The 112,943-nt window shown below is 74.5% G+C and carries 112 protein-coding genes, 2 pseudogenes and 2 riboswitches (2 of these 116 running past the window's edge); of the genes and pseudogenes, 30 read left to right on the top strand and 84 right to left on the bottom strand.

Annotated elements, in window-relative coordinates; translation table 11 throughout:
* Both lnt and JN535_RS06765 read left to right on the top strand, forming a co-directional pair.
* Positions 1–512: the 3' portion of an apolipoprotein N-acyltransferase gene (lnt, locus tag JN535_RS06760; RefSeq protein ID WP_307868327.1), read on the top strand. The gene continues 1,225 nt to the left of window position 1, outside the view; only the last 512 of its 1,737 coding nucleotides appear in the window; its start codon lies beyond the left edge, outside the window; it ends in the stop codon at positions 510–512.
* A complete protein-coding gene (locus JN535_RS06765) occupies positions 509–1,321 on the top strand; it encodes a polyprenol monophosphomannose synthase (protein ID WP_307868328.1) in 813 nt (270 codons plus the stop codon). The genes lnt and JN535_RS06765 overlap by 4 nt, the downstream gene beginning before the upstream one ends.
* Positions 1,322–1,434: 113 nt before the next feature.
* Here JN535_RS06765 and JN535_RS06770 read toward each other — a convergent pair whose 3' ends face one another.
* Positions 1,435–1,779, bottom strand: coding sequence for an RNA polymerase-binding protein RbpA (locus tag JN535_RS06770; RefSeq protein ID WP_021483180.1), 345 nt, complete (start codon positions 1,777–1,779; stop codon positions 1,435–1,437).
* A 369-nt stretch (positions 1,780–2,148) separates the two neighbouring features.
* Between JN535_RS06770 and JN535_RS06775 the strand changes: the two genes are divergently transcribed.
* From JN535_RS06775 to JN535_RS06795, 5 genes are all read left to right on the top strand, one after another.
* Entirely contained in the window at positions 2,149–3,336 is a 1,188-nt protein-coding gene (locus JN535_RS06775) for an LLM class flavin-dependent oxidoreductase (protein WP_205204096.1), read from the top strand.
* 170 nt (positions 3,337–3,506) lie between these two features.
* Positions 3,507–4,145, top strand: a complete 639-nt coding sequence (locus tag JN535_RS06780) for a CE1759 family FMN reductase (protein WP_205204105.1) — start codon at positions 3,507–3,509, stop codon at positions 4,143–4,145.
* A gap of 149 nt (positions 4,146–4,294) precedes the next feature.
* Positions 4,295–5,044 (top strand): SHOCT domain-containing protein, encoded by a 750-nt coding sequence (locus tag JN535_RS06785; protein ID WP_205204108.1) that lies wholly within the window; start codon positions 4,295–4,297, stop codon positions 5,042–5,044.
* 149 nt (positions 5,045–5,193) lie between these two features.
* The gene (locus JN535_RS06790) at positions 5,194–5,979 is read left to right on the top strand and encodes a class I SAM-dependent DNA methyltransferase (RefSeq protein ID WP_205204110.1); all 786 of its coding nucleotides are present in this window, start codon (positions 5,194–5,196) and stop codon (positions 5,977–5,979) included.
* 12 nt (positions 5,980–5,991) lie between these two features.
* Positions 5,992–6,468, top strand: a complete 477-nt coding sequence (locus tag JN535_RS06795) for a hypothetical protein (protein ID WP_205204112.1) — start codon at positions 5,992–5,994, stop codon at positions 6,466–6,468.
* A 30-nt stretch (positions 6,469–6,498) separates the two neighbouring features.
* Here the strand turns inward: JN535_RS06795 and JN535_RS06800 are convergent, their stop codons facing one another.
* Positions 6,499–7,257, bottom strand: coding sequence for a DinB family protein (locus JN535_RS06800; RefSeq protein WP_205204121.1), 759 nt, complete (start codon positions 7,255–7,257; stop codon positions 6,499–6,501).
* 217 nt (positions 7,258–7,474) lie between these two features.
* On the opposite strand from JN535_RS06800, the gene JN535_RS06805 reads away from it, so the two are divergent.
* Positions 7,475–7,999 (top strand): putative immunity protein, encoded by a 525-nt coding sequence (locus tag JN535_RS06805; RefSeq protein WP_205204123.1) that lies wholly within the window; start codon positions 7,475–7,477, stop codon positions 7,997–7,999.
* 43 nt (positions 8,000–8,042) lie between these two features.
* Here JN535_RS06805 and JN535_RS06810 read toward each other — a convergent pair whose 3' ends face one another.
* A complete protein-coding gene (locus JN535_RS06810) occupies positions 8,043–8,423 on the bottom strand; it encodes a hypothetical protein (protein ID WP_205204125.1) in 381 nt (126 codons plus the stop codon).
* Positions 8,424–8,589: 166 nt separating this feature from the next.
* Between JN535_RS06810 and JN535_RS06815 the strand changes: the two genes are divergently transcribed.
* The 4 genes from JN535_RS06815 (at position 8,590) to JN535_RS06830 (ending at position 12,574) form a co-directional block, all read left to right on the top strand.
* Complete coding sequence (locus JN535_RS06815) at positions 8,590–9,063, top strand: hypothetical protein (RefSeq protein WP_205204127.1); 474 nt, start codon at positions 8,590–8,592, stop codon at positions 9,061–9,063.
* 554 nt (positions 9,064–9,617) lie between these two features.
* Positions 9,618–10,679 (top strand): tyrosine-type recombinase/integrase, encoded by a 1,062-nt coding sequence (locus JN535_RS06820; protein WP_205204137.1) that lies wholly within the window; start codon positions 9,618–9,620, stop codon positions 10,677–10,679.
* A 270-nt stretch (positions 10,680–10,949) separates the two neighbouring features.
* The gene (locus JN535_RS06825; protein WP_205204144.1) at positions 10,950–11,219 is read left to right on the top strand and encodes a DUF7218 family protein; all 270 of its coding nucleotides are present in this window, start codon (positions 10,950–10,952) and stop codon (positions 11,217–11,219) included.
* A gap of 101 nt (positions 11,220–11,320) precedes the next feature.
* Positions 11,321–12,574: a phospholipase D-like domain-containing protein gene (locus tag JN535_RS06830; protein ID WP_307868332.1), complete on the top strand. Its 1,254-nt coding sequence runs from the start codon at positions 11,321–11,323 to the stop codon at positions 12,572–12,574.
* 45 nt (positions 12,575–12,619) lie between these two features.
* Here the strand turns inward: JN535_RS06830 and JN535_RS06835 are convergent, their stop codons facing one another.
* The 10 genes from JN535_RS06835 to JN535_RS06880 all read right to left on the bottom strand — a co-directional run bounded on the left by JN535_RS06835 (position 12,620) and on the right by JN535_RS06880 (position 23,136).
* Positions 12,620–13,462, bottom strand: coding sequence for an MBL fold metallo-hydrolase (locus tag JN535_RS06835; RefSeq protein ID WP_205204153.1), 843 nt, complete (start codon positions 13,460–13,462; stop codon positions 12,620–12,622).
* Positions 13,463–13,510: 48 nt separating this feature from the next.
* A complete protein-coding gene (locus JN535_RS06840; protein ID WP_205204155.1) occupies positions 13,511–16,909 on the bottom strand; it encodes a pyruvate carboxylase in 3,399 nt (1,132 codons plus the stop codon).
* A 196-nt stretch (positions 16,910–17,105) separates the two neighbouring features.
* On the bottom strand, positions 17,106–17,696 hold the full coding sequence (locus JN535_RS06845) for a MerR family transcriptional regulator (protein WP_205204157.1): 591 nt from the start codon (positions 17,694–17,696) through the stop codon (positions 17,106–17,108).
* Positions 17,697–17,911: 215 nt separating this feature from the next.
* Positions 17,912–18,385 carry a bifunctional nuclease family protein gene (locus tag JN535_RS06850; protein ID WP_024839673.1) on the bottom strand — a complete coding sequence of 158 codons (474 nt, stop codon included), beginning with the start codon at positions 18,383–18,385 and terminating at the stop codon, positions 17,912–17,914.
* A 106-nt stretch (positions 18,386–18,491) separates the two neighbouring features.
* A complete protein-coding gene (gene ftsR, locus JN535_RS06855) occupies positions 18,492–19,253 on the bottom strand; it encodes a transcriptional regulator FtsR (RefSeq protein ID WP_307868335.1) in 762 nt (253 codons plus the stop codon).
* Positions 19,250–19,732 (bottom strand): FHA domain-containing protein, encoded by a 483-nt coding sequence (locus JN535_RS06860; RefSeq protein WP_205204159.1) that lies wholly within the window; start codon positions 19,730–19,732, stop codon positions 19,250–19,252. The genes ftsR and JN535_RS06860 overlap by 4 nt, the downstream gene beginning before the upstream one ends.
* Before the next feature lie 176 nt (positions 19,733–19,908).
* The gene (locus JN535_RS21505) at positions 19,909–21,225 is read right to left on the bottom strand and encodes a DUF881 domain-containing protein (protein ID WP_205204161.1); all 1,317 of its coding nucleotides are present in this window, start codon (positions 21,223–21,225) and stop codon (positions 19,909–19,911) included.
* Positions 21,222–21,554, bottom strand: a complete 333-nt coding sequence (locus JN535_RS06870) for a small basic family protein (protein WP_021483549.1) — start codon at positions 21,552–21,554, stop codon at positions 21,222–21,224. The genes JN535_RS21505 and JN535_RS06870 overlap by 4 nt, the downstream gene beginning before the upstream one ends.
* The gene (locus tag JN535_RS06875) at positions 21,551–22,522 is read right to left on the bottom strand and encodes a DUF881 domain-containing protein (RefSeq protein WP_307868336.1); all 972 of its coding nucleotides are present in this window, start codon (positions 22,520–22,522) and stop codon (positions 21,551–21,553) included. The genes JN535_RS06870 and JN535_RS06875 overlap by 4 nt, the downstream gene beginning before the upstream one ends.
* Positions 22,519–23,136, bottom strand: a complete 618-nt coding sequence (locus tag JN535_RS06880; protein ID WP_307868401.1) for a CDP-alcohol phosphatidyltransferase family protein — start codon at positions 23,134–23,136, stop codon at positions 22,519–22,521. Before JN535_RS06880 ends, JN535_RS06875 begins: the two co-directional genes overlap by 4 nt.
* 399 nt (positions 23,137–23,535) lie before the next feature.
* Here JN535_RS06880 and JN535_RS06885 point away from each other — a divergent pair, with 399 nt between their 5' ends.
* Positions 23,536–25,449 (top strand): DEAD/DEAH box helicase, encoded by a 1,914-nt coding sequence (locus JN535_RS06885; protein WP_205204171.1) that lies wholly within the window; start codon positions 23,536–23,538, stop codon positions 25,447–25,449.
* A 102-nt stretch (positions 25,450–25,551) separates the two neighbouring features.
* Here JN535_RS06885 and JN535_RS06890 read toward each other — a convergent pair whose 3' ends face one another.
* The 8 genes from JN535_RS06890 to rpe form a co-directional block, all read right to left on the bottom strand.
* Positions 25,552–26,046 (bottom strand): PH domain-containing protein, encoded by a 495-nt coding sequence (locus JN535_RS06890; protein ID WP_205204173.1) that lies wholly within the window; start codon positions 26,044–26,046, stop codon positions 25,552–25,554.
* Positions 26,047–26,106: 60 nt separating this feature from the next.
* Positions 26,107–26,961: an ATP phosphoribosyltransferase gene (gene hisG, locus JN535_RS06895; RefSeq protein WP_205204175.1), complete on the bottom strand. Its 855-nt coding sequence runs from the start codon at positions 26,959–26,961 to the stop codon at positions 26,107–26,109.
* 117 nt (positions 26,962–27,078) lie between these two features.
* Positions 27,079–27,342, bottom strand: coding sequence for a phosphoribosyl-ATP diphosphatase (locus tag JN535_RS06900; protein ID WP_024839663.1), 264 nt, complete (start codon positions 27,340–27,342; stop codon positions 27,079–27,081).
* A gap of 70 nt (positions 27,343–27,412) precedes the next feature.
* Positions 27,413–27,880 (bottom strand): 6,7-dimethyl-8-ribityllumazine synthase, encoded by a 468-nt coding sequence (gene ribH / locus JN535_RS06905; protein ID WP_205204177.1) that lies wholly within the window; start codon positions 27,878–27,880, stop codon positions 27,413–27,415.
* On the bottom strand, positions 27,877–29,319 hold the full coding sequence (ribB, locus tag JN535_RS06910; RefSeq protein WP_307868338.1) for a 3,4-dihydroxy-2-butanone-4-phosphate synthase: 1,443 nt from the start codon (positions 29,317–29,319) through the stop codon (positions 27,877–27,879). The genes ribH and ribB overlap by 4 nt, the downstream gene beginning before the upstream one ends.
* Positions 29,316–29,939: a riboflavin synthase gene (locus tag JN535_RS06915; protein WP_205204179.1), complete on the bottom strand. Its 624-nt coding sequence runs from the start codon at positions 29,937–29,939 to the stop codon at positions 29,316–29,318. Before JN535_RS06915 ends, ribB begins: the two co-directional genes overlap by 4 nt.
* The gene (ribD, locus tag JN535_RS06920) at positions 29,939–31,066 is read right to left on the bottom strand and encodes a bifunctional diaminohydroxyphosphoribosylaminopyrimidine deaminase/5-amino-6-(5-phosphoribosylamino)uracil reductase RibD (RefSeq protein ID WP_240200674.1); all 1,128 of its coding nucleotides are present in this window, start codon (positions 31,064–31,066) and stop codon (positions 29,939–29,941) included. Before ribD ends, JN535_RS06915 begins: the two co-directional genes overlap by 1 nt.
* 161 nt (positions 31,067–31,227) lie before the next feature.
* A riboswitch (FMN riboswitch) is annotated at positions 31,228–31,351 on the bottom strand.
* Positions 31,352–31,566: 215 nt separating this feature from the next.
* Positions 31,567–32,235: a ribulose-phosphate 3-epimerase gene (gene rpe, locus JN535_RS06925; RefSeq protein ID WP_205204181.1), complete on the bottom strand. Its 669-nt coding sequence runs from the start codon at positions 32,233–32,235 to the stop codon at positions 31,567–31,569.
* Between the two features lie 52 nt (positions 32,236–32,287).
* Here rpe and JN535_RS06930 point away from each other — a divergent pair, with 52 nt between their 5' ends.
* Positions 32,288–32,854 (top strand): GNAT family N-acetyltransferase, encoded by a 567-nt coding sequence (locus JN535_RS06930; protein WP_307868340.1) that lies wholly within the window; start codon positions 32,288–32,290, stop codon positions 32,852–32,854.
* 82 nt (positions 32,855–32,936) lie between these two features.
* On the opposite strand, the gene JN535_RS06935 is transcribed toward JN535_RS06930, so the two are convergent.
* From JN535_RS06935 to JN535_RS07055, 25 genes are all read right to left on the bottom strand, one after another.
* On the bottom strand, positions 32,937–34,223 hold the full coding sequence (locus tag JN535_RS06935; protein WP_205204189.1) for a HipA domain-containing protein: 1,287 nt from the start codon (positions 34,221–34,223) through the stop codon (positions 32,937–32,939).
* A complete protein-coding gene (locus JN535_RS06940) occupies positions 34,220–34,447 on the bottom strand; it encodes a helix-turn-helix domain-containing protein (protein WP_074806350.1) in 228 nt (75 codons plus the stop codon). Before JN535_RS06940 ends, JN535_RS06935 begins: the two co-directional genes overlap by 4 nt.
* A 131-nt stretch (positions 34,448–34,578) precedes the next feature.
* Positions 34,579–36,177 (bottom strand): RsmB/NOP family class I SAM-dependent RNA methyltransferase, encoded by a 1,599-nt coding sequence (locus JN535_RS06945; protein WP_240200675.1) that lies wholly within the window; start codon positions 36,175–36,177, stop codon positions 34,579–34,581.
* A gap of 134 nt (positions 36,178–36,311) precedes the next feature.
* Positions 36,312–37,265, bottom strand: coding sequence for a methionyl-tRNA formyltransferase (fmt, locus tag JN535_RS06950; protein ID WP_205204193.1), 954 nt, complete (start codon positions 37,263–37,265; stop codon positions 36,312–36,314).
* A 64-nt stretch (positions 37,266–37,329) separates the two neighbouring features.
* Entirely contained in the window at positions 37,330–37,701 is a 372-nt protein-coding gene (locus tag JN535_RS06955; protein WP_205204195.1) for a hypothetical protein, read from the bottom strand.
* Between the two features lie 19 nt (positions 37,702–37,720).
* Complete coding sequence (locus tag JN535_RS06960; RefSeq protein ID WP_205204197.1) at positions 37,721–38,380, bottom strand: HAD family hydrolase; 660 nt, start codon at positions 38,378–38,380, stop codon at positions 37,721–37,723.
* Positions 38,377–40,704 carry a primosomal protein N' gene (locus JN535_RS06965; protein WP_205204199.1) on the bottom strand — a complete coding sequence of 776 codons (2,328 nt, stop codon included), beginning with the start codon at positions 40,702–40,704 and terminating at the stop codon, positions 38,377–38,379. Before JN535_RS06965 ends, JN535_RS06960 begins: the two co-directional genes overlap by 4 nt.
* A gap of 121 nt (positions 40,705–40,825) precedes the next feature.
* Positions 40,826–42,022: a methionine adenosyltransferase gene (gene metK / locus JN535_RS06970; protein WP_205204201.1), complete on the bottom strand. Its 1,197-nt coding sequence runs from the start codon at positions 42,020–42,022 to the stop codon at positions 40,826–40,828.
* Positions 42,023–42,085: 63 nt separating this feature from the next.
* Positions 42,086–43,372, bottom strand: coding sequence for a bifunctional phosphopantothenoylcysteine decarboxylase/phosphopantothenate--cysteine ligase CoaBC (gene coaBC, locus JN535_RS06975; protein WP_205204211.1), 1,287 nt, complete (start codon positions 43,370–43,372; stop codon positions 42,086–42,088).
* A gap of 95 nt (positions 43,373–43,467) precedes the next feature.
* The gene (gene rpoZ, locus JN535_RS06980) at positions 43,468–43,746 is read right to left on the bottom strand and encodes a DNA-directed RNA polymerase subunit omega (RefSeq protein WP_047234226.1); all 279 of its coding nucleotides are present in this window, start codon (positions 43,744–43,746) and stop codon (positions 43,468–43,470) included.
* 177 nt (positions 43,747–43,923) lie between these two features.
* Positions 43,924–44,586, bottom strand: a complete 663-nt coding sequence (gmk, locus tag JN535_RS06985) for a guanylate kinase (RefSeq protein WP_205204680.1) — start codon at positions 44,584–44,586, stop codon at positions 43,924–43,926.
* A gap of 61 nt (positions 44,587–44,647) precedes the next feature.
* Positions 44,648–44,959 carry an integration host factor, actinobacterial type gene (gene mihF, locus JN535_RS06990; RefSeq protein ID WP_205204213.1) on the bottom strand — a complete coding sequence of 104 codons (312 nt, stop codon included), beginning with the start codon at positions 44,957–44,959 and terminating at the stop codon, positions 44,648–44,650.
* 281 nt (positions 44,960–45,240) lie between these two features.
* Positions 45,241–46,134 (bottom strand): tyrosine-protein phosphatase, encoded by an 894-nt coding sequence (locus JN535_RS06995; protein WP_205204214.1) that lies wholly within the window; start codon positions 46,132–46,134, stop codon positions 45,241–45,243.
* A gap of 115 nt (positions 46,135–46,249) precedes the next feature.
* Positions 46,250–47,119: an orotidine-5'-phosphate decarboxylase gene (pyrF, locus tag JN535_RS07000; RefSeq protein ID WP_205204216.1), complete on the bottom strand. Its 870-nt coding sequence runs from the start codon at positions 47,117–47,119 to the stop codon at positions 46,250–46,252.
* Positions 47,116–50,487, bottom strand: coding sequence for a carbamoyl-phosphate synthase large subunit (gene carB / locus JN535_RS07005; RefSeq protein ID WP_307868344.1), 3,372 nt, complete (start codon positions 50,485–50,487; stop codon positions 47,116–47,118). The genes pyrF and carB overlap by 4 nt, the downstream gene beginning before the upstream one ends.
* Positions 50,488–50,489: 2 nt before the next feature.
* Positions 50,490–51,734: a glutamine-hydrolyzing carbamoyl-phosphate synthase small subunit gene (gene carA / locus JN535_RS07010; RefSeq protein WP_205204687.1), complete on the bottom strand. Its 1,245-nt coding sequence runs from the start codon at positions 51,732–51,734 to the stop codon at positions 50,490–50,492.
* 26 nt (positions 51,735–51,760) lie between these two features.
* A complete protein-coding gene (locus JN535_RS07015; RefSeq protein WP_205204218.1) occupies positions 51,761–52,453 on the bottom strand; it encodes a PH-like domain-containing protein in 693 nt (230 codons plus the stop codon).
* Entirely contained in the window at positions 52,450–53,814 is a 1,365-nt protein-coding gene (locus JN535_RS07020) for a dihydroorotase (protein ID WP_205204219.1), read from the bottom strand. Before JN535_RS07020 ends, JN535_RS07015 begins: the two co-directional genes overlap by 4 nt.
* Entirely contained in the window at positions 53,811–54,902 is a 1,092-nt protein-coding gene (locus JN535_RS07025; RefSeq protein ID WP_205204221.1) for an aspartate carbamoyltransferase catalytic subunit, read from the bottom strand. Before JN535_RS07025 ends, JN535_RS07020 begins: the two co-directional genes overlap by 4 nt.
* Positions 54,899–55,543: a bifunctional pyr operon transcriptional regulator/uracil phosphoribosyltransferase PyrR gene (gene pyrR, locus JN535_RS07030; protein WP_205204223.1), complete on the bottom strand. Its 645-nt coding sequence runs from the start codon at positions 55,541–55,543 to the stop codon at positions 54,899–54,901. The genes JN535_RS07025 and pyrR overlap by 4 nt, the downstream gene beginning before the upstream one ends.
* 184 nt (positions 55,544–55,727) lie before the next feature.
* The gene (gene nusB, locus JN535_RS07035; protein WP_205204225.1) at positions 55,728–56,147 is read right to left on the bottom strand and encodes a transcription antitermination factor NusB; all 420 of its coding nucleotides are present in this window, start codon (positions 56,145–56,147) and stop codon (positions 55,728–55,730) included.
* A gap of 33 nt (positions 56,148–56,180) precedes the next feature.
* Positions 56,181–56,744: an elongation factor P gene (gene efp / locus JN535_RS07040; protein WP_205204232.1), complete on the bottom strand. Its 564-nt coding sequence runs from the start codon at positions 56,742–56,744 to the stop codon at positions 56,181–56,183.
* Between the two features lie 112 nt (positions 56,745–56,856).
* Positions 56,857–57,348, bottom strand: coding sequence for a hypothetical protein (locus JN535_RS07045; protein WP_240200676.1), 492 nt, complete (start codon positions 57,346–57,348; stop codon positions 56,857–56,859).
* Positions 57,345–57,995 (bottom strand): hypothetical protein, encoded by a 651-nt coding sequence (locus JN535_RS07050; protein WP_205204234.1) that lies wholly within the window; start codon positions 57,993–57,995, stop codon positions 57,345–57,347. The genes JN535_RS07045 and JN535_RS07050 overlap by 4 nt, the downstream gene beginning before the upstream one ends.
* A gap of 93 nt (positions 57,996–58,088) precedes the next feature.
* A complete protein-coding gene (locus JN535_RS07055; protein WP_141388149.1) occupies positions 58,089–58,535 on the bottom strand; it encodes a type II 3-dehydroquinate dehydratase in 447 nt (148 codons plus the stop codon).
* A gap of 188 nt (positions 58,536–58,723) precedes the next feature.
* Here JN535_RS07055 and JN535_RS07060 point away from each other — a divergent pair, with 188 nt between their 5' ends.
* A complete protein-coding gene (locus tag JN535_RS07060) occupies positions 58,724–59,509 on the top strand; it encodes a glycerophosphodiester phosphodiesterase family protein (RefSeq protein WP_307868347.1) in 786 nt (261 codons plus the stop codon).
* Positions 59,510–59,540: 31 nt separating this feature from the next.
* On the opposite strand, the gene aroB is transcribed toward JN535_RS07060, so the two are convergent.
* From aroB to aroC, 3 genes are read right to left on the bottom strand one after another with little or no spacing between them, the layout of a single operon-like run.
* Complete coding sequence (gene aroB, locus JN535_RS07065; protein WP_374100481.1) at positions 59,541–60,728, bottom strand: 3-dehydroquinate synthase; 1,188 nt, start codon at positions 60,726–60,728, stop codon at positions 59,541–59,543.
* Positions 60,725–61,318, bottom strand: coding sequence for a shikimate kinase (locus JN535_RS07070; protein WP_205204236.1), 594 nt, complete (start codon positions 61,316–61,318; stop codon positions 60,725–60,727). Before JN535_RS07070 ends, aroB begins: the two co-directional genes overlap by 4 nt.
* Positions 61,318–62,535: a chorismate synthase gene (gene aroC / locus JN535_RS07075; protein ID WP_205204708.1), complete on the bottom strand. Its 1,218-nt coding sequence runs from the start codon at positions 62,533–62,535 to the stop codon at positions 61,318–61,320. Before aroC ends, JN535_RS07070 begins: the two co-directional genes overlap by 1 nt.
* 224 nt (positions 62,536–62,759) lie before the next feature.
* On the opposite strand from aroC, the gene JN535_RS07080 reads away from it, so the two are divergent.
* On the top strand, positions 62,760–63,308 hold the full coding sequence (locus JN535_RS07080; RefSeq protein ID WP_205204238.1) for a prepilin peptidase: 549 nt from the start codon (positions 62,760–62,762) through the stop codon (positions 63,306–63,308).
* 367 nt (positions 63,309–63,675) lie between these two features.
* Here JN535_RS07080 and JN535_RS21700 read toward each other — a convergent pair whose 3' ends face one another.
* The 8 genes from JN535_RS21700 to rpsD all read right to left on the bottom strand — a co-directional run bounded on the left by JN535_RS21700 (position 63,676) and on the right by rpsD (position 71,126).
* Complete coding sequence (locus tag JN535_RS21700; RefSeq protein WP_374100482.1) at positions 63,676–64,128, bottom strand: peptidoglycan-binding domain-containing protein; 453 nt, start codon at positions 64,126–64,128, stop codon at positions 63,676–63,678.
* Positions 64,129–64,173: 45 nt separating this feature from the next.
* A complete protein-coding gene (locus JN535_RS07090) occupies positions 64,174–65,052 on the bottom strand; it encodes a shikimate dehydrogenase (RefSeq protein ID WP_205204242.1) in 879 nt (292 codons plus the stop codon).
* A complete protein-coding gene (gene mltG / locus JN535_RS07095) occupies positions 65,049–66,203 on the bottom strand; it encodes an endolytic transglycosylase MltG (protein ID WP_205204249.1) in 1,155 nt (384 codons plus the stop codon). The genes JN535_RS07090 and mltG overlap by 4 nt, the downstream gene beginning before the upstream one ends.
* A complete protein-coding gene (ruvX, locus tag JN535_RS07100; RefSeq protein WP_307868348.1) occupies positions 66,200–66,736 on the bottom strand; it encodes a Holliday junction resolvase RuvX in 537 nt (178 codons plus the stop codon). The genes mltG and ruvX overlap by 4 nt, the downstream gene beginning before the upstream one ends.
* Positions 66,733–69,420 (bottom strand): alanine--tRNA ligase, encoded by a 2,688-nt coding sequence (gene alaS, locus JN535_RS07105; RefSeq protein WP_205204251.1) that lies wholly within the window; start codon positions 69,418–69,420, stop codon positions 66,733–66,735. The genes ruvX and alaS overlap by 4 nt, the downstream gene beginning before the upstream one ends.
* 73 nt (positions 69,421–69,493) lie before the next feature.
* On the bottom strand, positions 69,494–69,853 hold the full coding sequence (locus tag JN535_RS07110; protein WP_141388133.1) for a hypothetical protein: 360 nt from the start codon (positions 69,851–69,853) through the stop codon (positions 69,494–69,496).
* Positions 69,853–70,248, bottom strand: a complete 396-nt coding sequence (locus JN535_RS07115; protein WP_205204253.1) for a DUF948 domain-containing protein — start codon at positions 70,246–70,248, stop codon at positions 69,853–69,855. Before JN535_RS07115 ends, JN535_RS07110 begins: the two co-directional genes overlap by 1 nt.
* Before the next feature lie 251 nt (positions 70,249–70,499).
* Complete coding sequence (rpsD, locus tag JN535_RS07120; RefSeq protein WP_047234514.1) at positions 70,500–71,126, bottom strand: 30S ribosomal protein S4; 627 nt, start codon at positions 71,124–71,126, stop codon at positions 70,500–70,502.
* Positions 71,127–71,599: 473 nt separating this feature from the next.
* Between rpsD and JN535_RS07125 the strand changes: the two are divergent.
* The 3 genes and pseudogenes from JN535_RS07125 to JN535_RS21515 all read left to right on the top strand — a co-directional run.
* Positions 71,600–72,288, top strand: a pseudogene (locus tag JN535_RS07125) (IS256 family transposase); the annotation flags it as partial.
* Between the two features lie 131 nt (positions 72,289–72,419).
* Positions 72,420–72,491, top strand: a pseudogene (locus tag JN535_RS21510) (hypothetical protein); the annotation flags it as partial.
* 2 nt (positions 72,492–72,493) lie between these two features.
* Complete coding sequence (locus tag JN535_RS21515; RefSeq protein ID WP_240200845.1) at positions 72,494–72,718, top strand: hypothetical protein; 225 nt, start codon at positions 72,494–72,496, stop codon at positions 72,716–72,718.
* Between the two features lie 134 nt (positions 72,719–72,852).
* Here the strand turns inward: JN535_RS21515 and JN535_RS07130 are convergent, their stop codons facing one another.
* Both JN535_RS07130 and JN535_RS07135 read right to left on the bottom strand, forming a co-directional pair.
* Positions 72,853–73,287 carry a peptidoglycan-binding domain-containing protein gene (locus JN535_RS07130; RefSeq protein ID WP_205204254.1) on the bottom strand — a complete coding sequence of 145 codons (435 nt, stop codon included), beginning with the start codon at positions 73,285–73,287 and terminating at the stop codon, positions 72,853–72,855.
* A gap of 60 nt (positions 73,288–73,347) precedes the next feature.
* Positions 73,348–74,820: a replication-associated recombination protein A gene (locus JN535_RS07135; protein WP_205204256.1), complete on the bottom strand. Its 1,473-nt coding sequence runs from the start codon at positions 74,818–74,820 to the stop codon at positions 73,348–73,350.
* Positions 74,821–74,946: 126 nt separating this feature from the next.
* On the opposite strand from JN535_RS07135, the gene JN535_RS07140 reads away from it, so the two are divergent.
* Complete coding sequence (locus tag JN535_RS07140; RefSeq protein ID WP_307868349.1) at positions 74,947–77,193, top strand: MMPL family transporter; 2,247 nt, start codon at positions 74,947–74,949, stop codon at positions 77,191–77,193.
* Positions 77,194–77,388: 195 nt separating this feature from the next.
* On the opposite strand, the gene aspS is transcribed toward JN535_RS07140, so the two are convergent.
* The gene (gene aspS / locus JN535_RS07145) at positions 77,389–79,188 is read right to left on the bottom strand and encodes an aspartate--tRNA ligase (protein ID WP_205204260.1); all 1,800 of its coding nucleotides are present in this window, start codon (positions 79,186–79,188) and stop codon (positions 77,389–77,391) included.
* A gap of 233 nt (positions 79,189–79,421) precedes the next feature.
* On the opposite strand from aspS, the gene JN535_RS07150 reads away from it, so the two are divergent.
* Complete coding sequence (locus tag JN535_RS07150; protein WP_205204262.1) at positions 79,422–79,889, top strand: PPOX class F420-dependent oxidoreductase; 468 nt, start codon at positions 79,422–79,424, stop codon at positions 79,887–79,889.
* Between the two features lie 32 nt (positions 79,890–79,921).
* Positions 79,922–80,236, top strand: a complete 315-nt coding sequence (locus tag JN535_RS07155) for a hypothetical protein (RefSeq protein WP_205204264.1) — start codon at positions 79,922–79,924, stop codon at positions 80,234–80,236.
* A gap of 58 nt (positions 80,237–80,294) precedes the next feature.
* On the opposite strand, the gene JN535_RS07160 is transcribed toward JN535_RS07155, so the two are convergent.
* Together JN535_RS07160 and JN535_RS07165 are read right to left on the bottom strand one after the other, a co-directional pair.
* The gene (locus tag JN535_RS07160) at positions 80,295–81,956 is read right to left on the bottom strand and encodes an Rv2578c family radical SAM protein (protein WP_205204266.1); all 1,662 of its coding nucleotides are present in this window, start codon (positions 81,954–81,956) and stop codon (positions 80,295–80,297) included.
* A 131-nt stretch (positions 81,957–82,087) separates the two neighbouring features.
* Positions 82,088–82,528 carry a hypothetical protein gene (locus JN535_RS07165; RefSeq protein ID WP_205204268.1) on the bottom strand — a complete coding sequence of 147 codons (441 nt, stop codon included), beginning with the start codon at positions 82,526–82,528 and terminating at the stop codon, positions 82,088–82,090.
* A gap of 88 nt (positions 82,529–82,616) precedes the next feature.
* Positions 82,617–82,736: riboswitch (TPP riboswitch) on the top strand.
* A 109-nt stretch (positions 82,737–82,845) separates the two neighbouring features.
* On the opposite strand from JN535_RS07165, the gene JN535_RS07170 reads away from it, so the two are divergent.
* The 3 genes from JN535_RS07170 to JN535_RS07180 are packed head-to-tail and all read left to right on the top strand — an operon-like array spanning position 82,846 to position 86,172.
* Positions 82,846–83,553, top strand: coding sequence for an ECF transporter S component (locus tag JN535_RS07170; protein ID WP_205204270.1), 708 nt, complete (start codon positions 82,846–82,848; stop codon positions 83,551–83,553).
* Positions 83,546–85,387, top strand: coding sequence for an ABC transporter ATP-binding protein (locus JN535_RS21205; RefSeq protein ID WP_205204279.1), 1,842 nt, complete (start codon positions 83,546–83,548; stop codon positions 85,385–85,387). Before JN535_RS07170 ends, JN535_RS21205 begins: the two co-directional genes overlap by 8 nt.
* The gene (locus JN535_RS07180; RefSeq protein WP_205204281.1) at positions 85,384–86,172 is read left to right on the top strand and encodes an energy-coupling factor transporter transmembrane component T family protein; all 789 of its coding nucleotides are present in this window, start codon (positions 85,384–85,386) and stop codon (positions 86,170–86,172) included. The genes JN535_RS21205 and JN535_RS07180 overlap by 4 nt, the downstream gene beginning before the upstream one ends.
* Positions 86,173–86,231: 59 nt before the next feature.
* Here the strand turns inward: JN535_RS07180 and JN535_RS07185 are convergent, their stop codons facing one another.
* The 3 genes from JN535_RS07185 to JN535_RS07195 form a co-directional block, all read right to left on the bottom strand.
* Positions 86,232–86,900: a M23 family metallopeptidase gene (locus JN535_RS07185; RefSeq protein ID WP_205204283.1), complete on the bottom strand. Its 669-nt coding sequence runs from the start codon at positions 86,898–86,900 to the stop codon at positions 86,232–86,234.
* A 41-nt stretch (positions 86,901–86,941) separates the two neighbouring features.
* Positions 86,942–88,330 carry a histidine--tRNA ligase gene (gene hisS / locus JN535_RS07190; protein WP_205204285.1) on the bottom strand — a complete coding sequence of 463 codons (1,389 nt, stop codon included), beginning with the start codon at positions 88,328–88,330 and terminating at the stop codon, positions 86,942–86,944.
* Between the two features lie 74 nt (positions 88,331–88,404).
* Positions 88,405–89,190 (bottom strand): MBL fold metallo-hydrolase, encoded by a 786-nt coding sequence (locus tag JN535_RS07195; RefSeq protein WP_307868351.1) that lies wholly within the window; start codon positions 89,188–89,190, stop codon positions 88,405–88,407.
* A gap of 210 nt (positions 89,191–89,400) precedes the next feature.
* Here JN535_RS07195 and JN535_RS07200 point away from each other — a divergent pair, with 210 nt between their 5' ends.
* The 4 genes from JN535_RS07200 (at position 89,401) to ligD (ending at position 93,748) form a co-directional block, all read left to right on the top strand.
* Positions 89,401–90,159, top strand: coding sequence for a peptidylprolyl isomerase (locus JN535_RS07200; protein WP_205204287.1), 759 nt, complete (start codon positions 89,401–89,403; stop codon positions 90,157–90,159).
* Positions 90,156–91,931: a DUF349 domain-containing protein gene (locus tag JN535_RS07205; RefSeq protein WP_307868352.1), complete on the top strand. Its 1,776-nt coding sequence runs from the start codon at positions 90,156–90,158 to the stop codon at positions 91,929–91,931. Before JN535_RS07200 ends, JN535_RS07205 begins: the two co-directional genes overlap by 4 nt.
* A 106-nt stretch (positions 91,932–92,037) precedes the next feature.
* Positions 92,038–92,661 (top strand): hypothetical protein, encoded by a 624-nt coding sequence (locus tag JN535_RS07210; RefSeq protein WP_205204289.1) that lies wholly within the window; start codon positions 92,038–92,040, stop codon positions 92,659–92,661.
* A gap of 10 nt (positions 92,662–92,671) precedes the next feature.
* Positions 92,672–93,748, top strand: a complete 1,077-nt coding sequence (gene ligD, locus JN535_RS07215; RefSeq protein ID WP_205204291.1) for a non-homologous end-joining DNA ligase — start codon at positions 92,672–92,674, stop codon at positions 93,746–93,748.
* 39 nt (positions 93,749–93,787) lie between these two features.
* Here ligD and JN535_RS07220 read toward each other — a convergent pair whose 3' ends face one another.
* The 11 genes from JN535_RS07220 to pdxT form a co-directional block, all read right to left on the bottom strand.
* Entirely contained in the window at positions 93,788–94,894 is a 1,107-nt protein-coding gene (locus JN535_RS07220) for an ATP-dependent DNA ligase (RefSeq protein WP_205204292.1), read from the bottom strand.
* Between the two features lie 91 nt (positions 94,895–94,985).
* The gene (locus tag JN535_RS07225) at positions 94,986–97,331 is read right to left on the bottom strand and encodes a RelA/SpoT family protein (protein WP_205204294.1); all 2,346 of its coding nucleotides are present in this window, start codon (positions 97,329–97,331) and stop codon (positions 94,986–94,988) included.
* A gap of 74 nt (positions 97,332–97,405) precedes the next feature.
* A complete protein-coding gene (locus JN535_RS07230; protein ID WP_205204296.1) occupies positions 97,406–98,011 on the bottom strand; it encodes an adenine phosphoribosyltransferase in 606 nt (201 codons plus the stop codon).
* A complete protein-coding gene (gene secF, locus JN535_RS07235; protein WP_205204298.1) occupies positions 98,008–99,126 on the bottom strand; it encodes a protein translocase subunit SecF in 1,119 nt (372 codons plus the stop codon). Before secF ends, JN535_RS07230 begins: the two co-directional genes overlap by 4 nt.
* Positions 99,126–101,114: a protein translocase subunit SecD gene (secD, locus tag JN535_RS07240; RefSeq protein WP_205204300.1), complete on the bottom strand. Its 1,989-nt coding sequence runs from the start codon at positions 101,112–101,114 to the stop codon at positions 99,126–99,128. The genes secF and secD overlap by 1 nt, the downstream gene beginning before the upstream one ends.
* An 81-nt stretch (positions 101,115–101,195) precedes the next feature.
* Positions 101,196–101,648, bottom strand: a complete 453-nt coding sequence (gene yajC / locus JN535_RS07245; protein WP_205204311.1) for a preprotein translocase subunit YajC — start codon at positions 101,646–101,648, stop codon at positions 101,196–101,198.
* Positions 101,649–101,831: 183 nt separating this feature from the next.
* A complete protein-coding gene (gene ruvB / locus JN535_RS07250) occupies positions 101,832–102,899 on the bottom strand; it encodes a Holliday junction branch migration DNA helicase RuvB (RefSeq protein ID WP_205204321.1) in 1,068 nt (355 codons plus the stop codon).
* Between the two features lie 2 nt (positions 102,900–102,901).
* Positions 102,902–103,543, bottom strand: coding sequence for a Holliday junction branch migration protein RuvA (ruvA, locus tag JN535_RS07255; RefSeq protein WP_205204323.1), 642 nt, complete (start codon positions 103,541–103,543; stop codon positions 102,902–102,904).
* 161 nt (positions 103,544–103,704) lie between these two features.
* Positions 103,705–104,274 (bottom strand): crossover junction endodeoxyribonuclease RuvC, encoded by a 570-nt coding sequence (ruvC, locus tag JN535_RS07260; RefSeq protein ID WP_205204325.1) that lies wholly within the window; start codon positions 104,272–104,274, stop codon positions 103,705–103,707.
* A gap of 95 nt (positions 104,275–104,369) precedes the next feature.
* Positions 104,370–105,131: a YebC/PmpR family DNA-binding transcriptional regulator gene (locus JN535_RS07265; protein ID WP_053370897.1), complete on the bottom strand. Its 762-nt coding sequence runs from the start codon at positions 105,129–105,131 to the stop codon at positions 104,370–104,372.
* Positions 105,132–105,137: 6 nt separating this feature from the next.
* Positions 105,138–105,788 (bottom strand): pyridoxal 5'-phosphate synthase glutaminase subunit PdxT, encoded by a 651-nt coding sequence (pdxT, locus tag JN535_RS07270; protein WP_205204327.1) that lies wholly within the window; start codon positions 105,786–105,788, stop codon positions 105,138–105,140.
* Between the two features lie 66 nt (positions 105,789–105,854).
* Between pdxT and JN535_RS07275 the strand changes: the two genes are divergently transcribed.
* Positions 105,855–106,541 carry a hypothetical protein gene (locus JN535_RS07275; RefSeq protein ID WP_205204329.1) on the top strand — a complete coding sequence of 229 codons (687 nt, stop codon included), beginning with the start codon at positions 105,855–105,857 and terminating at the stop codon, positions 106,539–106,541.
* Positions 106,542–106,579: 38 nt separating this feature from the next.
* Here the strand turns inward: JN535_RS07275 and JN535_RS07280 are convergent, their stop codons facing one another.
* The 8 genes from JN535_RS07280 to thrS all read right to left on the bottom strand — a co-directional run.
* Positions 106,580–107,143, bottom strand: coding sequence for an NUDIX hydrolase (locus JN535_RS07280; RefSeq protein WP_205204331.1), 564 nt, complete (start codon positions 107,141–107,143; stop codon positions 106,580–106,582).
* A gap of 59 nt (positions 107,144–107,202) precedes the next feature.
* Positions 107,203–108,144 (bottom strand): pyridoxal 5'-phosphate synthase lyase subunit PdxS, encoded by a 942-nt coding sequence (pdxS, locus tag JN535_RS07285; RefSeq protein ID WP_205204716.1) that lies wholly within the window; start codon positions 108,142–108,144, stop codon positions 107,203–107,205.
* A gap of 177 nt (positions 108,145–108,321) precedes the next feature.
* Positions 108,322–108,972: a hypothetical protein gene (locus tag JN535_RS07290; protein WP_205204332.1), complete on the bottom strand. Its 651-nt coding sequence runs from the start codon at positions 108,970–108,972 to the stop codon at positions 108,322–108,324.
* A complete protein-coding gene (locus tag JN535_RS07295) occupies positions 108,969–110,174 on the bottom strand; it encodes a glycosyltransferase family 4 protein (RefSeq protein ID WP_205204717.1) in 1,206 nt (401 codons plus the stop codon). Before JN535_RS07295 ends, JN535_RS07290 begins: the two co-directional genes overlap by 4 nt.
* Before the next feature lie 2 nt (positions 110,175–110,176).
* Positions 110,177–111,151 (bottom strand): phosphatidylinositol mannoside acyltransferase, encoded by a 975-nt coding sequence (locus JN535_RS07300; RefSeq protein ID WP_205204334.1) that lies wholly within the window; start codon positions 111,149–111,151, stop codon positions 110,177–110,179.
* Positions 111,151–111,813, bottom strand: coding sequence for a phosphatidylinositol phosphate synthase (pgsA, locus tag JN535_RS07305; RefSeq protein WP_205204336.1), 663 nt, complete (start codon positions 111,811–111,813; stop codon positions 111,151–111,153). The genes JN535_RS07300 and pgsA overlap by 1 nt, the downstream gene beginning before the upstream one ends.
* On the bottom strand, positions 111,813–112,460 hold the full coding sequence (locus tag JN535_RS07310; RefSeq protein ID WP_374100483.1) for an HIT family protein: 648 nt from the start codon (positions 112,458–112,460) through the stop codon (positions 111,813–111,815). Before JN535_RS07310 ends, pgsA begins: the two co-directional genes overlap by 1 nt.
* 6 nt (positions 112,461–112,466) lie before the next feature.
* Positions 112,467–112,943, bottom strand: partial view of a threonine--tRNA ligase gene (thrS, locus tag JN535_RS07315; RefSeq protein ID WP_205204338.1) — the 3' end only. 1,551 nt of this gene lie beyond the right edge of the window; 477 of the gene's 2,028 nt are visible here — the last part of the coding sequence; its start codon lies beyond the right edge, outside the window; the stop codon is at positions 112,467–112,469.

The raw sequence follows: 112,943 nt of genomic DNA on the forward strand, positions 1-112,943 counted from the left end.
TCCCCGGCACCGGGACCGGTGTCGTCGACCTCGCGTCCGAGCGGCTCGGTCGCACCGTGCCGCTCGGTGTCGTCATCTGCTTCGAGGTCGCCTACGACGGGCTGGTGAACGAGGCCGTGGACGCGGGCGCCGAGGTGCTCGTCGTGCAGACCAACAACGCCTCCTTCGGGTACACCGCAGAGTCCACCCAGCAGCTCGCCATGTCGCGCCTGCGCGCCGTGTCCACCGGGCGCGCGACCGTGCAGGTCTCGACCGTCGGCGTGAGCGGCGTCATCGCCCCCGACGGTGAGCTCCTGCAGAGCACCGAGCTGTTCACGGCCGACCAGCTGGTCGCGGACCTGCCGCTGCGCACGAGCCTGACCCCGGCCGTGCGGGCGGGGGACTGGCCCGGGCGCGTGGTCGAGCTCCTCGCCCTCGGCCTTCTCGCGGCGGGCGTCGTGAGCGCCGTCCGCGAGCGCCGCGCGGCCCGGGCGACCGCGACGCCCGTCGCGACCGGGGACGACGCGCGGTGAGCGAGCGCGACGGGGGGTCCGGCGGGCCGGGCCGCGTGCTCGTCGTGGTGCCCACGTACGACGAGGCGCTGACCCTGCCGGGCACGCTCGCGCGCCTGCGCGCCGCGGTTCCCGACGCGGACGTGCTCGTGGTCGACGACGCGAGCCCCGACGGGACGGGCGACCTCGCCGACGCCGCGGCCGCCGCGGACCCGGGCGTGCACGTGCTGCACCGCGCGGGCAAGGAGGGCCTGGGCGCCGCGTACGTCGCGGGGTTCGGCTGGGGCCTGGACGCGGGGTACGACGTCCTGGTCGAGATGGACGCCGACGGGTCGCACCAGCCCGAGCAGCTGCCCTCCCTGCTCGCGGCGCTCGCCTCGGCGGGGAAGTCCGGGGAGGGCGCGGCCGCGGACCTCGTCATCGGGTCGCGCTGGGTGGCGGGCGGACGGGTGGAGAACTGGCCGTGGCACCGCGAGGTGCTCTCCCGGGCCGGCAACGTCTACGTGCGCGTCGCGCTCGGGCTGCGCCTGGGCGACGCGACGGCGGGCTTCCGCGCGTACCGTGCCGACGCGCTGCGCGCGGTCGACCTCGCGAGCGTGGAGTCGCACGGCTACTGCTTCCAGGTGGACATGGCCTGGCGGGTCGTGCGCGCGGGCGGGCGGGTGGTCGAGGTGCCGATCACGTTCGTCGAGCGCACCGCGGGCCGGTCGAAGATGAGCCGCGCGATCGTCACCGAGGCGCTGTGGAAGGTGACGGTGTGGGGCGCGCGCCGCCGCGCCGCCCAGCTCGCCGGGGCGGTCCGGCGGCGGGGGAGCCGGGCCTCGCGCTGACGCGCGCGCAGCGGGGACGCAGCGGTGCGCGGGCGGAGCGGGATCTGCGCCCTGCCCGTGACGCACGAGAGGCCCGGACCCTGCGGGGTCCGGGCCTCTCCGGTCGTCCGGCGTCAGGCGCTGCGGCGCAGCTTGCCGGCGCGCAGCAGGCCGAGGCGCTCGTCGAGCAGCTCCTCGAGCTCGGAGATCGTGCGGCGCTCGAGCAGCATGTCCCAGTGGGTGCGGGCGGGCTTGCCGGCCTTGGGCTCGGGGCGCTCCGCGTCGCGCAGCAGCGCCTCGGCGCCGCAGCGGCACTCCCACACCGGGGGGACCTCGGCGTCGGTCGAGAACGGCAGGATGATGGTGTGCCCGTTGGGGCAGTCGTAGTGCGCCTGGAAGCGGGGGGCGAAGTCGACGCCCTCGTCCGACTCCATGCTCTTCGCACCGATGCTCATCCCGCGCAGCGAACGGTCGGCCATGGTGTCCTCCTGAGGGGTCTTTGGGGGTGGGTGGGCGCGCCCGGTGGGGGGGTGCGGGCAGCGGCCCGGTCTACGGAAGGCAACGCCTCACCGTCGGTCGGTGTTCCGATGCGTCGTGAAGGTCCGGTGAACGTCGCGGAGCGTCCGCGGCCTGGCCGCCCCCGCGGCGTCGAGCCGGTCCGCCTCGGCGCGTCGCGGTCCCAGGCTCCCGGGTTTCGATGCCCGACGCAACTCGTCGCGGCCCTCGCGGGCCGGACGTGTGCACGCTCACACCGGGACCCGGAAGCGCCCGGGAACAAACCCGGCGGGTGCCGGGTTGAGCGCCATGTACATGCAAACGCATCGACCTAGGACTCACGGGAGCACACCATGCAGTTCGGCATCTTCACCGTCGGCGACGTCACGACGGACCCCACGACGGGCCGGACCCCCGACGACACCGAGCGCGTGCGCGCGATGCTGACGATCGCCCGGCACGCGGACGAGGCGGGCCTGGACGTCTTCGCCACGGGCGAGCACCACAACCCGCCGTTCGTCCCGTCCTCGCCGACGACGATGCTCGGGTACCTCACCGGTGTGACGAAGAACATCGTCCTGTCGACGTCGACGACCCTCATCACGACGAACGACCCGGTGCGCCTCGCGGAGGAGTACGCGATGCTCCAGGTCATCTCCGACGGGCGCATGGACCTCATGATGGGCCGCGGCAACACCGGCCCGGTGTACCCGTGGTTCGGGCAGGACATCCGCAACGGCATCCCGCTCGCGATCGAGAACTACGCGCTGCTGCGACGCCTGTGGACCGAGGAGGTCGTGGACTGGGAGGGCAAGTTCCGCACCCCGCTGCAGGGCTTCACCTCCACCCCCCGCCCGCTGGACGGTGTGCCGCCGTTCGTGTGGCACGGGTCCATCCGCAGCCCCGAGATCGCCGAACAGGCCGCCTACTACGGCGACGGGTTCTTCCACAACAACATCTTCTGGCCCATGAGCCACACGAGGCAGATGGTGCAGTTCTACCGCCAGCGCTGGGAGCACCACGGCCACGGCCCCGCGGACACCGCGATCGTCGGCCTCGGCGGCCAGGTGTTCATGCGCAAGGACTCCCAGAAGGCGTGGGACGAGTTCCGCCCCTACTTCGACAACGCGCCCGTGTACGGGCACGGCCCGTCGATGGAGGACTTCACGCGCGAGACGCCGCTCACGGTGGGCTCCCCGCAGCAGGTGATCGACCGGTACGCCGCGATGCGCGAGCACGTCGGGGACTACCAGCGGCAGCTGTTCCTCATGGACCACGCCGGCCTGCCGCTCAAGACGGTGCTCGAGCAGATCGACCTCCTCGCGGGCGAGGTCGTGCCCGTGCTCCGCAAGGAGATGGAGGCCGCCCGGCCCGCGCACGTGCCGGCCAACCCGCCGAGCCACGCCGAGCGCGTCGCCGCGGCCCGTGCCGCCGGGACCGAGGGCGCCGCGCACGTCGGCGGCACCGAGGACCGCTGGACCGGGCGCACCGCCGAGGACGACCAGGAGCCGGCGCAGGCCGGCGCCGCGTTCGGGCTGTGACCCGCGCCGTCCCGCGCCCGACGTGACCGGCCGCGGGACCGGCCGCCCGACGGCGTACGGTCGAGGGGTGCCCCGCGCACCCGCTCGACCGGCCGCCGTCGGGCACCCCGCACCACCGGCCCGGTGACGGGCCGACTCCCGCACGACACGCCACACCCCAGGAGCACCGCATGACCGCCAGCACCCCCGCCCCGGACCGCCGCCTCGTCGTCGTGTCCGCCGGGCTGTCCAAGCCGTCCTCCACGCGCCTGCTCGCCGACCGGCTCGGCGAGGCCACCGTGCGCGAGCTCCAGGGCCTCGGCGTGAGCGCCGAGGTCGAGACCGTCGAGCTGCGCGACCACGCGCACGCCGTCGTCGACGCCATGCTCACCGGGTTCCCCACGGGCGAGCTCGCCGGTGTGCTCGAGCGCCTGGCCGCCGCCGACGGGATCGTCGTGGCCACCCCGCTGTTCACCACCACCTACTCGGGGCTGCTCAAGTCGTTCGTCGACGTCCTCGACAAGGACTCGCTCACCGGCACGCCCGTGCTGCTCGGCGCGACGGGCGGCACCGCGCGCCACTCGCTCGCGCTCGAGTACTCGCTGCGACCGCTGTTCACCTACCTGCGGGCCGACGTCGCCACGACGTCCGTGTTCGCCGCGACGGACGACTGGGCGGCCGCCGAGGCGGACGCCGGCGGCGGGCTGCCCGCCCGGGTCGCGCGCGCGGGCCGCGAGCTCGCGGAGAAGGTGGCCCTGCGCAAGAACGCCGGCCCCGCCGACCCGTTCGCGTCCACGCCCGACTTCACGGCGCTGCTCGGCGGGCTCTGACCCCGCCCCCTGACTGCGCGCCCCCGGCCACCGGTGCTCCCGGCCGGGGGCGCGCCCCGTCGCTGACCTGCGACGACACCGGTCGAGGGGTTGCTCTCCCAGGGCGTCGCGCGGCAGGATCAGGGGATCGACGACGACGGGGGAGCACCATGAGCACCAGCGCGACCGAGGGCCACACCGAGGCGAACCCCGCAGGAACCGCTCCGCGGCCCGGCATCGAGCCCGTCCCACCCGTCACGGTCGCGGTCCCGGTCGTGGACGCGCTCGCCGCCCACGCGGACGGCCCCCGCCCGCAGGCGCCGCCCCGACGGCGGCCCGTGGGGGTGGTCACGATCCCCGGCCGGGTGCCCGACACGTCGCGCTTCGCCGCCGCGCCCCGCTACCCGGCCATGTTCCACGTCGCCGGCGGACGGCTCGTGTGGGACGGCGCACGCCTGCGCCTCGTCCGCGGCGACGACACCGTGGTCGAGCCCGCCGGACGACCCGTGGTCACCGTCACCGGGGACGGGCCGACCGTCGTCGTGACCTGGCGCGCCGAGCACCCCGGCGCCCGCTCCACCCGCGCCGTCCTGCTCGACGGGTCCTCCGCCCGCTTCGTACGCTTCGCGCGCTCGCTCGCGGACACTCGGCCCGGGAGCGTCGTCGTCGACGACCGGACCGTGCCCTCGCCGCGCGTGCCGCGCCTGCACCCCGGCCAGGCCGGCACCGCCCGCCGCCCCGGCGTGTTCGCCCGCGCCCTGTGGCGCGTCGTCGGGTGCGGCGCGCCCGCCGCGAGCGCCCCGGCCGGCGACGGGGGAGCGGCGCTCGTCGCCCGCCTCGAACGCCTCGCCGCCCTGCACCGGGCCGGCGACCTCACCGACACCGAGTTCGCGCGCGCGAAGCAGGCGCTGCTCGGCTGACGCCCACACCTGGACCGGCTCCGATCGATCCCCGATCGCGCCCACCCGGCGACGTCGACCCCCGTCAGGACGGACCGCGCACACACCAGCGACGCCCGACCACACGAAATCCCTGGACCGCCGCGCACGACGCCTGACACCGTCGCACGATGACGGACTCCCGCACCGACCTCGCCGGCACCGACCAGGAACGCCTCTGGGACGCCCACGCCGCCGCCCGCTACGACACCCCCGGCGAGGGCATGTTCGCACCCCACGTCCTCGACCCCGCCGTCGACCGGCTCGCGGCGCTCGCGGGCCGGGGGAGCGCCGTCGAGCTCGCGGTCGGCACCGGGCGCGTCGCGATCCCGCTCGCCGCGCGCGGCGTGCCCGTCACCGGCATCGAGATCTCCCGGCACATGGTCGCCCGGCTGCGCGACAAAGCCGACGAGACGACCCTGCCCGTCGTCGTCGGGGACATGGCCACCGCCCGGGTGCCGGGGGAGCACTCGCTCGTCTACCTCGTGTACAACACGATCTCGAACCTGCTCACCCAGGACGCCCAGGTCGAGTGCTTCCGCAACGCCGCCCGCCACCTCGCCCCCGGGGGCCGGTTCGTCGTCGAGCTCTGGGTCCCCGAGCTGCGCGCCCTGCCGCCCGGCCGCACCGCGACCGTCTGGCACGACGAGCCCGGCTACCTCGGCATCGACACCTACGACGTCCTGCACCAGCACGTCGTGTCCCACCACGTCCGGTTCGACGACGACGGCCGCGCCACCGTACGACGCACACCCCACCGGTACGTCTGGCCCGCCGAGCTCGACCTCATGGCCCGCCTCGCCGGCCTCGAGCTCGAGACCCGCCACGCCGGGTGGGCGGGGGAGCCGTTCACCGCCGAGTCCCGCTCCCAGGTGTCCGTGTACCGGCGCGCGCCGCGACCGCCCTCCGCGTCGTGATATCCAACCCCGATGGAGCAACCCCGTCGCCGCACCAGACCCATCGTCCTCGCCGTCGGCGCCCTCACCGCCCTCACCGCCTGCTCCGGGACCGTGACGGCACAGGACCTCGTGACCCGCCTTGCCGACGAGCCCGTCCCCGACGACGCCCTCCCCGACACGATGACGCCCGACGAGATGGACCCCGCCTCGGCGCGACGCCTGGGCGAGCTCGACGAGGTCACCTTCTACGCCGGCACGGGCGACCGCGACGGGCAGGACGTCATCTGCCTCGTCACGGTCGTGCCGGGAGACACCCCGCACGACGACGCGGGAGCCTCCACGTGCGGCCTCGTCACCGACCTCGACGACTCCGACCTCCCGCTCCGACTCCAGACCCCCGACGGGACGCGGGTCACCGTGGTGCTCGTCCCCGACGGCCTCCCCGCCGACGCCGACCTCACCCGCGTGACACCCAACCTCGCCGCCACGGTCGCACGGACCCCCTGACCACGAGCGCGACACCCGGCCCGCCCTCGCTCACTTGCCCGACGACGCCTCGATCACGCTCAGGTCACGCACCGCGAAGCGGTGGTGCTCCCACTCCTCCTCGAGGATCACGTGCACGCACGACAGCGTCGTCTCCGGGTACTCCGGCGACCACGGGTTGCGCCGCACCATCGCCAGCTCCTCCGGCGTCACGCCCGCCAGGAAGTCCCGCACCATCGCCACCCGGCCCGCGCGCGCCTCCAGCACGTCCGCGTACGACGGCGTCCCCGTCACGAACGACGACACGTCCAGCCCGTCCTCCGCCGCCTGCGGGCCCGCCTGCCCCAGCGGGTGGAACGGCTGCTCCACCTCCAGCACCGCCCGCCCCAGCCACGCGTCCGTCGCCAGCACCAGGTGCCGCAACGTCTGCGCGAACGACCACTCGCCGTCCACCGACACGTCCACGGCGCTCGCGGGCAGCGCCGCCGCCCGGTCGAGCGTCACCGCCCACGTCGACTCCAGCGCCGCCCACGCCGCGCGCAACCCCTCCGGGTCCCCGGCACGACGCAGCTCCCGCCCCGGGAACCGACGGTCCAGCTCCGCCTCCACGAAGCCCGTCACGTCGACCCCGTTGACCCGGAAGGTCGCGCCGCCGTCCGCGAGCCACGGGGCGTCGACGTCCAGCCCCTCCACCTGCACGCCCCGCATCACGACCCCGGACAGGTCGGACTCCACGAACCGCGCACCCCGCAGGTCCGCGCCGTCGAACGTCGCGCCCCGCAGGTCGTCGGAGCGGGTGAACCGGGCCATGAGCGCCTCCTCGGGAGCGGCCCGCCCGAGGGATCGACCAGCCCGGGGGAGAGACCCCGACGCGGCGACGGCGCGGCGTGGGGACCCAGCCGGGGGAGAGGCGGAGACCCCTCGGTGGCGGAACCGACGAACGGGGACGACGACTCGCACGCTACGCCGCCCGACCCGCACCCGACCAGAGGTGTCCGCACGCGCCGACGTGGGGGAGCATCGGACCATGCCGATCCTGCCCACCGAACGCGACCCCCGACTCGTCACCGTCCGCCGCGGCGGCACCCTCACCGACGACCACCACCGCCAGCTCGCCCGATGGGCCGTCGACTGCACCGAGCACGTCCTGCCGATCTTCGAGGTCGCCCGGCCCGACGACACCCGACCCCGGGACGCCCTCGACGTCGCCCGCGCCTGGATCCGCGGAGAGGTCCCCATGAAGACCGCCCACAGCACCGCCTTCGTCGCCAACGCCGCCGGCCGGGACCAGCCCGCACCCGTCAAGTACGTGGCGCTCGCGGCCGGGCAGGCGGTGGCGGTCGCGCACGTCGCGGCGCACGATCTCGGAGCGGCCGCGTACGCGGTCCGGGCGGTGGTCGCCGACGCCGCGGCCCGGGGCGAGGACCCCGAGGCGGCGCGTCTCGCGGAGCGCGACTGGCAGCGCGAGCGCATCCCGGCGGAGCTGCGCGCGCTCGTCCTCGACGACCAGCGGCGGCGCAGCGCGATCTGCTGGGACGTGTTCGACGACTGACGCCGGGCCGGTCCCGTCCGGTGCCGGCTGGGCTGTCGCGGGGTCAGCGCAGGAGGTCGTCGTACGTGGCGAGGGGGATGCGGCCGTCCGCCGCGGCCGCGACGTCTGCGTCGCCCGCCACGAGGACGTCGGCCTGGAGCACGGCCACCGCCACGTACTCGGCGGTCGACGTGTCGTCCGCGTCGAGCTCGCGGGCGATCCGCCACGCGGTGGCCCGGGAGACGCGGTCGCCGAGGAGTCGCATCTTCAGCGTGGCGAGGCCCTCCAGGCGGGCTCGCGCCGCCGTCTCGTCGAGCACGCCGCGGCGCACGTCCCGGTAGAGCATCGAGAGCGCGTGGCTGCGCAGCACCGACGGGCCGACGAGCGGACGACGCGCACCGAGGGCGACGTCGTCCTGCGCGAGGCGCAGCGCGGTGACTCCCATGACCGCCAGTAGACACCCGAGAGCCCACGCACCACCGGTGAAAGAGGCGCCGGTGGCGCTCTCTCGACCCCTTCCGCGCTACGCCGATAATGTGCATTATGTCATTTCGCGTCGAGATGGGCCGGGCAGACGCATCACGGGCGGTCTGCGCGCGCTCCCCTTCGTCATGAGCACGACGACGTACGCACCACGGCTGCACCCGCCCCCTCGCGCTCCCCGCGCCACGGACCGGAGCGGCGGCGGACGGCGACTGGGCGTCCTGGCGGCACCCGTGCCGTCCAGAGCGCCGTCGGCAACCGTCGTCAGGTCCTTCGCCACGACGTCGCCGTTCGCCGAGCTCGGCCCGGACGGACGTCGCCCTCGACGGGTCGTCGCGACGATGCTCGCGACGCTGGCCTGGGTCCCGGTGCTCGCGCTGGCGCTCCTGGCGTTCGCCGTCGTCGGCGCCGGGGCCGGCATGGCGACCGCCGCCGTGTGGTGCTGGCGCTCCGTGTCCCCCGCGCGGGCGTCGCTGGTCGGCCCCCGCGACAGCGGCACCGCTCCGGACGAGCCGGAGCTGCCCGGACTGCCGGCGACGGCCGTCACCCCCGCGCGCGGACGGCGGCTGGTACGCGACCGCACGCTCGGGTACGATCTCTAGAATCGGACATACAGCGCAAACAATTGTGTTTAGGTCAACAGCATGGTGACGTCGATACCCAGGTGGACGCTCCCCGGCCGCTGTGGCCGTGCACCGTGTCGTCGCCGAGGTCCCCGCCCGGCCCGTGCTTCGGCCGCCGACGCGGCTGCCGTCCGAGCTCCTGCACGTCCCCGCGTCCGGCGGCCCCGGCATGCGCCAGCCTGGGCGGCTCCCCCGCTCCGAGTCCCTCCACACCCTGCCCTCTCCCGCACCTGCGCGGCGTCGTCGGCCACACGAGCGCCCCGGCCACGTCGTGGCGCATCCGGCATCACGTCGACGGGCTCCTCGGGAGCGCTCACGACTCGGACCTCACCGCGGCGCGCGTTCGGCACGCGGGCTCGGTGCGGCGCTGCGTGCCCGGGTCCCGCCGACACCGTCGGGCGACCGTCGGCAGCAGCACGACCTGGGCGATCGTCGGCGGGTGTCGGCGCAGGTCAGGACGTCGCACGCCGGCCGGACTGTCGGTGGCGCGACCTAGGCTGAGGCGGACCCTTCCCGGAAGGAGGCCCACCTCCATGGTCGCCCCGCCCCGCCTCGAACGGATCACCGTCGCCGAGGCGGCCGACCGCTACCTGGCGTCCGTCGCGGCCCAGACCCTGCGCGGGATCCTGTCGCCGACGACGCGGCGCAGCTACGAGCGGGACGTGACGGAGTTCGCCCGGCTCGCCGGGGTGGCCCGGGTGCTGGACGACGTCACCGGGGAGGACGTCGACGACGTGCTCCTGCGCTACCAGACCACGCCCGACGGCCGGTACGCGGACGCGTCCCGCAAGCCCGGCAGCCCGGGTCGCTCCGCGGCGACCGTGAACCGGTTCCGCCAGTCCGTCACCCGGTTCTTCTCCCACGCCGCGCGCGAGGGCTGGGTGCAGGCCGACCCGATGCAGTGGGCCGCTCCCCCGGCGCGCCTGCGCGACGGGCTGCGGGTCGCGCGCACCGCGCTGTCCGCGGGCTCCGCGGCGTCGCTGCTCGAGGTCTCCGCGGCACGGACCCCGCCCGACGCGGCGACGTCGCGCCGCGACCAGGACCTCCAGCTCCGCGACCGCCTCGTCGTCGCGCTCCTGCTCGTCCTCGGCCCGCGCGTGTCCGAGCTCGAGCGCGCGAACCTCGACGACTTCGCGCGCGAGCCCGACCAGACGCGGTGGCGCATCCAGGGCAAGGGGGGACACGTCCGCACGGTGACGCTCTCTCCCCCGCTGGCCGCCGCGCTCGAGGAGTACCTGGAGCACCTGCGCCCGACGCTGCTCGCGCGCCGCCCCGAGGACCCCGACGCGCGACGCGCCCTGCTGCTGTCCTGGCGCGGCCGGCGCATCGACGCCCAGGCCGTGCGCGGCCTCCTGCGGCGCTGCGTCGCGCGCATGCCCGCGCAGTTCCGGCGCGAGGCCACGCCGCACGCGCTGCGCCACACCACCGCGACGCTGCTGGCCGCCGAGGGATGGGACGTGAAGGTCGTCGCCGAGCTCCTCGGGCACGCGTCGATCGCGACCACGGGTGTGTACCTCGACCGGATCGAGGGCGAGCTGGCCGCCGCCATCCGAGCCCATCCGCTCTCGGCCGCCCTCGAGCCCGCGGACGCCTGACGCGCGGACCGCGAGGCGCGTAGCGTCACCCGCGCCGGGGGCCCACAGGTCCGCGGCGCCGGCCCGACGACGTTCCCTGCTCCTGCGCGTCGTGACGCCCCCGCGTGGCGCTCGCGGTCGACGCCCGCCCGGCCGGGGTGTGGGCGCACCGCGCGAGCCGTGGCACGTCGGCCTGAGGTCGGCGTGCGAACGCGCGGCGTCGGGGGGAACCTGGCGGCAGACCGGCCCCGCCGTCCGGGCGGCGGTCGGACCGAGGAGAGGGAGGATGCCGTGCCGAAGCGCGACCCGGGCCCCAGCGTGAAGGACCCCGAGCTGTACGAGAAGCTGCGCGACGAGGGCGACTCGAAGGAGAAGGCGGCGCGCATCGCGAACGCCGCGGCAGGGTCGTCCCGCACGAGCGTCGGCCGCAAGGGCGGCAAGGCCGGCGACTACGACGACTGGACGGTCGACAAGCTGCGCAAGCGTGCCGCGGAGATCGGTATCGAGGGCCGGTCCTCGATGCGCAAGTCGGAGCTGATCAAGGCCCTCCGCTCGCACTGATCCATCTGCGGCGTCCCTGACCGGCCCTGCCGTGCGAGATCTCACCCGCTGCGCGCTCGCCCTGCGGTCGCGCTCGGGGGCGTGCCCGCTACGGTGAGTGCGTGCACCTGTCGCCCGACTCCGCCCTGCGCACCGCTCGCCGTCTGATCTCCCGTGCGCTCGTGGTCGCCGTCGCGGCGCCCGTCACGGTCGCGGGTGTGCTCGTCACCGCGGACGCGATCCGCAAGCGCCGCAACACGACCGAGGCGTCGTTCCCCCGGTCCGCCCCCGCCGACGTCGAGGTCGCGGGCACCACGACCACGGTGTTCACGTACGGCGAGGACGTGTACCGGGAGATGCTCGGGGCGATCCGAGGGGCGCAGCGCCGCATCCTGCTGGAGACGTACATCTGGAAGGGCGACGCGCTCGGCGAGGAGTTCAAGCAGGCGCTGATCGAGGCGAGCGAGCGTGGGGTCGAGGTGTTCGTCGTCTACGACGGCTTCGCGAACCTCGTCGTCCCGCAGGCGTTCTTCGACCTGCCGGAGCCGATCCACGTGATCCGCTACCCCGTGTTCCGCCCGGGCGTGCTCCTGCTCAACGTGCGCAAGTCGGGCCGCGACCACCGCAAGATCCTCGTGGTCGACGACGAGATCGCGTTCGTCGGCGGGTACAACATCGGCGCCCTGTACGCGACGCAGTGGCGCGACACGCACGTGCGCCTCGTCGGCCCCAGCGCGTGGGAGCTGCGCAACGCGTTCGTCGACTTCTGGAACGCGAACCGCAAGCCCGGCCAGCCGCTGCTCTCCGACCCGGGGTCGGTCCACTGGGAGCCCCGGCTGCGCGCGGCGCGCAACGCGCCCGCGCACCTCGTGTTCCCGATCCGCGGCATCTACCTCGACGCGATCGACCGCGCGAGCTCGCACGTCTACATCACGCAGGCATACTTCATCCCGGACCGGGAGATCCTCGCCGCGCTCCTCGCGGCCGCGGCGCGTGGGGTCGACGTGCGCGTCCTCGTGCCCGAGCGGTCCAACCACGTGCTGGCGGACTGGCTGTCGCGGGGCCTGTACACGGCGCTGCTCAAGGGCGGGGTGCGCATCCACCTGTACCGGGACGCGATGGTGCACGCGAAGACCGCGACCATCGACGGCGCGTGGACGACGATCGGCACGGCGAACATCGACCGGCTCTCGCTCACGGGCAACTACGAGGTGAACCTCGAGATCACCGACCCCGGGGTGGCCGAGCAGATGGAGAAGGTGTTCGAGATCGACCTGTCGAACTCCCGCGAGCTCACGCTCGCCGAGTGGGACTCCCGGTCGGTGGCGGCCAAGCTCAGCGAGGTCGTCCTCACTCCCCTGCGCCCGCTGCTGTAGCGCCACCCGTCCGCGAGCGGGCGACGGCGCGGGCCGACGACGGTCTCAGCGCGCCGGGTCGGAGCGCAGCGTGTCCGCCGCGTCCTCCTCCGGGCGCGGCGGCACGGTCTCGTCGGCCTCGAGCAGCGTCACCTCGCCGAACTCGGGGTGCTCGTCGCGCAGCGCGCGGGCCGCGGCGTCACCGGCCCCGTCCAGGCTCCCTGCGGCGACGTCGAGCGTCTCACCGGGGGCGAGCGCCCGGTATGCGTACGTCCCGCCGGTGCGCTGCTCGCCCAGGAGCCGGTCGACGAGGGCGTGCCCGACCGTCGACAGCAGCGCGTCGTGGATCGGCACGACGACGCGCGGGTCGAGGTCGCGCACGAAGTCGATGGTCTCGGCGAGCTTGAGCCACGGCGCGGACACCGGTGCGAGGAGCAGGTCGAGCCGGCGCCCGCCGAGGAGGTCCGGGGCGGGAGCGTCGAACGAGTCGCCCGGGTGCAGCAGCGTCGCGCCGTCGCCGCGCACGAGGTAGGTCACGTTCGCGATCCGCGGCACGTCGCGGTGGATCACCGCGTGCTGCCCGCCGCCGACGACGACCTCGAGCCCCCCGAGGTCGAGCCCGTCCCCGGGCGCGACGACGTGCACGCGCGAGGCGGCGCCGTCGGGCAGGGCGGGACGCAGCGCCGCGGCCACCGCGTCGGGCGCCCACACCGTGAACCCTCGACGCGCCGTCAACGCCTCGCCGAGCGCGGCCACGTCGACGTGGTCCGGGTGCTGGTGGGTGACGAGCACCGTGCTCGCGTCGCGCAGCGCTGCCGCCGCGTCGCTGAACGTGCCCGGGTCGATCGCGACGACCTGCCCGCCGTGGCGCACCGTGACGCACGCGTGGCCGTGGAACGTGACTCGCATGAACCCTCCTTCGCTCACCCTGCCCCGCGGCTGACCCCCGCCCTGCGCTCAGACCACGACGAGGACGAGGTCACCGCCCTCGAGCTGCTGGACCGCGCCGATCGCGACGCGCTGGACCGTGCCGGCGACCGGGGTCGTGATCGCGGCCTCCATCTTCATCGCCTCGACCGTGGCGACCGTCTGCCCGGCCTCGACGACGTCCCCGGCGCCGACGACCGGCGTCACCGCCCCGGCGAACGGCGCCGCGACCTGACCCGGCTGCGTCGGGTCGGCCTTCTCCGCCGTGCGCGCGTCCACGTCGACCGCCCGGTCCCGCACCTGGATCGGGCGCAGCTGACCGTTGAGGGTGAACATGACCGTGCGCATGCCGCGCTCGTCGGGAGTGCCGATCGCCTCGAGCCCGACGAGGAGGCGCACGCCCTTGCCGAGCGCGACCGCGACCTCCTGGCCCGGCTCGAGGCCGTACAGGTACGTCGGGGTGTCGAGCACCGACACGTCGCCGAACGCCTGACGCACCTGCTCGAACTCCTTGGTCGGCCCGGCGAAGAGCAGGTGGTTCAGGCGTCGGCGCCGCACCTCCCCCGCCTGCGCGAGCTCGGCCTCGTCCTCCGGCGAGAGCGGGGTCACGCCGCCGCGCGCGGCACGACCGGCGAGCGCGCGCGAGCGGAACGGCTCCGGCCATCCCCCGGGCGGGTCGCCGAGCTCGCCGCCCAGGAACCCGATCACCGAGTCCGGGATGTCGAACGCCTGCGGGTCGGCCGCGAACTGGGCCGGGTCCGCGCCCGCCGCCACGAGGTGCAGCGCGAGGTCGCCCACGACCTTGGACGACGGCGTCACCTTCACCAGGCGCCCCAGGATGCGGTCCGCCGCGGCGTACGTCGCCTCGATCTGCTCGAACTTGTCCCCCAGGCCCAGCGCGATCGCCTGCTGACGCAGGTTGGACAGCTGCCCGCCCGGGATCTCGTGCTCGTACACCCGCCCCGTCGGTCCCGGCAGGCCCGACTCGAACGGCGCGTAGACGCGACGCACCGCCTCCCAGTACGGCTCCAGGTCCGCGACCGCGGCCAGCGACAGACCCGTGTCGCGCTCGGTGTGCTCGAGGCCCGCGACGAGCGCGGACAGCGACGGCTGGCTCGTGGTCCCCGCCATGGCGGCGCTCGCGGCGTCGACCGCGTCCACGCCGGCTGCCGCGGCGGCGAGCAGGGTCGCCGTCTGGCCACCCGAGGTGTCGTGCGTGTGCAGGTGCACGGGCAGGTCGAAGCGCTCGCGCAGCGCCGTCACGAGGCGCGTCGCCGCCGCGGGGCGCAGCAGCCCGGCCATGTCCTTGATCGCGAGCACGTGCGCGCCGGCGTCGACGATGCGGTCCGCGAGGCGCAGGTAGTAGTCGAGCGTGTAGAGGTCCTCGGCCGGGTCCAGCAGGTTGCCGGTGTAGCACAGCGCGACCTCGGCGACGGTCGTCCCGGTGGCGCGTACGGCCTCGATCGCTGGACGCATCTGGTCGACGTCGTTGAGCGCGTCGAAGATCCGGAACACGTCGATGCCCGTCGCGGCGGCCTCCTCGACGAACGCCTCCGTGACGCGCGTCGGGTACGGCGTGTACCCGACCGTGTTGCGCCCGCGCAGGAGCATCTGGATCGCGAGGTTCGGCATCGCCTCGCGCAGCGTCGTGAGCCGCTCCCACGGGTCCTCCCCGAGGAAGCGCAGCGCGACGTCGTACGTCGCCCCGCCCCACGCCTCGACCGACCACAGCTGCGGCGTGGCCCGCGCGACGTACGGCGCCACGGCGGCCAGGTCGTGCGTGCGCACACGGGTCGCGAGCAGCGACTGGTGCGCGTCGCGGAACGTCGTGTCCGTGACGCGCAGCCGCTGCTCGCCCCGCAGCGCCCGCGCGAACCCCTCCGGGCCGAGCTCGAGAAGCTGCTGGCGCGTGCCGGGCGGCGGCGCGACCGACAGGTCGAGCGCGGGCAGCTTCGTCGCGGGGTCCGTGGTGCGCCGCGGCTCGCCGTGCGGGCGGTTGACCGTCGTGTCCCCCACGTACGCGAGCAGGCGCGTGCCCCGGTCGGCGCTCTCGCGCGCCGCGAGCAGCTCGGGCCGCTCGTCGATGAACGACGTCGCCACGTTCCCCGCGACGAACTCCGGGTCCGCGAGCACGGCCTGCAGGAACGGGATGTTGGTCCGGATCCCGCGGATGCGGAACTCGGCGAGCGCGCGCCGGGCGCGGCGCACCGCCGTCGGGAAGTCGCGCCCGCGGCACGTGAGCTTGACGAGCATCGAGTCGAAGTGGCCCGAGACGACGGACCCGGCGGTCGCCGTCGCGCCGTCGAGCCGCACGCCCGCCCCGCCCGGGGAGCGGTACGCGATGATGCGGCCCGTGTCGGGCCGGAACCCGTTCGCCGGGTCCTCGGTCGTGATGCGCGTCTGCAGGGCGGCGCCGTTGACGCGCACGTCCTCCTGCCGGATCCCGAGGTCCTCCAGCGTCTCGCCCGCGGCGATGCGCATCTGCGCGGACACGAGGTCGACGTCGGTGACCTCCTCGGTCACCGTGTGCTCGACCTGGATGCGCGGGTTCATCTCGATGAACACGTGCTGCCCGGCGCGCTCCCCCACGGTGTCGACGAGGAACTCGACCGTGCCGGCGTTCTGGTAGCCGATGTGCCGGGCGAACCTCACCGCGTCCGCGCACAGCGCGTCCCGGACCGCCGGGTCGAGGTTGGGCGCGGGCGCGATCTCGACGACCTTCTGGTGCCGGCGCTGCAGCGAGCAGTCCCGCTCGTACAGGTGCACGACGTTCCCCGCACCGTCGGCGAGGATCTGCACCTCGATGTGCCGCGGGCGCAGCACCGCCTGCTCCAGGAACACGGTCGGGTCACCGAACGCGCCGTCCGCCTCGCGCATCGCCGCAGCGAGCGACTCGGGCAGGTCCTCGCGCGCGTCGACGCGGCGCATGCCGCGCCCGCCGCCCCCGGCCACGGCCTTGACGAACACCGGGAAGCCGATGTCGTCGGCGGCCGCGACGAGCTCGTCGACGTCCGACGACGGCTCGCTCGACGCCAGCACCGGCAGCCCCGCCGCGCGCGCCGCCTTGAGCGCGCGCACCTTGTTGCCCGCGAGCTCGAGCACCTCCGGCGGCGGCCCGACGAACGTCAGCCCGGCGTCCGCGCACGCGCGCGCCAGGTCAGGGTTCTCCGACAGGAACCCGTAACCGGGGTAGACGGCGTCCGCGCCCGCCTCCCGGGCGACGCGCACGATCTCCTCGATGTCCAGGTACGCACGCACCGGGTGCCCGGGCTCCCCGATGAGGTACGCCTCGTCGGCCTTGAGCCGGTGCTCGGAGTTGCGGTCCTCCTGCGGGAACACCGCGACGGTGCGGGCCCCCAGCTCGTAGGCGGCGCGGAACGCCCTGACGGCGATCTCCGCGCGGTTGGCGACCAGGACCTTCGAGAACACCGGCACTCCATCCGTCGACCGTGCGACGCCGCCGGGACGAGACGCGCCGCGTACCGGGCGATCCTCCCACGCCCTCGCCGGGCGGGCCGTCGGGCCGGCTGTGACGTGCTCCACAGGGGCGCACGTGCCGGGGGACGCGCCACCCGCGCGTGTCCGCGGTCCTGCCTGCCTCAGGAGCTGGCGGCGCTCGCGGACGTCAGCCGGCGGAGCGGGCGCGACGACGCTGGGCGAGCTCGTCCTGGGGGCTCACGACCGACCCGTCCTCGTCGTCGAGGGACTCGGTCGGCAGCTCCGCGAGCGTGCCCTCGACCTCGCGCCACACCCGGCCGACCGCGATGCCGAACACGCCCTGGCCGCCCTGGACGAGGTCCACGACCTCGTCGGGCGACGTGCACTCGTACACGCTCGCGCCGTCGCTCATGAGGGTGATCTGCGCGAGGTCCTCGACCCCGCGCTCACGCAGGTGCTCGACGGCCGTCCGGATCTGCTGCAGCGAGACCCCGGTGTCCAGGAGGCGTTTGACGACCTTGAGGACGAGGATGTCCCGGAAGCTGTACAGGCGGTGGGAGCCCGACCCGGAGGCGGGGCGCACGGTCGGCTCGACCAGGCCGGTGCGGGCCCAGTAGTCGAGCTGGCGGTACGTGATGCCCGCGGCACGGCACGCGGTCGGCCCGCGGTAGCCGGTGGTCGTGTCCTGCTCGGTGATGTCCTCCCCGAAGAGGAGGCCCTGCGCACCGTGCGGAACTGCCGCGCCGGCACCGACGCTCGCCTCACCGCTGCTGTTCACTGTCGCCTCCTGGGGTGATGTCACGACCACGCTATGGGTGCGGTCCGGGGCCGTCAACGACCGACGACCCGAGCGCGCGGGCGTGTCGCGCCCGCACGACCGGGGACCCGGCCGGCCAACCCTCGACCTGAGGTCGAACGTCGATCTTGTCCGTTGTGTCCGCAGACCTCGACCGCCGCTCGAGGGTTGTGCCTCGAGCGCGGATCCGGCCCGCGCTACTCGTCCACCGAGAAGTCCTCCGGTTGGACGTGGTCCAGGAAGTCGCGGAACTTCTCGACCTCCTCCTGCTGCGCGACGTCGACCACCTCGACCCCCGCCGTCGCGACGACCTCCGCCGAGCACAGCACCGGGCTGCCCGTGCGCACCGCGACCGCGATCGCGTCCGACGCGCGCGAGTCGAGCCGCACGCCGTTGCTCAGCACCAGCTCGGCGAAGAAGATGCCGCCGTCGAGCGCGACGATCTCCGCCCGCTCCAGCCGCACCCCGACCGCGTCGAGCAGGTCCCGCAGCAGGTCGTGGGTCATGGGCCGCGGCGTCGGCAGTCCGGCCTGGGCCATCGCGATCGCGCTCGCCTCCCGCGGTCCGATGACGATCGGCACGACGAGCTCGGACGCGTCGTCCAGCAGCAGCACCACGATCTCCTGGTCGCGCTGCTGCTGACGGACCCCGAGCACCTCGACCGGGACCATCGGGACGTCGTCGCTCACCCCTCCACGGTACGACTCCGTGCGGCATCCGGCAGAGGGTGGGACGGGTCCTGTCCGGGCTCGTCGCGGCGGAGGCACCGCGCGCGTGTCAGCGCGTGAGGTCGTCGATCCCCTGGCGCACGAACACGGTGTGCAGCTGCGCGCACAGCTCACCGACCTCCGAGGCGACGGTGCCTGCGTGGGCGCGCGCGGACGCGCTCTGCTGCCCGCGCCACGGCGAGACGACCTGGTGCACGAGGCTCACGTGCCGGTCGGCGGCGGTGCGCAGGGAGCGCAGGTGGCGCGGCTCGATGCCGTACTCCGCCAGCCCGGCGGCGAGCACGACCACGTCGAGGGAGCGGGCGTCGAGCTGGCCTCCCGGCGCCTGGCGCAGCACGCCGGCCTCGATGAGGCCCTCGACGAGCTCCCGCTCGACACCCGCCGCGGACACGAGCGCGTCGAGCGTGTAGCGCTGGCGGACGGCCGCCGAGCCGGGCTCGCCGTCGGTCGTCGCCAGGCGCGGGGCGAGGGCCTCGACGTCGGTGCCCGCGTCGAGCGCGGCGAGGCGTTCCTTGATGACCTTGAGCGGCAGGTAGCGGTCGCGCTGCTCGACGAGCACGAACCGCAGCCGCTCGACGTCCGCGGGGCTGTACTGGCGGTAGCCCGACGCCGTGCGCACGGGCTCGATGAGCCCCTGCTCCTCGAGGAAGCGCAGCTTGGAGTGGCTGACGTTCGGGAACTCGGCCCGCAGCGCGCGCAGCACGTCGGAGATGCGCATGGTCGCGCGACGCGAGATGCCCTGCGGCCACGGCTCCGCGCCGTCGGCGGGCTCGGGGGCCGTGGCGTGCGCGGCGCCCGTCGAGGCGTTCACGACCGGGGGGCCGTGCCGCCCGCCGGTGCCCCCGCGTGCGGGCTGGCGTGGAAGGTGAGCCGGTACTTGCCGATCTGCACCTCGTCGCCCGTCGAGAGCGCGACGGCGTCGATCCGGCTGCGGTTCACGTACGTCCCGTTGAGCGACCCGACGTCGCGGACGACGAAGTGCTCGCCCTCGCGCACGAACTCGGCGTGCTTGCGCGAGACGGTGACGTCGTCGAGGAAGATGTCGGCGTGCTCGGAGCGCCCGGCGACGGTGCGCTCGGCGTCGAGGAGGAAGCGCGAGCCCTGGCCGGGACCGCGCTGCATGATGAGCAGCGCGGAGTGGCGCGGCAGCGCCGCGACCGCGGCGTGCTCCTCGGGGCTCAGGCCACCGGGCTGCACGCCCTCCTCGATCGGGGCCTCGATCCGGCCGAAGCTGACCGTCGTGTCGCTACCCGCCCGGTTCGGCACCTCAGGACCGCCTGGGACACTCATCTCGCCTCCTCGGGGCTCACGCACGTCGTGCTCGACCTCGGAACACCGCGCCGCGGGGCCGTAACCCCGCGGTGCGGAACCGTGCTCGAAAACTACTACACCCGCAGGTCACGCGGTGCGCGCGACCCACGGTCGTCCCAACCTACCCCGGCCTGCAGGGATGCGGGAAGCCGCCGTCACTCGTCCGCCGGGACCGGGGTCGCGTACTGCGGCGCCCCGGGCTCGACGGTCGCGGCGACCTCGACCCGGTCCTGCTGGGTGATCGTCGTGCGCGCCCCGTCCGCGCGCAGCGACGCCATCGCGCCGCCGGGGATCTCGAGAGCCGTCTCGAGCGTGGACGGGTCGCCGATCACGTTCCACCGGTAGGGAGAGGTGATCGTCTGCCCGTCGACCACGACGCCCTGGGCGGAGTCCTCGAAGTAGCTGCTCGCCACGAGTCGTACCCCGTTGACCTCCATGGCCTCCGCGCCCGCGTTGCGCAGCTCCTCGAGGACGTTGAAGAGCGCGAACGCGTCGAGCGCCTCCGCGCCCTCGACGACCTCGATCTCGACGCCCGGGCCCTCGGCGGGCAGCCGGCCGGACAGGATGCCGAGCGTCTCCGCCTGCTGCTCGGCGAGCTCGAGGGCGGCCCGCTCGCGCCCGGACCCCGACTGGAGCTCGTCGCGCGTCGACTCGAGCGAGGAGACCTGGTCCTCGAGCTCGCCGGAACGCTGGGTCACGTCGTCGAGGAGGCGCACGAGGTCGCTCTGGCGCAGGGACGAGAGCTGGTCCTCCTGCGTCTGGCTGACCTGGACCACGAGCGCGAAGCCGAGCAGCGCGCACAGGACGCCGACGACGATCTGGGACCGGGACGCGCGGGGGCGCAGCGCGCGGCCGAGCCCGCGCAGACCGCGCGGCTCCGGTCGTGTCGGGGAGCCGTGGCGACCCACGGCGCCGATCGCGCCCGTCGTCGCGGGCGGCTCCGCCGGCGCCGGGGCGTCCGTGCCGGTGGTGTCAGCGGTGGCCGCGCCGCCGTCCGGTGCGGCGGCGTCGTCGCCCGCGGGATCGCCCACGGCGTCGGCGCCCCCCTTGCCGTGGTCGGCGCCGTCGCGCGGACCGGCCCCTGCCGGGTCGTCGCCGGGCTCCTCGCCGACCGGGGTGGGGCCTGCCGCGGGTGGCTCGTCGCCGTCGACCGTGCCGTCCGGTACGTCGGACGCGACGTCGTGCTCGCGTGCCGGCTCGTCCGCGGGCGCGCCGGCGTCGGCACCGGTCTCGTCCGGCGCGTCGTCGGACGCCTCGCCGGTGGTCGCTCGCGGAGCGGGGTTCTGCGCCGGGGTCTCGGGCTCGGCCGCGTCCACGGGGTCCTCGGGGTCCGGCCGGGCGGTCTCGACGTCGTCGGTGGTCTCGGCGGCGACCTCGTCGGTGGTGACGACGTCGTCGTCCGCGGCGGCGTCGGGCGTCACGTCGTCCGCGCCCGGGTCGCGGTGGTCCTGGGGGTCTCGGGTCACGCTCACGCCTTGAAGATGTGGCGCCGGATCGCGGCGGCGTTGGAGAAGATGCGGATGCCGAGCACGACGACGACGGCCGTCGAGAGCTGGCTCCCGACGCCGAGCTGGTCGCCGAGGAAGACGATGAGGGCGGCGACGACGACGTTCGACAGGAACGACACGAGGAAGACCTTGTCGTCGAACAGCCCGTCGAGGCGGGCGCGCAGGCCCCCGAACAGGGCGTCGAGCGCGGCGACGACGGCGATAGGCAGGTAGGGCTGCAGCGACACCGGCACGGTGGGTTGCAGGACGAGGCCCGCGACGATGCCCACGACCAGTCCGACGACTGCGATCATTCGACGATCTCCTGCCCTGTCTCGTGCGGTTCCGAGCCCGTCCCGGCCCCGTCGGTCGTGCCGTCCGTCGTGCTGTCGGTGCTCCCGGCGGGCGTGTCGGAGTCTACGGTCGCCGCCGGGGCCTGCGCGAAGAACAGCGTGGGCGCCGACCGGCCGGGCAGGTCGAGGCCGCTCTGCGTCGTCACGCTCGACCGGATGCCGTACTGGGTGCCCAGGATCTGCAGGTAGTCGGACGTGCCCGAGCGCAGGAGCGAGGTGCGCAGCGCGTCCGGGTCACCGATCGCCTCGACCCGGTAGGGGCCGACGAGCGGCTGCAGGTCGACCAGCACCGCGTCCCCGGCGGAGCGGATGGCCGACAGCCCGGTGAGGCGCTGGTCGTTGATCGCGACGGCCTCCGCGCCGCCGGCCCAGAGCGCGTTGACGACGCGCTGGAGGTCGGAGTCGTGCACCAGCGAGTTCGCGTCCACGGTGTCGGACGACAGCCCCCCGCTGGTGTCGTCGAGCGTGACGACGACGCCCTGGCCCTCGACCGCTTGCATCCCGGTCAGCGCGCCCTCCTCCTGCAGGCCCTGGAGCACGTCCGCGCTCGCGCCGCTGAGCGCCGCGCCCTGCAGCTGCTCGATCTCCGCGGACAGCTCCGCCCCGCGGGCCGTGAGCTCCTCGGCCGTGCCCTGCCGGTCGAGGATCTCCTGCTCCAGCGTCTCGCGCGCCGCGATGACGCCCGGCTGCGGGGCGCGCAGCTCGACCGCGGCCGCCGTGGTGACCACACCCAGGCCGACCGCCAGGGCGACGAGGGCGACCGTGCCCGTGCGGCCTCGGTGCGGTGACTGCCCCGCGGCGCGGCGCGCCGCGGCGTCCGCGTACCCGGGGTCGAGCGGGCGGTGCATGACCTCGTTGAGGAGCGTCATCGACGCGTCGACGGGGGCGCGGCGTGCGGCGCCGCCCGGGTCCGGACGGGTCTCGCTCACGGCGCCTCCTGCGTCGTCGTGCCGGTCTCGTCGGCGGCCGCCCTGTCGCGCACGACGAGCGCACGCGTCTGCAGCACGTACTGGGCGCCGGCGAGCCAGTACAGGCCGACGCCCCACCAGGTGAACGCCCAGCCCGTGACCGCGGCGACGTCGCCCGGCCACCCCGGCATCTCGGCCAGCAGCAGCAGCGGGAACGCGTACAGCAGCGCGAAGGTCCCGGCCTTGCCCGCGAAGCTCACCGGCAGCGGCCCGTACCCGTGGCGCGCCAGCAGGGGCAGCAGCCCGGCGAGGAGCACGTCGCGCCCGACGATGACCACGACGAGCCACAGCGGCACGACGTCGCGCCACGCGAGGCCCAGGAGGGTGACGAGGATGAAGAGCCGGTCCGCGGCCGGGTCGAGCATCTGCCCGAGTCGGCTCACCTGGTCGAGGCGCCTCGCGAGGACGCCGTCGAGCCAGTCCGACGCCCCCGACACGGCGAGCACGACGAGCGCCCACACGTCGTCGCCGCGCACGATGAGGACCGCGAACACGGGGACGAGGAGCAGCCGCAGGAGGCTGATGACGTTCGGGACGGTCAGGACGCGGGAGCTGACCTGCTGCCCTGCTGACACACCCACCGCCCCGTGCTCACGTCGCGCCGCCGCGGCGACCTGCCGCGCGCGGACCATCCTACGTACCGGGCCCGCGAGGCCGGGCCCTCATTTCGCGGCGCGGCGCCCGTCCCGGGCGGAAATCACCCGCTTCGTCCGACCCTGCGCCCGTCGGGCGACGGCCCCGGGTGAGGGACGTCACCGGCCGGGCCACGCGGCCCGGCCGCGCGCTCCGGTACGATGGGTGCACCTTTGGAGTTCGTCGCTCGTCCCGCGTGTGTCCGTGAGAGCGGCCGACCCCCCTGATCTCCCTGATCGTGGCGGTGGCCGGCCTGGTGTGTTCGGGAGTGCGACCTGCGAGAACCGACCCGGTGACCGCACGCCACTCCACACCCCGAAACGAACGGTCCTCACCCTTTCATGACTGCTGACGTCGTCGCGCCCTCGCACGCCCTCGACCCCTCCATCGACACCTCCACCCCGCTCACGGAGCAGACCCGCCCGGAGCCTGCGGCTCCCGCCGGGCCCGTGTTCGCCGACCTCGGCCTGCCCGCTCCCCTCGAGCGCGCCGTCGCCGACCTCGGCTTCGTCACCCCGTCCGCGATCCAGGCCGAGGCCATCCCGGCGCTCCTCGCGGGCCGCGACATCACCGGCGTCGCGCAGACCGGCACCGGCAAGACCGCCGCGTTCGGCCTCCCGCTGCTCGCCGCGATCGACCCGGCCCAGCGGCGCGTGCAGGCCGTCGTCCTCACCCCGACGCGCGAGCTCGCGATGCAGGTCGCCGACGCCGTGGAGTCGTTCGCGACCCACCTGCCCAAGGTCGACGTCGTCGCCGTGTACGGCGGCTCCCCGTACCAGCCCCAGCAGCGGGCGCTCGCGGCCGGCGCGCAGGTCGTCGTCGGCACGCCCGGGCGCGTCATCGACCACATCGAGCGCGGCACCCTCGTGCTCGACGACGTGCGCTTCCTCGTGCTCGACGAGGCCGACGAGATGCTGCGCATGGGCTTCGCGGAGGACGTCGACACGATCTTCTCCCGCGCGCCGCGCGAGCGTCAGGTCGCGCTCTTCTCCGCGACGATGCCCGCCCCGATCCGCCGCGTCGCGAACGAGCACCTCGCCGACCCCGTCGAGATCGCGGTCGCCCGGCAGTCGTCCACGGTGACGAGCGTGCGCCAGACGTACGCCGTCGTGCCGTTCCGGCACAAGACCGGCGCGCTCGTGCGCGTCCTCGCCACGTCCGACGCCGAGGCCGCGATCGTGTTCACCCGCACGCGCGGCGCCGCGGAGGAGGTCGGGTCCGCGCTCGTCGAGCGCGGCATCTCCGCCGCCACCATCTCGGGCGACGTCGCGCAGAAGGAGCGCGAGCGGATCGTGGAGCGTCTGCGCTCGGGCGCGCTCGACGTCCTCGTCGCGACCGACGTCGCCGCGCGCGGCCTCGACGTCGACCGCATCGGCCTCGTCGTGAACTTCGACCTGCCGGGCGAGCCCGAGGCGTACGTGCACCGCATCGGCCGCACCGGCCGCGCCGGCCGCACCGGCGAGGCCCTCAGCTTCGTCACGCCGCACGAGCGCGGCCGTCTGCGCGCCATCGAGCGCACCACCCGCACGCCGCTGCAGGAGGTGGAGATCCCCTCCCCCGCCGACGTGTCCGCGCACAAGGTCCGCGCCCTCCTCGGCCAGGTACCCGCACGCCGCGAGGCCGGCCGCCTGTCCATGTACGCCGACATGGTGCGCACCTTCCTCGCCGAGCACGACGTCGACCCCGTCGACCTCGCGGCGGCCATGGCGGCGCTCGCGGTGGGTGACGACGGCCCGCGGGCCCGTGAGGAGCAGGAGCGGTTCGAGGCGGAGCGTGCCGCGGCGCGCGAGCAGGCGAAGGCGCGTCGCACGGAGCGCACGGGCGACCGCCCGCGCGGCGAGCGCGCGTCGGGCCGTCGCGAGGGCGACGGGACGCGCGGCATCCGCCGGGACGCCGTCGGCACCCGTTACCGCCTGTCCGTCGGGCACAAGGACGGCGTGCTGCCCGGCGGGATCGTCGGCGCCCTGACGAACGAGGCCGGCCTGGCCGGATCGGACGTCGGCAAGATCGACATCTTCCCGTCGTTCTCGCTGGTCGACATCACCGCCCCGCTCGACGCGGACACCATGGACCGCATCTCCCGCGCCCGCGTGGCGGGCAAGGCGCTGCGCATCCGCGTGGACGAGGGCGCGCCCGCCTCGCGCGGGCCGCGCGGCGGGCACGGCCCGTCCGGCCGTCGTGACGAGCGTCGTGACCGGTTCGACCGCGCCGACGACCGGGGCGAGCGCAAGCCGCGCCACCGCGCCGCCTCCTGACGCGCGGTCGCCACGCGGCGACGTCCGCACGACGACGGCCCCCGGATCCACGAGATCCGGGGGCCGTCCGCGTCCGTGGGGTGCGCGCCGTGCGCCCACGGTTCAGGGCCGCGGCTCCTCGCGCGCCTCGCCGTGCGCCTGGACGAGCGCGGCGAGGCGCCGCGCGTCCGCATCGCCGCGGGCGCCGTCGGCCCGCTGGATCCCCATGACGGCGAGCGTCGACCCGTCCGCGAGGTCGAGCCGCACCCACGCGTCGCCGGAGCCGAACCGGACCGACACGACCTGCGCCCACGCGAGCTCGCGCGTGTAGATGACGTTGCGCACCCGCAGGCCGTCGCGCGACGGCACCGCGTGCACCCCCCCGAGGCGCCACAGCAGCCACGTCGCGAACAGCGCGAACGCCGCCAGGGACAGTCGGTTCACCCACGACGTGCCGAGCGGGCCCGTCGCGAAGAGCCCGACGACGACGCACCCGCCGACCACCACCACGCCGGTCGCCCACGCCGACACCAGCCCGAACCGGGGCCGGAACGGCCGGTACGGGTCGTCGTGGCGCTCCCCGGGCAGGCCAGGATCAGGGAACGGTTCGGTGCTCATGCCGCCACCGTCTCACACCCGCTCGACGCACACCGGCGTCGGCGCCGGGGTCGAGCAAGGTCAGAGGCGGGACGCGTGGATCCGTGTCACGAGGATCGCGCGCGCCCCCACGTCGTACAGGGCGTCCATGACCTGGTTCGTCCGGTCGCGGCGCACCATCGCCCGCACCGCCGCCCAGTCCCGGTCGTGCAGCGGGGACACCGTCGGCGACTCCAGGCCGGGCGTGATCGCGACCGCTCGCTCCACGAGCGACACCGGCACGTCGTAGTCCATGAGGACGTACTGGCGGGCCGTGAGCACGCCCTGCAGGCGCCGGCTCAGCACCTCCACGCCCGCCGGCACGTCCGCCTCCGCCACCGCGCGCGGACGGATCAGGACCGCCTCCGACACGAGGATCGGGTCACCGAAAACCTCCAGGCCCGCGCCCCGCAGCGTCGTGCCCGTCGAGACCACGTCCGCGACGACGTCCGCCACCCCGAGCTGCACCGCCGACTCCACCGCGCCGTCCAGGTGCACGACCGTGGCCTCCACGCCGTTCGAGCGCAGGTGCCCCTCGACGAGCACCTCGTACGACGTCGCGACCCGCAGCCCCTGCACCTGCTCCAGCGACGTCACCGCGCCCGCCGGGGCCGCGTACCGGAACGTCGACCCCCCGAAGCCGAGCTGCATGTGCTCCACCGCGTCCGCACCCGAGTCCAGCAGCAGGTCCCGGCCCGTGATCCCCACGTCCACCGTGCCCGACCCCACGTACACCGCGATGTCGCGGGGACGCAGGAAGAAGAACTCGACGTCGTTGTCCGGGTCCGCCAGCACCAGCTCGCGCGAGTCACGACGCTGGCGGTACCCCGCCTCGCGCAGCATCTCGACGGCGGGCTCGGACAGGGACCCCTTGTTGGGGACGGCGATACGCAGCATGACAGGACCTTCGTTCAGGGGATCAGGCAGATCAGGCAGGACGGGTGCACGGTCGGGACGAGACGGAGGGGCGAGCGGCGCTCGCGGCCGGGAGCGGTCGCTCACCGGGGCGGCCGCTCACAGATGCTCGTACACGTCCTGCAGGCTCAGGCCCTTCGCCAGCATCAGCACCTGCAGGTGGTAGAGCAGCTGGGAGATCTCCTCCGCCGTCTTCACGTCGCCCTCGTACTCGGCGGCCATCCACACCTCGGCGGCCTCCTCGACCACCTTCTTCCCGATCGCGTGCACGCCGGCGTCCAGCTCCGCGACCGTGCCGGAACCGGCAGGTCGCGTCGTGGCCTTCTCGGACAGCTCCGCGAACAGGGACTCGAACGTCTTCACGCGCTCCAGGGTATCCGCCACCCGGTCAGGGCCGGGGCGTGTCCGCCCAGCGGGCACGCCCCGGCCCCCGTCACAGGTCGCGCAGCGCCACCACCGTGGCGACCGCCGCCTCCGCCGCCTCCGCGCCCTTGTCCTCGCGCGACCCCTCCAGACCCGCCCGGTCCAGGGCCTGCTGCTCGTCGTCGCACGTCAGCACACCGAACCCCACCGGCACACCCGTGCGCACGCTCACGTCCGTCAGGCCCGACGTCGCCGCCTGGCACACGTACTCGAAGTGCGGCGTCCCCCCACGGATCACCACCCCCAGCGCCACCACCGCGTCCGCACCGTGCTCCACCGCCCGCGCCGCCGCCACCGGCAGCTCGAACGACCCCGGCACCCGCACCACGCTCACGTGCGACACGTTCGCCGCCGCCAACGCCCGGCGCGCCCCCGCCAGCAGGCCGTCCATCACCTCCGTGTGCCAGCTCGCCGCGACCACCGTCACCCGCAGCCCCGACCCGTCCACGCTCAACGTCGGCGCACCTGCCCCGCTCATCCCTCGTCCTCCTTCGTCTCCACGACCGACTCGTCGTCCGACTCCGCCACGACCGTCCCGTCCGGGACCGCCACCGTGTCCAGCAGATGACCCATCGCCACCTTCTTCGTCACCAGGTACGCCCGGTTGTGCTCCCCGTGACCCACCTCGATCCGCTCCGTACCCACCACGTCGATGCCCGAGGCCACCAGGCCCGTCACCTTCGCCGGGTTGTTCGTCAGCAACCGCACCCGCGACAGCCCCAGGTCCGCCAGGATCGCCGCCGCCGCCCCGTACTCACGACGATCCACCGGCCACCCCAGCTCCAGGTTCGCCTGCACCGTGTCCAGACCCGCGTCCTGCAGCTCGTACGCCCCGATCTTCGCCAGCAACCCGATGCCACGGCCCTCGTGCCCCCGCAGGTACACCACCGCACCACCCTCCGCCGCGACCCGCTCCATCGCCGCCTGCAGCTGCGGACCGCAGTCGCAGCGCAACGACCCGAACGCGTCCCCCGTCAGGCACTCCGAGTGCACCCGCACCACCGGCACCCCGTCCCGCCCGACGGCGCTCGCGGCCTCCGCGGCCGCCTCACCGCGGTCCGTCTCACCGCGGTCTGCCGCGCCAGCCGGGGCCGCCGCAGGAACGAGCGCGACGTGCTCCGCCCCCGTCCGCAGGTCCCTGTACCCGACCACCCGGAACCGGCCGCGCGCCGTCGGGAGGTCCGCCTCGGCCGTCCGGTGCACCCGACGCGCCAACGCCTCCCGGTCCGGCACCTCCACGGCCGCCGCCGGCGCCGGGTCGTGCACCCGCCGCCACGCCACCAGGTCCGCGATCGTGATGAGCACCAGCCCGTCCCGCTCCGCCAGCGCCGCCGCGTCCCCCAGCCGCATCATCGTCCCGTCGTCGTGCACGAGCTCCGCGATCCCGCCGACCTCGCCCACGCCCGCCAGACGCACCAGGTCCACCGCCGCCTCCGTGTGCCCTGCGCGATGCAGCACCCCGCCCGGGACCGCCCGCAACGGCAGCACGTGCCCCGGCCGGATCAGGTCCACCGGACCCGAGGCCGGGTCCGCCAGCACCCGCAACGTCCGGGCCCGGTCATCCGCCGAGATGCCCGTCGTCACCCCCGTCGCCGCGTCCACCGTCACCGTGTACGCCGTGCGCCGCGGGTCCTGGCTGTGCGGCACCATCAACGGCAGCTCCAGCGCGTCCGCCCGCGCCGCCGGCATCGGCGCGCACAGGTACCCCGACGAGTGCCGGATCGTCCACGCCACCCACTCCGCCGACACCCCCTGCGCCGCGAACACGACGTCCGCCTCGTTCTCCCGGTCCGGGGAGTCCGCCACCAGCACCGGTCGCCCCGCCCGGATCTCCGCCAGCGCCTCCTCGACCGACCCCAGGCGCACGCCCGCCGTCCCCTCCGGCACCGCGGCGCTCGCGGACCCCGCGCCCGTCACGACGCGCTCCCGGGGACCACACCTGACCGGAGCAGGCGCTCGACGTACTTCGCGAGCACGTCCACCTCGAGGTTCACCCGGTCGCCGGGCACCAGGCCACCGAGGATCGTCGCCTCGAGCGTCGTCGGGATGAGCGAGACGCCGAACGTCCCCTCGTCCACGTGCGTCACCGTCAACGACACCCCGCTCACCGCGATCGAGCCCTTCTCGGCGACGTAGCGTGTCAGCCCGGTCGGGGCGGAGAACACCAGGTCGTCCCAGCGCTCGCCCGGCGCGCGGCTCACGAGCGTCCCGACGCCGTCCACGTGGCCCTGCACCACGTGACCTCCCAGGCGCGCGTCCGCCCGGACGGCCCGCTCGAGGTTCACCGGCGAACCCGCGACCAGATCGCCCAGCGCCGTCCGGCGCAGCGACTCCGGCATGACGTCCGCCGTGAACGACCCGTCGCCCCCCAGGCTCGTCACCGTGAGGCACACCCCGTTGACGGCGATCGAGTCGCCGAGCCCCGCGTCCGACGTCGCGAGCGGCCCCTCGACCGTGAGCACCGCGTCCGCCCCCGCGCCGCCCGGGAGCTCGACCCCCCGGACCCTCCCGATCTCCTCCACGATCCCCGTGAACATCAGCCGTCCCGTCCTTCCGTGCGCTTCCTGGACACCACGAGCGCGTCGTCCCCGACGCGCCTGACCTCGACCGTGCGGAACCGGTGCGCGTCGGCGATCGTCGCCACCCCCAGACCGTCCACGGCCCGCCGACCGCTCCCCAGCAGCACCGGGGCGACGTACGCGTGCAGCTCGTCCACCGCGCCTGCCGCGAGGAACGCCGTCGCCAACGTCGGACCGCCCTCCACGAGCACGTGCCGCACCTCCCGCTCCGCGAGCCTCCCCAGCACCTCACCGACGTCGCGCGTCAGCAGGTGCACCAGCTCGCCGCCCTCCCCGCGCACCCGCGCGGACGGCGGGATCCCCCGCAGTCCCACGACGACCCGCAGCGGCTGGTGCTCCAGGAGCCGACCGTCGCCCGCGGCGTCGTGGTGGGCCAGGACCCGCGCCGTGAGCGCCGGGTCGTCCGTGAGGAGCGTGCCGGTGCCGACGAGGATCGCGTCGACCTCGGCGCGCACGCGGTGCGCGTGCTCGCGCGCCGCAGGCCCGGTGATCCAGCGGCTCGTGCCGTCCTCGGCAGCGACGTAGCCGTCGAGCGTCGTCGCGGTCTTGAGCGTCACGTACGGCGTGCCACGGTGCACGGAGGTGAGCCACACGCGCAGAAGCTCCTCGCCCTCGGCCGCGCGCAGGCCGCGCACGACGCGGACCCCCGCGGCACGCAGGCGGTGTGCGCCGCCCGAGGCGACGGGGTTCGGGTCGTCGACGGCGAGCACGACCTCCGCCACGCCCGCGGCGACGAGCGCGTCGGCGCACGGGCCGGTGCGACCCGTGTGGGCGCACGGCTCGAGCGTGACGACGGCGGTCGCGCCGGCGACGTCCACCCCGCGCTCCCGCGCGTCCGCGAGAGCCGCGGCCTCGGCATGCGGCGTGCCCGCACCCCGGTGGTACCCCTCGGCGAGGACACGCCGCGGGTGCGGGTCCAGCGATTCCGGCGAGGCGCCGTCGGGCGCGGCTCGACCGTCCGGGGCGGGCCCCAGGAGCACGCAGCCGACGCGGGGATTGGGGCCGTGCGCCGGCCCGCGAGCCGCCAGCTCGAGCGCGCGCGCCATCGCGGCGTCGATCGTCAGGGTGCGGGGATGCTCGCCCATCCGTCCTCCTCCCGGGCACGAGCGCTCCGGGGTGAGGGCGGGCGGCGGGGTCAGGCCTGGACCGGCCCGACGGCGTCGCTCACCACGGCGAGGCCACCGCCGTCGCGAACCGGTGCGCCGACGGGTCGTCGGAGCACCACGCTCTGGGCGTGGCCGCGCCGCACGTGCTTCCTCCCATCCGGACTGTCACCGTCGGTCCTGGAGTTCCACCAGGTCAACCGCGCGTGGGCGCGGGTCGCGGACTGTCACCGCCGGCTCGGAATTGCACCGACCCCGGAGCACGTTCGTGCGTACTGCTGCTTCCAACCGAGCATGCTACTCGCGCATTCCCCCGGGTGGCCCCGTCCGCCTGTCGAACGGACGTGAACCGGACGTGCCCTTCTCCGTGCTTTTTGGTGAGGTGTGTGGCTCACTCGGGGTGTGTGTATGGCCGCTTGGCACACTATTTTTATCGGGACGAGAGAAGGAGCCCTCTGCTCGGGCTCCTTCTCGGCCGGCCGTCAGTGGGCGTGCGCCGACGCCTCCGCCAGCTCCCGCAGCGCCTGGATCTCGTCCGGCACGCTCTCCGCCCCGTACACCGCCGACCCGGCGACGAAGACGTTGGCCCCCGCCTCCGCGGCTCGCTCGATCGTCGAGCGCGACACTCCCCCGTCGACCTGGATCCACACGTCGAGGCCGGACCCGCTCACGGCCTCGCGGGCCCGCCGGATCTTCGGGAGCGTCCCCTCGATGAACGACTGGCCGCCGAATCCCGGCTCGACCGTCATGACGAGGATCATGTCGACCTCCGCGAGGAGGTCCAGGAAGGGCTCCACAGGCGTCGCAGGGCGCAGCGCGAGGCCCGCGCGGGCCCCCAGGCGCCGGAGCTCGCGCGCGAGCCGCACAGGGGCAGCAGCGGCCTCGGCGTGGAACGTCACGGACGCCGCGCCGGCCTCCGCGTACGCCGGCGCCCAGCGGTCGGGGTCCTCGATCATGAGGTGCGCGTCGATCGGGACCGGCGACACCTGGGCGAGTCGCTCGAACACGGGCAGCCCGAGCGTGAGATTCGGCACGAAGTGGTTGTCCATGACGTCGACGTGCGCGTAGTCCGCCGTCTCGATCGCGTTCAGGTCGCGCTCGAGGTTCGCGAAGTCGGCGGACAGGATGCTCGGTGCGATGAGGGCTGCCATGCGCCCAGCCTAGGGTGCCTACCACCTCCGGCGACGCTCGTAGGCTCCTGACGTGAGCACCCTCCCCTCCCCCGGAGCGACGACCCCGCCGATCGTGACGGTGCGTCCCGCCACCTCGGACGACCTCGCGCGCGTCGCCGAGATCGCCGCCCCGTTCGTCCTCGACACGTGCGTGACGTTCGAGGAGGACGTCTGGGACGTCCCGGCGTGGCAGCACAAGCTCGACGACCTCACCGCGCGCGGACTGCCGTTCCTCGTCGCGGAGGTCGACGGCCCGGCCCGGACGGACCGCACGAGCGGCCCGGTGGTCGCGGGCTACGCCTACGCGTCCGCCTGGCGCCCGAAGCCCGCGTACCGGCACACCGCCGAGGACACGATCTACCTCGACCCGGCCCACGCCGGGCGCGGCGTCGGCACCGCCCTGCTCGGCGCGCTCCTGGACGCGAGCGCGGCCGCAGGAGTCCGCCAGGTCGTCTCCGTCGTCGCCGACGTCCCCGAGGCGGCAGGATCGATCCCGCTGCACCGCCGCTTCGGCTTCGTCGAGGCCGGCCGCCTCACGGCCGTCGGCTACAAGCACGGCCGCTGGGTCGACACGATCCTCCTCCAGCGCTCCCTCTGAGCGCCCGCCGAGCATGCGGCTACCGCCCGTCAGGTACCGGGGGCGGGCCGCAACCGCATGCTCGGCCCAGACGGGGCGACGCTCATGCCACGAGGCCTCGGCGGAGGGCGGTCGTGCGCTGCTCGACCGTGTGCCAGGCGTGGCGGCTGACGCCGGGGTGGGCGTCGCGGTCGACGTCCGCGAGCGCCGCGAGGAGTCCGTCGAGGGTCTCGGCGACGGCGCGCTGGGCGCGGCGGCGAGGCAGTCCCCAGGTGGTGCCCTCGGTGACGAGGTGGTCGGCGGTGAGGCGGTCCATGTCGCGCTCGCCGGCGACGTCCATGGCGAAGACGCGGGAGGCGTGGTCGTGGTGGAGGTGCATGGAGACGTCGTAGGCGGGGGCGAGGCGGACGGTGCCGTCGGCGTGGCGGAGGACGGAGATGTTCTTGGCGTGGGCGTCGGTGTTGCCGATGGCGAGGTTGAAGGTGGTGAGGGCGAGGAGGGGGTCGGGGCGGGTGCCGTCGTCGCGGAGGGTGCGGGCGATGGCGGCGAGGGAGGGGAAGCGGCGTCCGTGCTGGAACTTGCGCTCGGGGTCGCGGGTGTTGATGCCGAGGGCCTGCGCGGTGTCCTCCTGGTGGAGGCGTGCGGTGCCGCCGGGTTCGGTGGGGTCGGGGACGCGGTCGTAGCGGGTGACGACGATGGCGCGCTCGCCGTCGAGCTCGGTGACGTGGGCGTCGACGGTGGTGAGGCCGATGCGGCGGGCGAGGTCGAGGGCGGCGGCCTCGGTGTTGACGAGGTCGGCGGTGGGTGAGTCGGAGGGGCGGGCGACCTTGAGGATGTGGGTGGTGGGTGCGGTGCCGCGGGGGCGGGCCCAGCCGTGCTGGTCGTGGAGGAGGGTGATCTTGGGTTCCATGCCGGGCAGGGAGCTGGTGAGGTGGTCGGTGCGTCCTTCTCCCCCGCTGCGGGCGACGGCGGCGCGCAGGAGTCGTGCGACGGCGGCGTCGTCGAGGCGTTCGGGGGTGCCGGGGGTGGGGAGGGGCTGTGCTTCGGGTGCGAGGAGGACGGCGCCGGCGGTGTCGTGGCCGTAGTGGACGAGGAAGGCGAGGGCGTCGTCGGGGTCGATGCCGGCGTCGATGGCCATGGCGTCGCGGGTGCGGCCCTCGGGGAGGAGTCCGTCGAGCCAGGCGGCGACGCGCGCGGGGTGGGGCGGGGGCTCGTCGGGTGGGGTGATGGGGAGCAGGTGGGAGAGGACTCGGGCGTCGTGTCCCCAGCGGTCGAGGGCGTCGGCGGTCCAGGTGAGGGTGACGCGGGGCGTGCCGTCGGTGGTGCGCAGGCCGGCGGGTGCGAGGGTCGCGACGGGGGTGCCGTAGAGCCAGGCGGTGACGGTGGTCATCGGCGTTCCTGGAGTCGCAGGTCGACGTCGAGGGTGTCGAGGAGCTCGAAGAGTCGTTGGACCCAGAGGTTCTCGACGCCGTTCTCGAGCTCGGAGAGGTACTGGCGGGTGATGCCGAGCTCGTCGGCGACCTGGGCCTGCGTGAGCCCTCGGGCTCGGCGGACGCGGCTGAGGTAGGCGCCGAGGTCGCGGGGGCTGCGGGGGGTGGTCCAGGTGTCGGCCATGCTCGTTCTCCTGCCGTCGGTGCGCGGGGCGTGTGCTGCGGCGTCAGAATTACCTGACACACCTCGACGTCAGGTTACTCCGACACGCCTGTGATGTCGAAATATACTGACATCCCTCGAGGGCGCCGCCGTCATACCGTCCGGCGCAAGAGCGTCAGGTGCATCGCGTCGGTGCCGTGGACGTGCGGCCAGAGCTGGACGTCCTGGCGGTCGCCGAGCTCGATGGTGTCCCGCGCCTCGGGACGCACGACGTCGCGCACGACGGCGGGGGCGTCCAGGACCTCGACGTCGTCGCGGCGGCGCAGCACGTCGGCGACGACGACCTGGGTCTCGGCGAGGTGGGGCGAGCACGTGACATAGCCGACCACTCCCCCGGGCCGGACGGCGTCGAGAGCGGAGTCGAGGAGCTCGCGCTGGAGCCCGGTGAGGGTCGCGAGGTCCGCGGGCGTGCGGCGCCACCGGGACTCGGGGCGGCGGCGCAGCGCACCCAGGCCCGTGCAGGGGGCGTCGAGGAGCACGCGGTCGTACGCGCCCGGCTCGTCCTGCCCGACGGCGCGGCCGTCGCCCGTGCGGACGGCCTCCACGGCGTCGGCCGGGACGGCGGCGAGCGCCTTCTCCACGAGGCGCGCACGGTGGGGCTGGACCTCGTTGGCAACGAGGCGGGCGCCGCGCTCGGCCGCGAGCGCCGCGAGGAGCGCGGCCTTGCCGCCGGGCCCGGCGCACAGGTCGAGCCAACGCGCGTCCGTCGGAGGCGCGACGCCGTCGGACGCATCGGCGAGGGGTGCCGCGGCGAGGGCGAGGGCGACGAGCTGGCTGCCCTCGTCCTGGACGCCGGCACGACCGTCGCGGACGGCGGAGTACGCGGCAGGGTCGCCCCCTTCGAGGCGCAGCGCGGTGGGGGCCCACCGGGCGGTCGTCACGCGGTCGTCGCCGTCGGAGAGCTCGTCGGGGTCGGCGAGGCCGGGGCGGGCGACGAGCGTGACGCGCGGGGCGTCGTTGTCGGCGGCGAGGAGCGCGTCGAGCTCGGTGACGGGGCGGCCGTTGCCGGCGAGGGCGTCGCGCAGGGCGCGGGCGATCCACACGGGGTGGCTCTGGGTGGCCGCGAGCGCCGCGAGGTCGTCGGGTGCGTCGTCGGCGAGGGTGGTGAGCCAGTCGTCGAGGGGGGTGCGGGCGACGCGGCGCAGGACGGCGTTGACGAGCTGGGCGCTGCCGGCGCCGATGCGCTCGCGCGCGAGCCCGACCGTCTCGGACACGGCGGCGTGCTGGGGCACGCGCATGCCGAGGATCTGGTGGGCGCCGAGGCGCAGGACGTCGAGCACGGGAGCGTCGAGGCGGTCGAGGGGGCGGTCGAGGCACAGCGCGAGGATGGCGTCGTAGCGGCCCCGCAGGCGCAGGGTGCCGTAGGCGAGCTCGGTGGCGAACCCGGCGTCGCGGCCGCGGATGCCGCGCTCGCGCAGGAGGGGCGGCAGGACGAGGTTGGCGTAGGCGTCGGAGCCGTCGACCTGGCGCAGGACGTCGAACGCGACCGCGCGGGCGGGGTCGGTGCCCTTGCGCCGCTGGGAGGGAGCGTTCGCGCTGCGGTGGGTCTCGCCCCGCGACCGGGCGGCACCGCGCTGGCGGCCGCGGGCGTCGCGGCGCTCCCCCGCGGGCCCGGCGTCCGGTCGGGGACCCGCGCTCGAACGGGTGTTCGATGCGGCGCCCGGAGCAGCCCCTCCGGCGTTCGAACGCATGTTCGACCGAGCGCGGTCGCCGCCGTCGCCGGACCCGCGGTCGGTCGAACGTGCGTTCGAAGAGGCGCCCGGGCGCCCGCCCGTCGGACGCCCGTCGCGCCGTTCAGGCCGGTCGCCGCCGCGGCGCTCGGCGTTCATCGGGCGGCCTCCGCCCCGAGCACGGTGCCCTCGGCGAGGCGTGCGCCCCGCGCCCAGTCCGCCGCAGCCATGTGCTTCTTGCCCACGGGCGCGACGTCCCCGAGCTGGACGGCGTGGGTCGCGGTCCCGACGAGCACCTCCTTCTTGCCGGCACGCACCTGTCCCGGCGCGAGGTCGACGACGTCGGGACGCGGGGTGACCGGGCCGAGCCCCAGGCGGGCGGGGGCGCCGTCGGCGCCGGGAAGGGTCGTCCACGCCCCGGGGGCCGGCGTGCAGCCGCGCACGAGGCGGTCGACCGCGAGCGCCGGGTGGTCCCAGCGGACCTCCGCGTCGGCGGGCGTGAGCTTCGCGGCGTGCGAGACGCCGTCGGCGGGCTGGGGCTGCGGGCGCAGCGTGCCGTCCTCGAGCGCGTCGAGCGTCGCGACGAGCAGGCCCGCGCCGGACACGGCGAGGCGGCCCAGGAGGTCCCCTGCGGTGTCCCGCGGACGGATGGTCTCGGTCGTCGTGCCGAGCGTGGGGCCGGAGTCCAGGCCCTCCTCGATGAGGAACGTCGTCGCCCCGGTCACCTCGTCGCCGGCGATGATCGCGCGCTGCACGGGTGCGGCGCCGCGCCAGGCCGGCAGGACGGAGAAGTGCAGGTTCACCCACCCGTGGCGCGGGACGGCGAGCACGTCTGGCCGCAGGATCTCCCCGTACGCGACGACGGGCGCCGCGTCGACGTCGAGCTCGGTCAGGCGCGCGAGGAAGTCCTCGCCGCGGGGGCGGTCGGTGATCACGGGGACCCCGGCCTCCTCGGCGCGCACGCGCACGGGGCTGGGGGTCAGGCGCCGTCCCCGGCCGGACGGGGCGTCGGCGCGCGTGAGAACGGCGACGACGTCGTGGCGGGAGTCGAGGAGGGCGTCGAGGGACGGGACCGCGGTATCCGGGGTCCCGGCGAACAGCAGGCGCATGGGCCCGAGTCTAGGTGCCGCCCCGCTCCCGCCCCGCGGACCGTCGCGGGAGGTCGTGGTCGTGCTACCCGAGGTCGGGGGTCTCCTCGAGCCCCGGCCCGCCCAGCGTCCGGGTGCCGAGCGGCGCGCCCAGGGGGACGTCGACGTGGCGTGCGGTCGCCGACTCGGGGCACGCAGACCCCTCCTCCGGCCGGTGCACGACCACCCGTACCGTGATGTCGACCGTGTCGTCGCTCTCCACGACGTCGACGCCCGCGTACTCCTCGCAGGCGGCGCCGTGCTCGATCACGATCGGCAGCACGTTCCCCGCGAGGTCCGCGTCCGGAGCGACGTACCACCGGGCGGTCGCGGTCGACACGCCGTCGGAGCAGGCCGCGAGCGCCGCGACCAGGAGCAGGGCCGTCGTCGTGAGGGTCGGGCGTCGACCGGGGAGCATGGCGCCCATCCTGGCACCGTCACCGTGCGACGGGCACGCCCAGGGCGCGCAGGGCGGTCCGCAGGCCGGGCGTGCCCTCGAAGAGGTGCGTGCGCAGGCCGAGGCGGGCGGCGGCGTCGACGTTCGCGGCGCTGTCGTCCGTGAAGAGCGTGCGCGCCGGGTCGAGGCCGAACCGCGCGACCGCGAGCGCGAAGATCGCGGGATCCGGCTTGGCCAGGCCCTCACGGCCCGAGACGAGCACGTCGTCCATGAGCGTCGTCGCGGGAGCGGCGGGCGCGGCGTGCGGGTAGAGCTCGGCGGACCAGTTGGTCAGCCCGTACAGGCGCAGCCCGAGGTCTCGCAGCTCGCGCACGAGCTCCTCCGATCCCTCGACCGGACCGGTGAGGGTCGCGGGGAACTGCTCCAGGTAGCGGTCCAGGAGCGCCACGTGGTGCGGGTGGGTGGCCTCGACCGCGGCGCGCGCGTCCGCCCACGTGGCCCCGGCGTCGCGCTCGTGGTTGAGGACCCGGAAGTCGACGTCGGCGAAGAACGCGTCGACGACCTCCCGGTCCAGCCCGGCATAGGCGCCGTACGGGTCCCAGCCCACCAGGACGTTGCCGAAGTCGTACAGCACGGCGTCGATCGCGCGCGCCGAGGCGTCCGGGAAGGTGGCGTCGGGCGTCGCGGGGTGGTGCGTCACAGGATCTCCTTCGGGTCGAGCTCCACCCGCACGCTACCCGGCTCGCGCCGCGCCGAGCGCACCGCCAGGGACGCAGCGAGCTCGCGCGCGAGGCGGCGTCCGTCGCCCACCGGCACGCGCACGACCGCGCGCACGGGCGGGGCATCGACCATGACGGGCGCCGGAGCGCCGCCCGGCTCGACCGCTCCGCGCCCGCGCGGGGCCGCGGGCACCTCCACGGGTCCCAGCACGGCGTCCGGTCGCGCGAGCTCGACACGGCCCAGGACCGCCGCGACCGCAGGACGGTCGCCCGTGACCGCGGCAACGCGCACGGCCGGCGGCAGGGCGAGCTCGGCGCGCTCGTCGAGCTCGCGGTCCGCGAGGAGCGCCGGGTCCCAGCGCACGAGCGCGTTCGTCGGTGCCGGCGCCGCGTCGCCGACGAGCAGCACCTGCCCGCCCGCCGTCGCCGGACGCACGAGCGCCGCGGCGGCGAGCCAGCGCGCGAGCGCGTCCTGCGCGACGTCGAGCCCGACGTGCGCGGTGCTCACCGCGGCGTCGAGCAGCAGCGCGGCCGCGTACCCGCCCTCGGCGACCGGCTCCGCACCCGGCGTCGCGACGACCAGCGCGGGACGCGCGGACACCGCGCCCAGCACCCCGCCCGCCGCCGCGGCACCCGACACCTGCACCGGGACCCCCGCGAACGCGCGCCCCAGCTCCTCCGCCGTGCGCTGCGACCCGACCCGCACCGACCGCAGCCCCGTCCAGTGGCACTCCGCGCACGACCAGCCGCCCGCGAGCGCCCCGCACCACGCGCACTGCGGCGTCGCGCCCGCACCCGACAGCGCGAGCGGTCCGTGGCACACCGTGCAGCGCGCGGGCGTGCGGCACCGGGCGCACGCGACGACGGGCACGTACCCCGAGCGAGGCACCTGCACCAGCACCGGCCCGTGCTCGAGCGCGGAGCGTGCCGCGCGCCACGCCGCGGTCGGGATGCGCGCCGCGGCGCCCGGCCCCTCGGCGGCCAGCTCCACCGACGTCAGCGCCCGCACGCGCGGCGCCCGGGCCCGCACGACGTCGCGCGGCGCCGCGAGCTCGTGCGCCCAGCCGCGCACGACGAGCGCGTGCGCCGCGACCGTGCGCCCATGGGAGCCCAGCAGGAACGCCGCGCCCTCCTGGTCGCTGCGCAGGCCGAGTACCTCGCGCGCGTGCGGGTAGGGGGCGCGCGGCTCGGCGAGCGTGTCCTCGCCGTCGTTCCAGCACACCACGAGCCCGAGGTCGACCACGGGCGCGAACGCCGCCGCACGCGTCCCGACGACGACGCGCGCGTCGCCGTGCAGGACGGCGAGGAACGCGCGGTAGCGCGGCGCCGGGCCTTCGTCCGCCGTGAGCCGCACGACCTCGCCCCCGGACGCCGTGTCCCACGCCGGCAGGCCCGCGGCGTCGAGCGCGGCGCACACCTGGTCGACGTCGCGCGCGTCCGGGACGACGACGAGCGCGCCGCGCCCGCCCGACCGGGCCGCGCGCACCGCCTCGGCGACCGCGGCCGCCCAGTGCGTCACGGGCGGGGCGTCGGGCTCCTCGCGCGACCGGCCCAGGCGGCGCCGGCCCTCGGGCGTCGACTCCGGTGCGGGAGCGGGGGGCGCGAGTCCGGGCAGCGCCGTCCACACGGCGCGCGGCGCCCCGCCGCCCGCGACGTGCGCGAGGAACGCGGCACCCGCCCGGTACGGGGCCCACACGGACCCCTCGTGCGCCGTACGCGCCGGGCCGACGGCCGGAGGGGACTCGTGCGCGAGAGAGGCCGCAGGAGCCGGCTCGGCCGCGACGGCGACGCCGCGCTCACTCGGGGCCGGCACCGGCGCGGGGACCGCGTCGGGGGCGGTCCGCGCCGCGAAGGACTGCTCGGCGCGCGCGTGCCGCGGCGGGACGGCGAGGCGCAGCACGTCCGACAGCGTCCCCGCGTAGTGGTCCGCGACGGTGCGCGCGAGCCGGGCCACCGCGGGCGCGAGCACGGGCTCGGGCGACACGACGCGCCGCAGCGGCAGGAGGCGACCGTCGTGGTCGGACCGCTCGACCCGCTCCAGGACGTACCCGTCGACGTCACGACCCGCGAACCGCACCTTGACCCGCACGCCCGGCTGCGCGTCGTCGGACATCGCGGCGGGCACGAGGTAGTCGAACGCCCGGTCCAGGTGCGCGGGCGCAAGATCGAGCGCGAGCCGCGCGACGGGCAGGTGCGCGGCGATCTCGTGGGACGCCGGCGGGGCGGGGCCCCGCCTTGGCGCCGCGGGCGCGACGCCGAGCAGCGTGTCCTGCACCGCGCGCGACGTGTCCTCCGGCTCGCTCACGACGCCATCGAACCACGCGCCGCCGTCACGACCGGCGCGCTCACCGCCCCACGCTCGGCACCCGCGACTCCGCGGCGACCGGCTCCGGCACCGACGCCCCGGCGGTGCGCGACGACGCTCCTCACACCTGGGACTGCAGGTCCGCGACGCGGTCCGTGCGCTCCCACGTGAACTGCTCGAGCTCGCGCCCGAAGTGCCCGTACGCGGCCGTCGCGGCGTAGACGGGGCGCAGCAGGTCGAGGTCGCGGATGATCGCCGCGGGGCGCAGGTCGAACACCTCGCGGATCGCGGCCGTGATGCGCCCGACCGGCACCTTCTCCGTGCCGAACGTCTCGACGTACAGGCCCACGGGGTGCGCCTTGCCGATCGCGTACGCGACCTGCACCTCGCAGCGGCGCGCGAGGCCGGCCGCGACGACGTTCTTCGCGACCCAGCGCGTCGCGTACGCCGCGGAGCGGTCCACCTTCGACGGGTCCTTGCCGGAGAACGCCCCGCCGCCGTGCCGCGCCATGCCGCCGTACGTGTCGACGATGATCTTGCGGCCCGTCAGGCCCGCGTCGCCCTGCGGCCCGCCCACGACGAACGTGCCCGTGGGGTTGACGAACAGGCGCGTCGCCCGCACGTCGAGGTCGAGACCCGCGGCGTCCAGGACCGGCGTCACGACCTGCGCCGCGACCTGCCGGTGCAGCTCGTCCTGGCGCACGTCCGGGTCGTGCTGCGTCGACAGGACCACGGTGTCGAGCGTGACCGCACGGTCGCCGTCGTACCCGATGGTGACCTGCGTCTTGCCGTCCGGGCGCAGCCCCGGCACCGTCCCGTCGCGGCGCACGAGCGCGAGGCGCTCCGCGAGCCGGTGCGCGAGCCAGACGGGCAGCGGCATGAGGCTCGGGGTGTCGTCGCTCGCGTACCCGAACATGAGGCCCTGGTCGCCCGCGCCCTGCGCGTCGAGCGGGTCGTGGTCGCCCTGGTCGTCGCGCTCCTCGAGGCTCTTGTCGACGCCCTGCGCGATGTCGGGCGACTGCTGCCCGATCGACACCGAGATGCCGCACGAGTCCGCGTCGAAGCCGATCGCGGACGACGTGTAGCCGATGCGGCGCACGACGTCGCGCACGATCTGCGGGATCTCGACGTACGCGTCCGTGGTCACCTCGCCCGCGACGTGCACGAGGCCCGTGGTGACCATCGTCTCGACGGCGACGCGCGACGTCGGGTCCTGGGCCAGGAGCGCGTCGAGGATGGCGTCGGAGATCTGGTCGCAGACCTTGTCCGGGTGTCCCTCGGTCACGGACTCGGACGTGAACAGACGCAGATCAGCCATGCCGCACAGCCTACTGTCCCGAGGCGTGGGCGCGGGCATCCGGCAGGCGAGACGAGACGCGGGTCACTCGGCCGGTACGGCTCCTGCGTCCGCACGGTCCGCCGCGACGCGCGCGACGACGTCCCACACCGCGTCCGCGACCTCGCGCTTGGTGCCGCCCGCCGTCGCGACCAGCTCGCCGGACCCGTCGACGACGGTCACGTCGTTCGCGTCGACGCCGAACCCGCGCCCCTCGCCCACCGCGTTCACGACGAGCAGGTCCGCGCCCTTGCGGCGCGCCTTCGCCCGACCGTGGTCGAGCACCGAGCCGTCCGCGTCCCCCGTCTCGGCCGCGAAGCCCACCACGACCTGGTCGGCGCGCAGCCGGTCGTGCGCGAGCTCGGCGAGCACGTCCGGGTTCTCCACCAGCGTGATCGGCTCGGGCCCGCGGCCCGGCACCTTCTTGATCTTCGCGCCGGGCGCGTGCGCCGGTCGGAAGTCCGCGACCGCCGCGGCCATCACGACGACGTCCGCCGACGTCGCCGCGGCGCGCACGGCCTCCCGCAGCTGCGCCGTCGTCTCGACCGCGACCACGTCCTCCAGGCCGGCGTCCCGCACGAGCGCGGCGACGTCCGGAGCGAGGTTCGCCGCGACGAGCGTCACGTGGGCGCCCCGCGCCCGAGCCGATCGGGCGAGCTCGACCCCCTGACGCCCGCTGGACCGGTTGCCGATGAAGCGGACCGGGTCGATCGGCTCGCGCGTGCCGCCCGCGGACACCACGACGCGCCGTCCCGCGAGGTCGCGCCGCGGCGCCGCGACGCCGGGCACCCCGCCGGCGTCTCCCGAATCCTGCGCCACCGCCAGCGCGACGCGGGCTATCTCCTCGGGCTCCGGCAGCCGGCCCGGGCCCGTGTCGGCGCCCGTGAGGCGGCCCGACGCCGGCTCGATCACGTGCACGCCGCGCGCGCGCAGCGTCGCCACGTTCGCCTGCGTGGCCGCGTGCTCCCACATCTCGGTGTGCATGGCGGGCGCCATGACGACCGGGCAGCGTGCGGTCAGCAGCGTCGAGGTGAGCAGGTCGTCCGCCCGGCCCGACGCCGCCCGCGCGAGGAGGTCCGCGGTGGCGGGCGCCACGACGACGAGGTCCGCGCCCTGGCCCAGCGCGACGTGCGGCACGTGCTCGACGTCCTCGAACACCTGGTCCGTCGCTGGCTCGCCCGACAGCGCCTCCCACGTGGGTGCGCCCACGAACCGCAGCGCCGACGCCGTGGGGACCACGCGCACCCGATGACCCTGCTCGCGCAGCAGCCGCAGCAGCAGCACGGCCTTGTACGCCGCGACCCCGCCGCTCACCCCGAGCACGATCCGCATGTCGCTCCTCCCGCCGCTCCCGCTCGACACCGCGCCCACCCGGCCGCGGACGCACGAACGCCGCGCCCTCCTCGTGAGGGGCGCGGCGTACGGGCTCAGGCCTCGTCGGCCTCGTCGGGCTCGGCCTCGATCGTCAGCAGGCCCGCGTTGATCTCCCGCATCGCGATCGAGAGCGGCTTCTCCTGGTTGCGCGTCTCGAGCAGCGGCCCGACGTTCTCCAGCAGGCCCTCGCTGAGCTGCGAGTAGTACGCGTTGATCTGGCGCGCACGCTTGGCCGAGTAGATGACGAGCGCGTACTTCGAGTCGACGTGCTCCAGCAGGTCGTCGATCGGCGGGTCGGTGATGCCCTCGGGGGCGGCGACGGTTCCGGACACAGTTCGCTCCGTGGGTTCAAGGGTCTGCAGCCGACGGCTGCAGCTGGTCGATGGCGGCGGCGCGCCGTCCGCTCCGTCCGGGGCCGGGCGGGCGCGGCCCCGGGCATGTGCCGGGTCCGCGGTCCGGGCCTGCGGCCCACCGGGGAGCGGGCCCGCGCGCGAGCACCGCAGCACAGTCTACTCGCTGTGCTGCTCGGTGCGCTGCTCGGTGCGCCCGGACGGCGCGCGATCCGCGGCTCGCGCGGGGTCACCGGTCCCGACCCCGACGGGCCGGGGCTCGAGCCCCATGACGCGCACGAGCTCGTCCGTCGCGCGATGCACCTCGTCGTTGACGATGACGTGGTCGAACTCCGACTCCGCCGCGAGCTCGACCTGCGCCGTCGTGAGCCGACGCTCGCGCTCCTCCGCGTCCTCGGTGCCGCGGCCCACGAGCCGGCGCACCAGCTCGTCCCAGCTGGGTGGGGCGAGGAACACGAACCGCGCCTCGGGCATCGAGGCCCGGACCTGGCGCGCGCCCTGGAGGTCGATCTCCAGGAGTGCCGGCACGCCCGCGGCGAGCTTCTCCTCGACCGCGTGCCGGGGCGTGCCGTAGCTGTTGCGGCCGTGCACGACCGCCCACTCGAGCAGCTCGCGCTCCGCGACCATGCGGGCGAACTCGTCCCGGCCGACGAACAGGTAGTGGACCCCGTCCACCTCGCCCGGCCGCGGGTCGCGCGTCGTCGCCGACACGGACAGCCAGACCTCCGGGTACCGGGCGCGGATGTCGGCCGACACGGTCCCCTTCCCGACGGCGGTCGGTCCGGCCAGGACGGTCAGACGGGCAGGGCTGGGAGAGACCACCGGCGCCGTCGCCCCCTCGGCGGGGACGGACGGCGTCGGCTCGGACGGGTGCGCGGAAATGTCAGCCAAACCTCTCGATGAGGGCCGCGGACTGGTGGGGGCCGAGGCCGCGGACACGACGTGTCTCGGCGATCCCGATCTCCTCCATGATCGCCCGAGCCTTCACCTTACCCACGCCGGGCAGGGACTCCAGCAACGAGACGACCTTGAGCTTGCCGATCATGTCGTCCGTCCGCCCGCGCTCGATGACCTCCTTCAGGGAGCCCTGGGAGTACTTGAGCCTGTTCTTCACCTCGGCGCGCACGCGTCGGGCCTCGGCGGCCTTCTCGAGCGCCGCCGCGCGCTGTTCTGGGGTCAGGGGTGGAAGTGCCACGCAAGTCACCTACTCGTCGTCAGGCGGATGGGCCCACTCAGTCGTCCCGACGCGCCCCGACGAGGAGCCCTAATCGGGTGAATCACCCGGGCGACCTGCGCCGACGCACGGAGCCGACCCCTCGAACGTAGCGAGCCTCGACCGATCGGGCAACGACTGGGCATGGCGCGTCGCGTGCCGTCGTCGCGGCGAGGGGCACTGCGAGGGGCACTGCGAGGGGCGCCGCGAGGAGCGACGCGAGGGGCAAGGTGAGGGGCGACGTGAGGGGCACCGGGTGACGCTCAGGACGCCACGAGACGTGCGACGAGCGCGTCGCGCACGGCGGTCGTCACCCCGCACGCGACGAGGTAGCCGTCCACGCTCCCGTGCTCCCGGGCGGCGAGGTCCCACGCGGCCTCGAGGTACTCCGGTTCCACCGTGAGGACCGGCGCCAGGGCGTCCGGCGACAGGCCGGGGACGGGAGGCACGAGCGCGGCGAGCCCGTCCACCGCCGCGCGGCTCGCGAGGTACTCCGCCATCCGGTCCTCGTCGCCCACGCCCGCGACGTACTGCGCGAGGGCGACCACCCACCCCGTGCGGTCCTTCCCGGCCGAGCAGTGCACGACCGTCGCCCCCTCCGCGTTCGCGACCTCGCCGAGCACCCGCCCGACCGTCGCGCGGATGCCCGGGTCCTGGACGAACGTCGCGTACACGCCGTGCATCATGCGACGCGCGACCACCGTGGGGTCGTCCGCCGCCAGCAGGCCCGCGATCAGCGCGGCGGGGTCGGCCGACGCTCCCCCGCCGTCCCCGCTCCCCGCCTGCAGGCCCCGCGCGGGGTCCATGCCGCGGCGCAGCACCCGGACGCCGCCCGGTACCGCGTCCGCGCCGTCACGCGCGAGCTCGTCGTCCCCCCGCAGGTCGAGCACCGTCGTCACCCCGAGGTCGGAGAGCGCCGCCTGGCCCGCCGGGGCCAGGCGCGACAGGCTCGCCGTCCGCAGCAGCACGCCGGTGCGCAAGGGCTCGTCGTGCCCGACCGGGGCGGCCCGGCCCCCGACGTCGCGCGCGTTCCACGTGCCCGGCACGTCGAGCGCCCCCGGCACCGCTGCGGCCTCGGGTGCGGGGACGGCAGCCGCCTCCGTGGGCGCGCCGGAGGTGCTCGGGCCCGCGGCGCGGGCGGTGTCGTGGGACGTCATGGGCGCAGTCTCGCACGGCACGACGACGAGGCCACCCGGACGCGGGACCCCGGCGTCCTCGGCACGACGACGGGGCCGGCGCCCGCAGGCGCCGGCCCCGTCGACCGGGTCGGGCTCAGCCCCGCAGCGCCTGCGTCGCCTCGTCCGTGGCCGCGCGCGCCGCGGCGCGCAGGGCGCCCACGTCCGGCCCGGCGCGCAGGACGCCGCGCGAGGAGGACGCGAGCACCTGGCGGCGCGCGTCGCCGAAAACGGCCGCGAGCTCGGCCGCGCCCGCGCCCTGCGCGCCCACGCCGGGCGCCAGGAGCGGGCCGCGCACCGCCGCGAGGTCCGTGCCGGTGCGGGCCGCGGCGTCGGCCACGGTCGCGCCGACGACGAGACCGACCGGGCCCAGCGCGTCGCCCGACGCCACGACGGGCGCGTTGACGCGCGCGGCCTCGCGCGCCACGTGCGCCGCGACCGACTCCACGCCCGCGCCCGCGCCGCGGCGCGCGTGCTGCACCTCGGCCCCCTCGGGGTTCGAGGTGAGGCACAGCACGAACAGCCCGCGCCCGGTCTCCAGCGCGGCGTCCACCGCGGGCCGGAGCGAGCCGAAACCGAGGTACGGGGAGACCGTCAGGGCGTCGGCGGCGAGCGGGGAGCCGTCGCGCAGGTACGCGTCGGCGTACGCCGCCATGGTCGAGCCGATGTCGCCGCGCTTGGCGTCGACGATCGTGAGCGTGCCCGCCGCACGGGCCGCCGCGAGGACGTCCTCGAGCGCCGCGACGCCCCGCGACCCGTGCCGCTCGAAGAACGCCGACTGCGGCTTCACCGCGGCCACGCGGCCCCCGACCGCCTCGACGACCCGCAGGCCGAGCTCCCGGACGCCCGCGGCGTCGTCGGGCAGGCCCCAGTCCGCGAGCAGCCCCGGGTGCGGGTCGATGCCCACGCACAGCGGCCCGTGGTCGTCCGTCGCCCCTGCGAGGCGCGCGCCGAAGCCGGCGCTCACGCGCCCACCCGCTCCGCGGCCGGAGCGGGCAGCGTGACGCCCTCGGTCAGGTCCTCGCCCGCCATGTGCTCCTGGAGGCTCGCGACCGCGAACGGCCCCGCGAGGACCGCCTCGATGCCCTGGACCGCGGCGGCGAGCTGGTCGACCGTGGTCGCGATCGGCTTGTCCGCCGCCGTCGTGGCGGCACGGATCTCGTAGCCGTCGGCCCGCGCGCCCTGACCGGACGGCGTGTTGATGACCATGTCCACCTCGCCGGCCGTGATGAGGTCCACGATCGTCGGCTCGCCGTCCGCGCCGCGGCCCGCGGAGAACTTGCGCACCACGCGCGACGCGATGCCGTTGCGGCGCAGCACGCTCGACGTGCCGTCCGTCGCGAGGATCTCGAACCCGAGCTCCGCGAGCCGCTTCACCGGGAAGACGATCGAGCGCTTGTCGCGGTCGGCGACCGAGACGAACACGCGGCCCGACGTCGGCAGCCCGCCGAACGCTGCCGCCTGCGACTTGGCGAACGCGTGCGGGAAGTCGCGGTCGAAGCCCATGACCTCGCCCGTCGAGCGCATCTCCGGGCCGAGCACCGTGTCCACGACGACGCCGTCCGCCGTGCGGAAGCGCTTGAACGGCAGGACCGCCTCCTTGACCGCGATCGGCGCGTCGAGCGGCAGCGTGCCGCCGTCTCCGTCGGCGGGCAGCACGCCCGCGGCGCGCAGGTCCGCGATCGAGTCGCCGGCCATGACGCGCGCCGCGGCCTTCGCGAGCGAGGTGCCCGTCGCCTTCGAGACGAACGGCACCGTGCGCGACGCGCGCGGGTTGGCCTCCAGGACGTAGAGCACGTCGGAGACGAGCGCGTACTGCACGTTGAGCAGGCCGCGCACGCCGACGCCCTTCGCGATGGCCTCGGTCGAGCGGCGGATGCGCTCGATCTCCTGCTCCGAGAGCGACACGGGCGGCAGGACGCACGCCGAGTCGCCCGAGTGGATGCCGGCCTCCTCGATGTGCTCCATCACGCCGCCGAGGAAGAGCTCGGTGCCGTCGTAGAGCGCGTCGACGTCGATCTCCATGGCGTCGTCGAGGAACCGGTCGATGAGCAGCGGCGCGGGCAGCGTCCCCGCCGTGCGGTCCTCCGCCGCGGCCGCCGCGAGCGCGCGCTCGACGTAGCCCGTGAGCTGCTCGGCCGAGTACACGATCTCCATCCCCCGGCCGCCGAGCACGTAGGACGGGCGCACGAGCACCGGGTACCCGATGCCGGCCGCGACGTCCTTCGCCTCGTCGAGCGAGCGCGCGGTGCCGAACGCCGGGGCGGGCAGGCCCGCCTCGACGAGCACGCGGCCGAACTCGCCGCGGTCCTCCGCGGCGTCGATCGCCTCGGGGCTCGTGCCGAGGATGGGCAGGCCCGCGTCCGCGAGGCGCTGCGCGAGCGCCAGCGGCGTCTGGCCGCCGAGCTGGACGATGATGCCCTTGACCGGCCCGGCCGCGAGCTCGGCCCGGTAGACCTCCAGCACGTCCTCGAACGTGAGCGGCTCGAAGTACAGGCGGTCGGACGTGTCGTAGTCGGTCGAGACGGTCTCCGGGTTGCAGTTGACCATGACCGTCTCGTAGCGCTCGCGCAGCGTGAGCGCCGCGTGCACGCACGAGTAGTCGAACTCGATGCCCTGGCCGATGCGGTTCGGGCCCGAGCCGAGGATGATCACGGCCTCGCGCTCACGCGGGGCCACCTCGGTCTCGAGGTCGTACGACGAGTAGTGGTACGGCGTGCGGGCCGCGAACTCGGCCGCGCACGTGTCGACCGTCTTGTAGACGGGGCGCACGCCGAGCGCGTAGCGCACCTCGCGCACCGTCGCCTCGCCGGCCGGACCCATGCCGCGCAGGCGCGCGACCTGGGCGTCCGACAGCCCGTGCTTCTTCGCCTCGCGCAGCACGTCCTCCGTGAGCGCGGGCGCGTCCGCGACGGCCGCCGCGACCTCGTTGACCAGCTGGATCTGGTCGAGGTACCACGGGTCGATCTTCGTGGCCTCGAACACCTGCTCGACGCTCGCCCCGGCGCGCAGCGCCTGCTGGACGCCGATGATCCGGTTCTCCGTGGGGCGCGCGATGCGCACGAGCAGCTCGTCGAGCTCCGCGCCGGAGACGGGCTCGCCGTCCCAGTGGAAGACCGAGCCGCCCTTGTCGATCGAGCGCAGCGCCTTGCCGAGCGCCTCGGTGAAGTTGCGCCCGAGCGCCATCGCCTCGCCGACCGACTTCATGGTCGTCGTGAGCGTCGGGTCGGCGGCTGGGAACTTCTCGAACGCGAAGCGCGGCACCTTGACCACGACGTAGTCGAGCGTGGGCTCGAACGAGGCCGGCGTGACCTGCGTGATGTCGTTGGGGATCTCGTCGAGCGTGTAGCCGACCGCGAGCTTCGCGGCGATCTTCGCGATCGGGAACCCGGTCGCCTTGGACGCGAGCGCGGAGGAGCGCGAGACGCGCGGGTTCATCTCGATGACGATGACGCGGCCCGTGTCGGGGTCGACGGCGAACTGGATGTTGCAGCCGCCCGTGTCGACGCCGACCTCGCGGATGACGGCGATGCCGATGTCGCGCAGCTTCTGGTACTCGCGGTCGGTGAGCGTCAGCGCGGGAGCGACCGTGATCGAGTCGCCCGTGTGCACGCCAACCGGGTCGACGTTCTCGATGGAGCACACGACCACGACGTTGTCGTTCTTGTCGCGCATGAGCTCGAGCTCGTACTCCTTCCAGCCGAGGATCGACTCCTCGAGGAGCACCTCCGTCACCGGGGAGTAGTGCAGGCCCTGCCCGACGATGCGGCGCAGCTCCTCCTCGTCGTACGCGAAGCCCGAGCCGAGGCCGCCCATCGTGAAGGAGGGGCGCACGACCATCGGGTAGCCGAGGTCGCCCGCGGCCGCGACCGCCTCCTCGACCGTGTGCACGATCAGCGAACGAGCGGACTCGCCGCCGCACTTGTCGACCACGTCCTTGAACTGCTGGCGGTCCTCGCCCTTCTGGATCGCCGCGATGTTCGCGCCGATGAGCTCGACGCCGTACTCCTCGAGGACGCCCGCCTCGTCGAGCGCGATCGCCGCGTTGAGCGCGGTCTGCCCGCCGAGCGTGGGCAGGAGCGCGTCGGGGCGCTCCTTGGCGATGATCGAGGTGAGCACCTCGGTCGTGATGGGCTCGACGTACGTCGCGTCGGCGAACTCCGGGTCGGTCATGATCGTGGCCGGGTTCGAGTTCACGAGGACGACCCGCAGGCCCTCCTCCTTGAGCACGCGGCACGCCTGGGTGCCGGAGTAGTCGAACTCGCACGCCTGGCCGATGACGATCGGGCCGGACCCGATGACCAGGACGCTGGAGATGTCGGTTCTGCGAGGCACGGTCAGCTCTCCTTGGTGGTCTGCTCGACGGCGTCGGAGCCCGAGCCCGCCGCGCCGGCGGCGCGGCGCGACGTCATGAGCTCGACGAAGCGGTCGAAGAGGTACGCGGCGTCGTGGGGTCCGGCCGCGGCCTCGGGGTGGTACTGGACGGAGAAGGCGGGCAGGTCGAGGCACTCGAGCCCCTCGACGACCTGGTCGTTGAGCCCGACGTGGGACACGACGACACGCCCGTAGCGGCCGCCGTCGTGCGGGGCGACGGACTCGCCGTCGAGCGGCGCGTCCACGGCGAAGCCGTGGTTGTGCGCGGTGACCTCGACCTTCCCGGTGCGGCGGTCCATGACGGGCTGGTTGATGCCGCGGTGGCCGTACGCGAGCTTGTACGTGCCGTAGCCGAGCGCGCGCCCGAGGATCTGGTTGCCGAAGCAGATGCCGAAGAACGGGGTGCCGCGGTCCAGGACGCCGCGCAGCAGCTCGACCTCGTGGGTCGCCGCCCCCGGGTCGCCCGGGCCGTTGGAGAAGAACACGCCGTCGGGCGCGTACGCCTCGACGTCCTCGATCGTCGAGGTTGCGGGGACCACGTGCACGCGCACGCCGCGCTGGGCGAGGCGCTGGGGCGTCATGGACTTGATGCCGAGGTCGACGGCGACGACCGTCGCGACGGGCTCGCCGTCCGGCGTCGTGCCCTCGAAGGGCTCGACCACGTACGCCTCGTCGGTGCTCACCTCGCGCGCGAGGTCGGCGCCGGCCATCGCGGGCGCACCCTGCACCTCGGCGACGAGGTCCTCGACCGTGCGGGGGTACCCGTCGCGCACCAGCGCGTCGCCGGAGAAGATGCCGGCACGCATGACGCCGAGCTCGCGCAGGTGGCGCGTGAGGGCGCGCGTGTCGACGTCGCTGATGCCGACGACGCCCTGCGCGTCGAGCTCCTCGTGCAGGGTGCGCTGCGCGCGCCAGCTCGACGCGCGGCGGGCGGCGTCGCGCACGACGTACCCGGCCACCCAGATCTTGCCCGACTCGGGGTCCTCGTCGTTGACGCCCGTGTTCCCGATGTGGGGGGCCGTCATGACGACGATCTGGCGGTGGTAGGACGGGTCGGTGAGCGTCTCCTGGTAACCGGTCATGCCGGTGTTGAAGACGATCTCGCCGACCGTGGTGCCGCGCGCGCCGTAGGCGCGACCGGCCTGCACCGTGCCGTCCTCGAGGACGATCAGGGCCCGGTCGGCGGGCGGTGCGGTCGCTGAGGTCAGGGAGTTCACTGCGTTCACTGGGGCGGTCACGGTGCTTCCTCGTCGTTCTGGTCGGCGCCGGGGGCCGCGCTCTCGCGCGTCGGCGCCGGGTCTGCGGGGTCTGCGGGGGTGGCGCCGCTCGGCGCCCCGGGTCGTCGCTCGTGCGCGGGGCCGCCGGTCGGGTCCTCGGCGCGGTCGGCGAGGGCGCGCACGGCGTCCAGGAGGCGTGCGACGTCGTGGTCGTGGCGCGGCATGAGGCCGGTGTCGAGGCGGACCTCGGGGTCCGCCGGGGCCTCGGGGGCGTCGGCGGGGACGGGCTCGGCCGGCACGGTCCACGTCACGACGACGATGGCCTCCTTGCCGACGAACTTGCCGGCCATGCCGGGCGTGAGCGCCACGCCCCCGACCGCCTCGGCGGGCACCCAGACGTCCGGGGCGCCGCCGCGCGCGACGTGCAGGCCGCCGTCGTGCACGGTGACCTGCGCCTGCGCCCGGTCGCCGAGACCGTGGGCGCCGACGCGCGCGAGCCAGTCGCCGGCGAGCGTGCTGGACACGTACAGCGCGTCGAGCGGCCCGAGCACGACGCCGCCACGCGCGGCCTCGACGGGTACGGCCGGCGGGGTCGGGACGACGCCCGCCGACCGCCGCGCGAGCCGGCGTCGGCCGACGAGGACGAGCGTGAGGAGGACGACGCCGAGGACGACCCAGATGCCGACCGCGACGGGCTGGGGCAGGTTCACGCCCGCACCCCCTGCGCGCTCGCGACCGCCGGGATGGGCGTGCCGTCGAGCACCGTGGGGCGCCCGCGCAGGAACGTCGCGACGACGGCGCCGGGCAGCTCGCGTCCCTGGAACGGCGTGTTGGTGCTCGCGGTGACCTGGCCCGCGCCGTCGACGACGCGACGCGCCGCCGGGTCGACGAGGGTGACGTTCGCGGGCTCTCCGACCTCGAGCGGACGCCCCTGGGCGCGCTCGCCGGTGTCGATGCGGCCGATGCGGGCCGGCGCGCTCGACAGCACGCGCGCGACGTCGGCCCACGACATGCGGCCGGTGTCGACCATGGTCTGCTGCACGACGCTCAGCGCCGTCTCCAGACCGGTCATGCCGAACGCGGCAGCGGCCCACTCGCAGTCCTTGTCCTCGCGCGCGTGCGGCGCGTGGTCGGTCGCGACGATGTCGATCGTCCCGTCCGCGAGGCCTTCGCGCACCGCCTCGACGTCCGCGGCGGTGCGCAGCGGCGGGTTGACCTTGAACGTCGGGTCGTACCCGCGCGCCAGGTCGTCGGTGAGGACGAGGTGGTGCGGCGTGACCTCGGCCGTCACGTCGATGCCACGGCCCTTGGCCCAGCGCACGATCTCGACCGAGCCGGCGGTCGACAGGTGGCACACGTGCAGGCGCGACCCGACGTGCTCCGCGAGGAGGACGTCGCGCGCGATGATCGCCTCCTCGGCGACGGCGGGCCAGCCCGCGAGGCCTAGCTCGGCCGAGACGACGCCCTCGTTCATCTGGGCGCCCTCGGTGAGGCGGGGCTCCTGCGCGTGCTGGGCGACGACCCCGTCGAACGCCTTGACGTACTCGAGCGCGCGGCGCATGAGGATCGGGTCGTCGACGCACTTGCCGTCGTCGGAGAACACGCGCACGCGCGCCGCCGAGTCGGCCATGGCACCGAGCTCGGCGAGCTGGCGGCCCGCGAGGCCGACGGAGACCGCCCCGACCGGGTGCACGTCGACCCAGCCCGCGTCGCGACCCAGGCGCCACACCTGCTCGACGACGCCGGCCGTGTCCGCGACGGGCGTCGTGTTGGCCATGGCGTGCACGGCCGTGAACCCGCCCGCGGCGGCGGCGCGCGTGCCGGACTCGATCGTCTCGGCGTCCTCGCGGCCCGGCTCGCGCAGGTGCGTGTGCAGGTCGACGAGGCCGGGCAGCGCCACGAGTCCGGTCGCGTCGACGACGACGGCCTCGCCGCCGTCGGACCCGGCGCGCGCGGCGCCGGCCGGCGCGATCTCGGCGATCACGCCGCCGGAGAGCACGAGGTCGACGGGGTCGCCGCCCAGCGGGCGCGCGCCGCGCAGGACGTACGTGGTGGTTGCGGCGCTGCTCACGAGGCGGGGACCCTTTCGACGGCGGGGACGGGCTGGGCGGGCGACAGCGGCGCGGCCGCCGGGGCGGCGTCGGCCTCGTCGCTGCCCGCGAGGAGGAGGTAGAGCACGGCCATGCGCACGGCGACGCCGTTCGCGACCTGCTCGACGATGACGGCGCGCGGCGAGTCCGCCGCCTGCGCGGAGATCTCGAGACCGCGGTTCATCGGACCGGGGTGCATGACGATCGCGTGCTCGGCGAGGAGACCGAGCCGCCGCGCGTCGAGCCCGTACTTGCGGCTGTACTCGAGCGGGTTGGGGAAGAACGCGCCCCCACCGGCGCCCGAGCCGCTCATGCGCTCGCGCTGGACGCGCAGCATCATCACCGCGTCCGGGCCACCGTGCGCGGTGTCGCCCGCGAGGGCGGCGTCGAGGTCGTAGGAGACCTCGCACGGCCACGTCTGGACGCCGACCGGCAGGAGCGTGGGCGGAGCCACGAGCGTCACGTGCGCGCCGAGCGTGTGCAGCAGGTGCACGTTGGAGCGCGCGACGCGCGAGTGCAGCACGTCGCCGACGATCGCCACGTGCCGCCCGTCGAGGCCGGCGCCGCGTGCGGCCGCGTCGTCGGGCCCGCTCGCGCCGGGAGCGGCGAGGGCTGCCCCCGACAGATGACGGCGCAGCGTGTACGCGTCGAGCAGCGCCTGCGTGGGGTGCTGGTGCGTGCCGTCCCCCGCGTTGAGGACCGCGGCGTCGAGCCAGCCCGCGTGCGCGAGCAGGTGCGGGGCGCCGGAGGCCTGGTGGCGGACGACGACCGCGTCCGCGCCCATCGCCTGCAGGGTCAGCGCCGTGTCCTTGAGCGACTCGCCCTTGGACACGCTCGAGCCCTTGGCCGAGAAGTTGATGACGTCCGCCGACAGGCGCTTGGCCGCCGTCTCGAACGAGATGCGCGTGCGCGTCGAGTCCTCGTAGAAGAGGTTGACGACGGTGCGGCCGCGCAGCGTCGGGAGCTTCTTGATCTCGCGCGCCTGCGTCGCGGCCATCTGCGCGGCCGTGTCGAGGATGCGCACCGCGTCGGCGCGCGCGAGGTCCTGGGTGGAGAGCAGGTGCCTCATGCGCGGGCCCCCGTCCCGGGGACGGCGGACCGGATGACGACGGCGTCCGCTGGGGCGTCCCCGTCCGCGCCGTCGACCTCGGCGAGGCGCACGCTGACGCGCTCGGACGTCGAGGTCGGCAGGTTCTTGCCGACGAAGTCCGGGCGGATCGGCAGCTCGCGGTGGCCGCGGTCGACGAGCGCGGCGAGCTGCACGGCGCGCGGGCGGCCGAGGTCGCTGATCGCGTCGAGCGCGGCGCGGATCGTGCGCCCGGAGTACAGGACGTCGTCGACGAGGACCACGACCTTGCCGTCGATGCCCGACGCCGGCAGGCGGGTCGCGCCGATCGTGCGCGTCGGGTGCCGGTGGAGGTCGTCGCGGTACATCGTCACGTCGAGCTCGCCGACGATGGCGTGCGGGTCGGGCGCGCCGTCGGCGGGCGTCCCCTCGATCGCGGCGAGGCGCTCGGCGAGCCGCGTCGCGAGCGGGACGCCGCGCGTCGGGATCCCGAGGAGGACGAGGTCGTGGGCCCCCTTGTTGCGCTCCACGATCTCGTGGGCGATGCGCGTCAGCGCGCGGGAGATGTCGGCGGCCGTCAGGACGACGGTCCCGCCCTCGGGGGTCGATGCGGGTGGTGTGGGCACAGCAGCGCCAGAGCTCATGTCCGGCGACCTCCTTCCCCGCCTCACGGGACGGGCCTTAAAGGATGTCTGACGGTCACCCACCCTACCGCCGCGCGCCGCGGCGGCGGGCGCGCGTCCCGCCGGATGGGACGCGGCGTCGGTCACACCCGGTGACCGACGCCGCGTCGAGGGGTCGTGCCGGCCCGTCAGGGCCGTGGAGCGCTCAGGCCGTGATCGTCGGCTTCATCTCGACGATGCGCGCGAGCAGCCCGTTGACGAACGACGGCGAGTCGTCGGTCGACAGGGAGCGCGCGAGGTCCACGGCCTCGTCGATCGCGACGACGTCCGGGACGTCGTCGTTGAAGAGGATCTCCCACCCGCCGATGCGCAGCAGGGCCCGGTCGACGGCCGGCATCCGCTCGAGTGTCCACCCGTGGGAGTACGTCTCGATCAGCTCGTCGATGCGCTCGCGGTGCGCGAGGACGCCCTCGACGATGTCGACCGCGTACTGCGGCAGCGCCGTCTGCGCCGTCCCGGGGTCGGCGACGCGCTCCGCGAGGAGGGTCGTCGGGTCCACGTGACGCTGCTCCGCCTCGAAGAGGACGTCGAGCGCGCGCTTGCGCGCCTTGGTGCGTGCGGCCATGTCAGTCCGTCGTCTGTCCGTCGGTGCCGGCGATCAGTCGTTCACGCGGCCGAGGTACGACCCGTCGCGCGTGTCGACCTTGACCTTGGTGCCCTGCTCGAGGAAGAGCGGGACCTGGATCTGCGCGCCCGTCTCGAGCGTCGCCGGCTTGGTGCCACCCGTCGAGCGGTCGCCCTGCAGGCCCGGCTCGGTGTACGTGATCTCGAGGACGACCGAGGCCGGGAGCTCGATGTAGAGCGGCTGGCCGTCGTTCGACGCCACGAGCACGTTCTGGTTCTCGAGCATGTAGTCCTTGGCGTCGCCCACGATCTCGGCCGAGATCGTGATCTGGTCGTACGTCGAGGTGTCCATGAACACGTAGTCCGCGCCGTCCTGGTACAGGTACTGGAAGTCGCGACGGTCGACGTTGGCGGTCTCGATCTTCAGGCCGGCGTTGAACGTCTTGTCGATCGTCTTGCCCGTCATGACGTTCTTGATCTTGGTGCGGACGAACGCGCCACCCTTACCGGGCTTGACGTGCTGGAACTCGATCACGGTCCACAGCTGGCCGTCGAGTCGCAGCACGGTGCCGTTCTTGATGTCGTTGGTGGTCGCCACGTTCGTCTTCCTGTCGGAGGGTCTACGGGCTCCGCGGCACCGGACGACGCGGGTCGACCGGGCGCACGAGGGCGGAGCGGGAAATGGGCCTTGACGATCTTACCGGAGCGTCCTACCCCAGCGCGACGAGGACCGCGTTCGCCGCGACACCCACCGTCGCCGCCCAGCACATCGAGGCGAGCGTCCCGATGACGAAGCGCTCGGACGCGACGGGGTGCTCGCGCAGCTCGGGGTAGCGCCCCAGGCCCTTGATCGCGACGACGAAGGCGATCCCGCCCGGCTCACCGGCGAGCAGGCAGCCCGTGATCGCGAACCGCTCGAGGATCCCGATCCACGTACCGCCCCGCAGCGCCTTGACGGCCTCCGTGCCGATGGGCCCGGTCGCCGGCGGCGGGGGCGGGGGCACCGGGACGGCCGCCGGGTCCGCGGCGCCCGTCGTGGTCCGCGGTCGCACGGCGCGGCCGGGAGGCCGACGGGCCGGGTCGCCCGCACGCGCCGCGGCGCGCAGCACCCACTGCGTCACCGGCCCTCCCCCGAGCACGCTCGCGGCGAGCGCGACGACCCACACCACGACCATCAGCACGACCGACACCGGGTCCGTCATTCCCTGCCCTCCCGCCGTTCCTCCGGTGACCCGCCCCCACGACTCGCGCAGAGCTCGCCGAGCAGTCTGGCGACCACGGGCCGCACCGCCGACTCCTCCGGCCACAGCGCCGCACGCAGCCGCTGGCTGACCGCCTGCTCGGACACCCCGAGCGCACGGGCCACATCCTTCTGGGTGCCGCCCACACGCGCGAGCGTGTCGACCGCCTCCCACCCCGGCGCGGTCCGCCGGTCCACGACCGCCGCGAGGAGGCGCAGGAGCGCCTCGACCTCGGCGGCACGGCCCCGTGGCTCGCCGCGGACGGCGACGGGCGCCGTCGCCGCGCGCGACTTGGCCTGCTCGACCGCCTCGCGCGCGCGCACGAACGCCTCCCCCGACGCCTCGCGGGAGACCGCGGGCAGAGGCTCGTCGACGGCTCCCACGCCGACGCCGACGCTCCAGCCGCCGTCGCGCAGCAGGTCGAGCACCGCGTCGACCACGGTGGCCGGGTCGTCGAGCACGCCCTGCACCTCATCGCCCACCGTCCGGTCGAACGGGACCACGAGCCCGGGCCGGTCAGCCAGCAGCGCCTCGAGGCGCGCGAGCACCTCGGGCACGCGGTCGGGCCGACCGGTGCTCCCCCGCTGGTCGACGGTCAGGACGAACATGACATCCAGGCTATTCCCTTGAGCCGACCGAATCAAGCACCCAGACTTGATAGTGCACGATCAAGGATACGGTGAGCGCGACCGGGCCGCCGGTCAGCCGCGCAGGCGAGCCGCGAGCGCCTCGAGCGCGAGCCGGTACGAGTCGAACCCGAAACCCGCGATCGTGCCGGTCGCGACCGCGCCGACGACGGAGTGGCTCCGGAACGCCTCGCGCGCCGCGGGGTTGCTCAGGTGGACCTCGACGAGCAGGAGGCCGGAGGTCGTGACCTGCGCCGCGGCGTCGCGCACGGCGTAGGAGTAGTGCGTGAACGCGGCCGGGTTGAGCACGACGTGGGCGCGCGCGTCGACGGCTTCGTGGAGCCAGCCCACGAGCTCGGACTCGTCGTCGGTCTGGCGCACGTCGACGGTGAGGTCGAGCGCGCTCCCCCACGCGAGGGCGGACTCCTGGAGGTCGGCCATCGAGGCGGATCCGTAGATCTCCGGCTCGCGCACACCGAGCCGGCCGAGGTTGGGTCCGTTGAGGACCAGCACGCGTTCCATGGCGCCCGAGCCTAGCGGCGCCGCCTGCGCGCGTGCCGCGCGGGCTCGCCCCGTGACCGGACCCCGAGGAGGGGGACGGCTCGACGAGCGTCGTACGGCGCCGTCGTGCACGCTGGCTGGGTGATCCTCGCGACCTGCGTGCCGGCCCGCGCCGACGGGATCGACGGCTGCACCGCCCGGGGGCCGGCGTGACGGCCACGACGGGCCGTGCGGGCAGCGGCTACCTGGAGGCGCCGTTCGTCGCGCTCGCGCACCGCGGCTTCTCGCGCGAGGGCCTGGAGAACTCGATGGCGGCGTTCGCGGCCGCTCGCGACCTCGGGCTGCGGTACGTCGAGACGGACGCCCACGCGACGGCGGACGGCGTGGCCGTCGCGCTCCACGACGCGTCGCTGGACCGCACGACGGACGCGCACGGTCTCGTCGCCGACCTCCCGTGGCGCACCGTACGCGCGGCGCGGATCGGCGGGACGGAGCCGGTGCCGGCGCTGGAGGACGTGCTCGGCACCTGGCCGGACCTGCGGGTGAACGTCGACGTGAAGTCGGCGGCGGCGGCGGAGCCGGTCGCCCGGGCGATCGAGCGCACGCGCGCGCACGACCGCGTGTGCGTCGCGTCGTTCGCGGCGTCGCGTCGGGAGGCGACCGTGGCGCGGCTGTCGCGTCCCGTGACGGTCTCCGGCGCGCGCGGCGCGGTGGTCGGCATGCTCCTCGCCGGCCGCGCGCGGGTCGACACGCTGGCCCGCCGCGCGGCGCGGTCGGTCGACTGCCTGCAGGTTCCCGTGCGAGGCGGCTGGGTGCGCGTCGTCGACTCGGGGTTCGTCCGGGCCGCCCACCGGGCGGGTGTCGCCGTGCACGCGTGGACGGTGAACGACCGCGCGACGATGCACCGGCTGCTCGACCTCGGGGTCGACGGGATCGTGACCGACCGCGCCGACCTGCTGCGCGACGTGCTCCGTGCGCGCGGGCTCTGGGCCTGAGCGGACCCGGCCGGGGCGCGGACGCCGCGCGTCAGAGCGCGACGGGGCCGCGTCCCGCCGGAGCGTCGGCCGCGATCTCGGCGTAGGCCGCCGCCAGGAGCGTCGGGTCCGGGCCCTCGAGCCGCGTGGGCCGCGCGACGTCGTCGAGCACGACGAACCGCAGGAGGTCGCCCCGCGACTTCTTGTCGCGCCGCATGGCGGACACGAGCTGCTCCCAGCGGTCCCCGCGGTACGTGAGCGGCAGGCCGAGCGAGCCGAGGATCGCGCGGTGCCGCTCGACGACGGCGTCGTCGAGCTTCCCGGCGAGGCGCGAGAGCTCGGCCGCGAACACCATGCCGACGGAGACGGCGGCGCCGTGGCGCCACTGGTAGCGCTCCGTGAGCTCGACCGCGTGGCCCAGCGTGTGCCCGTAGTTGAGGATCTCGCGCAGGCCCGCCTCCTTGAGGTCCTCCCCCACGACGCGCGCCTTGACCGCGATCGACCGCTCGACGAGCTCGGCGACGACGGCCCACGTCTCGTCGGTGGTCGGGCGCGTGCCCCACGCGCGCAGCGCGTCGGCGTGCTCCTCGACGAGCTCGAGGATGCGCTCGTCGGCGATGAAACCCGTCTTGACGACCTCCGCCATCCCGGCGACGAAGTCCCACCGGCCGAGGGACTCGAGCGCCGCGAGGTCGCACAGCACGCCAGCGGGCGGGTGGAACGACCCCACGAGGTTCTTGCCCTCGGCGGTGTTGATTCCCGTCTTGCCGCCGACGGCCGCGTCGACCATCGCGAGCAGCGTCGTCGGCACGTGCACCACGCGGATGCCGCGCAGCCAGGTGGCCGCGACGAACCCGCCCAGGTCGGTCGTGGCGCCGCCCCCGACCGTGACGATCGCGTCCGTGCGCGTGAAGTCCAGCTGGCCGAGCACGCCCCACAGGAACGCCGCGACCTGCGCGGTCTTGGCCTCCTCCGCGTCCGGGACCTCGGCGACGTACGCCTCGTAGCCCGACGCCTTGAGGTCCTCGTGGACCACCTCGGCCGTCGCGGCGAGGGCAGCGGGGTGCACGACGAGCACGCGGCGCACCCGGTCGCCGAGCATCGCGGGCAGCTCGCCGAGCAGGTGCCGGCCCACGACGACGTCGTACGACTGGTCGCCGGCGACCCGCACGCGCGTCGGCGCGGGGGTCCCGGGCTCGGAGGTGGCCGGGGTGTCGGGGGCGGGGTTGGTGTCGCTCACGCGTTCTCCTGTCGGGCCGGGGTGTCGGCGGTGTCGGACGGCGCGGTGCCCGCCCGCGCGAGGTGGGCGCGGATCTCCTCGGCCACCTGGGCGGGCGTGCGCGCGTCGGTGACGACGTGCAGCGTGGCGACCCGCTCGTAGACGGGGCGCCGCGCCTCCATGAGCGCGGCCCACCGGGCTCGGGGGTTGCCCAGGAGCAGCGGGCGCGACTGGTTGAACCCGACGCGCGGCGCGGCGTGCGCGAGGCTCACGTCGAGGAACACCACGGCGCCGCCCGCCGCGGCGTAGGCCGCGAGGGCCGCCTGCGTGTGCTCGTCGAGGACGGCCCCGCCGCCCAGGGCGAGCACGCCGTCGTGGGTGGCGAGCGCCGTCGTCACGGCCTCGCGCTCGAGCTCGCGGAAGTGCGGCTCGCCGTGGTCGACGAAGATGTCGGCGACGGGCTTGCCGGCCACCGTCTCGACGTCGGTGTCGGTGTCGCGCTGCGCGAGGCCGAGCAGGTCGGCGAGGTGCCGGGAGACGGTCGACTTGCCGCTGCCGGGCGGGCCGACGAGGACGACGACCGGGCGCGTGCCCGGGGCGACGGGCGTCATCAGCGCTGGAGCTCCGGGATCGCCGCGAGGTAGGCCTCGGCGTTGCGACGGACCTCCGCGACGGAGTCGCCGCCGAACTTCTCGAGCGCCTGCTCCGCCAGGACGAGCGCCACCATCGCCTCGGCCACGACCGCCGCCGGCGGGACGGCGCACACGTCCGAGCGCTGGTGCTGCGCCTTGGCGACCTCGCCCGTGACCACGTCGACCGTCGCGAGCGCGCGCGGCACCGTCGAGATGGGCTTCATCGCGGCGCGCACGCGCACGACCTCGCCGTTCGACATGCCGCCCTCGACGCCGCCGGCCCGGTTGCTCAGGCGGTGGATGCGCCCGTCCGTGCCGCGCTCGATCTCGTCGTGCGCGGCGGACCCGCGGCGGCGCGCGGTGCGGAAGCCGTCGCCGACCTCGACGCCCTTGATCGCCTGGATGCCCATGAGCACCGCGGCGAGGCGGGCGTCCAGGCGCCGGTCGCTCTGCGCATAGGTGCCGAGGCCCGACGGGACGCCGTAGGCCAGGACCTCGACGACGCCGCCGAGCGTGTCGCCCGCCTTCTGGCACTCGTCGATCTCGGCGACCATCGCGGCTGACGTCGCGGCGTCGAAGCAGCGCACCGGGTCGGCGTCGAGCGCGGCGACGTCGTCCGGTCCGGGCACGGCCGCGTCCTCGGGCACCTCGACGGGCCCGATGCCCACGACGTGCGACACGAGCCGGACGCCGAGCGCCTGCTCGAGGAACTTCGCCGCCGCCGTGCCGAGGGCGACGCGCGTCGCCGTCTCGCGCGCCGAGGCGCGCTCGAGCACGGGCCGGGCGTCGTCGAAGCCGTACTTGCGCATGCCCACGAGGTCGGCGTGGCCGGGGCGCGGGCGCGTGAGCGGACGGTTGCGCGCGATCTCGCGCACGTCGCCCGTGCCGGCGTCGACCAACAACGCCTCGGGCGGCACCGGGTCGGCAGACATGACGTCGACCCACTTGGGCCACTCGGAGTTCGCGATCTCGAGCGCGAGCGGGCCGCCCTGGGTCACGCCGTGGCGCAGACCGCCGAGCACCCGGAGCTCGTCCTGCTCGAACTTCTGGCGCGAACCGCGCCCGTACCCGAGGCGACGGCGCGCGAGCGCGGCGCGCACGTCGTCCGTCGTGAGCTCGACGCCCGCGGGCAGCCCGTCGAGGATCCCGACCAGCGCCTCACCGTGCGACTCACCCGAAGTCAACCAACGCAGCATGATCGCCATCCTCCCACGTCGGTGCCCACGTCCCGGCGGGCGCCCGCAGTGCGGACCAGGCACCTACCGGGTCGGGCGCAGAACCTGTGGACGACGGCGGCAGCCAGCACCGTTGGCGCGCTACGGTGCTGCGCGTGATGGAGCAGGGGGACGAGACAGCAGTTCCCGTACGCCCGACGGCCGCCGTTCGGACGCCCCTCCGGTGGCCGGAGCGGGTGCGGGCCGTGCAGGACACCGCCGGCCGGACGGGGTTCATGCTCGCCGCGATCGCCGCAGCGGGTGCCGCCTGGTGGGGCGGGACGTCGTGGGCAACTCCGGCGTTCGTGCTCGTCGCCGCGGCCGGAACGCTGGTCGCAGTGGTCGACGTGCGCACGCACCGTCTCCCCGACGCGGTGGTCCTCCCCACGTGGGCAGTCACGGTCGTTCTGCTCGGGACTGCGGCTCTCGCTACGGGCGACCTGAAGCAACTCGCGCTGACCCTGACCGGCAGCGCCCTCGCGTTCGGCGCCTACGCCGCATTGAGACTCGCCTACCCTCCAGGGCTGGGGTTCGGCGACGTGAAGCTTGCCGGGCTACTCGGAGCACCGCTCGCGTGGCTCGGCTGGGCGGAACTCGGGCTCGGGCTCATGCTGCCGTTCGTCCTCGGGGGTGCGTGGGCGATGGGTCTTGTGCTCCTGGGTCGCGCCCGGCGGGACACCGTCGTGCCCTTCGGGCCGTTCATGGTGCTCGGCGCAGGGCTGGCGTGCACCGATGTGACGCAGATCGCGTGGTAGATGGTCGGGTCGCACGGGACCTGAATGCCGACGCCGTGGCGCTGCTTGCCAGAATGTCTCAGGCTCGGCACCGGTCGGATTGCGCGGTCCATGAAGTGGTGCGATCCGCACGAGCGTGCCGTCCAGGCCGACGAAGGGCCATAGTTCGCCGCGAACGGTAGCCAAGACCGCGATCGCCTCGTGCAGGTGCCGTCGCGATCGAGCACAACGAAGCTTGGTGGAACGATCAGTGCAACGAGCAGCGAGACCTTACCGTCGGCAAGCGGGTCGGCACTGTTGCCGCAAGATCGGCAAATCTCTCTCGACACCACGGATCGACGCGGCGTGACTCGAGTTCACTCGGGCCACGCCGCGTCGGAGTAACTCGTCAGTACGAGTGGCAGGACGGCCGAGGCGTCCCGTTGCTCCAGGACACCCATTTGATCGCGTTGCGCGTCTGAGGACCGTAGACGGCATCGGCGATCAAACCGCGGTCTCGCTGGAACTTCAGGACCGCGGCTCGCGTAGCCGGACCGAACGAGCCGTCGAGGGCAAGATTGAAACCGTGGCACTCGTTGAGCGAGTCCTGAAGCGCACGCACCCCGGCACCCGTGTTTCCATACCGCAGGTTGCACGTATAGGTCCCTGCGGCTGAGGCGTAGGGAGTTGCGATGCCGTTGCGAATGCCGATCGTGTTGCACGTCGGGTAAGCGGCAGAGGCAGACGCGGCGGTGAGGACGCCGCCACTCACGAGCAATCCGGCAGTTATCATCACAGCGAGCAGTCGTCGTACGATTCTCATAAATCCCCCTAAAGAGACAACAGTGTCGCGGGCGAACATAGAGCAGCGCCCATCCCCGCGCAACTATGCGGGCAACGAGGGGCGTCAGGCCGGGACACCGAGCGCGGACGCCAGCGCCCGACCCATCGCGGGGAGCGGGGCTACCCTGCCCGTCATGAGCCGCACCTGCTCGGCCGCCTGATGCAGGAGCATGCGCTCGCCGCCGACGACGGTGCCGCCGCCCGCGGTCCAGGCGACGGACAGCGCGGTGGGCCGGGGGTCGTAGACGACGTCCAGAAGGACCCCGCCGGGCGTCGCCGCGGCCCGGGACAGCGCGTCCGCCACCGGGTCGGCGGCACGCGACGGCAGGGTGGCCACGACGGCGTCCGTATGCGCGAGGCGGTCGACGAGCGCGGGCGACGCCGGGTTCAGCACCTCGAACCGCGGCTCGACGCCCATCCGGTGCGCGGCGCGCTGGAGGCTGCCCGTGCGCCCGAGCGAGCGCACGAGGACGGTCGGTGCCTCGCAGCCCAGCTGCGCGAGCGCGGCGAGCGTCGAGGCAGCGGTCGCCCCGGCGCCCAGCACGACGGCAGAGCGGACCTCCCGCTCCCCCAGCCCCTCGCGCAGCGCCGCGACGAGACCGTGTACGTCGGTGTTCGTCCCGACGAACGTCGGTCGCGTCCCGCCCGTGGGCTGCACCACGAGCGTGTTGACCGCCCCGACGACGTTCGCGAGCGGGTCGACGTGGTCCAGCAGCGGGATCACCGCGTGCTTGAGCGGCATGGTGAGGCTCAGGCCTGCCCACGAGGCGTCGAGGCCGTTGACGAAGGCCGGTAGCTGCTCCTCGGTCGTGTCGATCGCCTCGTACGACCACCCGTCCAGCCCCAGCGCGTCATACGCGGCACGGTGCAGCACCGGGGACAGCGAGTGCGCGACGGGGTGGCCGAGGACGGCCGCACGGCGCGGCGGGCGCTTGGTGCTCACCCGCCGTTCTCCGCCTGCCACCGACGCAGCTCGGCCACGTTCTTTTGGTGCTCGTCCCACGTCACCGCGAACTTGGTCTCACCAGTCTCCAGGTTGACCGCGGTCCAGAAGATCCAGTCGCCTGGTTCCGGACTCACCACGGCCGCCAGCGAGTCGCCGCCTGGGCTCGCGATCGGAGTCGGGGGCAGGCCCTTGTGGGCGTAGGTGTTGAACGGGTTGTCGGGGTTCCGGGTGTCCTCGCGTGTGAGCTCGGTACCCGGCTTGTCGAGGCCGTAGGCGACCGCCGCGTCGATCTCCAGCGCCATGTTGATGGCCAGGCGGTTCTCGATCGCGCGGGCCATCTTTGGCCGGTCGGGTGCGTACTTCGCCTCCCGCTCGATCAGAGAGGCCTTGTTCAGGACGGTCTCCCGATCCTCAGGGGCAACCCCTAGCTCATCGAGCTTCATCACGGTCTGCGAGACCATCTGCTGGATCACTGATTGCGCGCTCACGTCGCCCGGCTCGAGGACGTACGTCGTCGGGTAGAGCCAACCCTCGTAGTTGCCGTTCGCCTCGACGGGCAGCCCCGTGGCGGCGGTGTCGGCCATGGCCGCCTCGAACTCCGCGACGGGGATCCCCGTGACGGAGGACGACCGCTCGAGGATCTGCTTGACCGTGTAGCCCTCGGGGATCGTGATCTTCGTCTCGACGCGCGAGTCGTTCGCCACGAGACGCGCGACGGCGTCCTTCGCAGACATGCCGAGGAGCAGTGTGTGCGTGCCCGGCTGGATCTTGCCGGCGTTCGGGTTCTCCTCGAACGCGTTCGCGAACGCCGCGGAGCTCGCGACGACGCCCGCCTCGGTGAGCACGGCCCCCATGTCGCGGCCCGTCGAACCGGGCTCGATCACGATGTCGACGGGCTCGGTCCCCGGGCCCTCGAAGTCCTTCGCCTCGAGCGGGTTCGCGAACCCGAAGAGATCCGAGGCGTTGTTGAGCAGGATGTAGCCCGCTCCGCCCACCACGAGGAGCGAGACGAGCAGCACCACGAGGGCGCGACGACGCCGGCGCTGGCGTCGCTTCTTCGCGGCCCGGCGCGCGCGCTGCTCGGCGCGCGACGAACGCGCGGGCTGCTGCTCGCCCTGGACTGCGGGCCGTTCGAACAGGTCGGTCACGGTCGGTGGTCTCCTGTCGGGTCTACAGGTTCTCCGGCGCGCGCCCCCGCGCCCCGCTCGGCGTCGAGAGCGGATTGCAGAATGATAACGGCGGCGGCCTGGTCGACGACGCTGCGGTGCTTCTTGCCGGCGCGTCCCGAGGCGTGCAGCGCCTGGTGCGCGCTGACGGTCGACATCCGCTCGTCGACGAGGTGCACCCGCACCGGGGCGACGACGCGTGCCACCAGCCCAGCGTACGCCCGTGCGCCCTGGGCGGCGGCACCCTCGCTCCCGGAGAGGTGACGCGGGAGGCCCACGTAGACGACGCGTGCCGCGCGCTCCTCGACCTCGGCCGCGATCCGTGCGATGTCCGACGGGACCGCGGAGCCGGCGCGCGTGTCGCGCGCGAGCGTCTCGACCGGGGTCGCCACGAGCCCGTCGGGGTCGCTCGCCGCGAGCCCGACGCGCACGCTGCCCACGTCGACGGCGAGGCGCGCCCCCCGCGGGAGGGGGGCGCGCTCGTCGTCACCGGGCACCGGGGGGACGCCCGTCACGCGGCGACCGCGGCGCCGTCACGCACGCCCTGGAGGGCGGCAGGCAGCGCGGACGCGTCCGTGCCGCCGCCCTGGGCCATGTCGTCCTTGCCGCCGCCGCCGCCGCCGAGCGTCTGGGCCGCGGCCTTGGCGAGCACACCGGCACGAAGGCCCGCGGCACGGGCCGACGCGTTGGTCACGACGACGACCTGCGGGCGGTCCTTCGCGACGCCACCGACGGCCACGACGGCCGGCTCGGACTCGCCGAGGCGGCCGCGCACGTCGAGCGCGAGCGCACGGAGGTCGTCGGCGGAGGCGACGTCGCCGGCGTCGTGCACGACGACGCGCGTGCCGCCCGAGAGCTCCGCATCCGCGGCGAGTGTGCCCGCCACCGCGAGGAGCTGGGACTGCCGGAGCTGCGCCAGCTCCTTCTCCGCGTCGCGCAGGCGGGACACGAGCGCGCCCACGCGGTCCGGGAGCTCCTCGGTCCGCACGTTGAGCAGACCGGTGAGCTGGCCGACGAGCGCGTGCTCCTTGGCCTGGAAGCCGTACGCGCCGTCGCCGACGAGCGCGTCGACGCGACGCACGCCCGAGCCGATCGACGACTCGCCGAGCAGCGTGACGAGGCCGAGCTGGCCCGTCTGCTGCACGTGCGTACCGGCGCACAGCTCGCGCGACCAGTCGCCGCCGATCGACACGACGCGCACGACGTCGCCGTACTTCTCGCCGAACAGCGCCATCGCGCCCAGGGCGCGCGCCTCGGTGATCGGCATGAGCTGGTCCGTGACCTCGAGGTTCTCCTGGAGCTGGGTGTTGACCCGCTCCTCGATCTCCGACAGCGCGCCCGCCGGCACGGCGGACGAGCGCCGGAAGTCGAACCGGATGCGGCTCGGCGCGTTCTCCGACCCGGCCTGGGTCGCGTCCTTGCCGAGCGACTCCTGGAGGGCCTTGTGGATCATGTGCGTCGCCGAGTGGGCGCGGCTGATCGCCTTGCGACGGTCACGGTCGATCGTCGCGGTGCCCGGGTCGCCGAGCGCCGCGGTCCCCTCGACGAGGCGGCCACGGTGCACGGACAGGCCCTTGATCGGGCGCTGGACGTCGTCCACCTCGATGGTCGCGCCGCCGTCGAGCACGATCGTGCCGTGGTCGGCGAGCTGGCCGCCGGCCTCCGCGTAGAACGGCGTGCGGTCGAGCACGACCTCGACGTCGGCGGGTGCGGTCGCGGCGGGCGCGGGCACGCCGTCGACGAGTAGACCTGCGACGCGCACGGCGGCGGAGGACTCGGTGTAGCCGAGGAACTCGACCGGGGCGGAGAGCTCGCCGGCGAGCGACTCGTAGGCGGCGGTGTCCACGCCGCCCGAGCGCTTGGCGAGCGCGTCGGCGCGGGCGCGCTGGCGCTGCTCGGTCATGAGCGCGCGGAACGCCTTCTCGTCGACCTGCACGCCCTGCTCGGCGGCCATCTCGAGCGTGAGGTCGATCGGGAAGCCGTACGTGTCGTGCAGGGCGAACGCCTGGTCGCCTCCGAGCACCGGCACACCGCTCGTCCCCGCGGCGGCCTTCGCCTTCGACACGGCCGTGTCGAGGATCGTCGTCCCGGAGGTGAGGGTGCGGCGGAACGCGTCCTCCTCGGTGTAGGCGACGGTCGAGATGCGCTCGAAGTCCGTCGCGACCTCCGGGTACGACGGTGCCATGGCGTCGCGGCTCACGGGGAGCAGCGCTGGCATCGCGCGGTCCTCGACGCCGAGCAGCCGCATGGCGCGCACGGAGCGGCGCAGCAGACGGCGCAGCACATAGCCACGGCCCTCGTTCGAGGGGCGCACGCCGTCGCTCATGATCATGAGCGCGGAGCGCACGTGGTCGGCCACGACGCGCATGCGCACGTCGTCCTCGTGGCTCGCGCCGTAGCGCTTGCCCGAGAGCTCCTCTGCCGCGGCGATGACGGGGAACACCTCGTCGATCTCGTAGAGGTTGTCCTTGCCCTGGAGCAGGTAGGCGACGCGCTCCAGACCCATGCCCGTGTCGATGTTCTTGCGCGCGAGCTCCGAGACGATGCGGAAGTCCTCCTTGGACTTCACGTCGTCGATCGCGTACTGCATGAACACGAGGTTCCAGATCTCGAGGTAGCGGTCCTCGTCGACGACGGGTCCGCCCTCCTGACCGAACTCCGGGCCGCGGTCGATGTAGATCTCCGAGCAGGGTCCGGCGGGGCCGGGCTGGCCCGTGGACCAGTAGTTGTCCTTCTTGCCGCGCGCCTGGATGCGCTCGTCCGGCAGGCCGGCGATGCGCTTCCAGAGCTGCCGCGCCTCGTCGTCGTCGTGGTAGACGGTGACCCACACGCTCTCGGGGTCGAACCCGTACTTCCCCTCCTCGCGCGCGCCCGTGACCAGGTCCCAGGCGTAGGTGATCGCGCCTTCCTTGAAGTAGTCCCCGAACGAGAAGTTGCCGTTCATCTGGAAGAACGTGCCGTGGCGGGTCGTCTTGCCGACCTCGTCGATGTCGAGCGTGCGCACGCACTTCTGGACGCTCGTCGCGCGGTCCCACGGCGGCGTCTGCTCACCCGTCATGTACGGGATGAACGGGACCATGCCCGCGATGGTGAACAGCGTGGACGGGTCCGGGGAGACGAGCGACGCCGAGGGCACGACGGTGTGGTCGCGGTCGGCGAAGTAGTCGAGCCAGCGCTTGCGGATCTCGGCGGTGCGCATGATGTCCTTCGGGTGAAGTCGGTGGGTCGTACGTGGCGGGTGTGCTGTGGAGGCCGCGGCCGGGCCGCGCGTCCTAGAAGGAGTAACCGAGGAGGTCCTCGACGTCGTCCGTGTCGTCGAAGGGGCTGGGGTCTCCCGCGGCCGGGCGCGCGTGGCGGCCGGCCGCGCGGCGCGCTCGCACGACGTCCGGGTCCTCCTGACCCTCCGCGAGGAGCGCCGCCATGAGCTCCTGCTCGCGCGCGTCGCGCGCGAGCGTGAACTCGGTGCGGAAGTCGCGGGCGATCTCCACGACCTTCTCGCCCAGACCGTTGACCTGCTCGGTCGCCTGGTCCACGAGCGACGCGGGCGCGTACCGCGCGAGGATCTTCTTGCCGCGGACGACGACCACGACCGTGATCGCCACCCCGACGCCGATCCAGAAGACGCGGCGCATCAGCGCGACCCCTCGGCGCGGCCGGAGCGGCCCGTCGACCGACGACCGCCGAACGAGCGGGCCGCGGCCTGGCGCACGCCGTAGGTGAACGCGGCGACCTTGACCAGCGGGGCACCGAACGTCGCGGCGTACAGGCCGGTCAGCGCGGAGACGTTCTCGCTCACCTGGGCGGCCGACGTCGTGATCGTGTCGACCTTGACGAGCTGGCTGTTGGTCGTCGCGACCGTGGTCGCGGCCTCGTCGAGGATCGGGACCGAGTGGTCCGTGACCTCCTTGATGCTCGCGCGCGCCTCGTCGAGCACGCGGCCGAGCTTGAGGAGCGGCACCGCGAGCAGGCCGACGAGCAGCACGAACGCGATGGCTGCGATGAGGCCGGCCACGTCTCCCAGGGACATTCTTCCTCCAGTGCCAGTCACGGTGCCTTGTGCGCGGACGCCGCGCGGCGTGCGCGCGGGACGGTCCACGTCGCCGCGGGGTCCTCACGGACATGCCCACGACTCCGCGAAACACTACCCGCACCAGGGCGGGGACCGCCGTCGGGCACGACACGACGACGGCGTCGCTGCGGTGCGGCGTGCGCACCGGTCCGGACGCACGAACGCCTCGCTCGCCGACGAAGCGGTGAGCGAGGCGTCCGGAGCGAGGGTCAGCGAGCGTAGTACTCGACGACGAGCTGGACCTCGCACTGCACGGGGACCTCGGCGCGCTTCGGGCGACGCGTGAGGATCGCGCTCAGCTTTTCGAGCTGGACGTCCAGGTAGCCCGGGACGGCCGGGAGGACGTCGCGGTGCGCGCCCGCGGCGGCGACCTGGAACGGCGTCGTCGCCTGGCTCTTCGGCTTGACCTGGAGGGTCTGGCCGGGCTTCACGCGGAACGACGGGCGGTCCACGATCTTGCCGTCGACGAGGATGTGGCGGTGCGTGACCGCCTGGCGCGCCTGCAGGATCGTGCGGGCGAAGCCGGCGCGCAGCACGAGCGCGTCGAGGCGGGTCTCGAGGTTCTCGACGAGCGCCTCACCGGTCAGACCCTTGTCCTTGCGGGCCTCCTCGTACGCACGCGCGAGCTGCTTCTCGCGGAGCATGTACTGGGCGCGCAGACGCTGCTTCTCGCGCAGACGGACCGCGTAGTCCGACTCGGTGCGGCGGCGGGCGCGGCCGTGCTCACCCGGGGGGTACGGGCGCTTCTCAAAGTGCTTGACGGCCTTCGGGGTGAGGGCGATGCCCAGGGCGCGGCTCAGGCGGACCTGGCGGCGCGAACGCTTGACAGACGTCACAGCGGTATCTCATTCCTGTCGTGTGTGTACTGACGTCACACCTGGTCCCGAGAGGTCGGGTCCGGGTGCGGGACCAGCCGATGGACCACGTGCCTCTCCGGAGGAGAGACGGCGGGTCGGGGCCGAGGTCCCAGGTGGTCGCCGTGAAGGCAACCTGGGCAGTCTACCGCACCCGTGGACCACGGTATCGATGCGCGAAGAACATGCCCGTGCACCACAGCGCCACCCCGACCACCTGGTAATCCCCTATTTGGGACTGTACGGCCGTCGGTGCAACTTCTGATCAGGGAGGTATGCCCGATGAGTGAAGTACAGATCTGTGACGTGGGGTCGGGGAACCGGTGACGGCGACGGTCGAGGAGCAGGGTGCGGTGGCGGATCGGGGGCTGGTCGCCGCGCTGGTCGGTGGCGCCCGCGAGCAGGGGCTCGTGCTGAACGGCGAGGCCGGATTGCTGGGCCGGCTGACGAAGCTGGTGCTGAAGTGCGCGCTGGAGGGCGAGCTCAGCGGCCACCCGGGCTACGAGCCGCACGAGCGCGGCGGCTCGGTGGACGGCAACGCCCGTAACGGCACCCGCACGAAGACGGTATTCACCCAGGCAGGGCCGGTCGAGATCACCGTGCTCCGGAACCGGGCCGAACGTTCGAGCCCGCGATCGTGCGCAAGCGGCAGAGTCGCCTGGGCGACGTGGAGGACATGATCCTGTCGCCGTCCGCGCGTGGGATGACCCGCGGGGACATCTCGGCGCACCTGGTCGAGGTCGACGGCGCGCAGTTGTCCAAGACAAGCATCTCGACGATCACCGACTAGGTGCTCGCGGGCATGACGGAATGGCAGAACCGTCCGCTGGACCCGGTCGACCCCGTGGTGTTCATCGACGCGATGCACGTCAAGGTATGTGACGGGCAAGTCGCGAACCGGCCGATCTACATCGCGATGGCCGTGACGGTCGAGGGCAACCGGGACATCCTCGGGCCGTGGGCCGGCGACCGCGGCGAGGGCGCGAAGTACTGGCAGCAGGCGTTGACCGAGATCAAGAACCGCGCGTGGCGGACGTGCTCATGCTGGTGTGCGACGGGCTCAAGGGCCAAGTCCGTGTCCAACGTCTGGCCCCAGACCGTGGTGCAGACCTACGTGGTGCACCTGAGACGCGCGTCGTTCCGGTACGCCGCCCGGCAGGCCTGGGACAGGCTCGCCCGCGCCCTGAACCCGATCTGCACCGCTCCACGGCCGCGGCCGCGGAGGAACGCTTCTAGGAGTTCACCGAGGCGTGGGGGGCCAAGTACCCCGCGATCATCAAGCTCTGGTCCGACGCGTGGGCCGAGTTCGTCCCGTTCTTGCAGTTCGACGCCGAGATCCGCCAGATCGCGTGCACCACGAGCGCCACCGAGTCCGTGAACACCCGGGCCCGCAAGGCCGTCCGCGCCGGGGCCATTTCCCGAACGAGCAGGCCGCCCTCAAGCGCGCCTACCTCGCGGTGATGGCCCTGGACCGGACCGGCACAGGCAGCGCCCGCTGGACCCAACGCTGGAAGGCGGCACTCAACGCCTTCGAGGTCACCTTCGACGGTCGGCTGTCCGCCGGCCGACGCTGAACATCAACAACTTGAGCTACACCGAAAACTGGACAGAGCCGATCACCTGGCTGCACGGCGAAGTGGGGTGACCTTGCCTGCGAGATGTCCGGTCGGTGGAGCACCAGCAGTTGTGCCCCACCGACCAGGGTTGATCAGAACTTCCCGCAGAACTGCCTGCCGCTGCCGTTCGCGTAGCCCGAGTGGTAGATGGCCTTGGCGGTCACGGGGCCGTAGAGGCCGTCAGCCGCAACCCCAGCCGTCCTCTGCGCCGCGATGAGCGCCGACCGGGTTGCGGGACCGAAGCTGCCGTCGACCGCGATGTTCTGGCCATAGCAGTCCTTCAGGCTCCGCTGCAGCAACGTGACGGGGTACCCGGTGCGGCCCTGGGAGAGGGTGCACTTGTAGGTCGTCGTGCCACCGCTGACGAAGCCGGGCACGCCGAGGTTGCCGGCGGGCAGGTAGTGATCGTTGCAGAACGGGGTGGCTGCCGAGGCGGGAGCTGCGAGTGCCGTCCCAACGGCCATCCCGCCGAGGGTGAGGGCGAGAGTCACAAGAGCGCCCAGGGTGCGACGCTGGACCTGACGCATGTGATGTACCTCCGGAGTGTCCGTTTAGCACCGATTTGGCGCTGCGGCCACGATAACAGGTCACCCGGCTTCGCGTCCGAGAATGTCCCGGACGCGGCCCAGCCTTTCGCCGACCTGGCGCTCGTAGCCGCGGTCCGTCGGCGTGTAGTACCGGGAGCCGACCAGCGTGTCGGGCAGGTACTGCTGCGCCGCGACGCCGTGGGGCGCGTCGTGCGCGTACCGGTACCCGGTGCCGTGCCCGAGCTGCTTCGCGCCCGGGTAGTGCGCGTCGCGCAGGTGCGTCGGGACGGACCCGGCCTTCCCGGCGCGCACGTCCGCGAGCGCCGCGTCGATCCCGAGGTAGGCGGCGTTGGACTTGGGCGCGGTCGCGAGGTGCACGACGGCCTCCGCGAGGACGATCCGCCCCTCGGGCATGCCGATGAGCTGGACGGCCTGGGCGGCGGCGACGGCGGTCTGGAGCGCGGACGGGTCGGCCATGCCGACGTCCTCCGCCGCGGCGATGACGATGCGCCGGGCGATGAAGCGCGGGTCCTCGCCCGCCGCGATCATGCGCGCGAGGTAGTGCAGAGAGGCGTCGACGTCGGAGCCGCGCATGGACTTGATGAACGCGGACACGACGTCGTAGTGCTGGTCGCCGTCGCGGTCGTAGCGCACGGCGGCCACGTCGACGGCGCGCTCGACGGTGTCGAGGTCGACGGGTACGGGCTCCGCGGCGTCGGCGGTCGCGTCCTGCGCACCGTCGCCCGACCGGTCCGCGTCGGCGTCCTCGGAGGCCGCCACCGCGATGGGGACCGGGGCGTCGGAGAGGGCGGCACCGGCGGCGGCCTCGAGGACGGTCAGGGCCTTGCGGGCGTCGCCCCCGGCGAGGCGCACGAGGTGGTCCTCCGCCTCGTCGGTGAGCGCGACGAGGCCGCCGAGCCCCCGGTCGTCGGCGACGGCGCGGCGCACGAGGGCGCGGACGTCGTCGTCCCCCAGCGGCTGGAGCGTGAGCAGGAGCGAACGCGACAGCAGGGGCGAGTTCACGGAGAAGCTCGGGTTCTCGGTGGTCGCCGCGACGAGCGTGACCCAGCGGTTCTCGACGCTCGGCAGGAGCGCGTCCTGCTGGGACTTGGAGAAGCGGTGCACCTCGTCGATGAACAGGACGGTCTCCTCGCCGCCGGTCGCGAGGCGGCGGCGGGCGTCCTCGACGACGGTGCGCACGTCCTTCACGCCCGCGGTGACGGCGGAGAGCTCGACGAAGCGGCGCCCGGACGCGGTCGCGATGAGGTAGGCGAGCGTCGTCTTGCCGGTGCCGGGCGGGCCCCAGAGGATGACGGAGCCGGGCGCGGCACGGCCGCCGGACGCGTCCGCCTCGATGAGCCGCCGCAGGGGCGAGCCGGGGACGAGCAGGTGCCCCTGGCCCGCGACCTCGTCGAGGGCGGCGGGTCGCATGCGCACGGCGAGCGGGGCCCCCGGTCCCGGTCGCGGCGTGCCCTGCGCGCCGGAGGTGGCGGCGCCGAAGAGGTCGCCGCCGAACAGATCACCGGTGGACATGCCCCGAGCCTACGCACCGCCGCCCACGCAGCCCGACGCCGCCGGTGTGGGGAGGTCGGGTGAACGTCGTCCACAGCGTCGCGAGGGATCTGACACGCGGCGCGGGCTGATGCGATGCTGGCGCTCGTGTTCTCGAGCCTCGGTCGTCGTGTCGCCCGTCATCCCCGCCTCACCGTCGTCGTGTGGGTCGCCCTCACCGCGCTCGGGTTCGCGCTCGCGTTGGTCGGCGTGCACGGCGAGAGCGTGTTCGACCGGGTCACCACGGGGGCCCCGACCATCCCCGGGTCCGACAGCGAGCGCGCGACGCAGATCCTCGCCGAGAACGAGGAGGGCGGCCCGGAGATCACGCTCCTGGTGAGCGAGGTCGACCCCGCGGACGCGCAGGTCGTGGAGGCCATGACCGAGGTGAACGCGGACCTCGTGGCGATCGAGGGCGTGGACACGGTCATCAACCCGTACGTGATCCCCGGCGGGGTGGAGGACCCGGCCGCGCAGTCGCTCGTCGCGAGCGGCGGGGACGGGTTCCTCACCGTGGTGACGCTGCGCACCGACCTCGACGCCGAGCGCACGGACGCCGTGGCCGAGCGGGTCGTCGAGCAGCTCGAGGCGACGCCCGGCGTCCTCGCCGAGGCCGCACCGGACGCGGCCGGGGACGCGACGGGCCTCGTGGGCTCGAACGCGCTCATCGTCGACGCCATCACGGGGCAGGTCGAGGAGGACCTGACGACGGGCGAGAAGGTCGCCCTGCCGGTCGCCCTGCTCATCATGGTGCTCGTCTTCGGCGGCTTCCTCGCCGCCGCGATGCCGATGGCCGGGGCCGTCGCGTCCATCGGGACGGGGCTCGGCGTCCTGCTGGGTCTGACGTACGTGCTCGACGTCGACGCGTCCGTGGTCAACGTCGTCACCCTGCTGGGGCTCGGGCTCTCGATCGACTACGGGCTGCTCGTCGTGTCGCGGTTCCGCGAGGAGCTCCACCGGTTCCTCGAGGCCGGCGACGACCCGGCGCTGCGGCGACGGCGCGGGGACGGCGTCGTGCACGCGGCGCTCGTGCGCACGATGGAGACGGCGGGCCGCACCGTCGCGTTCTCCGCGCTCACGGTCGCGATCTCGATCGCCGGGCTCATGGTGTTCCGCCCGGACATCCTGCGGTCCGTCGGGGCCGGCGGCCTCGGCGTCGTCCTCGTCGCCGTCGCGACGGCGCTCACGCTCGTCCCGGCGCTGCTCGCGTTCTCGGGCCGCCGCCTCGCGCGGCCCGGCATCCTCGGTCGGGTCCCCGGCCTGCGCCGCGTGCTCGCCCGGACGGCGGACGTCCAGTCCGACGAGGGCGCCTTCTCCCGGCTCGCGGCGCGCGTGCAGCGTCACCCCGTGTGGGTGCTGCTGACGACGGTCGTCGTGCTCGTCGTGCTCGCGCTGCCCGTCCTCGGCCTGCACATGCGCAACTCCGGCATCGAGCTGCTCCCCCAGGGCTCCCCGCAGCGCGAGTTCGTCGACGAGCTCGCCGCGCAGTACCCGTCGAGCGAGAGCGCCCAGGTGGTGGCCGTGGTCGACGCGAGCGTCGAGGAGGCGCAGGCGTGGGCCGACGACGTCGCGGGGCTGGACGGGGTCGCGAGCGTCGACCCCGCGGCACCGCTCGGCGACTACGCCGTCGTGGGCGTGCACGTCGACGCGGACGACGCCGGTGGCCCGGAGGCGGTGTCGGTCGTGCGCGAGGTGCGGGCGTCCGACAGCAGCTTCGACGTGTGGGTCACCGGGCAGGCGGCCGGGCAGGTCGACTTCCTCGACGCGCTCGGCGAACGCGTGTGGTGGGCCGTCGGGATCGTCGTCGGCGCGACGCTCGTCCTGCTGTTCCTCATGACGGGGTCCGTCGTGGTGCCGGTCAAGGCGCTCCTCACGAACGCGCTGTCGCTCGCGGCCTCGCTCGGCGTGCTCGTCTGGGTCTTCCAGGACGGGCACCTGGAGGGCCTGCTCGACTTCTCCTCGGTCGGGGGGATCGAGACGTACGTGGTGGCGCTCGTCGTCGCCTTCGCGTTCGGCCTCGCCATGGACTACGAGGTGTTCCTGCTCGCGCGCGTCAAGGAGCTCTACGACGCCGGCCACCCCAACGACGAGGCGGTGCGCCTGGGGCTCCAGCGCTCCGGCCGGATCATCACGTCCGCGGCGGCGATCATCATCGTCGTCTTCGCGGGCTTCGTCTTCGGCGACCTCCTCGTCATCAAGGAGGTCGGGTTCGCGCTCGCCGTCGCGGTGCTCATCGACGCCACGATCGTCCGCCTGCTCCTGGTGCCCGCGACGATGACCCTGCTCGGCCGCTTCAACTGGTGGGCGCCACGCCCGCTGCGGCGGGTGCACCGCAAGCTGGCGGTCGCGCACTGACCCCGGGCGGGCGGGTCCGCGGCGCGACGCCGCCGAGCCGGCACGGGACGCTCGCGTCGCCGTGCCGGGGCCCCTCGGAGCGACGCCCGGACGACCGGGGCGGCCCGGCCCACCGGTCGAGGCGCTGGCGGGCGCGCGAGGGCGCGCCGACCCGCCGTCGGGGGGTCGGCGCGCCCTCGCGCGTGGTTCCGGCGGTCACGCCTCCGGCGTGGGCTCGGCCGCGTCGTCCTTCGGCGCGGCCGGCTTCGCGTCGACGCCGGCCTCCTTGCGCTGCTCGGGCGTGATCGGCGCCGGGGCCTGCGTGAGCGGGTCGAACCCGCCGCCCGACTTCGGGAAGGCGATGACGTCGCGGATCGAGTCCGACTTCGTCAGCAGCGCGACGATGCGGTCCCAGCCGAACGCGATCCCGCCGTGCGGGGGCGCACCGAACTTGAACGCGTCGAGGAGGAAGCCGAACTTCTCCTGCGCCTCCTCGGGCCCGATGCCCATGACGTCGAACACGCGCTCCTGGACGTCGCGGCGGTGGATACGGATCGAGCCGCCGCCGATCTCGTTGCCGTTGCACACGATGTCGTACGCGTACGCGAGCGCCTCGCCCGGGCTCTGCTCGAACGTGTCGATCCAGTCGGGCGTGGGAGAGGTGAACGCGTGGTGCACCGCGGTCCAGGCGGAGTGGCCCAGGTCGACGTCGTCGTCCTCGCCCGTGGGCTTGAACAGCGGCGCGTCGACGATCCAGACGAACGCCCACGCGTCCTCGTCGATGGCGCCCGTGCGCTTCGCGATCTCCTGGCGCGCGGCACCGAGCAGCGCGCGCGAGTCCGACGTCTTGCCCGCGGCGAAGAACACGGCGTCGCCCGGCTGCGCGCCGGTCGCGTCGCGCAGGCCCTCGCGCTCGGCGTCGGACAGGTTCTTCGCGACCGGGCCGCCGAGCGTGCCGTCCTCGCCGAACGTCACGTACGCGAGCCCGCGGGCGCCGCGCTGCTTGGCCCACTCCTGCCACGCGTCGAACTGGCGGCGCGGCTGCGACGCCCCGCCCGCCATGACGACGGCGCCCACGTACTCCGCCTGGAACACGCGGAACGGGGTGTCCTTGAAGTAGTCGGTGAGCTCGACGAGCGGGTTGCCGAAGCGCAGGTCGGGCTTGTCCGACCCGTAGAGACGCATGGCGTCGTGGAACGTCATGCGCGGGATCGGGGTCGGGATCGTGTAGCCGATCAGCTCCCACAGCGCGACGAGGATCTTCTCCGCGAGCGCGATCACGTCGTCCTGCTCGACGAAGCTCATCTCGACGTCGAGCTGCGTGAACTCGGGCTGGCGGTCGGCGCGGAAGTCCTCGTCGCGGTAGCAGCGCGCGATCTGGTAGTAGCGCTCCATGCCCGCGACCATGAGCAGCTGCTTGAAGAGCTGCGGCGACTGCGGCAGCGCGTACCAGGAGCCGGGCGCGAGGCGCGCGGGCACGAGGAAGTCCCGCGCGCCCTCGGGCGTCGAGCGCGTGAGGGTCGGCGTCTCGATCTCGACGAACTCCTCGGCGTCGAGCACGCGGCGCGCGGCCTGGTTGACCTTGGCCCGCAGGCGCAGCGCGTGCGCGGGCGCGGGCCGGCGCAGGTCGAGGTAGCGGTGCTTGAGGCGCGCCTCCTCGCCGATCGTCTCGGTGTCCGCGAGCGCCGTGGAGACCTGGAACGGCAGCGCCTCGGACGTGTTGAGCACGACGACGTCGCTCGCCACGACCTCGATCTCGCCCGTCGGGAGCGACGGGTTCTCGTTGCCGTCGGGGCGGCGCGAGACCTCGCCGGTCACCTGGAGGACGAACTCGTTGCGCAGCGGGTGCGCGACGGCCTCGTCGCGGATGACGACCTGGGCGATGCCGGAGGCGTCGCGCAGGTCGATGAAGGCGACGCCGCCGTGATCGCGCCGACGGTCGACCCAGCCCGTGAGGGTGACGGTCTGACCGGTGTGCTCGGCCCGTAGTGAGCCGGCCGTTCGGGTGCGCAGCACGGAGGGTTCCTTCCAGGTGGGCGGTGGGGGTCGCGCTCCCGGGGGCGGGCGCGCGTCCGGACGATTCTAGTGCGGGCGGGCGGGCGGCTCGACCGGATACCGTGGCGGTGCCGCCGCGCCACCAGGGCGCCGACCACGTCGCGCGTCCGGAACCTGGGTCCGGAGCTCGGGTCCGGGCCGGCGGCACCGGCGTGCGCCGATCGGCCCGCCGTCCGCACGAGGAGGGGTGACCCGTGGCACGCACCATCGCGACGAACCGGCGCGTCGAGCGCGACGAGCTCGAGCAGTTCCTGCGCTCCCGCCACGACGGCGTGCTCGTCACGACCCGGGCCGACGGCCGGCCCCAACTCAGCCCCGTGACGTACGGGGTCGACGACGCGGGGCGGGTCGTCGTGTCGACGTACCCGGAGCGCGCGAAGGCCGTCAACGTGCGCCGGGACCCGCGCGCGTCGCTGCTCTCGCTCGGCGAGCGTTTCTCCGACCCGTGGGTGCAGGTCGACGGCGAGGCCGAGGTGATCGACCTGCCGGACTCGGTCGAGCCGCTCGTCGACTACTACCGCTCGATCAGCGGTGAGCACCCGGACTGGGACGAGTACCGCGCCGCCATGGTCGCGCAGGGGAAGTCGCTCGTGCGCCTGACGATCACGCGCTGGGGCCCGGTCGCGACGGGGGGCTTCCCGGCGCGCCTCGCGGACGGCTGACGGCCCCGGCGGTACGGCGTAGCGTGCCCACCATGCCGATCACGCTCTGCGTCCTGCTGTGGCCCACCGAGGGCAGCGCCGACCTGCTGAGCCGGTACGAGGACGACGTCCTCGCGCTCGTACCCGTGCACGGCGGCCGCGTGCTGTCGCGCGTGCGCGCGCTGCCCGGTCAGGACGCGTCGCTGCCGACCGAGGTCCAGGTCATCGAGATGCCCGACGACGACGCGCTCGCCGCGTACCTAGCGGACCCCGCGCGCGTGGCGCTGGCCGACGTCCGCGACCGGGCCGTGGCGCGGACGGACATCGTCCGGGTCGGTGCCGTGCCGGATCGCGACGCGTCCTCCTGACTCGCCCGCCGGACGCGCCGGCGCCGTGCCGCGGCGTCGCCCGCCCGTCGGCACCTGGTCAGAACAGGACCTGCTCCACTCCCCCGCCGACGACATCGAGGCCCCCGCCGTCGACCGGCATGCCCGCGAGGGCACCGTCGTGGCCGTGCCGGCGAGGCTCCGACGACGGCCCGGCGAGGCTCCCGGCCGGGTAGACGCCGTCCGTCGGCGGCCCTGCGTCCCCGTGCCGGTCGCCGAGACCGCCGAGCTCGCCCCGGCGGTAGCGGCCCTCGACGCCCGCGGGCCCGCGGTGCCCGGAGACCGCGAAGCCGCGCGCCTGGAGCATCGGGCGCACGCGGTCCCACAGCCACGACCGGTAGGCCTTCGAGGCATACGTGCCGCGCGCGTAGACGCGCTCGTACCCGGGCACGAGCTGCGGGTGCTCGCGGGCGAGCCAGCCCATGTACCACTCGCGCGTGCCGGGCTTGAGGTGCAGGGGCAGGACGGTGACGCCTGTCGCACCGGCGTCCTTCACCGCGTCGAGGAGGTCGGTGAGCGCTCGGGTCGAGTCGGTCAGCCAGGGCAGCACGGGAGCGACCATGACGCCGCACGGCAGTCCGGCCTCGCGGACGGCCCGGACGAGGTCGAGCCGTGCACGGGGCGACGGGGTGCCGGGCTCGACGCTCGCCTGGAGCGCCGGGTCCAGCAGCGCGAGCGAGACACCGATCCCGACCTCGACGCGCGATGCGGCGTCGGCGAGCAGCGGCAGGTCGCGGCGCAGGAGGGTCCCCTTGGTGAGAACGGACAGCGGTGTGCCGGACCCGGCGAGCGCGTCGATGATGCCGGGCATGAGCCGGTAGCGGCCCTCGGCCCGCTGGTAGGGGTCGGTGTTGGTCCCGAGCGCGACCGCCTCGCGGCCCCATGTCCGCCGGCCGACCTCGGCGCGCAGCACCTCGTCGACGTTGACCTTGACCACGACCTCGCGGTCGAAGTCGTCGCCCGCGTCCAGGTCGAGGTACTCGTGCGTGGGCCGCGCGAAGCAGTTGTGGCTCACCACCCCCGCCGCCACGAAGTCGCGCGTGCCGGTCGTGATGTCGACGAGCTCGGTCACCTCCCCCGGCCCGTCGAGGGCCTCGAGCGAGTCGACGCGCAGCGCGTCGCCGCCGGTGACGTCGCGACCCTCGAGCGCGAGCCCCTCGTCCGCGAGCGCCGCGGCCCCCGGGCCGACGAGCACGTCGCCGAGCGCGAGGTGGGCGCGGTGCCCGGCGCCGCCGACGACGTGGCGCCAGCCGCGCTCCGTGAGGAACCGGTGGTCGCCGCTCGCGACGAGGCGCGTGCCGTCGGCGAGGGTCACGCGGTAGGCGCGCTTGCGCGTCGTCCACCGGTCGAGGACGCGCGTGCGCACGTACCGCCGGTACGCGCCGTGCGGCGCGGTCCCCACGATCTCGTCGCCGACGCGCAGCTCGCCGATCGGGCGCTGGCTGCCGTCGGCCAGGAGCACGGGGGTCGACGGGGCGAGGCAGTAGGAGCACGCGTGGCTGCACCCCCGGTACGGGTTGACCGTCCAGCGGAACGGCATGCGCGACATCGCCGGCACCTTGGACAGCGCGCTCTTGGCGGTCACCTCGTGGAAGGTGATCCCGGCGAACTCGGGCGTGCGCACGCTGCGCACCAGGCCGACGCGCTCCAGCCCGGGGAGCGCTCCGTCGTCCGCGCCGATCGCCTGTCCGTCCCACCGCACGAGAGCATTCGAACAGGTGTTCGAATGCGTGTCAAGGCCGCTCGGACGTGTGCGCTCCCTCGCGAGGTCGACCGCCCCTCGCAGGGGCCCACCGACCGGCCCGCTACCCGCGTCATGCCGTCACAGCGTCGTCACGGCGCGTCCTCCTCAGCCCACGCCCTGAGCAGGCCCAGGTTCGCGAGCGGGACGTGGTGACCGATCCGCGGGTGGTCGAGCGTCACGCCCACGACGCCGGCCGCGCCGAACGAGGCGACGTAGTCGATCGCGTCCGGTAGCGGCACCCCGAGCAGCGGGACCGCGACGCCGTCGGCGGCGACGCCCAGCGCGACCGCGGCCTCCCGTGCCCGGTCGGCGCTGCTGTAGAGGCAGACCATCGGCCCCTGCGTCGCGCCCACGGCGTAGGGACGGGGCCGGTCCTCGGGTCCCCGCGCGATGAAGAACCAGGTCTTGAGCCGCGTCGTCTGCCGCCACAGCGCGATCTGCGCCGTCGTGTCTCCGGCGGGCGCGGCCCGGACCGCCTCGTCGAGACGGTCCAGCTCCGCGACCGCGGCCGGGTCGTTGCCCCTCGTCATGCCGCCACGTTCTCACGCCACGCCACACCGTCCCGCGGGCTGAGACACCAGGATTGTCGAGAGCGCACCGAGGCCCTAGGGTCGGGGGCGAACGCCCCCGGGGAGCGCACGAGCGCTGAGAGTGCAGGCCGGACACCCGTCCCTCCTGCAGACCCGTGGAACCTGATCTGGTTCGTACCAGCGAAGGGAGCAGGGCCGACGTCACCGTCCCCTGCGCGCTCGTGCCCGCGCGCCCCGCGCCCGGCCGTGCGTGCGGGCCGAGGCGGTGGCGCGCCGTCGTGCACCCCTCGCCCCGGGGGCCTGACGGAGGGAACCGCATGGCCGAGCCCCGCACCACCCCGCAGCACACGACCCCGGGCACCGCCCCCGGGGCGGCCGTCGGGACGACCGACGACCCGGTCGCCGAGACCGCCGGCCACGCGCTCCCGGCGAAACCCGCGCGCGCCGCGCGCCGCCGGGGCCCGACCCTGCACGAGACGGTGCTGATCGCCGTGCTCGGTGTCGTCTTCGGGTTCGTGTACTGGGCGTTCGTGCAGCTCTGGGCGCCCTTGCAGCTCGCGATGGGCCCGCTCGCGGACCTCGCCGCGAACGTCCTCGCGGGAGCGTGGATCGTCGTCGGACCGCTGGCCACGTACATCGTGCGCAAGCCGGGTGTCGGCATCCTGGCCGAGACGCTCGCCGCGCTCGTCGAGGTCGTCTTCCTCGCCTCCCCCGCCGGGCCGCTCCTGCTCGTCGTGGGCCTGGTCCAGGGCCTCGGCGCCGAGCTGCCGTTCGCGCTCACGCGCTACCGCCGGTTCGGCTGGTGGGTGTTCGTCGCGTCGGGAGCGAGCGCCGCGCTCGTCACGTACGCCTTCAACGCCGTGCGCTTCGGCTGGCTCGGCCAGGACTACGCGATGCTCCGGCTCGGGATCCAGGTCGTGTCGTGCGTCGTGCTGTGCGGCCTCGCGGCCCGCCTCCTCGGCGACGCGCTCGCCCGCACGGGCGCCCTCGACGCCTTCGCGATCGGCACGGCCCGCCGTGGCTGAGGAAACCGCGCACGTGCCCGATGCGCTCGCTCTCGACGCCGTCACGGTCGCCGGCGTGACCGTGCACCTCGGGCACCGCGGCACCCGGGTGCTCGACGACGTCGACGTCACCGTCCCGGCCGGGGCCAGCCTCCTCGTCCTCGGCCCGTCCGGCTGCGGGAAGTCGACCCTCCTGCGCGCGCTCGGTGGCGTCGTCCCGCACACGCTCCCGGGCACCGTCGCGGGTGGGCTGCGCGTGGCGGGGCTCGACCCGCGCGACGTGCCGCCGCCCGTGCTCGCCGCCCGCGTGGGCCTGGTCCAGCAGCGGCCCGGCGACCAGCTGTGCCTGGCGCGCGTGGACGAGGAGCTGCGGTTCGCGCTCGAGAACCGCGGTGCCGACCCGCGCACCATGGACGACCGCGCGACCGCCGCGCTCGCCGCCGTCGGCGCCGCGCACCTGCACGACCGTGCGACCCATGCGCTCTCCGGCGGCGAGGCACAGCGCGTCGCGGTCGCCGCCGTGCTCGTCGCCGACCCCGAGCTCGTCGTCCTCGACGAGCCCACCGCGCTCCTGGACCCCGCCGCCGCCCACGAGGTCGGGACGCTCGTCGCCGGCCTCGCCCGGACACCCGGGTCCGACGGCGAGGAGTTGCCCGCCAGGCCCCCCCACCGCTCCGTCGTGCTCGTCGAGCACCGCCTGGACGACCTGGGGGCGCTGCCCGGCGCCACCCTGGTGCTCGGCCGCGAGGGCCGGGTCGTCGCGCACGGCCCCACCCACCGCGTCCTGCGCGAGCACGCGCGCGAGCTCGCCGACCTGGGGTGCTGGCTGCCGCTCGCTGTCCGCCTGGAGCAGGCGGGCGCCCCGGGGCCGCTCGGCTCCTCGGCGACCGACGAGTGGCTGATCGATCTCGCGCGGACGTCGCCCGCACCCTCGAAGACCTCGGACCGGCGCTCGACCGCGTCCCCGACGGGCTCGGAGCGCCCGGCAGCGCTCCAGGCGCGCGGGCTGGCCGTCCACCGGGGCGGCCCTGGCGCGGGACGCGCCCGCCGGGACGAGCACCCCGTCGTGCGCGACGTCGACCTCGACGTCCACGCGGGCGAGGTGCTCGCCGTCGTCGGGCCCAACGGGGGCGGCAAGTCGACGCTCCTGCGCGGCCTGGCCGGGCTCGAACGCACCACGGGGGACCTCACGACCTCGACCCGTGAACCGGTCGCGATGGTGTTCCAGGACCCCGAGCACCAGCTCGTCGCGCGCACCGTGCGCGAGGAGGTCGCGTGGTCGGCGCGACGGGCCCGCGTCGCGGACCTGGAGGCACGCGTCGAGCGGACGCTCGACATGTTCGGGCTCGTGCACCTCGCCGACGCGAACCCGTACCGGCTCTCGGGCGGCGAGCAGCGGCGCCTGTCCCTCGCGACGGCGACCGTGCTCGACCCGCCCGTCCTCCTCGCCGACGAACCGACGTCCGGCCTGGACCGTGCCCAGGCCCACGCAGCCGCCCGTGTGCTGCGGGGCCGCGCCGACGCGGGCGGTGCCGTGGTCGTCGTCTCGCACGACCTCTCGCTCGTCGCGGCGATCGCCGACCGCGTCGCCGTGGTCGTCGACGGCGCGCTCACCACGGTCGCCGAGCCGTCCACGGTGCTCGCCGACGACGCGCTGTGCGCGCTCGCGGGCCTACGCCGCCCCCCGCTGCTCTCCTGGTGGGCGCGGACCGGCCGCGCGCGCGGCGTCGACCCGGGCGCGCTCGTGCGCGCGCTCGACACCGCGTGCGACGCAGCGCGCGACGCCGTCGCGAACCCCGGAGGGGCCGACGTCCCGGAGGCCAGGACTCTCACCCCCGCGGAGGTGGCCCCGTGACCGCACGCTCCCCGTCCGTCCTCGAGCGCTGGAACCCGACGGTGAAGCTCGCCACCGTGCTCCTCCTGTCCACGGGCGCGCTGCTCGTCACCGACCCGGTCACCCCCGCGACGGCCTGGATGCTGACGGTCGTGGCCCTGCTCGCGCTCGGCCGTGTGCCGGTCCGCGCGCTCGCGCTGGCCCACGTCCCGTTCGTGGTCTTCGCGTCGAGCCTCCTCGTCGTCAACGTCGCCACCCGGCCGGGCGGCGACGCCGTCGTGCTGGGGCCGCTCACCGTCGGCGCGGACGGGCTGACGATCGGCGCCGCGCTCGCGCTGCGCACCCTGTTCGTCGGGGCGCTGTCGCTCGTGCTCGTCCTCACGACCGACCCCGTGCGCCTCATGACGAGCCTGCACCAGCACGCGCACCTGCCCGCGACCTGGACGTTCGCGGTGCTCGCCGCGCACCGGCTGCTCGTCGAGCTTCCCGACGCGTGGCACACGATCCGCTGCGCGCAGGCGGTCCGCGATCCCCGGCGTCGCCCCGGCCGGCTCCCCCGGTCGCCCAGGTCGCTCGGCGCGGCTGCCTTCGCGCTCCTCGTCGGGGCGGTGCGCCGGTCCGAGCGACTGACGGTCGCGCTCGAGTCGCGCGGCCTGGGCTCCGGCCCCCGGACGTGCTCGCGGCCCGTCCCGCTCGGCGTGCCCGACGTCGTCGCGGCGGGTGCCGTCCTGGCGGTCGCCGGCGCCGTGGTCACGGCGGGCGTCCTCGGGGGGTGGGTGACCGGGATCGGCGCGCTCACCGCCTGACACGACACCGCCGTCGGCGCTCTCGGGCGGACCCGACCGACAGACCGGGCGGGGCGGCCTCACGCGGGCTCGACGACCGTCCCCTCGCCCGGGATCCCGAGCGCGACCGCACGGACGCCGCCGTCGCGCCCGTGCTCGCGGTAGGCGCGGAACGTCAGCGGCACGCCGCGGGCGACGGACGCGTCGGGGCCGTCCATGACCTGGACGTGCACGTGCGGCTGCGTCGAGTTGCCCGAGTTCCCGCACCGGCCCACCACGTCGCCGGGTGTCACCCGCTCGCCGGCACGCACCGCGACCGACCCCCGCCGCAGGTGGGCGAGCACCACGAAGACGCCCGGCGCGTCGAGCGCGATCACCGCGTGGTTGCCCGCGAGCGCCGCGCCGCCGGCACGAGCCCGGGACGCCTGCGTCAGCGCGTACCCGAGCAGCGCGGACGGCGAGCGCCGCGCCTCGTGGTCGGGCTCGCCGTCGTGCACCGCGACGACGCTGCCTGCGGCGGGGGCGAGGACGGGCAGGCCGAACGCGAGGAACCGCTCCGGCGGTTCCGTACCGAGCGCGGTGCGCCAGTCGCGCACGTCCGCGGTGCGGCGGCCGCGGACCGCGACGAAGTCGATCGCGTACGTCGTGGCGAACAGGTGCGTGCCGTGGCTCGGCACGCGGCGTGCGGGGCTGTTCTGCACCAGCCAGGTGCCGGTGAACGGCAGGGCGAGCTCGACCGGTCGGGCCACGTCGCCTCCCCTCGCGTCCGGCGGGCGCGGTTGCGGTTCGGTCAGCCGGCCGCCGGCACCACGCGCGGGTAGCGGTCCTCGGCGGGCGGCTCCCACGTCGCGGGGTCGGCGTCCACCTGCTCGCCCGAGCGGATGTCCTTGACCTGGTCGGGCCCGCGCGTCCCGTCCTCCTCCACGCGTCCGGGGAACCAGACGAAGGGGATACCGCGCCGGTCGGCGTAGCGGATCTGCTTGCCGAACTTGGCGGCCGCCGGCGCGACCTCGACCGGGACGCCTCGTGCCCGCAGGGCGGTCGCGACCGCGTCGGACGCGCCGCGCGTCTCCTCGCTCGTGACCGCGACGACGACGGCGCTCGGCACCGAGCGCGTCGCCCGGACCAGACCCGCGGAGAGCAGTCGCGAGACCAGGCGGGACACGCCGATCGACAGGCCGACGCCCGGGTACGTGTTCGCGCCGTCGGACGCGAGCGTGTCGTAGCGGCCACCCGAGCAGATCGACCCGAGCTGCTCGTGGCCCACGAGCACCGTCTCGTAGACGGAGCCCGTGTAGTAGTCGAGGCCGCGCGCGATCTTGAGGTCGGCGACGACGACGCCCGGGGCGCGCGCGCTCGCGGCCTCGATCAGTGCGCCGAGCTCGCCGAGCCCGGTCTCGAGCAGGTCGCTCTCGACACCGTGCCGGGCTGCGAGCGCCCGCACGCGGTCGACGACGCCTGTGTCGCTCCCGCTGATCGCGGCGAGAGCCAGGCAGGCCTCGGCCTGCTCCGTCGTGGTGCCCGCCTCCGCGACGAGGAGTGCCGCCACCTTCTCGGGGCCGACCTTGTCGAGCTTGTCGATCTGGCGCAGGACCTCGTCCACGGCGTCGATCCCGAGGCCGCGGTAGAAGCCCTCGGCGACGCGGCGGTTGTTGACCAGGACGCGGACCTCGGGCACGCCGATGTCGCGCAGCGCGCCGAGCGCCTCCGCCATGACGAGCGGCAGCTCGACCTCGTAGTGGTAGGGCAGCTCGCCCGCGCCCACGACGTCGATGTCCGCCTGGGTGAACTCCCGGAACCGGCCGTCCTGGGGGCGCTCGCCGCGCCAGACCTTCTGGATCTGGTAGCGCTTGAACGGGAAGGCGAGGTGCCCGGCGTTCTCGAGCACGTAGCGCGCGAAGGGGACCGTGAGGTCGAAGTGCAGGCCGAGCTGCTTGTCACCCGTGCTCGCGCCCTCCGCCTCGCCGGCCTGCTCCTGGAGACGGCGCAGGACGTACACCTCCTTGGAGGTCTCGCCCTTGCGCAGGAGCTGGTCCAGAGGCTCGACGGCGCGCGTCTCGATCCCGCCGAACCCGTGGAGCTCGAACACCCGGCGCAGGGTGTCGAGGACGTGCTGCTCGACGATCCGACCGTCGGGGAGCCATTCGGGGAAACCGGAGAGGGGTGTGGGCCTGGCCATGGAGGAGATCTTCCCAGACCGCGGCACGCAGGTCCGCATCGTCCCGCCGGACGGACGCGGGCGACGGAAGCGTGTCAGGCCGCGAGGAACGGGTTGGTCGTGAGCTCGCGCGCGACCGTCGTCGCCGGGCCGTGGCCGGGCAGCACGTCCCAGGCGGGGTCGAGACGCGCGACGACGCCGCGCAGCGTGCGGGCCATCGTCGCGCCGTCCCCGCCCGGCAGGTCCGTGCGGCCGACCGACCCGGCGAAGAGCACGTCGCCGCTCAGCACGACCCCTGCCCCGGGCTCTCCCACGAGGTAGAGGGTCGAGCCCTCGGTGTGCCCCGGGGCCCCGACCGCACGCAGCACGAGGTCGCCCCAGCGCAACGTCCGCTCCTCGCCCGCGGCGAGGTCGAACGTCTCCACGCGCGTCGGCTCGCGGTAGTCCTCCGGCCGCGCCCCCGCCGTGGCGAGGGCCGCGCCGAGCGGACCGGAGACGAGCGGGCGCTCGCCCCGGTCGCCGGCGGGCGAGGCGTGCTCGAGACTGCCGAACGGGTCGACGAGCCGGTACGCGTCGGCGGCGTGCAGGACCACGGGGACGTCGAACCGGTCTGCGAGCGCCGCCGCGTCCCAGGTGTGGTCCACGTGCCCGTGGGTCGCGAGCACGGCCCGCGGCACGAGGCCGGCCGACGCGACGTGCGCGACCACGGCATCGGCCACGCCCGCGCCCGCGTCGACCACGACGCACTCCCCGTTCGCGGCGCTCACGACGCTGCAGTTGGTCCCGAAGACGGGCGCGACGACGACGCGGAGCGTCGCGGCGGGCACGCTCGGCGCGTCGTCGTGCAGGGGCGGCGGCGTCGTGCCGGAAGGTCGGACCACGCACAGGAGGGTAGTCCGCGGGGCCCGGCCAGGTCGTGGTACCGCGGCACCGATCGGGGACGCGGCCCGCCGGTCGATACCGGACCGTGACCTGCGGGCGCCAAATCCACCCTCCACCAGGGCGCTCGGTGCCTAGACTGTCCCGTACCGACCGCGGCCGCACCGGGGTCGACCGTGCGCGCCACGACGGCGCCGGACGAAGGAGCTGGGGTGTCGACGAAGAGTCGCGAGCGCGAGCAGGCGCGCCGTCGTGAGGAGAAGTGGGAACGTCACGTCGCCCAGCTCCGCGCGAAGCGTCAGCGGACCTGGTCGATCGTCGGCGTCGTCGCGGCGCTCGTGGTGATCGGCGTCGCCGTGTGGTGGGCGCTGTCCGCCGCCCAGACGCCGGGGACCGACGCGGGCGGGGACGGCCAGGCGACGACGCCGTCGGCCTCCGGCGAGCACACGCTGCCTCCGGCGTCCGCGGCCGAGGGACGCGACTGGACCACGACGCTCACCACGAGCGCGGGAGACCTCACGCTCACGCTCGACGGCGCCGCTGCCCCGCAGGCCGTCGCGAGCTTCGTCTCCCTCGCCGAGTCCGGGTACTTCGACGGCACGTCGTGCCACCGCCTCACCACGTCGGGCATCTACGTGCTCCAGTGCGGCGACCCCACCGGCACGGGGACAGGCGACCCCGGATACAAGTTCGGCCCCATCGAGAACGCCCCGACCGACGACGTGTACCCGGCCGGGACCGTGGCCATGGCCCGTCAGGGCGGCGACGGCGAGTCGATGGGCTCCCAGTTCTTCCTCGTCTACGAGGACTCGACCATCCCGTCCGACGTGGCGGGTGGTTACACGGTGTTCGGCACCATCACGTCCGGCCTGGACGTCGTCCAGGCAGTCGCTGACGCGGGGACGCAGGACGGATCCGGCGACGGGTCCCCCGCCACCCCGGTCACCATCGAAGGAGTTGAGACCCAGTGAGCGATCCCGCCCAGGACCAGGCGAGCGCGCCGACACCGGAGCCCGCGGAGGCGAGCGAGACCGGACGGGTCGACGCGACAGACGTGGAGCCGACGGACGCCCCGACCGATGCGAACGTGAGCACGGAGGCGGTCGAGACCGCCGCTGCCGAGGCCGAGACCGCGGAGGCCGCGCCGACGGAGGCACAGGACACCGTGGCGAACCCCGAGGCGGCCGCGCCGGTCGAGACCGGCAGCGACGGGGTCGAGACGGGCGGCGCGGCCGCCGCAGCCGCGCCGTCGGACCCGGCTGCGGCGCAGAGCGCCGAGAACGCCGCTCCCGCCGAGGAGCGTGCCACCACCGAGGAGCCGGCGACGCCGAAGCCCGCCGGGCCGCGCCCCGGCCCCCGGCCCAAGCCGTCCGCCCTCCCGCACCCCCCGCGCAAGCCCGTCGCTCCCGCGGCCGGCGGCCCGGCCGCGCCGGCGGTCGCGCCCGAGGTGCCCGCTGTCCCGGCGCTCGCCGACGACTCGGCGGCCGCGAAGGCCGCCGCCGAGTTCGGCCGCGTCGACGAGGACGGCACGGTCTACGTCCGCGAGGGCGCGGGCGAGCGCCCCGTGGGTCAGTTCCCCGGTGTCGACGCCGACGAGGCGCTCGCGTTGTACGTGCGGCGCTACCTCGACCTCCAGGCGAAGGTCGCGCTCTTCGAGGCGCGCCTGACGAGCACCGACCTGTCGGTCAAGGAGATCGACCAGACGATCGCCCGGCTCACCGAGGAGACCGCCGAGCCGTCCGCGGTGGGCGACCTCGACGGCCTGCGCGCGAAGGTCGAGTCGCTGCGCGGCGTCGCGGCCGAGCGCCGCAGCCAGCTCGAGGCGGAGCGCACGGCCGCCAAGGCGGCCGCGCTCGCGGCCCGTACCGAGATCATCGAGGCGGCGGAGAGGATCGCCGCGACCGACCCCAGCCGCATGCAGTGGCGACCCGCCGGCGAGGAGCTGCGTGCCCTGCTCGACCGCTGGAAGGAGGCGCAGCGCTCCGGCCCGCGCATCGACCGCGCGAGCGAGGAGGCGCTGTGGAAGCGGTTCAGCCACGCGCGGACCGCGTTCGACCGCGAGCGCCGCCACTACTTCGCCGAGCTCGAGCAGCGCAACGCTGCCGCCAAGGCCGCCAAGGAGAAGCTCGTCGCCGAGGCGGAGGCGCTCTCGTCGAGCACCGACTGGGGTCCGACGGCGGGTGCTTACCGCGACCTCATGGCGCGGTGGAAGGCGGCCGGCCGCGCGAGCCGCAAGGACGACGACGCGCTGTGGGCCCGGTTCCGCGCCGCGCAGGACACGTTCTTCCAGGCCCGTGACGCCGTGAACTCGGCGACCGACGCGGAGTACGCCGCGAACCTCGAGGTCAAGGAGGCACTGCTCGCCGAGGCGGAGAAGCTCGTCCCGGTCAAGGACCTCGGCGCCGCGAAGGCCGCGCTGCGCGACCTCCAGGAGCGCTGGGAGGAGGCCGGCCGGGTCCCACGCGGCGACCTGCAGCGCGTCGAGGGCCGCCTGCGCGCCGTCGAGAACGCCGTCCGCGACGCCGAGCAGGCGCAGTGGACGCGGACCAACCCCGAGACGCGGGCGCGCGCCGAGGGTGCCGCGGCGCAGCTCGAGGCCGCGATCGAAGCCCTCGAGGCGGACCTCGCGGCCGCGCAGAGCCGTGGCGACGAGCGCGCCGTCAAGGAGGCCGAGACGGCGCTCACCGCGCGTCGCGCCTGGCTGGAGCAGGTCGTCCGTGCCGCGGAGGACTCGCGCGGCTGACGCCGCCGCCGTCGAGCACCTGCTCGGGCTCGGAGGGGCCGGCGCTCGTCCACAGGCGAGCGCCGGCCCCTTCCGCGTGTCCGGGCCGGTGGTGCACGGTGTGCACATGCTGACCAGCCCTCGCACCGCCTCGCCCGCCGCGGCCTTGACGCGGCTGCTCGCACCTCGCGGCACGGACGTGGGACTTCTCGTCGTGCCGGCGGACGTGGGTGGGCACGCCGCCTTCCAGGACCTCCTGCGGTCGGGGGCGCTCCGCCGCCTCTGGGGCGACGTCGCCGCGCCCGCGCTCGTTCCTGACACGCCGCCGACCCTCCGAGCGCTCGCCGTCCGCGACCTGGTCCCGGAGGGGACGGTCCTCGCCGGGAGCGCTGCGGCCTGGGTGCTGTGCGGCTCGCCGGCGCCGCGCGCGCTCGACGTCGTGTACCCGCCCGGTCGGCACCGTCCGGCACCGCTCGCAGGCCGGGCGCCGCGCCAGTCGCACGTGCTGCGCGACGACCGGACCCTGGTCGCGGGGGTGCTGGTGACGTCGGTCGTGCGGACCGCCCTCGACGTCGCGACACGGTGCGCGCCCGACGAGGCACTGCGGACCCTCCGCCGACTGCGTGACGTGTGCGGGCTCGAGCCCCGGCTCGCCGCCCGGTCGCTCGAGCTGCGCCACCGGTGGGCCGATCGGCCCCGGGCGCGACGCACCCTGGCGCTCCTGCTCGCCGAGGAGGAGGACCCGGTCTAGGTTGGTCGGCATGGCCGCAGCCACGACACCTCCCGTGGAGCTCGACGTCCAGGGCCGGACCGTGCGCGTCACGAGCCCGGACCGCGTCGTCTTCCCCGCGCGCGGGGTGACCAAGCTCGACGTCGTGCAGTACTTCCTCAGCGTCGGGGACGGGATCCTCGGCGCCCTGGTCGACCGCCCGACCACCCTGGAACGCTGGCCCAAGGGCGTCTTCGAGGGGGCTCGGATGAGCACCCGCACCGACAACACCGGCGACGCGTTCTACCAGAAGCGCATCCCCAAGGGCGCGCCCGACTACGTGCGCACCGCGCGCATCGCGTTCCCGAGCGGGCGGACCGCCGACGAGGTGTGCCCGACCGAGCTCGCCGTCGTCGCGTGGGCTGCGAACCTCGGGACGCTGACGTTCCACCCGTGGCCCGTCCGGGGCGAGGACGTCGAGGCCGTGGACCAGCTCCGCATCGACCTCGACCCCCAGCCCGGGACCGACTTCGACGACGCCGTGCGCGTCGCGCCGCACCTGCGCGAGGTGCTCGACGAGCTGGGCCTCCCCGGGTACCCGAAGACGTCGGGCGGGCGCGGCATCCACGTCTTCGTGCCGATCGCGCCCGAGTGGGACTTCGTCGCCGCGCGCCGCGCGACGATCGCGATCGGTCGCGAGCTCGAGCGCCGTCTCCCCGAGCAGGTCACCACCAGGTGGTGGAAGGAGGAGCGCGGCGCCAAGATCTTCGTCGACTACAACCAGATGGCGCGCGACCGCACCATCGCCTCGGCGTACTCGATCCGCTCCAACCAGCGCGCGACGGTGTCCGCTCCCCTGCGCTGGGAGGAGCTCGGTGACGTCCACCCGGACGACTTCGACGTGCTGTCGATGCCCGCGCGCTTCGCCGAGGTGGGGGACCTCTTCGCACCGCTGCGCGCCGACCGGGACGATCCGGGCGCGTCGCTCGAGCCCGCCCTGGAGCTGTCCCGGCGCGACGAGGCCGAGCACGGGCTCGGTGACCTGCCGTACCCCCCGGAGTACCCGAAGATGCCGGGCGAGCCCAAGCGCGTGCAGCCGAGCAAGGACCGTGACCGGCCCCGCGCCTAACGTCCCCGGTCGTCGCCTCGCCGCAGCGTGAACCGTGCGTCAGACGACGCCGGGAGCGCCCGGCAGGATGCCGGTGAGGTCGTAGCGCACCGGCTCCTCGAGCTGGTCGTAGGTGCACGACGACGGGTCACGGTCGTCGCGCCAGCGCCGGAACTGCGCCGTGTGCCGGAACCGCGTGCCCTCCATGTGGTCGTACGCCACCTCGAGCACGCGCTCGACGCGCAGCGGCGTGAACGACAGGTCCTTGCCCGAGCTCCACCGCGACACCGCCCCCGGCATCCGCTCGCCCGCGGGGTTCTCCCACCCGGACCAGGGGTGCGCGTCGGCCTCCGGCGTGCCCGGCTCGACGACCAGCGGGGCGAGCTCGGTCACGAGCGCCGCACGTCGCGCCGCCGGGAACGACGCGGCCACGCCGACGAACTGGAGCTGGCCCGCGTCGTCGTACAGGCCGAGCAGGAGCGAGCCGAGCAACGGCTTCGCGGGAGTCGACGTCTTGTGCAGGCGGTACCCCGCCAGCACGACGTCTGCCTCCCGCCCGTGCTTGATCTTGAGCATCGCGCGCTTGTTCGGCTGGTACGCCCCGTCGAGCGGCTTCGCGACGACGCCGTCGAGGCCCGCCCCCTCGAAGGTGTCGAACCACTCGCGCGCGACCGCGACGTCGCACGTGCGGGGGGTGGCGTGGACGGCGGGGCCGTCGAGGCCGAGCGAGTCCAGCACCTCGTGGCGGCGCGCCAGCGGCTCGCCCGTGAGGTCGTCGTCGCCGAGCGCGAGCACGTCGAACACGACGAGCGCGGCGGGCGTCTGCTCGGCGAGCAGGCGCACGCGCGAGTCCGCCGGGTGGATCCGCTGCTGCAGCACCTCGAACTGGAGGCGCCCGTCCTGGGCGACGACGATCTCGCCGTCGACCACGCAGCGGGGAGGAAGAGCCGTGCGCACCGCCTCGACGACCTCCGGGAAGTAGCGCTCCATCGGCCGCGCGTTGCGGCTGTCGAGGCGGACCTCGTCGCCGTCGCGGTACACGATCGCGCGGAACCCGTCCCACTTCGGCTCGTAGACGTACCCGCCGTCCACGGCGTCGGGCTCGGGCACGTCGGGCACCGACTTCGCGAGCATGGGCAGCACGGGAGGCATGACGGGCAGGTCCATGTGCCGATGCTGCCACCGGCCGCGGCGTGCGGCACGACGACACGTCCGTGGCGCCCGACCGCCGCCGACCGCGCGGCGCGAGCGCGGCCGGTCAGGCCGGGAGCTGCGTCGCCTCGGCGGCCTTCGTGCCGGTGATGCGGTAGACGTCGAACACGCCGTCGACCTTGCGGACCGCGCTGAGCACCTGCGCGAGGTGCGCGGGCTCCGCCATCTCGAAGACGAAGCGGGACATCGCGACGCGGTCGTTCGACGTCGACACGGTGGCCGACAGGATGTTCACGTGGTTGTCCGACAGGACGCGCGTGACGTCGGAGAGCAGGCGCGCCCGGTCGAGCGCCTCGACCTGGATCTGGACCAGGAACATGGCGTTGCTGCCCGTGGTCCACGAGACGTCGACGATGCGCTCGGGCTGGTTGCGGAGCCCCACGACGTTGCCGCAGTCCGCGCGGTGGACGCTCACGCCCTGGCCGCGTGTGATGAAGCCGATGATCTCGTCCCCGGGCACGGGGGTGCAGCACTTGGCGAGCTTGACCCAGATGTCGTCGACGCCCTTGACCATGACGCCGGGGTCCCCCGTGCGCACGCGGCGCGCGGTGTGCCCGGGGCGCGCGGTCTCCGCGACGTCCTCGACCGTCCCCTCCTCGCCGCCCATCGCCTGGACGAGCTTGGAGACGACGTTCGCCGCCGACACCTGGCCCTCGCCGATCGCGGCGTACAGCGCCGTGACGTCGGCGAAGCGGAGCTCGTTGGCGAGCGCGACGAGCGACTCGTGCGACAGCAGGCGCTGGATCGGCAGGTTCTGCTTGCGCATCGCCTTGGCGATCGCGTCCTTGCCGTGCTCGACGGCCTCCTCGCGGCGCTCCTTGGAGAACCACTGGCGGATCTTGTTGCGCGCACGCGGGCTCTTAACGAACGCGAGCCAGTCGCGGCTGGGGCCCGCGTTCTCGGACTTCGAGGTGAGGACGTCGACCGAGTCGCCGTTCTCGAGCGTCGAGTCGAGCGGCACGAGGCGCCCGTTGACGCGCGCGCCCATGGTCCGGTGCCCGACCTCGGTGTGCACCGCGTAGGCGAAGTCGACCGGGGTCGAGCCCGCGGGCAGCGCCATCACGTCACCCTTGGGCGTGAAGACGTAGACCTCCGCGCCGCCGATCTCGAAGCGCAGCGAGTCGAGGAACTCCGCGGGGTCCGCCGTCTCGCGCTGCCAGTCGACGAGCTGGCGCAGCCAGCGCATGTCGTTCGCGGCGGTGTCCTCCTTGGCGGTCTTCCCACCCGACTTCGCGGTCTCCTTGTACTTCCAGTGCGCCGCGACGCCGTACTCCGCGCGACGGTGCATCTCGTGCGTGCGGATCTGGATCTCGACGGGCTTGCCGCCCGGGCCGATGACCGTCGTGTGCAGCGACTGGTACATGTTGAACTTCGGCATCGCGATGTAGTCCTTGAACCGCCCGGGCACGGGGTTCCACCGCGCGTGCAGCGCGCCGAGCGCCGCGTAGCAGTCCCGGACGCTGTCCACGAGGACGCGCGCACCGACGAGGTCGTAGATCTCCGCGAAGTCGTGCCCGCGCACGATCATCTTCTGGTAGATCGAGTAGTAGTGCTTGGGCCGCCCGGTCACCGTCGCCTTGATCTTCGCGCTGCGCAGGTCCGCCGTGACCTGCTCGCGCACGACCGCGAGGTACTCCTCGCGCGCGGGTGCCCGCTCCGCCACGAGGTGCACGATCTCGTCGTAGACCTTGGGGTACAGGGCCTGGAACGAGAGGTCCTCGAGCTCCCACTTGATCGTGTTCATGCCGAGGCGGTGCGCGAGGGGGGCGTAGATCTCGAGCGTCTCGCGCGCCTTGCGGCCCGCCGACGACGACGAGACGTACTTCCAGGTGCGCGCGTTGTGCAGGCGGTCGGCGAGCTTGATGACGAGCACACGGATGTCGCGCGCCATGGCGACGACCATCTTGCGCACGGTCTCGGCCTGCGCCGCGTCGCCGTACGTGACCTTGTCGAGCTTGGTCACGCCGTCGACGAGCATGGCGATCTCCTCGCCGTACTCGTCCGTGAGCTGCGCGAGCGAGTAGTCGGTGTCCTCGACCGTGTCGTGCAGCAGCGCGGCGGCGAGCGTAGACCCGTCGAAGCCGAGCTCGGCGAGGATCGTCGCGACGGCGACGGGGTGCGTGATGTACGGGTCGCCGCTCTTGCGCAGCTGCCCGCGGTGCGCGCGCTCCGCCGTCTCGTAGGCGCGCTCGATGACCGTGAGGTCGGTCCGGGGGTGGTTCGTGCGGACGGCCTGGAGCACGGGCTCGAGCGCCGGGCTGCCTGCGTTCGGACGGGCGCCGAAGCGCACGAGCCGCGACCGCACCCCACGACCGCCCGTACCGCCCTGGCCGGGGGCGGGCTGCGCGCCCGCCTTCTCCGGGGCGCGCGACGTCCGGGTGTTCTCGCTCATGCGCGCCTCCTTCCGCAGGCCAGCGATCGCCGACACGGTGTCGACGACCAGCCGAGACGACCGGAGTGGCAATCCTACGACTCGACGTGGACCAGGGTGGTCACGTCGCGGCCCGCGAGCCGCTCGCGGCCACCCAGGCCCTCGAGCTCCAGGAGGAACGCGAGGCCGACGACGACGCCTCCCCCGCGCTCGACGAGCTCGGCGCCCGCGGCCGCCGTGCCCCCGGTCGCGAGCACGTCGTCCACCACGAGAACACGCGCACCGGTCGACAGTGTTCCCGAGCGCAGCTCGATCGTCGCGGTGCCGTACTCGAGGTCGTAGGTCACGGCGTCGACGGGCGGCGGCAGCTTGCCCGCCTTGCGCAGCGGCACGAAGCCGACCCCCAGGTGCGTCGCGAGCGGGGCGCCGATGAGGAACCCGCGCGCCTCCATGCCTGCGACGAGGTCGATGCCGCCCGCGGCGCGCGCGACGTCCCCGAGCGCCTCGACGACGTGCCCGAAGGCCTCGCCATCGGCGAGGAGCCCGGTGATGTCGCGGAAGGTGATGCCGGGCCCGGGGTAGTCGGGCACGGCGCGGACGAGCTCGAGCACGCGGGAAGCCCGCTGCCCACCGAGACCGGCGAGGCCGACGGCCCGCAGGCCGTCCACCTCGCCGGTCGACGGGTGGTTCGCGTCGGTCATCGCGGCCGACGGCGGCGCGGCTGCGCCTTGTTGCCGAGGTGCTCGCCCGGCTGGAGCTGGCGGTGGCCCGTCCCGACGCCGGCCGCCGCGAGCGCGGCGTCCTCGTCGTCACCCGCCGCCTCGACGCGCTCGGCACGCAGCGCGAGCACCTTCGCCGTGTGTTCCTGGATCGGCTTCTCGCGCTCACGGAGGGCGACCTCGAGCGGCGTGGCGAGGTAGACCGACGAGTACGCGCCCACGGCCATGCCGACGAACAGCGCGAGCGCGATGTCGCGCAGCGTGCCGGCGCCGAGGAGGAACGCACCGATGAAGAGGATGCCGGCGACGGGGAGCAGCGCGACGACCGAGGTGTTGATCGAGCGCACCAGCGTCTGGTTGATCGCCAGGTTCGCCCGCTCGGCGTACGTGCTGCGCGTCTGGTCGAGGATGCCCGCCGTGTTCTCCCGCACCTTGTCGAACACCACGACCGTGTCGTAGATCGAGTACGCGAGGATCGTCAGGAGCCCGATCACGGTCGCCGGGGTGATCTCCCACCCGATCAGGGCGTAGATGCCGACCGTGACGATCAGGTCGTGGAACAGCGCGATGACCGCGGCGAGCGCCATGCGCCAGTTCCGGAAGTAGATCGTCATGACCAGGCTGACGAGCAGCAGGAAGACGACGAGGCCGACGAGCGCCTTCTGGGAGACGTCCTTGCCCCATGTCGGGCCGATGTAGGAGCTGGTCACCTCGCCCGCCGCCACGCCGTAGGCGTCGGCGAGCTCCGCGGCGACCTGCTCGACCTGCTCGTTGCTGAGCTCGGCGGTCTGGACCCGGACGGTGCTGGAGCCCACCGAGGTGACGCGCGGCACCTCCTCGGGCGCCACCGCCGCGACGGCGTCGAGCGCCGGTTGCTGCGACGTGTCGGACACGCCGGAGACGGTGAACTCGGACCCGCCACGGAACTCGATCCCGAGGTTCAGGCCGTCACCTGCCATCCGGACGCCGATGACCCCGAGCGAGAGGACGACGAGGACGACCGCCACCAGGAAGTAGACCCGTCGCTTCGCGACGATGGCGTAGGACCGGCGGCCCGTGTACAGGTCGTTGCCCCACTGGGCGAAACCGCTGGCCATCAGTGCTTCTCCTCGTTCTCGTCGCCCGCCGCGTCGGCGGCCGGGGACCCCTCGTCGCCGGACGCCGCGGCAGCGCGCCGCTCGGCCGCCCGGCGTTCGGCGATGGTCATGCGCGCCCCGTCGGGGCGGCCCACGCCGGCGCCGACCGTCTCCCGCACCGGCGCCGTACGCGTCGGCTCGGCGGCGGCCGACACGGGCGCGTCCTCGGGCTCGGGCGGAGCCTCCTGCGCGGCCCCCGGTGTGGTCGCGCCGACGACGCGACCGCGGCCCGCGTAGCGTGCGGTCCGCACGCCCAGGCGCCGGGGGTCGAGCCCGGAGGCCGGGTGCCCGTTGGCGAAGAACTTGGTCCGGGCGAGCAGCTGCATCAGCGGGTGCGTGAAGAGGAACACCACGACGAGGTCGACGAGCGTCGTCAGACCGAGCGTGAAGGCGAAGCCGCGCACGCCACCGACCGCCAGGTAGTACAGGACGATCGCGGCGACGAAGTTCACGGCGTCCGAGGCGAGGATCGTGCGGCGCGCCCGCTGCCAGCCCTTCTCGACCGCCGAGTTCAGCGTCCTGCCGTCGCGCAGCTCGTCGCGGATGCGTTCGAAGTACACGATGAACGAGTCCGCGGTGATACCGATCGCCACGATGAGTCCCGCGACGCCGGCGAGCGACAGCCGGTAACCGATCGTCCAGGACAGGACCGAGATGACGCCGAACGTCACGACGGCGGCGATGCCGAGCGACGCGACGGTCACGAGCCCCAGCACCCGGTACTGGAAGAGCGAGTAGATGACGACGAGGAGCATGCCGATCGCGCCCGCGAGGAGGCCCTTCTCGAGCTGCTCGGAGCCGAGCGTCGCGGAGATCTGCTCCTGGCTCTGCACCTCGAACGTGAGGGGCAGCGAACCGAAGTTGAGCTGGTTGGCGAGCGTCGCGGCGCTGTCGCGCGTGAAGTTGCCCGAGATCTCGGCCTTGCCGTCCGGGATGACGACCTGCGAGACGGGCGCGGAGATGACGAGCCCGTCGAGCACCATCGCGAACTGGTTCTGCGGGGACGGCAGCGACGTGAGACGCGTCGTCACCTCGCGGAACTGCTGCGTGCCCTGGGAGTCGAACTCGATGTTGACGACCCACTCGTTGGTGACGACGCCGTTCTGCCCGACGCGCAGACCCGAGTTCGCGTTGGAGATGTCCGTGCCCTCGACCTCGACGGGGCCCAGGATGTACTTGGCCGAGCCGTCGTCGGCGCACGCGACGAACGCGCTGTCGGTCGGGCCGCTGTCGCCGCCGACGAGGTTCTCCGGGAGCGTGCAGTCGAGCGCGTCGAACTGCTCCTGCAGCTCGGGCGTGATCTGGGCGAGGTCGCTCGGGTCCTCCGGTCGCGTCGCCTCCTCGGCCGGGTCGGTCGTGGCGTCGTCCGCGGGCGCGTCCGTCGCCTCGTCGGCGGCCGGGTCGCCCGTCTCCTCGGAGGTCGCGTCGGACTCGGCGGCGTCCGCCGACTCCGTCGCGTCCGGTGCGTCCTCCGCCGCGGCGTCGTCGCCCGCGGCCTCGTCGGTCGCCTCGTCGGCCGGGGTCGCGGTCGGCATGCCCACGGTGAGCACCGGCCGGAAGCGCATCTGCGCGGAGGTGCTGACGAGGTCGATCGTCTCCTGGGACGGCTGCCCGGGGATACCGACGACGATGTTGTTCCGACCCTGGCTCGTGATCTCCGCCTCGGACACGCCCTGCGCGTCGATGCGCTGGCGGATGACGTTGATCGCCTGGTTGATGTCCTCGGCCGTCGGCTGCGAGCCGTCGGTGGTGACCGGCTGCAGGATGATCTGCGTGCCACCCTCGAGATCGAGCGCGAGGCCCGGGGTCAGGCTCGCCCCGCCCGGGTTGTCCTCGGTCTTCGGGTCGAGCTTCGTGCCCGCGAAGAGGGACCCGAAGAGGACGACGATGAGGATTCCCAGGGTGACGAGGGTCCGTACGGGCCTCGCTCGTGTGCTGCTGGTGGCCAACTGTCCGTCTCTTCTCGTGCGTGTGCGGTGGGCCTCGCGGCCCACCGCGTCAGACCGGTCGCGGGAGCGACCGGCATAGGGTCACTTGGTGTCGGTGCCGTCGTCCCGGCGCCCGCGGTCCTTCTCCGACCCGTCGTCGGTCAGACCGGACAGGTCGTCGGGGACGACGAGGTCGTCGACGTCCCCCTTCGACGTGCTGGGGTCGGGGCTCGCGGTGCCGTAGACGGCTGCGGGCTCCGACGTCTCGTCGGTCTCCGGCTCCTCGGTCTCGACCGGGGGCTCGACGAGCTTCGCGATGGCCGCGCGCAGCCACCGCGTCTGGTTGCCCGGAGTGGACTCGATCGTGATGACGTCGGCCTCGTCGTCGACGTCGACGATCGTGCCGAACATGCCCGAGCCCGTCATCACCTCCTGCCCGGGGGCGAGGTTCGCCCGGAAGTTCTGGGCCTCGCGCTGCTGCTTGCGGGTGCGGCTGGTCATGAGGAACATCGCACCCGCCGCGAGGGCGAGGATGAGGATGAAGCTGATATCCATGACGGAGTCTCGTGTCCTGTTCTGTGCGGGATCTGCGCGCAGTCTAGGCGTGCGCGCACGGTTCACCAACGAGCCGTCTCGCCGCGGAGTTCCGCCCGCTCGGGTCCCGACCATTCTAGGACCACGTTCGGAGCGCCTGTGACCGTCGTCACGGGACGGCGTGGCGCACGGGCACCGGCCCCGTCAGGCGTCGAACAGGGTGCCGCCCTCGCGCGGCGGGGTGAGCCCCAGGTGGGCCCACGCGGCCGGGGTCGCGACGCGCCCGCGCGGCGTCCGTCCGATCAGGCCCTCGCGCACGAGGTACGGCTCGGCGACCGTCTCGACCGTCTCCGCCTCCTCGCCGACCGTCACGGCGAGCGTCGTGAGCCCGACCGGCCCGCCGTTGAACCGCGTGCACAACGCCGTGAGGACCGCCCGGTCGAGGCGGTCGAGGCCGATGGGGTCCACCTCGTAGACCTCGAGCGCCGCCCGCGCGGCGGCAAGGTCCATGCTCCCGTCGCCGCGGACCTGGGCCCAGTCGCGCACGCGCCGCAGCAGGCGGTTGGCGATGCGGGGCGTGCCGCGCGAGCGGCCGGCGATCTCGCGCGCGGCGTCCGGGTCGAGCGCGACGCCGAGCAGGCCCGCGGACCGGGAGAGCACGCGCTCGAGCTCGTCGCTCGAGTAGAAGTCCAGGTGCCCGGTGAAGCCGAAGCGGTCGCGCAGCGGCGCGGGCAGGAGTCCGGCGCGGGTCGTGGCGCCGACCGCCGTGAAGGGCGGCAGCGAGAGCGGGATGGCGCTCGCCCCCGCGCCCTTGCCCACGACGACGTCGACGCGGAAGTCCTCCATCGCCATGTAAAGGAGCTCCTCCGCCGGGCGGGCGAGGCGATGGATCTCGTCGATGAACAGCACCTCGCCCTCCTCGAGCGAGGACAGGACGGCGGCGAGGTCCCCCGCGTGCTGGATCGCCGGTCCGGACGTGACCCGCAGCGACGTGCCGAGCTCGGCGGCGATGATCATGGCGAGCGTCGTCTTGCCGAGCCCGGGCGGGCCCGACAGGAGCACGTGGTCGGGCGAGCTCCCGCGCGCGAGCGCCGCCTGGAGCACGAGCGAGAGCTGGTCCCGCACCACGGCCTGGCCCACGAACTCCTCGAGCCGGCGCGGTCGCAGCGCCGCCTCGGCGGCCCGCTCCAGGTCGTCGGCACCGGCCGCGACGATGCGCTCGGACGAGAACGCACCGTCCTCCCCCAGGCCCACCTGGTCGAAGGTCGCCATCGTCAGCCCCTCGGTCCGCCGAGCACGCGGAGCGCCGCGCGCAGCGCTCCCGCCACGTCAGGCGCCTCGACGACGTCCACGCCGGCCTCGGCGAGCACGGTCGAGACGGCGTCGTCCGCGGCCTTGAGGTTCCAGCCGAGCCCGACGAGCGCCTCCACCACCTGGTCGCGCCGGTCGTCCGCCCGACGCGCGTCGGCGCCACCGGTCGCCGAGGACGTCGCTCCCGGCGCGTCGTCGCCCGTCGGCGGCCCGAGCTTGTCGCCCAGCTCGAGGGCGATGCGCTGCGCGCCCTTGTTCCCGATGCCCGGCACCCGGACGAGGGCCGCGATGTCCCCACCGGCGACGGCACGGCGCAGGGCGTCGGGCGTGTGCACGGCGAGCATCGCGAGCGCGAGGCGCGGTCCGACGCCGCTCACGGTCTGCACGGTCTCGAACACGCTGCGCTCGTCGTCGTCGGCGAACCCGTAGAGCGTGAAGGAGTCCTCGCGGACCACCAGGCTCGTCGCGAGTCGCGCGTCCTCGCCGACGCGCAGGCCGGCGAGCGTGGCCGGCGTGGCGTGCACGAGGTATCCCACTCCCCCGACCTCGAGCACGGCGCGGTCGAGCTGGACGCTCGCCACGACTCCGCTCAGCGACGCGATCACGCAGGCTCCTCTCCTGGTCGGCGGCGGCCGACCTGGTCCGATGGTCCGCCGGGCCCGGTGACCGGCGTCGGGCGGCACGTCCGAGGACGGCGTCGAACACCCGTACGACCGCGGTCACTCTAGCAAGGTGCGCCCACGCCCCGACCGACCGACACGTGAGGTCAACGCGGCGCGCGACGGCTTCTCGCAGCGTGCTCCGCCGCTGCCCAGGCGCGCTGCGCCGGCGTCAGCTCGTGCCGCTCGCCCCCCTGGAGCGCACCGGCCGGGCGCCACAAGTGACAGATGGCGAGCGCGAGCGCGTCGGCCGCGTCCGCCGGCTTCGGCGGCTCCGCGAGGCCGAGGATCCCGGCGACCATGCGCTGCACCTGCTCCTTGCCGGCGCGACCGCTCCCGGTGACCGCGGCCTTGACCTCCGACGGCGTGTGCAGCGCCACGGGGACGCCCCGCCGCGCCGCGCCGACCATGGCGAGTCCCGCGGCCTGCGCGGTACCCATCACGGTCCCGACGTTGTGCTGCGCGAACACCCGCTCGACCGCGACGACGTCCGGCACGTGCTCGTCGAACCACGCGTCGAGCCGCTCCGCGATCCGCAGCAACCGCAGGTCCACGCTGAGGTCCGGGTCCGTCCGGATCACCCCCACGGCGACCAGCTCGGCCCCCCGCCCCCGCGCGGAGTCCACCACCCCGACACCGCACCGGGTCAGGCCGGGATCCACTCCGAGAACGCGCACCCCCCGACCCTTTCACGTGACCGACACGGACCGGCCGCGCCACGCGGGCCGGCACCGCACCGCGACCCGACCACCCGGACTCGAGCTGCGCCGGGTCAGTCGTCGTTCTCGAGCTCCGCCATGACCTCGTCCGACGCGTCGAAGTTCGCGTAGACGTTCTGCACGTCGTCGCTGTCCTCGAGCGCGTCGATGAGGCGGAGGATCTTGCGCGCGCCCTCGGCGTCGACCTCGACCTCCATGGACGGGTGCCAGATCGAGTCGGCGGAGTCGTACTCGATCCCCGCCTCCTGGATCGCGCTGCGCACCGCGACGAGGTCGCTCGCCTCGGACAGCACCTCGATGACCTCGCCGGAGTCGGTGACCTCCTCGGCCCCCGCCTCGAGCGCGGCGAGCATGACGTCGTCCTCGGTCACGCCGTCCGCCTTCGGGACGACGACGAGACCCTTGCGAGAGAACAGGTACGACACCGAGCCGGGGTCGGCGAGGTTGCCGCCGTTGCGGCTGAACGCGAGGCGGACCTCGGAGGCCGCGCGGTTCTTGTTGTCCGTGAGGCACTCGACCAGGACGGCGATGCCGTTGGGGCCGTACCCCTCGTACATGATCGTCTGGTAGTCGACGGCGTCGGCGCCCGTGCCGGACCCGCGCTTGACCGCGCGGTCGATGTTGTCGTTCGGGACCGACGACTTCTTCGCCTTCTGGATGGCGTCGAACAGCGTGGGGTTGCCGGCGGGGTCACCGCCGCCCGTGCGCGCCGCGACCTCGATGTTCTTGATGAGCTTCGCGAAGAGCTTGCCGCGCTTGGCGTCGATGGCGGCCTTCTTGTGCTTGGTCGTGGCCCACTTGGAATGCCCTGACATGCGTTCCTACCCCTTCGCGATTCTGACGAACAGCTCGTGCACGCGCGCGTCCCCGGAGATCTCCGGGTGGAACGAGGTGGCGAGCAGCGATCCCTGCTGGACTGCGACGATCCTACCGGCGGCGGCCGCGGGGATGCCGGGTGCCTCGTGGTCGGGGATGCGCGCGAGCACCTCGACCCCCGGGCCGACCTCCTCGACCCACGGCGCGCGGATGAACACCGCGTGGACCGCGTCGGTCCGGGCCCCGCCCCCCGGGCTGGCCTCCCGCGGGGACACGCCCGCGAACACGAGATCCGTCTCGAACGAGTCCACCTGTCGGCCGAACGCGTTGCGCCGCACGGTCACGTCGAGCCCGCCGAGGGTCCGCTGGTCGGTCGTGCCGCCGAGGATGCGGTCGGCGAGCAGGATCATGCCGGCGCACGAGCCGTAGACCGGCAGGCCGTCGGCGATGCGGGCGCGCAGCGGCTCGTCGAGCTCGAAGACGCGCAGGAGCTTGTCGATGGTCGTCGACTCGCCCCCGGGGAGCACCAGCCCGTCGACCGTGGCGAGCTCCTCGGGGCGCCGCACGCCGACCGTGCGGGCGCCCGCGGCCTCGAGCGCGGCGCGGTGCTCGCGCACGTCGCCCTGCAGGGCCAGGACTCCGATCGTGATCGTCACGAACGGGAATCATACGTCGGCGGGCGCGCGCGCCCCGCCACGAGGGCTGTTGCTAGCCTCGCCGTCGTGACCACCCCGCCCGGCCCCGGACCGACGCCGCCGTACCCCGCCCAGCCGTCCGGACACCCCGGCCCGCCTGCCCCGTACCCCGGCCTCCCGCCGCGCCCGCCACGGAGCACGCGCGGCGCGACGGTCCTCGTCGTGGTCGGCACGGTCGTGCTCGTGGTCGCGCTCGTCGCGGGAGTCCTCGGCGTCACGACGTTCCTGCGTGCGCTGCCCACGGGCGTGGTGGATGGCACGGGCGCGCCCGGTCCCGCCGCCCTCGCCTCGGGCGACGTCCCCGGCGAGGCGGACGTCGCGCTGTCCGGCGGCCGGCCCTACAGCGTGTGGGCGGTCGTGCCGATCGGCGCCGAGCGTTTCGGCGCCGCGGACGTCACCGTCGCGTGCCCGGACGGCGACCTCGAGGTGCGCCACCCCTCCGTGGCGGGGCGCTCCGGCTTCGGGTCGCACGAGGCGACGACCGCCGCCGAGGTGACGTCGCCGTCGACCCAGACCTGCACGGTGTCCGTCGCCCAGGGGCACTCCTCGCCCGGGGTGACGTTCGTCGTCACCGAGGGGTGGAGGTTCGGCGAGTTCTTCGCGACGGTCGGCGGCACCATCGCGCTGTGGTTCGTCGCGATCGGCGGGGTGATCCTCGGCCTCGGGCTCCTCGTCGGCGGGATCGTGTGGCGCGTCCTCGCCCGCCGGCCGTAGCAGCCGTCCGCCCCTGCACGCAGGGCACGTCGCGCGCCTCAGTCCTCGCGCGCGATCCCCAGGTGGCGCGTCACGCCGTCCCACCCGCCGAGCAGCGGCGCGACGAGGTCGGGCAGCCCCTCCGGGAAGACCTCGATCTCGACGCCGCGCAGGTCGTCGAGCGACCACCACCGCATCTCGTCCACGACGTCGAGCTCGACGTCCGTCCACCCGTCGCGACTGAGCTCCCCACCGACGTCGGCACCCTCCAGTCGAGCGAGGAAGAGCACCTCGTCCTGGCGGCAGTGCTGGCGGTAGAAGTCGAAGATCGCGCTGCGCGTGTAGACCGGTCCGACGAGCGCGCCCGCCTCGAGCAGGATGCCCGTCTCCTCGCGCACCTCGCGCAGCGCCGCGTCACGGTCGGACTCGCCGGGGTCGACGCCCCCGCCGATGGTGAACCACCACGACCGACCCGGCTGGTCGACGTCGTGCCCGCGCGCGAGAAGGATCCGGTCGGCGTCGTCGAGCAGGAGGACGCGCGCGCCCCGGCGGAAGTAGAGCCCGTCGTCCCCGAGCACCCAGTCGGGGCCCAGGGACGACGGCGCTCCGGCGGCGTCGGTCATGCTCGCGCGTCAGCCGTCCGTCGCCGGCGCGACGGCGGACGGGTGCGAGGCCCGCTCCCTCACCAGCCGCGCTCGGCGAACTGGATCGACCGCGCCGGCTCGTCGACGTTGAGGCCGACCATCGCCTCGCCCAGGCCCCGCGAGACCTTCGCGATCACGTCGGGGTCGTCGTAGAACGTCGTCGCCTTGACGATCGCGGACGCGCGCTGGGCAGGGTTGCCCGACTTGAAGATGCCCGAGCCCACGAACACGCCCTCGGCGCCGAGCTGCATCATCATCGCGGCGTCGGCGGGCGTCGCGATGCCGCCCGCCGTGAAGACGACGACGGGCAGCTTGCCCGTGGCCGCGACCTCCTTGACGAGCTCGTACGGCGCCTGGAGCTCCTTGGCCGCGACGAACAGCTCGTCCTCGGGGAGCGACGTGAGGCGGCGGATCTCGGCGCGGATGGTACGCATGTGGGTCGTTGCGTTGGAGACGTCGCCCGTGCCCGCCTCGCCCTTGGAGCGGATCATCGCCGCGCCCTCGGTGATGCGGCGCAGAGCCTCGCCGAGGTTCGTCGCGCCGCACACGAACGGGACGGTGAACTGCCACTTGTCGATGTGGTGGGCGTAGTCCGCGGGCGTGAGCACCTCGGACTCGTCGACGTAGTCGACCCCGAGGGACTGGAGCACCTGCGCCTCGACGAAGTGGCCGATGCGGGCCTTGGCCATGACCGGGATCGAGACGGCCTCGATGATGCCGTCGATCATGTCGGGGTCGGACATGCGCGAGACGCCGCCCTGCGCGCGGATGTCCGCGGGCACGCGCTCGAGGGCCATGACCGCGACCGCCCCGGCGTCCTCGGCGATCCTCGCCTGCTCGGGCGTGACGACGTCCATGATGACGCCGCCCTTGAGCATCTCCGCCATCCCGCGCTTGACCTTGGCGGTGCCGACGGCGCCGGCACCCTCCGTGGTCGCGGCGCCCGGGGCGCTCTCGGCAGGGACGTTCTGGTCGGCCACGTTGGTCACCGGTACCTCACACCTTCAGGTCAGGGGAACGTCGCGCGCTCGCGCGCGGACGCCGTCGAACAGGCTCGACGGCACATGCTCCCACGCGCTCCCATCCTATCGCCGGGGCGTCCACCCGACTCCGCCCCGAGCCCGCCCGCGGAGCGTCGCGGGCGGCCCGCGAGGCGGTCAGTCCGGCGTGCCCGCCGACGCGGCGGGGCGCACGAGGACGTCCGGGGCGGCGTCGTCGAGCTCGACGGTCGCCGGCATCGGCGCGTGGCCCGCGAGGTGGAACAGGCGCACCCACCACTTGCGCCGCACGCGCTGCGCCTGCGCGACGGCCTCGTTGTGGAACCGGCGCGCGAGCTGCGCACGGTACCAGGCGGCGGAGAGCGAGCCGAGGAGGTCGTCGCCGTCGGGACCGGACCGAAGCTCGGCGACGTCGTCGGCGTCCTCGAGGGCCGAGCGCAAGGTGGCCGTGAGGTCGCTCTCGGCGAGGGCGCGCGACTCCGCCATGCCGCCCAGCAGTCGCCGGGGGCGCGGTCCCTCGGGCGCCGCCAGGCCGGGCACCTGGTCGGCGAGCCGGCGCGTGTCGTCGTCGTCGTCGAGGACGGCGTGGGCCGCCTCGGCGACGAGGACGGAGCTCGCCGGGTCGAGCTCCCCGGAGGCCGCGAGGTCGACGGCGGCCGACGCCCGGCGCACGAGCTGCGCGTCGAGCGCCAGCCGAGAGGCCATCACCTTGCGGTGCAGCCGGTCGAGCCGCGACGCGGCGACCCACAGGAGCCACGCGACCAGCGCGGCGGCCACGAGGACGAGGACGGTGATCTCGGACCAGGTCACGGGCGACCTCCCTCGGGGTCGCGCGCCCGGCCCAGGAGGCGTCCGCCCCGGCGCGAGCGCGGGTCCTCGTGGACCGGGATGACCGCCTCGGACGCCGCGAGCACGGTCTCGTAGACGGCGAGCACCTGGGCGGTCACGGCGGACCAGTCGAAGCGCCGGACGAACTCGCTCGCCCGGGCACGGTAGGCGTCGCGCCGCGGCGGGTCGGCGAGCACGTCGAGGACCGCGGCGGCGAGCGCGTCCGGGTCACCCACCGCGAACAGCGCCCCGGCGGCGCCGTCGTCGAGCACGCGCCGGAACGCGCCGAGGTCGCTCGCGACCACGCACGCGCCCGCGCTCATCGCCTCGACGAGCACGATGCCGAAGCTCTCGCCCCCGGTCTGCGGCGCGATGTAGAGGTCGACGGACGCGAGCATGCTCGCCTTGTCCTCGTCGCTCACGCCGCCGAGGAACTCGACGGACGCGGCGTGCTCCCCCAGCGCCCCGATCGCGGCCTCGCGGCCGTCGTCGCCGCGGCCCGCGACGAGGAAGCGTGCGCCGGGGACCTTCTCGAGGATCGCCGGGATCGCCGCGGCGAGGACGGGCAGGCCCTTGCGCGGCTCGTCCAGGCGGCCGAGGAACCCGATGGTCGGCGCGTCGGGCGCGCCCTGCCACGCGGGGTTCGCGGGCGCGGACGCGAACGTGTCGACGTACACCCCGTTGGGGATGACGACGGCGTCCCCGCCCAGGTGGTCGACGAGCGTGCGCCGCGCGTCCTCCGAGACGGCGATGCGGGCGTCGATCTTCTCCAGGCTCTGCCGCACGAGCGGGTAGGCGACCTGGAGCGCGCGCGAGCGCACGATGGAGGTGTGGAACGTCCCGACGATCGGGCCCTGGGCGATCCACAGCGCGACCATGCTCAGCGAGGGGTTCACGGGCTCGTGGATGTGGAGCACGTCGAACCGGCCGGCCTCGAGCCAGCGCCGGACGCGCCCGGCCGTGCGCGGGCCGAACGTCACGCGCGCGACCGACCCGTTGTACCGGACCGGTACCGCGCCGCCGGCGGGCGTCAGGTAGTCCGGCACGGGCGTGTCGTCGTCGGCGGGGGCGAGGACGGAGACCTCGTGGCCCTGGGCCATGAGCGCCTCGGCGAGGTCGCGCACGTGGAACTGGACCCCGCCGGGCGCGTCGAACGAGTAGGGGCACACGATGCCCACGCGCAGGCTCATGCGGCACGCTCCGGGTCCTGCTCGCCCGCGGCGACCCGGGTCCTCGCGTACCGCTCGGGGTCGAGGTCGTCGACGAACACCTTCTGGAGCATGTGCCAGTCCTCGGGGTGCTCGCGGATCGCGACGCTCAGCGCGTCCACCCAGCCCTGGGTCGCGCGCGCGACCTGCTCTGAGCGGGGGACGTCCTGCGCGATCTCCACGCGGGGGAAGAAGCGGATGACGAGGCCCCACGGCGAGCCCGCGGCGCGACGTCGCGCGCCCCGCAGGCGCTCGTAGTAGATCCCGGCCGGGACGAGCGGCGTCCCGGTGCTCACCGCGAGCGCCGCCGGCCCCGCCGCGACGCGCGCCCGATGGCCGAACAGGTCGACCTCCACGCCACGGTGGGTGAGGTCGCGGTCGGCGAGCAGCGGGATGATCCTGCCGGGCCGGCTCGCGCCGCGCACGAGCTCGCGGAACACGTCGCCGTCGCCGAGCGCGAGGATCTCCAGCCCGATCGAGTTCCGGAACGCCAGGAACTCCTCGAACACCTCGTCCGGCTTCAGGCGCTCCGCGACCGTGAGCACGGGCGCGATGTTCGGCGTCGCGTACGCGCCGGCCAGGTCCCAGTTGCCCTGGTGCGACAGCGCGAGCACGGGGCTCCGGCCACCGTCGAGGTGCGGAGCGAGGTGGTGGAGGTCCACCACGCGCACGCGGGCCCGTACGCGCTCCGGGGACCAGGCGGGCAGGGCGAACGCCTCGCGGTAGTAGCGCATGTACGAGCGCATCCCGGCGCGCGACAGGCGACGCAGCGCGCGCGGCGCGAGCTCGGGCCGCACGCGCGCGAGGTTGCGCTCGAGCTGGCGCACCCCCCCGCCGTGCAGGAGCCAGGTCACGTCGGCGATCGCGCTGAAGAGCCCGCGCAGGATCGGCTCGGGGACCTTGCGCGCGTTGCGCCAGGCGAAAGTGAACGCCTTGCCGGCGTCGAGGGCCATCAGCGACCGTCCTCCTTCTCCTCGGTGCCCGTGGTCACGAGCGCGAGCGCCTGGCGGCGCACGGTCGTGACGCGCTGCACGACCGTGACCGCGCTCGCGAGCGCGAGCAGCCCCAGGACGACGACGAGCACGACGGGCGGCACGCCCAGACCCACGATCCCGGCGGCGACGAGCGCGGCGACGAGCCGGTCGGCGCGCTCGGCGATCCCGACCTGCGCGGTCATGCCGACGCTCTCGGCCCGGGCGCGCGCGTAGGGCACGACCGCGCCGAGGGCGAGGCACGCGAGCGCGACGCCGGTCCCCCAGGCGGCGAGGTCCGGCGTCAGGCGCGGGTCGTCGGCCCGCACGAACCAGAGCGTGAGGCCCACGAACACGGCGGCGTCGGCGAGCCGGTCGAGCGTCGAGTCGAGGAACGCGCCCCAGGGGCCGGACCGGCCGGCGCGGCGCGCCATGACGCCGTCGAGCACGTCGGCGAAGGCGCAGACCATGACGACCATGACCCCCGCGAACAGGTGTCCCGTCGGGAAGAGCCACAGGGCGCCGACGACGACGCCGAGCGTCCCGGCGACCGTCACGGCGTCGGGGCTGACGCCGAGGCGGAGCAGCAGCGCGGCGAGCGGGGTGAACAGGCGCGTCGTCAGCGCGCGCAGACGGCCGAACATCAGGCGGTTCCCTCCGCGGGGACGTCGGGTCGGGACGGCCACGCCGCGGCGAGCCGCGCGCGCGTGTCTGCGAGCAGCTCGGGCACGGCCTTGGTCTGCGCGACGATCGGCAGGAAGTTCGCATCGCCCGACCAGCGCGGCACGACGTGCTGGTGCAGGTGCGCGGCGATGCCGGCCCCGGCCACGGCGCCCTGGTTCATGCCGAGGTTGAAGCCGTCGGGCGCCGACACCACGCGCACGACCCGCATCGCGGTCTGCGTGAGGTGCGCGACCTCGGTCGTCTCCGCCTCCGTGAGGTCCGTGTAGTCGGACACGTGACGGTAGGGCACGACCATGAGGTGGCCCGGGTTGTACGGGTAGAGGTTGAGCACGACGTACGCGGTCCCGCCGCGCGCGACGATCAGTCCGTCCTCGTCCGACCGGTCCGGGATGCGGCAGAACGGGCACTGCCCGCGCGAGTCGTCCGCAGGCTTGTCCTGCCCGCCGATGTAGACCATGCGGTGCGGCGTCCAGAGCCGGTCCAGGCCGTCGTCGAACCGTGGGTGGGTGTCCGGGAGCTCGACGGTCGCCCCGGCGTCGGGGTCGGGGGCGCCGCCCGGCGTGGCCTCGTCGGCCGCGCCGGGCGACCCCGTGCGCTCGTCGCTCACGCGCCGTCAGACCTGGACGCGGTCGCGGGCGGCGGCGACGATGCGCTCGACGGCCTCGGCGACGGGCACGCCGTTGTCCTGGCGGCCGTCGCGGTAGCGGAAGGACACGGCACCGGCCTCGGCGTCCTCACCGCCCGCGATGAGGACGAACGGCACCTTGCGCGTGCTGGCGTTGCGGATCTTCTTGCCGAACCGGTCGTCGGAGTAGTCGACCTCCGCGCGGATCCCCTGGGCCTTGAGCTGCGCGACGACGTCGGCCACGTAGTCGTTGAACGGCTCCGCGACCGGGACGGCGACGACCTGGACGGGCGCGAGCCACGCCGGGAAGGCTCCCGCGTAGTGCTCGACGAGGATCCCGAAGAACCGCTCGATCGAGCCGAACAGCGCGCGGTGGATCATGACCGGGCGCTGGCGCGTGCCGTCGGACGCCGTGTACTCGAGCTCGAACAGCTCCGGCTCGAAGAAGTCGAGCTGGATCGTCGA

Source organism: Cellulosimicrobium cellulans, from assembly GCF_016921195.1.
Classification (GTDB): domain Bacteria; phylum Actinomycetota; class Actinomycetes; order Actinomycetales; family Cellulomonadaceae; genus Cellulosimicrobium; species Cellulosimicrobium cellulans_F.

What these genes read in the sequence shown, in the direction of transcription:
- JN535_RS06835 (WP_205204153.1), bottom strand. Translation starts at nt 13,462, where the DNA reads ATGCGAGTCACGTTCCACGGCCACGCGTGCGTCACGGTGCGCCACGGC.
- pgsA (WP_205204336.1), bottom strand. Translation starts at nt 111,813, where the DNA reads ATGTTCGGCCGTCTGCGCGCGCTGACGACGCGCCTGTTCACCCCGCTC.
- JN535_RS07070 (WP_205204236.1), bottom strand. Translation starts at nt 61,318, where the DNA reads ATGACGCCCGTCGCCCCGGGCACGCGCCCGGTCGTCGTCCTCGTCGGC.
- JN535_RS21700 (WP_374100482.1), bottom strand. Translation starts at nt 64,128, where the DNA reads ATGTTCGCCCGCGACACTGTTGTCTCTTTAGGGGGATTTATGAGAATC.
- JN535_RS06850 (WP_024839673.1), bottom strand. Translation starts at nt 18,385, where the DNA reads ATGGTCCCGGTCGAGGTGCTCGGGGTCCGTCAGCAGCAGCGCGACCAG.
- ribH (WP_205204177.1), bottom strand. Translation starts at nt 27,880, where the DNA reads ATGAGCGGGGCAGGTGCGCCGACGTTGAGCGTGGACGGGTCGGGGCTG.
- JN535_RS07025 (WP_205204221.1), bottom strand. Translation starts at nt 54,902, where the DNA reads ATGAGGCACCTGCTCTCCACCCAGGACCTCGCGCGCGCCGACGCGGTG.
- hisS (WP_205204285.1), bottom strand. Translation starts at nt 88,330, where the DNA reads ATGGCCAGGCCCACACCCCTCTCCGGTTTCCCCGAATGGCTCCCCGAC.
- JN535_RS07170 (WP_205204270.1), top strand. Translation starts at nt 82,846, where the DNA reads ATGGCCGAGCCCCGCACCACCCCGCAGCACACGACCCCGGGCACCGCC.
- fmt (WP_205204193.1), bottom strand. Translation starts at nt 37,265, where the DNA reads ATGCGCCTGCTGTTCGCCGGGACCCCGGATACCGCGGTCCCGTCCCTC.
- JN535_RS06940 (WP_074806350.1), bottom strand. Translation starts at nt 34,447, where the DNA reads ATGGCCGACACCTGGACCACCCCCCGCAGCCCCCGCGACCTCGGCGCC.
- JN535_RS07045 (WP_240200676.1), bottom strand. Translation starts at nt 57,348, where the DNA reads ATGACGGACCCGGTGTCGGTCGTGCTGATGGTCGTGGTGTGGGTCGTC.
- JN535_RS06890 (WP_205204173.1), bottom strand. Translation starts at nt 26,046, where the DNA reads ATGAGCACCGAACCGTTCCCTGATCCTGGCCTGCCCGGGGAGCGCCAC.
- JN535_RS07165 (WP_205204268.1), bottom strand. Translation starts at nt 82,528, where the DNA reads ATGACGAGGGGCAACGACCCGGCCGCGGTCGCGGAGCTGGACCGTCTC.
- JN535_RS06935 (WP_205204189.1), bottom strand. Translation starts at nt 34,223, where the DNA reads ATGACCACCGTCACCGCCTGGCTCTACGGCACCCCCGTCGCGACCCTC.
- JN535_RS07155 (WP_205204264.1), top strand. Translation starts at nt 79,922, where the DNA reads ATGCCGATCACGCTCTGCGTCCTGCTGTGGCCCACCGAGGGCAGCGCC.
- alaS (WP_205204251.1), bottom strand. Translation starts at nt 69,420, where the DNA reads ATGCGCACCGCCGAGATCCGCAAGCGCTGGCTCGACTACTTCGCCGAC.
- JN535_RS06820 (WP_205204137.1), top strand. Translation starts at nt 9,618, where the DNA reads ATGGTCGCCCCGCCCCGCCTCGAACGGATCACCGTCGCCGAGGCGGCC.
- JN535_RS07135 (WP_205204256.1), bottom strand. Translation starts at nt 74,820, where the DNA reads ATGTCCACCGGTGATCTGTTCGGCGGCGACCTCTTCGGCGCCGCCACC.
- JN535_RS07210 (WP_205204289.1), top strand. Translation starts at nt 92,038, where the DNA reads ATGCTGACCAGCCCTCGCACCGCCTCGCCCGCCGCGGCCTTGACGCGG.
- JN535_RS06800 (WP_205204121.1), bottom strand. Translation starts at nt 7,257, where the DNA reads ATGGCCCGGTTCACCCGCTCCGACGACCTGCGGGGCGCGACGTTCGAC.
- JN535_RS06795 (WP_205204112.1), top strand. Translation starts at nt 5,992, where the DNA reads ATGGAGCAACCCCGTCGCCGCACCAGACCCATCGTCCTCGCCGTCGGC.
- JN535_RS06805 (WP_205204123.1), top strand. Translation starts at nt 7,475, where the DNA reads ATGCCGATCCTGCCCACCGAACGCGACCCCCGACTCGTCACCGTCCGC.
- JN535_RS06860 (WP_205204159.1), bottom strand. Translation starts at nt 19,732, where the DNA reads ATGAGTGTCCCAGGCGGTCCTGAGGTGCCGAACCGGGCGGGTAGCGAC.
- JN535_RS06790 (WP_205204110.1), top strand. Translation starts at nt 5,194, where the DNA reads ATGACGGACTCCCGCACCGACCTCGCCGGCACCGACCAGGAACGCCTC.
- yajC (WP_205204311.1), bottom strand. Translation starts at nt 101,648, where the DNA reads ATGGATATCAGCTTCATCCTCATCCTCGCCCTCGCGGCGGGTGCGATG.
- metK (WP_205204201.1), bottom strand. Translation starts at nt 42,022, where the DNA reads ATGGCTGATCTGCGTCTGTTCACGTCCGAGTCCGTGACCGAGGGACAC.
- JN535_RS07050 (WP_205204234.1), bottom strand. Translation starts at nt 57,995, where the DNA reads ATGTTCGTCCTGACCGTCGACCAGCGGGGGAGCACCGGTCGGCCCGAC.
- secF (WP_205204298.1), bottom strand. Translation starts at nt 99,126, where the DNA reads ATGGCCAGCGGTTTCGCCCAGTGGGGCAACGACCTGTACACGGGCCGC.
- JN535_RS06870 (WP_021483549.1), bottom strand. Translation starts at nt 21,554, where the DNA reads ATGATCGCAGTCGTCGGACTGGTCGTGGGCATCGTCGCGGGCCTCGTC.
- JN535_RS06995 (WP_205204214.1), bottom strand. Translation starts at nt 46,134, where the DNA reads ATGACGTCCCACGACACCGCCCGCGCCGCGGGCCCGAGCACCTCCGGC.
- JN535_RS06780 (WP_205204105.1), top strand. Translation starts at nt 3,507, where the DNA reads ATGACCGCCAGCACCCCCGCCCCGGACCGCCGCCTCGTCGTCGTGTCC.
- JN535_RS06955 (WP_205204195.1), bottom strand. Translation starts at nt 37,701, where the DNA reads ATGCTCCCCGGTCGACGCCCGACCCTCACGACGACGGCCCTGCTCCTG.
- JN535_RS07130 (WP_205204254.1), bottom strand. Translation starts at nt 73,287, where the DNA reads ATGCGTCAGGTCCAGCGTCGCACCCTGGGCGCTCTTGTGACTCTCGCC.
- JN535_RS06885 (WP_205204171.1), top strand. Translation starts at nt 23,536, where the DNA reads ATGACTGCTGACGTCGTCGCGCCCTCGCACGCCCTCGACCCCTCCATC.
- JN535_RS06775 (WP_205204096.1), top strand. Translation starts at nt 2,149, where the DNA reads ATGCAGTTCGGCATCTTCACCGTCGGCGACGTCACGACGGACCCCACG.
- JN535_RS06810 (WP_205204125.1), bottom strand. Translation starts at nt 8,423, where the DNA reads ATGGGAGTCACCGCGCTGCGCCTCGCGCAGGACGACGTCGCCCTCGGT.
- JN535_RS07055 (WP_141388149.1), bottom strand. Translation starts at nt 58,535, where the DNA reads ATGGAACGCGTGCTGGTCCTCAACGGACCCAACCTCGGCCGGCTCGGT.
- hisG (WP_205204175.1), bottom strand. Translation starts at nt 26,961, where the DNA reads ATGCTGCGTATCGCCGTCCCCAACAAGGGGTCCCTGTCCGAGCCCGCC.
- ligD (WP_205204291.1), top strand. Translation starts at nt 92,672, where the DNA reads ATGGCCGCAGCCACGACACCTCCCGTGGAGCTCGACGTCCAGGGCCGG.
- JN535_RS07230 (WP_205204296.1), bottom strand. Translation starts at nt 98,011, where the DNA reads ATGACCGACGCGAACCACCCGTCGACCGGCGAGGTGGACGGCCTGCGG.
- ruvB (WP_205204321.1), bottom strand. Translation starts at nt 102,899, where the DNA reads ATGGCGACCTTCGACCAGGTGGGCCTGGGGGAGGACGGTGCGTTCTCG.
- JN535_RS07110 (WP_141388133.1), bottom strand. Translation starts at nt 69,853, where the DNA reads ATGCGCCGCGTCTTCTGGATCGGCGTCGGGGTGGCGATCACGGTCGTG.
- nusB (WP_205204225.1), bottom strand. Translation starts at nt 56,147, where the DNA reads ATGGCCGCACGCACCAAGGCGCGCAAGCGCGCGCTCGACGTCCTCTTC.
- JN535_RS06770 (WP_021483180.1), bottom strand. Translation starts at nt 1,779, where the DNA reads ATGGCCGACCGTTCGCTGCGCGGGATGAGCATCGGTGCGAAGAGCATG.
- JN535_RS07115 (WP_205204253.1), bottom strand. Translation starts at nt 70,248, where the DNA reads ATGTCCCTGGGAGACGTGGCCGGCCTCATCGCAGCCATCGCGTTCGTG.
- coaBC (WP_205204211.1), bottom strand. Translation starts at nt 43,372, where the DNA reads ATGCGGATCGTGCTCGGGGTGAGCGGCGGGGTCGCGGCGTACAAGGCC.
- JN535_RS07265 (WP_053370897.1), bottom strand. Translation starts at nt 105,131, where the DNA reads ATGTCAGGGCATTCCAAGTGGGCCACGACCAAGCACAAGAAGGCCGCC.
- JN535_RS07225 (WP_205204294.1), bottom strand. Translation starts at nt 97,331, where the DNA reads ATGAGCGAGAACACCCGGACGTCGCGCGCCCCGGAGAAGGCGGGCGCG.
- aroC (WP_205204708.1), bottom strand. Translation starts at nt 62,535, where the DNA reads ATGCTGCGTTGGTTGACTTCGGGTGAGTCGCACGGTGAGGCGCTGGTC.
- JN535_RS06945 (WP_240200675.1), bottom strand. Translation starts at nt 36,177, where the DNA reads ATGCGTTCGAACGCCGGAGGGGCTGCTCCGGGCGCCGCATCGAACACC.
- ribD (WP_240200674.1), bottom strand. Translation starts at nt 31,066, where the DNA reads ATGGGCGAGCATCCCCGCACCCTGACGATCGACGCCGCGATGGCGCGC.
- JN535_RS07300 (WP_205204334.1), bottom strand. Translation starts at nt 111,151, where the DNA reads ATGGCCCTCGACGCCGGCAAGGCGTTCACTTTCGCCTGGCGCAACGCG.
- JN535_RS06915 (WP_205204179.1), bottom strand. Translation starts at nt 29,939, where the DNA reads ATGTTCACGGGGATCGTGGAGGAGATCGGGAGGGTCCGGGGGGTCGAG.
- JN535_RS06815 (WP_205204127.1), top strand. Translation starts at nt 8,590, where the DNA reads ATGAGCACGACGACGTACGCACCACGGCTGCACCCGCCCCCTCGCGCT.
- JN535_RS06785 (WP_205204108.1), top strand. Translation starts at nt 4,295, where the DNA reads ATGAGCACCAGCGCGACCGAGGGCCACACCGAGGCGAACCCCGCAGGA.
- JN535_RS07220 (WP_205204292.1), bottom strand. Translation starts at nt 94,894, where the DNA reads ATGGACCTGCCCGTCATGCCTCCCGTGCTGCCCATGCTCGCGAAGTCG.
- JN535_RS07280 (WP_205204331.1), bottom strand. Translation starts at nt 107,143, where the DNA reads ATGACCGACGCCGCCGGAGCGCCGTCGTCCCTGGGCCCCGACTGGGTG.
- rpe (WP_205204181.1), bottom strand. Translation starts at nt 32,235, where the DNA reads ATGGCAGCCCTCATCGCACCGAGCATCCTGTCCGCCGACTTCGCGAAC.
- pyrR (WP_205204223.1), bottom strand. Translation starts at nt 55,543, where the DNA reads ATGAGCTCTGGCGCTGCTGTGCCCACACCACCCGCATCGACCCCCGAG.